This window comes from Pseudomonas sp. WS 5412, assembly GCF_012985615.1.
GTDB classification, from domain to species: Bacteria; Pseudomonadota; Gammaproteobacteria; order Pseudomonadales; family Pseudomonadaceae; genus Aquipseudomonas; species Aquipseudomonas shahriarae.
In genome coordinates, this window is sequence record NZ_JAARMB010000015.1 from 57,672 (window position 1) to 165,142 (window position 107,471).

The 107,471-nt window shown below is 61.5% G+C and carries 92 protein-coding genes and 2 pseudogenes (1 of these 94 only partly in view); 47 read left to right on the forward strand and 47 right to left on the reverse strand.

Going from position 1 to position 107,471, the window contains the following annotated elements; all coding sequences use genetic code 11:
* Both HBR94_RS19190 and HBR94_RS19195 read right to left on the reverse strand, forming a co-directional pair.
* A protein-coding gene (locus HBR94_RS19190; protein WP_169960734.1) for a methyl-accepting chemotaxis protein crosses the window boundary here: on the reverse strand, positions 1-1,347 show its 5' portion. The gene continues 135 nt to the left of window position 1, outside the view; the window shows 1,347 of its 1,482 coding nt (coding positions 1-1,347); the start codon lies at positions 1,345-1,347; its stop codon lies off the left edge, out of view.
* A 96-nt stretch (positions 1,348-1,443) separates the two neighbouring features.
* Positions 1,444-2,250, reverse strand: coding sequence for a TatD family hydrolase (locus tag HBR94_RS19195; RefSeq protein WP_120732373.1), 807 nt, complete (start codon positions 2,248-2,250; stop codon positions 1,444-1,446).
* A gap of 235 nt (positions 2,251-2,485) precedes the next feature.
* On the opposite strand from HBR94_RS19195, the gene HBR94_RS19200 reads away from it, so the two are divergent.
* From HBR94_RS19200 to HBR94_RS19210, 3 genes are all read left to right on the forward strand, one after another.
* Positions 2,486-3,907, forward strand: a complete 1,422-nt coding sequence (locus HBR94_RS19200; protein ID WP_170045387.1) for a transglycosylase SLT domain-containing protein — start codon at positions 2,486-2,488, stop codon at positions 3,905-3,907.
* A 104-nt stretch (positions 3,908-4,011) separates the two neighbouring features.
* On the forward strand, positions 4,012-4,446 hold the full coding sequence (locus HBR94_RS19205) for a DoxX family protein (protein ID WP_057439195.1): 435 nt from the start codon (positions 4,012-4,014) through the stop codon (positions 4,444-4,446).
* 247 nt (positions 4,447-4,693) lie between these two features.
* Positions 4,694-5,002: a hypothetical protein gene (locus tag HBR94_RS19210; RefSeq protein WP_057439194.1), complete on the forward strand. Its 309-nt coding sequence runs from the start codon at positions 4,694-4,696 to the stop codon at positions 5,000-5,002.
* 21 nt (positions 5,003-5,023) lie between these two features.
* On the opposite strand, the gene HBR94_RS19215 is transcribed toward HBR94_RS19210, so the two are convergent.
* Genes HBR94_RS19215 through HBR94_RS19225 form a run of 3 tightly spaced genes read right to left on the reverse strand, consistent with a single transcriptional unit; the run spans position 5,024 to position 8,474 of the window.
* The gene (locus HBR94_RS19215; protein ID WP_170045388.1) at positions 5,024-6,811 is read right to left on the reverse strand and encodes a Gldg family protein; all 1,788 of its coding nucleotides are present in this window, start codon (positions 6,809-6,811) and stop codon (positions 5,024-5,026) included.
* Between the two features lie 14 nt (positions 6,812-6,825).
* The gene (locus tag HBR94_RS19220; protein ID WP_057439193.1) at positions 6,826-7,551 is read right to left on the reverse strand and encodes an ABC transporter permease; all 726 of its coding nucleotides are present in this window, start codon (positions 7,549-7,551) and stop codon (positions 6,826-6,828) included.
* Positions 7,548-8,474 carry an ABC transporter ATP-binding protein gene (locus HBR94_RS19225; RefSeq protein ID WP_170045389.1) on the reverse strand — a complete coding sequence of 309 codons (927 nt, stop codon included), beginning with the start codon at positions 8,472-8,474 and terminating at the stop codon, positions 7,548-7,550. Before HBR94_RS19225 ends, HBR94_RS19220 begins: the two co-directional genes overlap by 4 nt.
* A 312-nt stretch (positions 8,475-8,786) precedes the next feature.
* On the opposite strand from HBR94_RS19225, the gene HBR94_RS19230 reads away from it, so the two are divergent.
* Positions 8,787-9,950 carry a hypothetical protein gene (locus HBR94_RS19230; RefSeq protein WP_170045390.1) on the forward strand — a complete coding sequence of 388 codons (1,164 nt, stop codon included), beginning with the start codon at positions 8,787-8,789 and terminating at the stop codon, positions 9,948-9,950.
* Positions 9,951-10,087: 137 nt separating this feature from the next.
* Positions 10,088-10,561 carry a transcription elongation factor GreB gene (greB, locus tag HBR94_RS19235; RefSeq protein WP_057439191.1) on the forward strand — a complete coding sequence of 158 codons (474 nt, stop codon included), beginning with the start codon at positions 10,088-10,090 and terminating at the stop codon, positions 10,559-10,561.
* Positions 10,562-10,606: 45 nt separating this feature from the next.
* Here greB and HBR94_RS19240 read toward each other — a convergent pair whose 3' ends face one another.
* Together HBR94_RS19240 and HBR94_RS19245 are read right to left on the reverse strand one after the other, a co-directional pair.
* Complete coding sequence (locus HBR94_RS19240; protein ID WP_170045391.1) at positions 10,607-13,117, reverse strand: ABC transporter permease; 2,511 nt, start codon at positions 13,115-13,117, stop codon at positions 10,607-10,609.
* Positions 13,117-13,800, reverse strand: coding sequence for an ABC transporter ATP-binding protein (locus HBR94_RS19245; RefSeq protein WP_057439231.1), 684 nt, complete (start codon positions 13,798-13,800; stop codon positions 13,117-13,119). Before HBR94_RS19245 ends, HBR94_RS19240 begins: the two co-directional genes overlap by 1 nt.
* 10 nt (positions 13,801-13,810) lie before the next feature.
* On the opposite strand from HBR94_RS19245, the gene HBR94_RS19250 reads away from it, so the two are divergent.
* Genes HBR94_RS19250 through HBR94_RS19260 form a run of 3 tightly spaced genes read left to right on the forward strand, consistent with a single transcriptional unit; the run spans position 13,811 to position 15,796 of the window.
* Positions 13,811-14,416 carry an arylesterase gene (locus HBR94_RS19250; protein ID WP_115127846.1) on the forward strand — a complete coding sequence of 202 codons (606 nt, stop codon included), beginning with the start codon at positions 13,811-13,813 and terminating at the stop codon, positions 14,414-14,416.
* A gap of 56 nt (positions 14,417-14,472) precedes the next feature.
* Positions 14,473-14,769: a hypothetical protein gene (locus HBR94_RS19255; RefSeq protein WP_029297976.1), complete on the forward strand. Its 297-nt coding sequence runs from the start codon at positions 14,473-14,475 to the stop codon at positions 14,767-14,769.
* 58 nt (positions 14,770-14,827) lie between these two features.
* Positions 14,828-15,796, forward strand: coding sequence for a L,D-transpeptidase family protein (locus HBR94_RS19260; protein WP_057439189.1), 969 nt, complete (start codon positions 14,828-14,830; stop codon positions 15,794-15,796).
* A 133-nt stretch (positions 15,797-15,929) separates the two neighbouring features.
* Here HBR94_RS19260 and oprI read toward each other — a convergent pair whose 3' ends face one another.
* Positions 15,930-16,181, reverse strand: coding sequence for an outer membrane lipoprotei OprI (oprI, locus tag HBR94_RS19265; protein WP_003172710.1), 252 nt, complete (start codon positions 16,179-16,181; stop codon positions 15,930-15,932).
* Positions 16,182-16,795: 614 nt separating this feature from the next.
* On the opposite strand from oprI, the gene HBR94_RS19270 reads away from it, so the two are divergent.
* The gene (locus HBR94_RS19270; protein WP_029297992.1) at positions 16,796-17,077 is read left to right on the forward strand and encodes a GNAT family N-acetyltransferase; all 282 of its coding nucleotides are present in this window, start codon (positions 16,796-16,798) and stop codon (positions 17,075-17,077) included.
* 56 nt (positions 17,078-17,133) lie between these two features.
* On the opposite strand, the gene HBR94_RS19275 is transcribed toward HBR94_RS19270, so the two are convergent.
* Positions 17,134-18,210, reverse strand: a complete 1,077-nt coding sequence (locus HBR94_RS19275; protein ID WP_029297994.1) for a 3-deoxy-7-phosphoheptulonate synthase — start codon at positions 18,208-18,210, stop codon at positions 17,134-17,136.
* A gap of 187 nt (positions 18,211-18,397) precedes the next feature.
* On the opposite strand from HBR94_RS19275, the gene HBR94_RS19280 reads away from it, so the two are divergent.
* From HBR94_RS19280 to cysB, 5 genes are all read left to right on the forward strand, one after another.
* The gene (locus HBR94_RS19280; RefSeq protein WP_115127847.1) at positions 18,398-18,733 is read left to right on the forward strand and encodes a thioredoxin; all 336 of its coding nucleotides are present in this window, start codon (positions 18,398-18,400) and stop codon (positions 18,731-18,733) included.
* Positions 18,730-19,692, forward strand: coding sequence for a putative 2-dehydropantoate 2-reductase (locus tag HBR94_RS19285; RefSeq protein WP_170045392.1), 963 nt, complete (start codon positions 18,730-18,732; stop codon positions 19,690-19,692). The genes HBR94_RS19280 and HBR94_RS19285 overlap by 4 nt, the downstream gene beginning before the upstream one ends.
* A 9-nt stretch (positions 19,693-19,701) precedes the next feature.
* Entirely contained in the window at positions 19,702-20,619 is a 918-nt protein-coding gene (locus HBR94_RS19290; RefSeq protein ID WP_038447487.1) for a 5'-nucleotidase, read from the forward strand.
* Between the two features lie 70 nt (positions 20,620-20,689).
* Positions 20,690-21,190: a universal stress protein gene (locus HBR94_RS19295; protein ID WP_057439186.1), complete on the forward strand. Its 501-nt coding sequence runs from the start codon at positions 20,690-20,692 to the stop codon at positions 21,188-21,190.
* Positions 21,191-21,295: 105 nt separating this feature from the next.
* Positions 21,296-22,270 carry an HTH-type transcriptional regulator CysB gene (cysB, locus tag HBR94_RS19300; RefSeq protein ID WP_057439185.1) on the forward strand — a complete coding sequence of 325 codons (975 nt, stop codon included), beginning with the start codon at positions 21,296-21,298 and terminating at the stop codon, positions 22,268-22,270.
* Positions 22,271-22,275: 5 nt separating this feature from the next.
* On the opposite strand, the gene HBR94_RS19305 is transcribed toward cysB, so the two are convergent.
* Together HBR94_RS19305 and HBR94_RS19310 are read right to left on the reverse strand one after the other, a co-directional pair.
* A complete protein-coding gene (locus HBR94_RS19305) occupies positions 22,276-22,758 on the reverse strand; it encodes a GreA/GreB family elongation factor (protein WP_170045393.1) in 483 nt (160 codons plus the stop codon).
* Between the two features lie 14 nt (positions 22,759-22,772).
* Positions 22,773-23,141 (reverse strand): hypothetical protein, encoded by a 369-nt coding sequence (locus tag HBR94_RS19310; protein ID WP_057444674.1) that lies wholly within the window; start codon positions 23,139-23,141, stop codon positions 22,773-22,775.
* Positions 23,142-23,273: 132 nt separating this feature from the next.
* Here HBR94_RS19310 and earP point away from each other — a divergent pair, with 132 nt between their 5' ends.
* Together earP and HBR94_RS19320 are read left to right on the forward strand one after the other, a co-directional pair.
* Positions 23,274-24,407: an elongation factor P maturation arginine rhamnosyltransferase EarP gene (gene earP / locus HBR94_RS19315; protein ID WP_057439184.1), complete on the forward strand. Its 1,134-nt coding sequence runs from the start codon at positions 23,274-23,276 to the stop codon at positions 24,405-24,407.
* 49 nt (positions 24,408-24,456) lie between these two features.
* A complete protein-coding gene (locus HBR94_RS19320) occupies positions 24,457-25,029 on the forward strand; it encodes an elongation factor P (protein WP_003172723.1) in 573 nt (190 codons plus the stop codon).
* Between the two features lie 61 nt (positions 25,030-25,090).
* Here the strand turns inward: HBR94_RS19320 and HBR94_RS19325 are convergent, their stop codons facing one another.
* The 3 genes from HBR94_RS19325 to HBR94_RS19335 form a co-directional block, all read right to left on the reverse strand.
* Positions 25,091-25,510 (reverse strand): organic hydroperoxide resistance protein, encoded by a 420-nt coding sequence (locus HBR94_RS19325; protein WP_170045394.1) that lies wholly within the window; start codon positions 25,508-25,510, stop codon positions 25,091-25,093.
* Positions 25,511-25,639: 129 nt separating this feature from the next.
* Positions 25,640-26,083, reverse strand: a complete 444-nt coding sequence (locus HBR94_RS19330) for a MarR family transcriptional regulator (protein WP_057439182.1) — start codon at positions 26,081-26,083, stop codon at positions 25,640-25,642.
* 77 nt (positions 26,084-26,160) lie between these two features.
* On the reverse strand, positions 26,161-27,111 hold the full coding sequence (locus tag HBR94_RS19335; RefSeq protein WP_057958934.1) for a LysR family transcriptional regulator: 951 nt from the start codon (positions 27,109-27,111) through the stop codon (positions 26,161-26,163).
* A 111-nt stretch (positions 27,112-27,222) separates the two neighbouring features.
* Here HBR94_RS19335 and HBR94_RS19340 point away from each other — a divergent pair, with 111 nt between their 5' ends.
* Positions 27,223-27,972 (forward strand): sulfite exporter TauE/SafE family protein, encoded by a 750-nt coding sequence (locus HBR94_RS19340; RefSeq protein WP_057439181.1) that lies wholly within the window; start codon positions 27,223-27,225, stop codon positions 27,970-27,972.
* On the opposite strand, the gene HBR94_RS19345 is transcribed toward HBR94_RS19340, so the two are convergent.
* Positions 27,962-28,843, reverse strand: a complete 882-nt coding sequence (locus tag HBR94_RS19345; RefSeq protein ID WP_120734414.1) for a LysR family transcriptional regulator — start codon at positions 28,841-28,843, stop codon at positions 27,962-27,964. The genes HBR94_RS19340 and HBR94_RS19345 overlap by 11 nt on opposite strands.
* A 70-nt stretch (positions 28,844-28,913) precedes the next feature.
* Between HBR94_RS19345 and HBR94_RS19350 the strand changes: the two genes are divergently transcribed.
* Both HBR94_RS19350 and HBR94_RS19355 read left to right on the forward strand, forming a co-directional pair.
* On the forward strand, positions 28,914-29,120 hold the full coding sequence (locus HBR94_RS19350; protein WP_057444696.1) for a DUF1127 domain-containing protein: 207 nt from the start codon (positions 28,914-28,916) through the stop codon (positions 29,118-29,120).
* Positions 29,121-29,163: 43 nt separating this feature from the next.
* Positions 29,164-30,396: pseudogene (locus HBR94_RS19355) on the forward strand (winged helix-turn-helix domain-containing protein).
* Between the two features lie 87 nt (positions 30,397-30,483).
* Here the strand turns inward: HBR94_RS19355 and HBR94_RS19360 are convergent.
* The gene (locus tag HBR94_RS19360) at positions 30,484-31,830 is read right to left on the reverse strand and encodes a 3-deoxy-7-phosphoheptulonate synthase class II (RefSeq protein ID WP_057958936.1); all 1,347 of its coding nucleotides are present in this window, start codon (positions 31,828-31,830) and stop codon (positions 30,484-30,486) included.
* 142 nt (positions 31,831-31,972) lie between these two features.
* Here HBR94_RS19360 and HBR94_RS19365 point away from each other — a divergent pair, with 142 nt between their 5' ends.
* Positions 31,973-32,728 (forward strand): spermidine synthase, encoded by a 756-nt coding sequence (locus HBR94_RS19365; protein ID WP_057439179.1) that lies wholly within the window; start codon positions 31,973-31,975, stop codon positions 32,726-32,728.
* Between the two features lie 307 nt (positions 32,729-33,035).
* On the opposite strand, the gene HBR94_RS19370 is transcribed toward HBR94_RS19365, so the two are convergent.
* Entirely contained in the window at positions 33,036-33,827 is a 792-nt protein-coding gene (locus tag HBR94_RS19370; protein ID WP_057439178.1) for a crotonase/enoyl-CoA hydratase family protein, read from the reverse strand.
* A gap of 422 nt (positions 33,828-34,249) precedes the next feature.
* Here HBR94_RS19370 and HBR94_RS19375 point away from each other — a divergent pair, with 422 nt between their 5' ends.
* Entirely contained in the window at positions 34,250-35,923 is a 1,674-nt protein-coding gene (locus HBR94_RS19375; RefSeq protein WP_017136163.1) for a DEAD/DEAH box helicase, read from the forward strand.
* A gap of 97 nt (positions 35,924-36,020) precedes the next feature.
* On the opposite strand, the gene HBR94_RS19380 is transcribed toward HBR94_RS19375, so the two are convergent.
* Positions 36,021-36,788 carry a class III extradiol ring-cleavage dioxygenase gene (locus HBR94_RS19380; protein ID WP_170045395.1) on the reverse strand — a complete coding sequence of 256 codons (768 nt, stop codon included), beginning with the start codon at positions 36,786-36,788 and terminating at the stop codon, positions 36,021-36,023.
* 103 nt (positions 36,789-36,891) lie between these two features.
* Between HBR94_RS19380 and HBR94_RS19385 the strand changes: the two genes are divergently transcribed.
* On the forward strand, positions 36,892-37,548 hold the full coding sequence (locus HBR94_RS19385; RefSeq protein WP_170045396.1) for a thiopurine S-methyltransferase: 657 nt from the start codon (positions 36,892-36,894) through the stop codon (positions 37,546-37,548).
* A 57-nt stretch (positions 37,549-37,605) separates the two neighbouring features.
* Here the strand turns inward: HBR94_RS19385 and htpX are convergent, their stop codons facing one another.
* Complete coding sequence (gene htpX / locus HBR94_RS19390; protein ID WP_029298042.1) at positions 37,606-38,493, reverse strand: protease HtpX; 888 nt, start codon at positions 38,491-38,493, stop codon at positions 37,606-37,608.
* 304 nt (positions 38,494-38,797) lie between these two features.
* A complete protein-coding gene (locus HBR94_RS19395) occupies positions 38,798-40,009 on the reverse strand; it encodes a pyridoxal phosphate-dependent aminotransferase (RefSeq protein ID WP_029298044.1) in 1,212 nt (403 codons plus the stop codon).
* Positions 40,010-40,212: 203 nt separating this feature from the next.
* On the opposite strand from HBR94_RS19395, the gene msrB reads away from it, so the two are divergent.
* The 3 genes from msrB to HBR94_RS19410 all read left to right on the forward strand — a co-directional run bounded on the left by msrB (position 40,213) and on the right by HBR94_RS19410 (position 41,699).
* Positions 40,213-40,605, forward strand: coding sequence for a peptide-methionine (R)-S-oxide reductase MsrB (msrB, locus tag HBR94_RS19400; RefSeq protein WP_115127855.1), 393 nt, complete (start codon positions 40,213-40,215; stop codon positions 40,603-40,605).
* A gap of 150 nt (positions 40,606-40,755) precedes the next feature.
* A complete protein-coding gene (locus tag HBR94_RS19405; protein ID WP_057439173.1) occupies positions 40,756-41,241 on the forward strand; it encodes a glutathione peroxidase in 486 nt (161 codons plus the stop codon).
* Complete coding sequence (locus HBR94_RS19410) at positions 41,238-41,699, forward strand: MarR family transcriptional regulator (RefSeq protein ID WP_057439172.1); 462 nt, start codon at positions 41,238-41,240, stop codon at positions 41,697-41,699. Before HBR94_RS19405 ends, HBR94_RS19410 begins: the two co-directional genes overlap by 4 nt.
* Here HBR94_RS19410 and HBR94_RS19415 read toward each other — a convergent pair.
* The gene (locus tag HBR94_RS19415; protein ID WP_170045412.1) at positions 41,683-44,007 is read right to left on the reverse strand and encodes a response regulator; all 2,325 of its coding nucleotides are present in this window, start codon (positions 44,005-44,007) and stop codon (positions 41,683-41,685) included. The two genes, HBR94_RS19410 and HBR94_RS19415, sit on opposite strands and share 17 nt — an antisense overlap.
* Positions 44,008-44,173: 166 nt before the next feature.
* Here HBR94_RS19415 and HBR94_RS19420 point away from each other — a divergent pair, with 166 nt between their 5' ends.
* Together HBR94_RS19420 and HBR94_RS19425 are read left to right on the forward strand one after the other, a co-directional pair.
* A complete protein-coding gene (locus tag HBR94_RS19420; RefSeq protein WP_029298058.1) occupies positions 44,174-45,064 on the forward strand; it encodes an ATP-binding protein in 891 nt (296 codons plus the stop codon).
* On the forward strand, positions 45,061-45,543 hold the full coding sequence (locus tag HBR94_RS19425) for a GAF domain-containing protein (RefSeq protein ID WP_057958944.1): 483 nt from the start codon (positions 45,061-45,063) through the stop codon (positions 45,541-45,543). The genes HBR94_RS19420 and HBR94_RS19425 overlap by 4 nt, the downstream gene beginning before the upstream one ends.
* 133 nt (positions 45,544-45,676) lie before the next feature.
* On the opposite strand, the gene HBR94_RS19430 is transcribed toward HBR94_RS19425, so the two are convergent.
* The 8 genes from HBR94_RS19430 to HBR94_RS19465 all read right to left on the reverse strand — a co-directional run bounded on the left by HBR94_RS19430 (position 45,677) and on the right by HBR94_RS19465 (position 54,642).
* Entirely contained in the window at positions 45,677-49,303 is a 3,627-nt protein-coding gene (locus HBR94_RS19430; protein ID WP_170045397.1) for a transporter substrate-binding domain-containing protein, read from the reverse strand.
* Positions 49,304-49,311: 8 nt separating this feature from the next.
* Positions 49,312-49,938, reverse strand: coding sequence for a response regulator transcription factor (locus HBR94_RS19435; protein ID WP_057439169.1), 627 nt, complete (start codon positions 49,936-49,938; stop codon positions 49,312-49,314).
* A 352-nt stretch (positions 49,939-50,290) separates the two neighbouring features.
* Complete coding sequence (locus HBR94_RS19440; protein WP_115127859.1) at positions 50,291-50,692, reverse strand: response regulator; 402 nt, start codon at positions 50,690-50,692, stop codon at positions 50,291-50,293.
* Positions 50,693-50,939: 247 nt separating this feature from the next.
* A complete protein-coding gene (locus HBR94_RS19445) occupies positions 50,940-52,271 on the reverse strand; it encodes a deoxyguanosinetriphosphate triphosphohydrolase (protein WP_057439167.1) in 1,332 nt (443 codons plus the stop codon).
* A gap of 72 nt (positions 52,272-52,343) precedes the next feature.
* A complete protein-coding gene (locus tag HBR94_RS19450; RefSeq protein ID WP_170045398.1) occupies positions 52,344-53,507 on the reverse strand; it encodes an EAL domain-containing protein in 1,164 nt (387 codons plus the stop codon).
* A 93-nt stretch (positions 53,508-53,600) separates the two neighbouring features.
* On the reverse strand, positions 53,601-53,942 hold the full coding sequence (locus tag HBR94_RS19455; protein WP_057439165.1) for a hypothetical protein: 342 nt from the start codon (positions 53,940-53,942) through the stop codon (positions 53,601-53,603).
* The gene (locus HBR94_RS19460; protein WP_057439164.1) at positions 53,939-54,325 is read right to left on the reverse strand and encodes a phage holin family protein; all 387 of its coding nucleotides are present in this window, start codon (positions 54,323-54,325) and stop codon (positions 53,939-53,941) included. The genes HBR94_RS19455 and HBR94_RS19460 overlap by 4 nt, the downstream gene beginning before the upstream one ends.
* Before the next feature lie 2 nt (positions 54,326-54,327).
* Positions 54,328-54,642 carry a YqjD family protein gene (locus HBR94_RS19465; RefSeq protein WP_057439163.1) on the reverse strand — a complete coding sequence of 105 codons (315 nt, stop codon included), beginning with the start codon at positions 54,640-54,642 and terminating at the stop codon, positions 54,328-54,330.
* A 355-nt stretch (positions 54,643-54,997) separates the two neighbouring features.
* Here HBR94_RS19465 and HBR94_RS19470 point away from each other — a divergent pair, with 355 nt between their 5' ends.
* Complete coding sequence (locus tag HBR94_RS19470) at positions 54,998-56,206, forward strand: ammonium transporter (protein WP_057439162.1); 1,209 nt, start codon at positions 54,998-55,000, stop codon at positions 56,204-56,206.
* Here HBR94_RS19470 and HBR94_RS19475 read toward each other — a convergent pair.
* Entirely contained in the window at positions 56,193-57,923 is a 1,731-nt protein-coding gene (locus HBR94_RS19475; protein WP_170045399.1) for a monovalent cation:proton antiporter-2 (CPA2) family protein, read from the reverse strand. The genes HBR94_RS19470 and HBR94_RS19475 overlap by 14 nt on opposite strands.
* Positions 57,924-58,077: 154 nt before the next feature.
* Here HBR94_RS19475 and HBR94_RS19480 point away from each other — a divergent pair, with 154 nt between their 5' ends.
* From HBR94_RS19480 to HBR94_RS19490, 3 genes are all read left to right on the forward strand, one after another.
* The gene (locus tag HBR94_RS19480) at positions 58,078-58,314 is read left to right on the forward strand and encodes a glutaredoxin family protein (RefSeq protein ID WP_057439227.1); all 237 of its coding nucleotides are present in this window, start codon (positions 58,078-58,080) and stop codon (positions 58,312-58,314) included.
* Positions 58,315-58,390: 76 nt separating this feature from the next.
* Positions 58,391-58,726, forward strand: coding sequence for a hypothetical protein (locus HBR94_RS19485; protein ID WP_029298086.1), 336 nt, complete (start codon positions 58,391-58,393; stop codon positions 58,724-58,726).
* A 51-nt stretch (positions 58,727-58,777) separates the two neighbouring features.
* The gene (locus HBR94_RS19490; RefSeq protein ID WP_057439160.1) at positions 58,778-59,668 is read left to right on the forward strand and encodes a pseudouridine synthase; all 891 of its coding nucleotides are present in this window, start codon (positions 58,778-58,780) and stop codon (positions 59,666-59,668) included.
* Between the two features lie 68 nt (positions 59,669-59,736).
* Here HBR94_RS19490 and HBR94_RS19495 read toward each other — a convergent pair whose 3' ends face one another.
* Positions 59,737-59,958, reverse strand: a complete 222-nt coding sequence (locus HBR94_RS19495) for a YgdI/YgdR family lipoprotein (protein ID WP_029298091.1) — start codon at positions 59,956-59,958, stop codon at positions 59,737-59,739.
* An 80-nt stretch (positions 59,959-60,038) separates the two neighbouring features.
* Entirely contained in the window at positions 60,039-60,641 is a 603-nt protein-coding gene (mobA, locus tag HBR94_RS19500) for a molybdenum cofactor guanylyltransferase MobA (protein ID WP_057439159.1), read from the reverse strand.
* Positions 60,642-60,717: 76 nt separating this feature from the next.
* Between mobA and moaB the strand changes: the two genes are divergently transcribed.
* From moaB to yegS, 3 genes and pseudogenes are all read left to right on the forward strand, one after another.
* Positions 60,718-61,257, forward strand: a complete 540-nt coding sequence (gene moaB, locus HBR94_RS19505) for a molybdenum cofactor biosynthesis protein B (RefSeq protein ID WP_029298095.1) — start codon at positions 60,718-60,720, stop codon at positions 61,255-61,257.
* A 22-nt stretch (positions 61,258-61,279) separates the two neighbouring features.
* On the forward strand, positions 61,280-62,467 hold the full coding sequence (gene glp, locus HBR94_RS19510) for a gephyrin-like molybdotransferase Glp (protein ID WP_170045413.1): 1,188 nt from the start codon (positions 61,280-61,282) through the stop codon (positions 62,465-62,467).
* An 87-nt stretch (positions 62,468-62,554) separates the two neighbouring features.
* Positions 62,555-63,479 (forward strand): annotated as a pseudogene (gene yegS / locus HBR94_RS19515) (lipid kinase YegS); the annotation flags it as partial.
* Here yegS and HBR94_RS19520 read toward each other — a convergent pair.
* The 3 genes from HBR94_RS19520 to HBR94_RS19530 all read right to left on the reverse strand — a co-directional run bounded on the left by HBR94_RS19520 (position 63,441) and on the right by HBR94_RS19530 (position 65,773).
* Positions 63,441-64,100, reverse strand: coding sequence for a response regulator transcription factor (locus tag HBR94_RS19520; RefSeq protein WP_057439157.1), 660 nt, complete (start codon positions 64,098-64,100; stop codon positions 63,441-63,443). The pseudogene yegS and the gene HBR94_RS19520 sit on opposite strands and share 39 nt — an antisense overlap.
* Complete coding sequence (locus HBR94_RS19525) at positions 64,097-64,990, reverse strand: sensor histidine kinase (protein WP_057439156.1); 894 nt, start codon at positions 64,988-64,990, stop codon at positions 64,097-64,099. Before HBR94_RS19525 ends, HBR94_RS19520 begins: the two co-directional genes overlap by 4 nt.
* Before the next feature lie 333 nt (positions 64,991-65,323).
* Positions 65,324-65,773, reverse strand: a complete 450-nt coding sequence (locus tag HBR94_RS19530) for a hypothetical protein (protein ID WP_057439155.1) — start codon at positions 65,771-65,773, stop codon at positions 65,324-65,326.
* 554 nt (positions 65,774-66,327) lie between these two features.
* Between HBR94_RS19530 and HBR94_RS19535 the strand changes: the two genes are divergently transcribed.
* On the forward strand, positions 66,328-67,263 hold the full coding sequence (locus HBR94_RS19535; protein WP_057960227.1) for a chemotaxis protein CheV: 936 nt from the start codon (positions 66,328-66,330) through the stop codon (positions 67,261-67,263).
* A 105-nt stretch (positions 67,264-67,368) separates the two neighbouring features.
* Positions 67,369-68,175 carry an MOSC domain-containing protein gene (locus HBR94_RS19540; protein WP_115127863.1) on the forward strand — a complete coding sequence of 269 codons (807 nt, stop codon included), beginning with the start codon at positions 67,369-67,371 and terminating at the stop codon, positions 68,173-68,175.
* Between the two features lie 63 nt (positions 68,176-68,238).
* On the opposite strand, the gene HBR94_RS19545 is transcribed toward HBR94_RS19540, so the two are convergent.
* The 8 genes from HBR94_RS19545 to HBR94_RS19580 form a co-directional block, all read right to left on the reverse strand.
* The gene (locus tag HBR94_RS19545) at positions 68,239-68,523 is read right to left on the reverse strand and encodes a pyrimidine/purine nucleoside phosphorylase (RefSeq protein ID WP_032862771.1); all 285 of its coding nucleotides are present in this window, start codon (positions 68,521-68,523) and stop codon (positions 68,239-68,241) included.
* Positions 68,524-68,571: 48 nt separating this feature from the next.
* Positions 68,572-69,114, reverse strand: coding sequence for an exonuclease domain-containing protein (locus HBR94_RS19550; RefSeq protein ID WP_057439153.1), 543 nt, complete (start codon positions 69,112-69,114; stop codon positions 68,572-68,574).
* Between the two features lie 70 nt (positions 69,115-69,184).
* Positions 69,185-71,119 (reverse strand): acetyl/propionyl/methylcrotonyl-CoA carboxylase subunit alpha, encoded by a 1,935-nt coding sequence (locus tag HBR94_RS19555; RefSeq protein ID WP_170045401.1) that lies wholly within the window; start codon positions 71,117-71,119, stop codon positions 69,185-69,187.
* 132 nt (positions 71,120-71,251) lie between these two features.
* Complete coding sequence (locus HBR94_RS19560; protein WP_170045402.1) at positions 71,252-72,034, reverse strand: enoyl-CoA hydratase-related protein; 783 nt, start codon at positions 72,032-72,034, stop codon at positions 71,252-71,254.
* Positions 72,031-73,188 (reverse strand): citronellyl-CoA dehydrogenase, encoded by a 1,158-nt coding sequence (atuD, locus tag HBR94_RS19565; protein WP_120732415.1) that lies wholly within the window; start codon positions 73,186-73,188, stop codon positions 72,031-72,033. Before atuD ends, HBR94_RS19560 begins: the two co-directional genes overlap by 4 nt.
* A gap of 20 nt (positions 73,189-73,208) precedes the next feature.
* Positions 73,209-74,825 carry a geranyl-CoA carboxylase subunit beta gene (gene atuC / locus HBR94_RS19570; RefSeq protein ID WP_170045403.1) on the reverse strand — a complete coding sequence of 539 codons (1,617 nt, stop codon included), beginning with the start codon at positions 74,823-74,825 and terminating at the stop codon, positions 73,209-73,211.
* A 3-nt stretch (positions 74,826-74,828) separates the two neighbouring features.
* A complete protein-coding gene (locus tag HBR94_RS19575) occupies positions 74,829-75,701 on the reverse strand; it encodes an SDR family oxidoreductase (RefSeq protein WP_170045404.1) in 873 nt (290 codons plus the stop codon).
* A gap of 12 nt (positions 75,702-75,713) precedes the next feature.
* Entirely contained in the window at positions 75,714-77,492 is a 1,779-nt protein-coding gene (locus HBR94_RS19580) for an acyclic terpene utilization AtuA family protein (protein WP_170045405.1), read from the reverse strand.
* A 157-nt stretch (positions 77,493-77,649) separates the two neighbouring features.
* Here HBR94_RS19580 and HBR94_RS19585 point away from each other — a divergent pair, with 157 nt between their 5' ends.
* From HBR94_RS19585 to HBR94_RS19595, 3 genes are all read left to right on the forward strand, one after another.
* Positions 77,650-78,273 (forward strand): TetR/AcrR family transcriptional regulator, encoded by a 624-nt coding sequence (locus tag HBR94_RS19585; protein ID WP_057439148.1) that lies wholly within the window; start codon positions 77,650-77,652, stop codon positions 78,271-78,273.
* A 99-nt stretch (positions 78,274-78,372) separates the two neighbouring features.
* Positions 78,373-79,170 carry a transporter substrate-binding domain-containing protein gene (locus tag HBR94_RS19590; RefSeq protein WP_170045406.1) on the forward strand — a complete coding sequence of 266 codons (798 nt, stop codon included), beginning with the start codon at positions 78,373-78,375 and terminating at the stop codon, positions 79,168-79,170.
* An 81-nt stretch (positions 79,171-79,251) separates the two neighbouring features.
* Positions 79,252-80,265 (forward strand): GNAT family N-acetyltransferase, encoded by a 1,014-nt coding sequence (locus tag HBR94_RS19595; RefSeq protein WP_169960755.1) that lies wholly within the window; start codon positions 79,252-79,254, stop codon positions 80,263-80,265.
* 159 nt (positions 80,266-80,424) lie between these two features.
* On the opposite strand, the gene HBR94_RS19600 is transcribed toward HBR94_RS19595, so the two are convergent.
* A complete protein-coding gene (locus tag HBR94_RS19600) occupies positions 80,425-80,976 on the reverse strand; it encodes an RNA polymerase factor sigma-70 (protein WP_029298131.1) in 552 nt (183 codons plus the stop codon).
* Positions 80,977-81,288: 312 nt separating this feature from the next.
* On the opposite strand from HBR94_RS19600, the gene HBR94_RS19605 reads away from it, so the two are divergent.
* From HBR94_RS19605 to HBR94_RS19615, 3 genes are all read left to right on the forward strand, one after another.
* Entirely contained in the window at positions 81,289-82,047 is a 759-nt protein-coding gene (locus tag HBR94_RS19605; RefSeq protein WP_057439146.1) for an alpha/beta fold hydrolase, read from the forward strand.
* Positions 82,048-82,117: 70 nt separating this feature from the next.
* Positions 82,118-95,062, forward strand: a complete 12,945-nt coding sequence (locus HBR94_RS19610) for a non-ribosomal peptide synthetase (RefSeq protein WP_170045407.1) — start codon at positions 82,118-82,120, stop codon at positions 95,060-95,062.
* 177 nt (positions 95,063-95,239) lie between these two features.
* Positions 95,240-98,662, forward strand: a complete 3,423-nt coding sequence (locus HBR94_RS19615; RefSeq protein ID WP_170045408.1) for a hypothetical protein — start codon at positions 95,240-95,242, stop codon at positions 98,660-98,662.
* Between the two features lie 129 nt (positions 98,663-98,791).
* Here the strand turns inward: HBR94_RS19615 and dsbG are convergent, their stop codons facing one another.
* Genes dsbG through dsbD form a run of 3 tightly spaced genes read right to left on the reverse strand, consistent with a single transcriptional unit; the run spans position 98,792 to position 102,128 of the window.
* Positions 98,792-99,553, reverse strand: a complete 762-nt coding sequence (dsbG, locus tag HBR94_RS19620) for a thiol:disulfide interchange protein DsbG (protein ID WP_057439145.1) — start codon at positions 99,551-99,553, stop codon at positions 98,792-98,794.
* The gene (locus HBR94_RS19625) at positions 99,529-100,398 is read right to left on the reverse strand and encodes a TlpA disulfide reductase family protein (protein WP_057439144.1); all 870 of its coding nucleotides are present in this window, start codon (positions 100,396-100,398) and stop codon (positions 99,529-99,531) included. The genes dsbG and HBR94_RS19625 overlap by 25 nt, the downstream gene beginning before the upstream one ends.
* Positions 100,398-102,128, reverse strand: a complete 1,731-nt coding sequence (gene dsbD / locus HBR94_RS19630) for a protein-disulfide reductase DsbD (RefSeq protein WP_170045409.1) — start codon at positions 102,126-102,128, stop codon at positions 100,398-100,400. Before dsbD ends, HBR94_RS19625 begins: the two co-directional genes overlap by 1 nt.
* A 171-nt stretch (positions 102,129-102,299) precedes the next feature.
* Between dsbD and HBR94_RS19635 the strand changes: the two genes are divergently transcribed.
* From HBR94_RS19635 to HBR94_RS19655, 5 genes are all read left to right on the forward strand, one after another.
* Positions 102,300-102,980, forward strand: a complete 681-nt coding sequence (locus HBR94_RS19635) for a response regulator transcription factor (protein WP_057439143.1) — start codon at positions 102,300-102,302, stop codon at positions 102,978-102,980.
* Positions 102,980-104,299 (forward strand): ATP-binding protein, encoded by a 1,320-nt coding sequence (locus HBR94_RS19640; protein WP_057960212.1) that lies wholly within the window; start codon positions 102,980-102,982, stop codon positions 104,297-104,299. Before HBR94_RS19635 ends, HBR94_RS19640 begins: the two co-directional genes overlap by 1 nt.
* Before the next feature lie 123 nt (positions 104,300-104,422).
* Positions 104,423-105,196: an N-acetylmuramoyl-L-alanine amidase gene (locus HBR94_RS19645; protein ID WP_170045410.1), complete on the forward strand. Its 774-nt coding sequence runs from the start codon at positions 104,423-104,425 to the stop codon at positions 105,194-105,196.
* A gap of 152 nt (positions 105,197-105,348) precedes the next feature.
* Positions 105,349-106,761 carry an aspartate aminotransferase family protein gene (locus tag HBR94_RS19650; RefSeq protein WP_169960761.1) on the forward strand — a complete coding sequence of 471 codons (1,413 nt, stop codon included), beginning with the start codon at positions 105,349-105,351 and terminating at the stop codon, positions 106,759-106,761.
* A gap of 79 nt (positions 106,762-106,840) precedes the next feature.
* Positions 106,841-107,065, forward strand: a complete 225-nt coding sequence (locus HBR94_RS19655; protein ID WP_032862749.1) for an MbtH family protein — start codon at positions 106,841-106,843, stop codon at positions 107,063-107,065.
* Positions 107,066-107,471 lie beyond the last annotated feature (406 nt).

The following is a 107,471-nucleotide window of genomic DNA, read 5'->3' on the forward strand; positions in this document are numbered from 1 at the left end:
CATCTCCTCGGCCACATGGCTCTGCTGCTCGGCAGCCACCGCAATCTGCGTGTTGCTCTCGCGCATCTGCGCCACGGCGCTGGTGATTTCGGCCAGTGAAGCGCCGGCTTCCTGGGCCTGCTGCACACAGTTGTCGGCCTTGAACGAGCTTTCCTGCATAAAGTCCACCGCATCCCGGGTGCCGGCCTGCAAGGCCGAGACCATGCGGGTGATTTCATCGGTGGAGCTTTGCACGCGCTTGGCCAGGTTGCGCACTTCGTCGGCCACCACCGCAAAGCCGCGCCCCATTTCCCCGGCGCGTGCCGCTTCGATGGCGGCGTTGAGAGCCAGCAGGTTGGTCTGTTCGGCAATGCTGTGGATCACGCCGACCACGCCATTGATTTTCTGGCTGTCCTCGGCCAGCTTCTGGATCATTTCTGCGGTTTGCTGCACACCGGTGGACAATCCGGCAATCGAGCGCTGAACCCGGGTTACTACTTCCTGACCGCTGCCGGCCAAGGTGTCGGCGGTCTGGGACAAGTCGCGAGTGGCGCCGGCGTGTTGGGCGATGTGATACACGGTGGCGGTCATTTCATTGATCGCGGTGGCCGCCTGGTCGGTCTCGCTTTGCTGGCCGAGCATGCCGTGCTGCACCTCATTCATGCTGCTGGCCAGGCGTGCGGCGCCGTCATCCAACAGTTTGGCGGTGCGCGCTACCGTACTGACCACCCGCTGGTAGCCGGCCTGCATGGCGTTGAACGCACTGGCCATCTGCCCGACCTCGTCCTTGCATGCCAGGGGCACGCGGGCCGAGAGGTCGCCGGTTTTCTCTACGTGCAGCATCACGTCTTTCAAGGTGTTGAGTTGGGCGAGCAAAAAGCGGATCAACAGTTGCGAGGCACAGAGCATGGCGAGCATCAGGATCAGCACCGCCACCGCGTAGTTGGTAAAGCGCTCGGTAAACACCTGGCTCAGGCTCGGCGCATAGGCCAGCACGGCGACTTGTTGGCCACCGGCGCGGGAGATGACTTCGGCGCCCAGCAACGGGTTTTCGCCGAACAGCGGCATATGATTGAACTCGACCCAACCGTTGGCTTCGCTCAGGGCTGAGAGGTCCTGGTCCGCCAACTGGGGCGCCTGGCCCCGGGCAAACGCCAGCCAGTGCTCGCCCTGGGGCAGCGGCTGCCCGGCCGGCCAGGCGCTGAGCAAGCGGCCCTGGGCTTGTGCCGAGGCTTGGGCGGCATGGCTGCGGGCCTGTTGTTCAAGCTGCACGGCATACAGCACCAGCAGCAGCGTGGTGATGAAGGCGACCGCATTCACGGCCCAGAATTTGTACTTCAGCGAGATATTGCTAAGCCAGGCACCCATGGAAGGTTTTCTCTGATAGCGGAAACAGTATTGGCAAGGTGCCAGTATTGTGCCGCTATCCGGAAAAGGGGTGTTGATATGGGTCAATGCACCGCGTCAATCCGGCACAGGCAGGCCGAAAAACGCACGGGCGCAGGCGGTGCTGTGCTGGGCCAGGTCTTCCAGGCTTTCTTCTCGGTGCAGGGCCACTTCGCGCAAGACTTCCGGCAGATAGGCCGGCTCATTGCGCCCGTTCTTCGGTTTGGGGCGCAGGGTGCGTGGCAGCAGGTAGGGCGCATCGCTTTCCAGCATCAAGCGGCCCCGGGGGATTTCCCTGACCAGTGGGTGCAGGTGCGTGCCACGCCGTTCGTCACAGATCCAGCCGGTGATGCCGATATGCAGGTCCAGATCGAGATAACTGAACAGCGCGCGTTGTTCGCCGGTGAAGCAGTGCACCACGGCGGCGGGCAGTTGATCGCGGTAATCGCGCAGGATCTCCAGCAGGCGCTGGTTGGCGTCCCGTTCATGGAGAAACACTGGCAGTTGCAATTCGACGGCCAGTGCCAGGTGGGCTTCGAGGACCTTTTCCTGCTGGGGGCGGGGCGAGAAGTCACGGTTGAAGTCCAGCCCGCATTCACCCACGGCACGTACCCGCTCCTGGCTGAGCAGGTCGCGCAGTTGCCGGGCGCTGTCGGCGTTCCAATCGCTGGCGCTATGGGGGTGGATACCGGCGGTGGAGAACAGCCGTCGGGCGCTTTCGTCCCAACGCTGGCACAGCTCCAGGGCCTGTTCGCTGCCTTGCACGCTGGTGCCGGTGACGACCAATTGGCCCACGCCGGCAGCATAGGCGCGGTCGAGCACGGCCTGGTGTTTGTCGTCGAAACTGGAGTTGGTCAGGTTGACGCCAATATCAATGAGTTGCATGGTGCTATCTCCGCCTGCGGCCGGAAAGTCTATCAGAGCTGTAGATTTATAAGAAAAGCCAAGAACTACAACGAGTTATCGCTGTCTTTGAACGTCGCAAGTCACACCGTGGTTGGCCGAAGGCCTGCTGCTGTGCCACCCTTGCGCCCAAAGTCTGCGCCTCTGGCGCTCTGTTTCTGTCCCCCAATGCGGCGTTTTTCGCGGTGCATGGGGCCTTGTTCTTTCCGGAGAGCGGATGATCCGACCCTCGGCATTGCTTATGGTGTGCCTGACGCTGCTGCTGCCCACGGCGGCGGTTGCGCGCCTGGACGGGCCGCTGGAAGTGACCAAGTCGGGCAAAGTCCGTGACCTGGCAGAAATCCGCAGCAGCCGCACCTTGCGGGTGCTGGTCAACCAGAGCCGCAACAGCTCCGGTGAAGTCCAGGGCCAGTCGATTGGTGTTGAGTACCACCGCCTGCGCGCCTTCGAACACTACCTCAACGGCCGCGCCCGCGACGGCCAGGAAATCAACCTCAAGATCATTCCCAAAGCCAAGGATCAGTTGCTGGGGGCGTTGGCCCGTGGCGAAGGTGACCTGGTGGCGCCCGGCGAACTGCTGGATACGACGGGGGCGCACAAGATCAGCAGCAGTGATCCGATTGCCTGCGACGTGCCGCTGTGGCTGGTGGGCCTCAAGGGCGAGCGGCGGTTTACCCGGCTGGAGCAGTTGTCTGGGCGCACCCTGGCCCTGACCACGGGCAGCGCAGCGGGGGAGGCGGTCAACCAGATCAATCAGAAGCTGGCACTGCGCAAGCTGCCGCCGGTCAAGGTGGAATGGGTAGACCCCAGCCTGGCGGTGGAAGATGTGCTGGAGATGGTCCAGGCGGGGATCTTCCACCTGACCATTGTCGAGCGGCCGATTGCCGAGCGCTGGTCAAAGATCCTGCCCAAGCTGCGTTTCGACAAGCAAGTGGCGATCAGCGAGCCGGGCGAGGAGTACTGGTTCGTGCGCCAGGATGCCTCGATGCTGCGGGCGAGCATCGACCGCTTCCTGAAAACCTACAAGACTCCGTCGGATCAGGACGTGGCCTTCCAGCGCATCTATCGTCGTCTCTATCAGGTGCGCTACCCCTTGGCGCGGGCTGATCGCCAGCGCCTGGAGAAACTGCGCCCGGTCCTGCAGAAACACGCCCGGGAACAAGGCATGGACTGGCTGAACCTGGCGGCCCTGGCCTTCAAGGAATCGTCCCTCAACCCCGCCGCGAAAAGCGGCAGCGGGCCGACGGGCTTGATGCAGATCACCCCTTCGGCGGCCCAGCGGGTGGGGGTCAACAATATCCAGACCCTGGACAGCAATGTGCAGGCAGGGGCGCGTTACCTGGCATTGATTCGCCGCAAGTTCTTCGCCAGCCCCAAGCTGAACGAGCGCGAGCGTATGGCGTTCGTCCTGGCGGCCTACAACATGGGGCCGGAGCGGGTGCAGGGCATGCGTGCCGAGGCGCGCCGCCGGGGTTTGAACCCTAATCAGTGGTTCTTCCAGGTCGAGCGCATCGCCATGGAGCAGGTCGGAATGGGCGGCGTCAGCTATGTTAATAGCGTGAACAAGTACTACTTGGCCTTTGATCGGGAACGGGACTCCCTGGAGCCGGTGACGTCCAAGATCGTCTCACGCAAATAATCTAATTATTAGATATTGATTAGCGCTTTTTTCGGCTTTTATCATTATCTAAACTGATTAATATAGCGGCCAACCAACCCCCTTCATCGAAAAGGATTAGCAATATGAGCCCAATGATCAAAAACCTCCTGTCCACCCGTGCCGGCTATGGCCTGACTGTCCTGCGGATTTTTGTCGGTATCATTTTTGCCGCCCACGGTTCGCAAAAACTCTTTGGCTGGTTTGGCGGCGGCGGCCTGGCGGGCACGGCGCAGTGGATGGAGAGCATCGGCCTGGCCCCGGGTACCCTGATGGCATTGTTGTCGGGCGGTACTGAGTTCTTCGCCGGCCTGGCGCTGATCATTGGCCTGCTGGCACGCCCGGCGGCGCTGGGGTTGACCATCGTCTCGCTGGTGGCGATTTTCTCGGTGCATATCAGCAACGGTTTGTTCATGGCCAACAACGGCTATGAGTTCGCCCTGGCACTGCTGGGCGGCACAGTGGCGGTGCTGTTTGAAGGTGCTGGCAAGCTGTCTGCCGACCGTGCCATCGCCAACTGATCGCGCAGCTCACCTGTTAAAGGCCCGCCCCGCGCGGGCCTTTTTCGTTGTACGGGATTCTTGACACTGCCCCACCGGCTTCTCTAGGATGCTGCATGCGCCGATTTAAACAGCTAATTGCGGGGCGCCACAGGGACTCGCTGCAGTCCCGACAGAAGCCTGCTCCAGGTTTCGAAATACCGCTAAAGCGCTGGTTCGGTGTTGCCTCTCACCTGCCCGCAGACTTTTGAGGCAGAGACACGACACGATGAATGCACTACGACCTCTTGTACGCCTGGCCCCGATCACTGCGGGCCTGACTCAACGCAATCCGAAAATTCTCCTTGGCGGCAAGCACCAGCCGACGTTGCTGCGTTACCTGGATGGCTGGCCCCGGCGGACTGGCCGACCTTCGGCGTTCCTGATCCAGTTTGTCGAAGATGGCGAGTCCCTGGCGCGCTTTGCCACAAACAGCTTTGACCTGGCGGTAATCCAGGCGCCGAACGCTGAGGATGCCAACGAGTTTATTCACCACCTGACCCGCGTGGCGCGCCAGGGTTTGATTACCCGGCGTTAATCGAGGCTGAGAGAACCACGTTCAGTAGAACGCTGCAGCAGGTGGATGTTGGCGACGGCGACGCGAGATAAAGATCCCCAGGCCCAGCAGGCTCACTATCAGTGGCACGGTGATCGTCGTGAGCACCACCACAGCGAGTTCCAACCGGCGGACGCTCTTGTAGGCTTCTTTTTCCAGGGTGTGAAGCTCCATGCGTAATCGCAGGCGCTCTTTGTTTAGCGCTTGCAACAGCGTATTTGAAGAGATGGCCTGAGTCTCCAGCATGGAGGACGGCGTGTTCAGCAACCGCCATTCCTTTTCCGTCTGGGCCAGCCGTTGCTCCATCAGGGCAGCCTTTTTTCGGTAGGATTGCGCAGCCTCGTGGCGCAGCCTGTCCAGCAACCCGGGCTGTTGCCGGTCGCTTGCACGAGGGCTGATAGCACTCAGGGTGTCGGGCGCCGCCAGGTTATCCAATGTATTCAAGACAAACCGGGCATTGCCCGGGCGCCGCGCTTTCTGTCCGTTGGCATTGCGTGCGGCCAGCCAGACGCGGTCGCTGAGCATGTCAATATCGGCGACCACCACCACATGGATATTGGTCGCCTTTTGCAGTGTGGCCTTCTGGCCGTTGCTGCCGTCAGGGAATGCGGAGTAGGCGGGCCCTTCGATACGGGCTGCGATCACATTCGGCCGGCCACGACTGACGGCCTCGCCAATCATGGAGGCGAATTCGTCCGGTTGAGTGAAGCGTACCCCATCGAATGTACTGGCCTGCCCGGAACTCTGGAGCAGCGGGGTGAATGTGGTGCGGCTTTTTTTCAGCGGCACGAGTGTGCCTGGATTCAACAGTGTCACGCTGTCAACGCCCCAGGTGCTGACGTCCTGTTGCGCCATCGCTTCTCGGGGCAGGGTGAGCGCCCCGGGATGACGTACGGGCGGCTGGCCGCTGGTCACGACCACCGGGGTTGCATAGAGGTTGTCCGCCAATACCTTATTCGCCCGCATCTGCACGCCCCAGGCGGCGAGCAGGGTTTGCAGGCCGGTGGTGTCGGCGGTTGAGTCGTTCAAGGGGTCGACAAACATCATCAGCTTTCCCCCTGCCAGGACAAATTGGTCAATGGCAAAAAGTGCCTGTTCCGGCAGCCGAGAGGGCTGGACCACCATCAGGGTCTTGATGTGAGCGGGGATGCGCGAGGTGTCGCTGCCCAGGGTCATCAGATTGAACTGGCTGCGTATTTCCTTGAATAACTGCCACGGCGGCGTGGCTTCCTGGGTGCGTCCATTCAGGTTGCCGTCCATGGCTAATCCGTAGATCAGGCCGATGGTGGGTTGCTCCTCGCGGGCGACGTTGTGGATCAGGCGACTGATCTCATATTCCAGGAAACTCGCCTGGGCGGGGTCGAATCGTTCGATTTTCTGCGGCTCATGGTTGGCACGGGTGCCGATGAGTCCAAACAGTCCTTGCTGGCTATCCAGGCCCAGTAACTCAGCCTTGTACTCGTCCTCTGAAAAGGGGGCTGGATCAATCAGGTGCAGCGTAACGTTGCCTTTCGACGCACTTTCATAGGCCTTGAGCAGTAGGGCAATGTACTCGCCATGGTTGTTCAGGGCGTCACTTTTGCGGGGATGGCTCCCATTGAAAAAATACAAATCCATGGGGGTTTCAAGTGCCGCGAGCAGGGCGTCGGTCGAAGGTGACAGGGTGTGGATTTTTTTCTCTGAAAGGTCCAGTCGATAGTTGGGCAGTTTCAGTACCCATACCAGATTGAAGGCGAGAAAAAGCAGGGCGATGACGCTCAACGTCACGCCGAAGTTTATAAGGTTCCTCATGGGGATTTCCTTTCTCAGCCTTTTCTGAAGTTTAAAGTTAGGGTGGTTGCGGTGAGGAAAGCGATGATCATGCTTATGAAGTACGACGTGTCATGCAGGGTCAGGAGGCCACTGTCTATCGCGCTGAACCGTACCCGCGGGTTGAGTGAAATCAAGCTGTCGATCACCCAGATAGGGGCCTGATGGGTCAGCATGTCCAGCACTGACGATAAAGTGCTGGTGAGCAATAATAATGCGAGTGTGATGCCGAAAATAATCAGGCGATTATAGGCCACTACACAGACAAGGCAGGAGAATGAGAGATAAGCGCCCGCCAGTAACCAACTCCCTATGAATTGGCCGAGGATGGTTGAGTTGTCCGCCATGGCCAGATAGTTAATGATGATGACCAGTGGGAAGTCCAAGGCTAGTGTGAGTGCGCAAACGGTCCAAGCGGCCAGGAACTTGCCCAATGTCAGTTCGAGGGCTGAGACCGGCAAGGTATTTGTAAAGGAACGTGCATTTTCGTTGTGCTCATCCGACCAGAGCAGTGTGGAAATAAATGGAATGAAAAAAAGATAAAGCCAGGGGTGAAACTGGAAGAAGGCGTGAAGGTCTGTCGGATTTCCGTTTAAGAAGTTTCCTACATAAAAACCTAGTGTGGTGTTAGTAATCAGAAACATAGCGACGCCAAAATAGGTGGCCGGGCTCGACAAGTAGTTGTTGAGTTGCCGTTTGAATATCACGGGTAGACGTTTCAATTGGGTGCCTCCTGGCTCAAGTGGTGGATGACGTCGCTCAGGCGTCCCGGCTCAAGGCTCAAGGTATTGATCTTCCAGCGACGGTTGGCGACCAGGGCATTGATGTGGGGATAGATGACCTGCCCTGGCATCGCGAGTACCGTCACGCTGCCGTAGGCGTGCCGGTCTTCTTCGATGCCAGCCACCCCCGGAAGCACGGCCAGCGCCAATAGGTCCAGGGGGGTATCGGCGGCCAGGGTGATTGCCTGGTAATGGCGCGAGCTACGCTGCAACTCGGTGACAGGGGCGTCGGCGAGCAATCGGCCCTCGGCCAGGACCAGCGCCCGTTGGCAGATGCAGGAGAATTCCTCGGGGTTGCGCGAGGCGACAATGACCGTCATGTCTTCGGTCAACGACTGGATGAGGGTGCCGACCTTCTGTTTTTGCAGGGTGTCCAGGCCCTCTGTGGGTTCATCGAGCAGCAGCAGTTTGGGGTCATGCAGGATGGCCTGGGCCAGCGCGACTTTGCGCCGGTGCCCTGGGGGAAGGGCTGCGACAGGTGAGTCAAGTACTCGCCAAAGTTCCAGGCGGGTGATGGCGCGGTCAACCATCTTGCGCTTTTCCAGGCCACGAAGTCCGCGAACTTCGGCCATGAAACCCAGAAAGCTTTTTACCTTCATATTGCCGTGGCTGAGGGCGAATTCAGGCTGGTAGCCTATTATTTTTTTTGCCCTTATCGGATGGGTCGCGATATCTATGTCATGTATTTTTATATTGCCGGAAGTTGCGGGAATTGCGCCTGAGAGTAATTTGAGTAGTGTGCTTTTGCCAGCGCCATCGTGTCCGAACAACCCCAGGCATTCCCCAGGGCGGACACTGAATGTCATATTGTCGATGGCAATCGCTCGTCCCGTTTTTTTTGTTAGATTGGTTATTTCGATCATTAGGCTTTTCTGCTTGGTTGTTTGCCGGGGCATGCTGAATATGCAGGGAGCTCAATAAGCCTGTGTGTTCAGGTTGAGAATTGCCGAGGGTGGAAAATGAAAAGTATTGATCAAGTGTTTCAGGTGCAGCTTTGTTAAAAAATGGTACGTTCAATAGGGCCGCTTGGAAACGCTAAAGCGCTTGAATAAGGTAAGTCCTACATGTGCCTAAATCACTCGCTGAAACAATTGCGTTGTTTTTTGCAGGATTGTTGATTTTGATTTGAAAAATGGCGTGTATATGAAGTACTACGGTAATGGAGTCCGACACTCATGATGCTTCTACGTACTCTTGTTCTTGAACACTCTGGTCATGATTCCCCCGTTAACGGTGCGTTGCTCTGTTGTTTTGCGATACCGCAAATTGCTTCGAACTTTCTTGTCTATAGTCTGGACGAGGAGGTCGAGCCCGGAAGCTCTCGGGTCTACATCGCCGCGTTGCGCAAAAAGTCCGAGCGGTATTTTCTTGGAAGCATCGAGTCCAAGGAGAGCCTGCAACTGGCAATGAGCGTCCTCAAGCAGATCATCACCCTTGCCACGGCATCTGGGGGCAATGCCGCCGGGCCCCAGGTGCCTTATCATTTCATTGACCTGAAGGGCAGCAAGCTACCGACGGCCCGACCGGAGGATCACCACTCGCTGATGATCAAGAAGGCATTGGTGATGAAGGTGATCACCCTGGGCACTTCAGTCATTGGTCTGCCCGCGATAGAGAGCACCGAGTTGATTGTGCCGTCTATTCGCTTCTCGTCAAAAATGGTATCGCCACCGGGTACGGCAAATCGTGAGGATATGACGCAGGAGCCCCATGAGGAGCCAGTGGTCGTCTTGCCTGAGCCATTGCCTCCACCGCCGAAGGAACCGGAGGCACAGGAGGTACCTGCACCGCAGGCCCCGGAGCCGCAGCCTGTTGCACCGCCCGCAGGCGTCCCGCCAGTCGTGGCGGCGGATCAGTCGTCCCTGCATGAAGTAGACACCACGCTGACCAATCTTGCCCGTGTGGCGCATGAGTTGACGCAACAGAAACGCGCAGTGCTCCAGCAGCAGGAGGCGCTTGAACTGCAAAGGGACCAGCTACTACGGGAAAAGGCCACATTGGAGCAGGCCAATCAACAGTTGGCCGCGCAGGAGCTTGCTTTGCAGCAGCGAGCCGAAGCGTTGAATAGCCGGGAGGAGCACCTGGCCCGGGATGCGCAGTTGCAGCAGGCAGAACAACGCCGCCTGGAGGGCTGGGCTCAACAGATGGAAGATGAGTCGTTCAGGCTACAGGCGCAGGACCGGGCATCCCAGCAACAGGCTGAGCAACTGGCGACCGGGCTGGGGCAGTTGTCGGGCTTCAGGGGCGACTTGAAGGCACTGCTTTATCGCCTGGATGGCACCCTGTTTCCTGTGGAAAATGTTGAGCAGCAATCCAGTAAATTGCTTGGTGCCGATTGACCGGGGAATCAGGCCTGGCTACTTTCTGGCGTTCATTTATCATCAGACCCGGCCGATTGCCGTCAGGCAGCCAATGCATCCTTGGCTGATGCAGAGGGGGTTTGAACCAATGGATATTTCCTGGGGATGTGACGCTTTTGAGTACCAAGCTGATTACCAAAGAAGGTCATGAGGCACTGAAAAAAGAGCTCGATTACCTGTGGCGAGAAAAACGTCCTGATACAACGCGCAAGGTGACGTGGGCTGCTTCGCTGGGAGACCGCAGCGAGAACGCCGACTACCAGTACAACAAGAAGCTGCTGCGTGAAATTGATCGCCGGGTGCGTTACCTGCGCAAGCGCCTGGAAGATATGCGGGTGGTGGAGTACATGCCCGAGCAGGAGGGCAAGGTATTTTTCGGCGCCTGGGTGGATATCGAGAACGAGCAGGGCGAGACCAAGCGTTTTCGCATCGTGGGTTATGACGAGATTTATGAGCGCATGGACTACATCTCCATCGACTCCCCCATGGCCAGGGCCTTGCTGCGCAAAGAAGTGGACGATGAGGCCATTGTGCAGACGCCAAATGGCGAAATGTGCTGGTGGATCACAGGTATCGAATACATCAAGTAACTGTGAGTGGCCCGCTCCTCAAGGAGGAAGCGGGCCATTTTTGTTTCAGCCTTCGCGTAGTACCGCCAGTGGGCTGGCGTTCAGCGCGCGGCGTGTACCGAACACCCCGGCACCACCGATCAGCACTGCACCGATCACTGGCAGCACCAGCAGCCATGGGTGAGGGTGCCAGACCAGGTCGAATGCGTAGCGATACAGCACCAGGGTCACCAGCTCGGTACCCAGTGCCGCCAGCAACCCGCTGACCGCGCCCAGCAGCCCGAACTCGATACGCCGGGCCTTGACCAGCAACTTGCGCTCCGCGCCCAGGGCGCGCAACAAGGCGCCCTGGCGGATGCGTTCGTCCAGGGTGGCCTGCAGGCCGGAGAACAGCACCGCCATGCCTGCCGCGAGGACAAACAGCAGCACGTATTCCACGGCCAGCGTGACCTGGGCCAGGATGCTGCGCAGTTGGGCCAGCAGCGCCTCGACCTGCAGGATGGTCACGGCCGGGAAGGCCCGGGACAGGTCGACGATCTGCTGGTCATGGCCGGCGGCCAGATAGAAGCTGGTCAGGTACGTGGCCGGCAGGTCCTTCAGGGTGCCAGGCTGGAAGATCATGAAGAAGTTGGGTTGGAAATTGTCCCAGTTGATCTCCCGCAGGCTGGTGACCCGGGCTTCACGGTTTTCCCCGCCAACGGTAAAGATCAGGTGGTCGTTGAGCTTGAGCTTGAGGCTTTCGGCGACCTTGGCTTCGACCGAGACCCCCGGTATTTCATCGCTCGGCTGATCCGCCCACCAGGTGCCCGATGTCAGGGTATTGCCAGGGGGCAGGTTGGCCGCCCAGGTCAGGCTCAGGTCTCGCTGTATCGCCCGATCGCCACTGGAGTCCTTGCTGACAATTTCCTGCACCGGTTCGCCGTTGATGCTGATCAGGCGTCCCGGCACCACCGGATACAAGGGCGCGGCCTGTGCCTGCAGTTCAAGCAGGCGGGCACCGAAGGCGTCCTTGTCGGCCGGCAGGATGTTAAGCGCGAAATAGTTGGGGGCATCCTTGGGCAGTTGGTTCTGCCAGGTGTCCAGCAACTCGCCACGCAGCAGGGCGATCAAACCCATCGACAGCAGGATCAGGCCGAACGCCAGGGACTGGCCCGCCGCCGCCAGCGGGTGGCGCAACAGTTGGCCCAATCCCAGGCGCCAGGGCAGGGCAGCGCGCGCCAGCAGGCGACGCAGGCTTTGCAAGAGCAACAGCAGCAGGCCACCGAGCAGCAGCGCGGCGATCACCCCGCCGCCCAGCAGGGCGAAGGTCAGCACCAGATCCAGGCTCAGGCGCCACATGATCAGGCCCAGGGCAAACAGCGCCGCGCCATACACCATCCAGGTGCTGGAGGGGATCGGCAGCAAGTCGCGTCGCAGCACCCGCAACGGCGGCACTCGGCCCAGGGCTGCCAGAGGGGGCAGGGCAAAGCCGGCCAGGGCCACCAGGCCGGTACCGATGCCGGCGACGGCCGGCAGCAATCCGCCGGGTGGCACGTCTGCCGGCAACAGGTCGTTCAACAGGTAAAACAGGCCCAGTTGGGCGAACCAGCCCAGAGCTGCACCGGCGAGGCTGGCCAGCAAGCCCAGGACGGTCAGTTGCAGGCTGAACAGCAGCATGGTTTCCCGTCGCGACAGACCCAGGCAGCGCAGCAGCGCACTTGCGTCGAAGCGGCGGCTGGCAAAGCGGTTGGCCGACAGGGCCACGGCCACGCCGGAGAGCAACACGGCGACCAGACTGGCCATGTTCAGGTAGCGCTCGGCCTTGCCCACGGCACCACCGATCTGCTGGTTGCCGTCCCGCGCATCCTGCAGGCGCTGGTTGGCGGCCAGTCCCGGGGTGATCTGGTCGCGGTAGGTTTGCAGCGCGACACTGGCTGGCGGCGCACGCCACAACTCGCGGTAGCTGACCCGGCTTCCCGGCTGCACCACGCCGGTGGCCTCAAGGTCGGCCAGGTTGATCATCACTCGCGGGGTGAGGCTGTAGAGGTTGCCGGCCCGATCCGGCTCATAGGTGAGTACGCGGGCCAGGCGCAGGGTCTTCATGCCGACGTCGATACTGTCGCCGACTTTCAGGTCCAGTGCGGTCAGCAGGCGGGCCTCGACCCAGGCTTCGCCGGATTTCGGCCCGCCGCCCGGGGTGTCTTCGGCGAACGGTTCGGCCGCGCTTTTCAACTGGCCGCGCAGCGGGTACTGCTCGTTGACCGCCTTGATGCTCGATAACTGAATACCGTTGTCGGTGGCGATGACGCTGGAAAACTCCACCACCCTGGCATGTGCCAAGCCCAGTTGCGTGCCACTGGTTATCTGCTCGGGCCGGGCCGGGGAACTGCCCTCCAGCACCAGGTCGGCGCCAAGGAACTCGGTGGCGCGCAACAGCATCGCGCCGTTGAGTCGTGCGCCGAAGTAGCCGATGGCCGTGCTGGCGGCTACGGCCACCAGCAGGGCGAAGAATAGGACGCGCAATTCACCGGCGCGGGCATCGCGCAGCAATTGGCGCAGGGCAAGGCTGAACAGGCGCAACAGCGGCAAACGTGCCATCAAGGCTCCAGGGGCTCGACCATCTGGCCGGCTTCAAGGCGGATCAGGCGTCGGCAGCGATGGGCTAGCCGCTCGTCGTGGGTCACCAGCACCAGGGTGGTGCCGTTCTCTTTGTTGAGCTCGAACAGCAGGTCGCTGATGCGCTCGCCGGTGTGGCTGTCGAGGTTGCCGGTGGGTTCATCGGCAAACAGTACGTCCGGCTCGGCGGCGAATGCACGGGCAATGGCCACTCGTTGTTGCTCGCCACCGGAGAGCTGGCGGGGCGAGTGAGTCAGGCGCTGGCCCAGGCCGACCCGTTCGAGCAAGTGCCGGGCGCGTTCGCGGGCGTCTTTGCGACCGTCCAGCTCCAGGGGCAGCATGACGTTTTCCAGGGCATTGAGGCTGTCGAGCAATTGGAATGACTGGAACACAAAGCCGACGTGTTCGGCGCGGATGCGCGCCCGTTGATCTTCGTCCAGGACACTCAGGGCCTGGCCGGCGAGGGTGACTTCACCGCTGCTGGGCAGGTCGAGCCCGGCCAGCAGGCCAAGGAGCGTTGATTTTCCCGAGCCGGAGCTGCCGACGATAGCCAGGCTATCGCCCTTGTTCAGTTCCAGGCTCAGTTCGTGCAGGATGGTCAGTTCACCTTCCGCGCTGGGAACCACTTTGCTAAGGTTCTGCGCGGTGAGAATGCATGCGCCCATGGAGAATCCGATGCGAATATGGTTTTTGAGTGCTGGCCTGGCCCTGATGTGCATGGCCCAGAACGCAGCGGCGGGTACTGTCCTGATCGTTGGCGATAGTATCAGTGCCGGTTTCGGCCTGGATACCAGCAAAGGGTGGGTGGCACTGCTGGAGCAACGGCTCAAGCAGGAGGGTTTCGACGATAAAGTGGTCAACGCCTCCATCAGCGGCGACACCAGTGCCGGAGGCTTGGCGCGGCTGCCGGCGGCGCTTGCAGAGCATAAGCCGGACGTGGTGGTGATCGAGTTGGGCGGCAACGACGGCTTGCGTGGACAGCCCCCGGCACAATTGCAACAAAATCTTGCGTCGATGATCGACCAGTCCAAGGCCGGTGGCGCCAAGGTGTTGCTGCTGGGGATGCAGTTGCCACCCAATTATGGCCCGCGCTACACCACGGCATTTGCCGAAGTCTATGGCGTGCTGGCCAAGGAAAAAAACGTTCCCCTGGTACCGTTTTTTCTTGAAGGGGTGGGGGGGCATCCGGAGATGATGCAGGCGGATCAACTGCACCCGGCAGTCGGCGCCCAGGCCAAGTTGCTGGAAAATGTCTGGCCGACGCTAAAACCGCTGTTATGACGCTTTTCTAGCAGCGGTCTTTCGGCTAAGGTGGCGCCCCCGATTTGGAGCCCCCGATGTCGTCGCGTCCTGCCTGGTCCCTATTTGCCTACCAACTGATCGAGCCTGACGAGCAGCTGGATCTGTTCGCCTGCCAGGAAGTGAAGGTGCACCTGGTCACGCGTCAGCTGGAGCTGGGCGGCACGATCGACCGTACGCTCTGCGGCACATTGCTGCCGGCCCAGCCCCGCTGGTCTTCGGTGGATCGCTCGATCTTCCAGGACCAGCGCCTGTGCCCCTTGTGCCGGGCGATTCTCGAATCGCAAAAGCGTGGCACACCGCCTATCTGGCCTGAACTGCGCTTCGAGCTTTAAGGGCTGCTACACGCTACAATCGCCATTTACCCCCGTCGATCTGCGAAGGATTTTCCGGATGTTGTCGCGTCTGCCTGTCGTCACCCGTTGCCTGTCTCTCGCTGCCTTATGTGCAGCCGGTCCTGTTGCGGCTCTGCAACTGCCCCTGCCACCGCCGGGTGAAGACATTGTCGGCGAGGTCCAGGTGATCAAGGCCAAGTACGAAGACACCTTTGCCGACCTGGGCGTGACTTACGACCTGGGCTATTCGGAGATGGTCGCGGCCAACCCTGGCGTGGATGCCTGGCTACCGGGCACCGGCGCGGAGATTGTGCTGCCGACCCGTTTCATCCTGCCGCCGGGACCCCGCGAAGGCATCGTGATCAACCTCGCCGAGTACCGTCTGTACTACTACCCCAAGGGCCAGGACGTGGTGTACACCTTCCCGCTGGGGATCGGTCGCGAGGGTTGGGGTTCGCCGATTGCCCACACCAGCATCATTGCCAAGACACCCAACCCGACCTGGACTCCTCCTGCGTCGATCAAGGCCGAACACGCAGCAGACGGTGACCCGCTGCCCAACGTGGTGCCGGCAGGTCCGGACAACCCCCTGGGGCCATTCAAGTTTACCCTGGGCACGCCGGGCTACCTGATTCATGGCTCCAACAAGAAGTTCGGTATCGGTACCCGTACCAGTCATGGTTGCTTCCGCATGTTCAACAACAACGTGCTGGAGATGGCCAAGATGGTTCCGGTGGGCACGTCGGTGCGGATCATCAATGACGCCTACAAATTCGGCATCAGCGGCGGCAAGGTCTATCTGGAGGCGCATGCGCCGTTGAACGACGATGGCACGCCGTCGGTGGTCGACAAGCACACGGCAGTCATCAATGCGATGCTCAAGCGCGAAGACCTGGCCAATAACCTGCGGGTCGATTGGGATCAAGTGCGTGATGTGGTGGCGGCCGAAGATGGTTTGCCGGCGCAAATTGGCGAACCGGGCGCGGCGCCGATGGTCAGCAGCATGCCGGTCGATCTGCAGCAGTAACGCCTGTCTCCCATCGAAGCCCGCCACGGATTGCCCCTGGCGGGTTTTTTATTGCCTGGGATCCGTAGCCGAATCCCAGGCAATAAAAAGCCGATCCAAAATGGATCGGCTAGATAACAACCCCGAAGGATTATTACTTGCGGCTAGCTTTTTCAAGCATGCGCAGAGCGCGCTCGTTAGCTTCGTCAGCAGTCTGTTGTGCTTTTTGAGCAGCAGCCAGAGCTTCATCAGCTTTACGGTAGGCTTCGTCTGCACGAGCCTGGGAGCGAGCTGCTGCGTCTTCAGTTGCAGTCAGACGAGCTTCGGTTTCTTTGGAGACGCTGCTGCAACCGGTAGCCAGAACTGCGGCCAGAGCCAGAGCAGAGAATTTCAGAACGTTGTTCATCGTGTTCCCCTTCAAGGACTTTCTAATTAATGGCTAATTTCTCAGAGTGAGCTAATAGCCGGCGTACATACTACCCATTACTTGTAGTAAGTAAACTGACGTAGCGCAAGAAGCAAAAAAAATTCTTGTGCTGAATCTGTTTTGGCTAATCTTTAGAGGGTCTGTATAAAAAATATCCAGTTTTTGACGCTTGGTCAAAGATTGGATCCAGGCTGAAAGCGCCGCCTGGCAAGTGTTAAACGTTGTAAGCCGATGTCAATTTATATATCTGCCCTCATACTATTGTTCAGATTGTCCCGGGGTTGCCGGGCATCTTTCGCGCATGTAGAGGTGACTTTAAAAGCGCTGGTTCGTCTCACGCTTCAACTGCCGGCAATGTTCAGGCTATCGACCACAGGATGTTCGATCAGCCCTTTCTATGTTCGCGAGCCAAATGGATGACGAGTGTCCCTTGAGCAATGACAGGATTGGTGCCTACTATTCCTGCGTGCGGGGCGTGAGTGCTGTAGGGCTTTTCTCGTTGTCGAAACCGGCACGGGGTGGCGTAGATGTTCCTTCGCCGGAAAAACATCGGTAAGGTAGGGGTCAGAAACCAAGACCCGCGAGGAGTAGTGATGAGCGAGGCGTTGTCCATCCACCATGACCAGGCTGGTCATCAGTTCGAGACCAATGTGGACGGTCATCGTGCCTATCTGACCTACATGGACCTGGGGAAGCAGACCCTGGATATTTACCGCACGTTTGTGCCCAATGCCCTGCGTGGGCGCGGCATTGCCGCTGCGCTGACCGAAGAAGCGCTGCAATACGCCGAGAGCATGGGCTACACGGTGATTCCGTCCTGCTCCTACGTCGAGCGCTACATGGAGCGCCACCAGCGCCATGCCGCGAAGCTGTGAAAGCAAACAGGCAGGCATAAAAAAACGCCGGGCTTAGCCCGGCGTTTTTGTGTGCGTCAGGTACGTTTGCGCTTGGGCAATACGTCCTTGAGCTTGGCGTGCATGCTGCGCAGGGTGGTCTCGGTGGCGGACCAGTCGATGCAGGCGTCGGTGATCGAGACGCCGTATTGCAGGTCGGCCAGATCCTTTGGAATCGCCTGGCAGCCCCAGTTCAGGTGGCTTTCGACCATCAGGCCGATAATCGACTGGTTGCCTTCCAGGATCTGGTTGGCCACGTTCTCCATCACCAGCGGTTGCAGGGCCGGATCCTTGTTGGAGTTGGCGTGACTGCAATCGACCATGATGTTCGGCTTGATCTTCGCCTTGGTCAGTGCCTGTTCGCACAGGGCCACGCTGACCGAATCATAGTTGGGCTTGCCATTGCCGCCACGCAGGACCACGTGGCCATAGGCGTTGCCCTTGGTGGTGACGATGGACACGCCACCTTCCTGGTTGATCCCCAGGAAACGGTGTGGGCTGGAAACCGACTGCAGGGCGTTGATCGCCACGGTCAGGCCACCATCGGTACCGTTCTTGAAACCCACGGCCGAGGACAGGCCAGAGGCCATTTCGCGGTGGGTTTGCGATTCGGTAGTGCGCGCGCCGATCGCCGACCAACTGATCAGGTCCTGCAGGTATTGCGGGGAAATCGGGTCCAGGGCTTCGGTGGCCGTTGGCAGGCCCATTTCAGCCAGGTCCAGCAGCAGCTTGCGGCCGATATGCAAACCATCCTGGATCTTGAACGAGTCGTCCAGGTACGGATCGTTGATCAGACCTTTCCAGCCCACGGTAGTGCGCGGCTTCTCGAAGTACACGCGCATCACCAGGTACAGGGTGTCGGATACTTCCGCAGCCAGCACTTTGAGGCGTTCGGCGTACTCGTGGGCGGCCTTGAGGTCGTGGATCGAGCAGGGCCCGATCACCACGAACAGGCGGTGGTCAGTGCCGTCGAGGATGTCACGAATGACTTCGCGGCCCTTGGTGACGGTCTGCAATGCAGCGTCGCTCAGAGGGATTTCGCGCTTGAGCTGATCGGGCGTGATCAGGGTCTCGTTGGATTCGACGTTTAGGTCGTTGATCGGTAAATCAGCCATCGTGTTACTCGTCAGGGTCACGGGTGCCGGCCGCCAGCGAACCCCGTGCGGCGGAGCACAGCATGATTTAAATGCAGCGGGGAGCCGAACCTTAGCGCGTACAAGCCGGCTCGACAATGGGCAATTGCGCGCGGTGTCGTGCGGCCTGATAGTGTGTTGCCTGGTTAAAGGGTGTGGTGCAGATCGAGTGAAAGCGTTTGAATTGACGGATTTGGATATCGACCAGCAGTTGCTGGCGTTGCCGGGTGCTTCGCTGCTGGTGTTTACCAGTGTCGGCTGTTCCAGTTGCCGCTGGGCGCGCCAGCAGTTGCCCGGCTGGGAGCTGCCGGTTGCGCGCATCTGCTGGATCGACGCCGGGCACAATGGCGGCGCGGTGCAGCGCTACGGGATCTTTCATTTGCCGGCGCTGTTTGTGGTGTGCGAGGGTCAGTTCCACGGCGCATTGCAGACGGGTCTGAATGCCGGCGACCTACGTGAGGCTATAGAAGAAGCGCTCAAACGAGAACCAGAGGAGTTGCCATGACGAGTGCAGTTGAGCCAGGGCCACGCATTGGGATTATCGGTACCGGTGCCATTGGTGGTTTTTACGGGTTGATGCTGGCGCGCGCCGGTTTCGATGTGCATTTCCTGCTGCGCAGTGAATTTGCGGCGGTCAGTGAGCGTGGCTTGCAGCTCAATAGTGCGGTGCATGGCGCCTTGCGCCTGCACCCGGTCCAGGCCTATGCCAGCGCGGCCGACATGCCGCCTTGCGATTGGCTGCTGGTGGGCACCAAGACCACCGGTAACGTTGAACTGGCGCCCACCATTGCCCAGGTCGCGGCGCCCGATGCCAAGGTTGTATTGCTGCAAAACGGCCTCGCCGTCGAGGACGGCCTGCGCGAGTATCTGCCCGAGTCCCTGCACCTGCTTGGCGGGCTTTGTTATATCTGCGTGCACCGTTCCGGGCCGGGGATCGTCGAGCACCAGGCCATGGGCCGGGTCAGTCTTGGCTATCACAGCGGCACTGCCATGGCTGATGCTGCACGCCGCCAGGCGATTGTCGAAGAGGGCGCCGGGCTGTTCCGCCACGCCGGGATCGACGCCCAGGCCATGCCCGACCTGGATCAGGCACGCTGGCATAAGTTGGTGTGGAATGTGCCGTACAACGGCCTGTCGGTGCTGCTCGGTGCCAATACCTCGCAGTTGATGGCCGACGCATCCAGCCGGGAATTGATCCAGGGCCTGATGGCCGAAGTGGTGCAGGGCGCCCAGGCGTGCGGCCATGAGATCGCGCCCGGCTACCCCGAGCAGATGTTCAGCATGACCGAGCGTTTGACGGATTACTGGCCCAGCATGTATCACGATCATCTGCACCGGCGACCCCTGGAACTGGCCGCGATCTACGCTCGCCCGCTGGCTGCTGCCAGGGCCGCGGGCTGCGAGTCGCCGCGGATGCAGGCGTTGTACCAGGCCTTGAGTTTTATTGATCGACGCAACGACTGAGGAACACACATGGCCAAAGGGATGAGCGACAAACTGGTGCTGGCGATTTCCTCGCGCGCCCTGTTCGACCTGGGTGAAAGCCATAAGGTTTATCTGGCCCAGGGCGTCGAGGCCTACCGCAAATATCAGATCGACCACGAGGAAGAAATCCTCGAGCCGGGGGATGCCTTCCCCTTGGTCAAGAAACTCCTGACCCTGAATGCCAGCCTCGGCCGCGCACGGGTCGAGGTGGTGCTGGTGTCGCGCAACAGCGCCGACACCGGGTTGCGTGTGTTCAATTCGATCCAGCACTACGGCCTGGATATTTCCCGCGCCGCCTTTGTCGGTGGGCGTAACCCCCACCCTTATCTGGCGGCGTTTGGCAGCCACCTGTTCCTCTCGACCCACGCCGAAGATGTGCGCAGCGCGCTGGATGCCGGTTTTGCGGCGGCGACCATTTTGTCCGGCGGCGCCCGTCGGGCTTCCAGCGCTGAGTTGCGGATTGCCTTCGACGGTGACGCAGTGCTGTTTTCCGACGAGTCAGAGCGCGTCTACCAAAGCGGCGGCCTGGAAGCGTTCCAGGCCAGCGAGCGGCAAGCGGCCCGCGAGCCGTTGCGCGGTGGGCCATTCAAGGGCTTCCTGGCGGCCCTCAATCTGCTGCAGCGCGAGTTCCCCGATGAGTCTTGCCCGATCCGCACAGCGCTGGTGACGGCGCGTTCGGCACCGTCCCATGAGCGAGTGATCCGCACCTTGCGTGAGTGGGATATCCGCCTGGACGAGTCGCTGTTTCTCGGCGGCCTGGAAAAATCGGCGTTCCTTGAAGCGTTCGCCGCCGACGTGTTTTTTGACGATCAGGCCGGCCATTGCGAGAAAGCCAGGGAGGTGGTGGCCACCGGGCATGTGCCCCATGGCGTGAGCAATGAGCCGAAAGTCCAGGTCGAGAGCTAAGTTCATCGCAGTCGCGGAGGCGCTGCTAAGCTGAAACAATCCCCGCCATCCTGGCAGTCCAGGAGGTTCTATGATTCGGTCGATGTTGTATGCCTCAGACCTGGGTGTATATGCGCCTTACGTGATGCAACATGCGCTGGCGATGGCGCGCACATTCAAGGCGGAGCTGTATGTGATTCATGTGGTGGAGCCGATCGGGCTGTTCGCAGAATCGGTGCTGCAAACCTATCTTGATGAACAGGCCCTGAGCGAATGGCAGAGCCAGGGCCTCAATACAGTGATGGCAAACATCGAACAGCGGGTGCTGGACAGTTTTCGTGAAGAGTTGCAGGACGGTGAGCAGGACTTGCAGGCGATTCGTTCGGTGCGGGTGATCCAGGGGGATCCCGCCCAAGTGATTCTCGACCAGGCGCAGAAACTCTCGGTGGATTTGTTGATCGTAGGGAGTCATAGCCAGGGCGAAGGAGCCTCGACCCCGTTGGGGCGTACGGCGGCGCGGGTGTTGCAGTTGTCCCAGGTGCCGGTCTATCTGGTGCCTTTGCTGCAACGTCGACGCAGTGATGATGTGTGATGGGGCTTATACGATAAAAAAGTTCTAGATTTATCAATCCAACCTTTAATATAGTTATATACCGTCGCTGATATCCGTGGCGTCTATCTGCTTTGAGGGACACATATGAAGCTTCAACAACTGCGCTACATCTGGGAAGTGGCGCACCACGACCTCAACGTTTCCGCCACGGCTCAAAGCCTCTACACCTCACAACCGGGTATCAGTAAGCAAATCCGCCTGCTTGAAGACGAATTGGGCGTCGAAGTGTTCGCCCGCAGCGGCAAGCACCTGACTCGCGTCACGCCTGCCGGTGAGCGCATCATTACCACTGCCGGCGAAATCCTGCGCAAGGTAGAAAGCATCAAGCAGATCGCCCAGGAATTCTCCAACGAGAAAAAAGGCACCCTGTCGATCGCCACCACCCACACCCAGGCCCGTTATGCGCTGCCGCCGGTGATCAGCTCGTTCATCAAGCAGTACCCGGACGTGGCCTTGCACATGCACCAGGGTTCGCCGATGCAGATCGCTGAAATGGCGGCTGACGGCACCGTCGACTTCGCCATCGCCACCGAAGCCCTGGAGCTGTTCGGCGACCTGGTGATGATGCCGTGCTATCGCTGGAACCGCTGCGTCGTGGTACCCCAGGGCCACCCGCTGGCCAAACTGCCGAAGCTGACCCTGGAAGCGCTGGCGGAATACCCGATTGTCACTTACGTGTTCGGGTTCACCGGCCGCTCCAAGCTCGACGAAGCCTTCAGCCATCGCGGCCTCACGCCCAAAGTGGTGTTTACCGCAGCTGACGCCGACGTGATCAAGACTTACGTGCGCCTGGGCCTGGGCGTCGGTATCGTGGCCAAGATGGCCGTCGATGCCAAGCTCGACAGCGATCTGGTGGTACTGGATGCCAGCGAGTTGTTCGAGTCCAGCGTGACCAAGATCGGCTTCCGTCGTGGCACGTTCCTGCGTGGCTTCATGTGCGATTTCATCGAGAAGTTCGCCCCGCACCTGACCCGTGAAATCATGGCCAAGGCGATCCAGTGCCACAACAAGCAGGAACTGGAAGAGCTGTTCGACGGCGTTGAACTGCCGGTTCACTGATCGGCCTAGCGGGCCTCGGTCACCACGAATTGTTGCCGGGCGCCCGCCACCGTAATCTCCACCTCATCTCCCTCGAACTTGCCCAGCAGGCTTTTGCCCAGCGGCGAGCGGGGGGTGATGACGGTCACCAACTGCCCCACCACATAGACTTTCAGGCCTGCCGCGTCCGGCGCCAGGAACAGCCATTGCTGGCGGCCGTCGTCATCTTCCAGGCCGAGCAGGGCGCCCACCTCGATACCCCGTTGTTCATCGTAGGGGCGCAGGTTGAAGTTCTGGCACAGCGCCAGTGATTGCTTGATCTCCTCGACGCGTTTGGCTTGCCCAGCAGCCAGGTAAGACGCTTCCAGGCCCAGGGTGTCGTACTTGTTTTCGGCGATGTTTTCTTCGTGGGTTGCGGTCTCGTAGGCAGTTTGCGCGGCGCGTTGTGCCACATCCAGATCGGCGACGAGTTTTTCCAGGATCAACTGGAGGACGGCGTGTTTATTCATGGGCGGTTTTCGGCTCAATCACAAAATTGCAGGACGTTGGCCCGGCTCTTGTCGCTGGGGGCGTTCTGGTCCTGCTGGAGCCAGAACTGGCATTTGGGGTTGGACAGGTTGCGCGGGTTGTCCCGGGCCTGATCCAGCGCCTGCTGCTGTTCCTGCTTGTGCAGGTTTTGTTGGTATTGCTCAAACATCCGGTTCGGTGGCTCGGGCGTCACGGCAGGCGGTTTGCCCAGTTGCTGCACGGCCTGGGTGACGGCGGCCACGGGTTGTTCAAGCAGGTAGCGCGAGGCCAGCCAGCCGGTCAGGGCGATGGCGACAAAGCCCAGCCACAGGCCCAGGGCCACGGCAATACTGAGTTTGAACATCGACAACGGGCGATCGGACATGGTGGCCTCCTGGCGGGCGTTTGCGGCGAGCTGGGGATTGTCGCATAGCCGGCGTGCAGAATAATCGCGATCAACCCTTCTGCATGGCGGCAATTATGCGGACAATCGAGCCTTTGACTGATGGAGCCCGGAATGAAAGCCCGCTGGGATATTTTTTGCAGCGTCGTCGATAACTACGGCGACATCGGCGTGACCTGGCGCCTGGCCCGGCAATTGGTGGCTGAACAGGGCTGTGCGGTGCGGTTGTGGGTCGATGACCTGCGGGCGTTCGAGCGCATGTGCCCTGAGGTTGATGTGCAGGCGGCGCAGCAGTGGCAGGAGGGCGTGGACGTGCGCCACTGGCCGGCGCACTGGCCCACCACACCGGCGGCGGACGTGGTGATCGCCGCCTTTGCCTGCCAGTTGCCCCCGGACTATATGGAAGCCATGGCCGCTCGCGAGCGCACACCGCTGTGGATGAACCTGGATTACCTGAGCGCCGAGGAGTGGGTGGTCGGTTGCCATGGCTTGCCGTCGGTCAAGTTCAAGGGCGTGCAAAAGTACTTCTTCTTTCCGGGATTCCGTCCCGGCACCGGGGGCTTGCTGCGTGAGGCCGGGTTGATCGAGCAGCGTCAGGCGTTTCAGCGTGATTCCCAGGCTCAGCAACAATTCCTACAGGACTTGGGCGTTGTTCCTGTGGCGGGCGCACGATTGATCTCGCTGTTTGCCTACGAAAATGCCGGCCTGGCCAGTTGGCTGGAGGTGTTGGCGGCCGACGGGCAGCCCACCCATCTGCTGGTGCCGGAAGGGCGCATCCTTGGTGATGTGCAGCGCTGGCTGGGCGTCGAGGCGCTGGGCGTGGGGCAGGTACACCTGCGTGGCGCGCTGACGGTGCAGGTGCTGCCGTTCGTGCGCCAGGAGCAGTACGACCGCCTGTTGTGGTGCTGCGACTTCAATGCGGTACGCGGCGAGGATTCCTTCGTCCGTGCGCAATGGGCCGGGCGCCCGCTGTTGTGGCATATCTACCGTCAGGATGAAGACATTCACCTGGACAAGCTCGATGCATTCCTTGAACGCTACACCGAGGGCCTGTCACCCGCAGCCAAAGGTGCACTGATTGCCCTTTGGCAAGCCTGGAACACGGACGCTGACATGGCCGCCAACTGGAAAATGCTCCTTGAGCATTGGCCTGAGGTGACCGCACATGCCGAAAAATGGTGTCTGGAACAGGCCTTGCAGGCCGATCTTGCGACGGCGCTGGTACACTTTTATGAAAATTGGATATGATACGCGACCTTGATTTTTGTAAATCCCATCCAAATTTCGGATATTCGTAATGAAAACTGGTAAAGAACTGAAACCCGGTACAGTGATCCGTCTCGAAAACGACCCTTGGCTGGTTCAGAAAGCTGAGTTCACCAAGTCTGGTCGTAACAGCGCAATCATGAAGACCAAGCTGAAGAACCTGCTGACCGGTTACAAGACCGAGATCGTCTACAGCGCCGATGACAAACTGGATGACGTGATCCTCGACCGCAAAGAAGCGACCCTGTCGTTCATCAGCGGCGACACCTACACGTTCATGGACACTACCGACTACACCATGTACGAGCTGAACGCTGAAGATATCGAAGCTGTTCTGCCGTTCATCGAAGAAGGCATGGAAGACGTCTGCGAAGCCATTTTCTTCGAAGAGCGCCTGGTTTCCGTAGAGCTGCCGACCACCATCGTGCGTAAGGTTGCCTACACCGAAGGTTCCGCTCGCGGCGACACTTCGGGCAAAGTGATGAAGCCTGCCAAGCTGTCTAACGGTACCGAACTGCAAGTTGCTGATTTCATCGAAATCGACGACCTGATCGAAATCGACACCCGTGAAGGTGGTTCGTACAAAGGTCGCGCCAAGAAGTAATTCTGGTGTTACCAATAAAAAACCCGACCAAGAGTCGGGTTTTTTTATGCCTGTTTACCTGTCACACCGTGACATGCAAGCGCACATCCACATTGCCACGGGTAGCGTTGGAGTACGGGCAGACTTGATGTGCAGCGTCTACCAGGCTCTGTGCTTCATCTTGCGCCAGGCCGGGCAGGGATATGTGAAGGTCGATGTCCAGGCCAAAACCACCGGGAATCTGGCCGATGCCGACGTGGGCGGTGATCGAAGCATCATCGGGGATTTTGCGTTTGCTCTGGCTGGCGACGAATTTCAGGGCGCCGATAAAGCAGGCCGAATAGCCAGCAGCGAACAGTTGTTCCGGGTTGGTGGCCTGGCCGCCCGTGCCGCCCAGCTCTTTAGGGGTAGAGAGCTTGAGATCGAGGATGCTGTCGCTGGAAACGGCACGACCATCTCGGCCGCCGGTGGCGGTGGCTACTGCGGTATAGAGGGTTTGCATCAGGGATTCCTCGCTGGTGTTTGCGCTAAAAGTTTGTGCGCAAAGTAAGTGGCGAGATGAATGTATCGCGCAAATGTTTAGCGCGCAATATAAATTTTTGAAGTGATCGTGATCACCTTTTGGGGGCGGCTAGACGCTGGCCTGCAGATTCCTGCGCAGCTCCAGCAAGTCGGCTTGCAGCTTCTGCAGTTGCTCCATCTGCAAGCCGCTGGCGCCAAGGATGCAGGGAGGAACATCCATGGCCTTGTCCCGCAGTGCTCGGCCAGCCTCGGTCAACTCCACCACGACCACACGCTCATCGGCGCGGCTGCGGGTGCGGCTTAACAGGCCTTCGGCTTCCAGGCGCTTGAGCAGTGGGGTCAGTGAGCCCGGATCGGTGAGCAGGCGATTGCTGATTTCACCCACGGTCAAACCATCTTGTTCCCACAACACCATCATGGCCAAGTACTGCGGGTAGGTCAGGCCAAGGGCCTGCAGCAGGGGTTTGTAGACCTTGGTCATCAACAACGAGGTGGAGTGCAGGGCGAAGCACAGTTGGTTGTCGAGGAGCAGGGCGTCGCAAGAGTGGGTCATGGCAGTGCCTTAAAGCGTATTTGATCTGGAATCTAGCGGCCAAACCTTTAACGCGCCAGACAATTCTGCAGGCGCAGTCAGCCCCAGCCACTTTGCAACGCCAGATCCCACGGCGGGACGGGGCTGAAACGGCTCTTGAGGTACTCCAGCAGCAGACGGCTGCGAGCATTGGCTTGCTGTTCCAGGCGCAGGGCGTAGATGCCGGCAGTTTCTGCGGTCGGCAGGCCGTTTTCGCAGAATAACGGCACCAGTTCGCCGCGCACCAGGTACTCACTGGTCAGCCAGGTGGGCAGGTGAGCGATGCCCAGTCCGGCCAGAGCGCCCGATAGCAGGGCTTCGGCATTGTTGGCGCTCATGCGGATGCGCTGTGGGCGGTAGGTGTTCTTGCGACCATCCAGTTCAAAACGCCAGGCGAACATCGGCGCCAGACCTTCCCAGTCCAGGCCGTCGTGTTCGCTGAGTTGGCTGGGATGGGCCGGCGTGCCACGGTTTTTCAGGTAGGCCGGGCTGGCGCAGGCGATTCGCACGATGCTGGCCAAAGGCGTGGCGATCAGCCGTGTGTCGACGATATGTCCGGCCCGCAGCACCAGGTCGACCTTGCCCAGGTGCTCGCCCTGCATGTCGACAAAACTGTCGATCAGATGCAGGTGCACGTCTAGGCCCGGATAGACCGTCAGAAAGTCCGCGATTGCCGGTGCCAGGTGTCGCCGGCCAAAGGCGGCGGGCGCGTCCACGCGAATCAGGCCCTCGGGCGCATGGCTGAGTGATACCGCCTCGGCTCGCGCCAGTTGCAACTCCCGGACAATCCGCCGCGCCCGCTCGGCAAATGCCAGGCCGGCAGGGGTAGGCAGCACCGCATGGGTACTGCGCAGGAACAGCTGGCTGCCCAGGGCGCTTTCCAGGCTGTCGATCCGCCGGGCCACGGCCGAGGGCGTCAGCGGATGGCGCCGCGCCGCTGCGGAAAAGCTTCCGGTCTCCAGCACGTCGAGGAACAGGCCCAGTTGATCGGTCAAGGTCGTAGGGTTCATGGGGGGATTCGCTTGTGCGGATTTGGCATAGCCATTGTGCGTTGCTGTGCGTTTCCATGCCAGAGTGGACTGCGTAGCATGCAGGGCTTGAGACGGTGCAGGGGTACGGTTGTGGTGGATATGGCGATGTATGTGGTGCTGGGCATAGCCCTGGGTACCGTCGGCGGGCTGTTTGGCATTGGTGGCGGGCTGATCGCGATTCCGGTCCTGGGCGTCTTGTTTGGCCTGGATCAGCAAATCGCCCAAGGCACTGCGCTGGTGATGGTCGTGCCCAATGTGATGTTGGCGCTGTGGCGTTATCACCAGCGCAACCGCATTGAGCTGCGCCATGCCTTGCCGCTTGGCATCACGGGGTTTTGCTTTGCCTGGCTGGGTTCGATCTGGGCGGTAGGCATTGATGCGGGCGTGATGCGCATTGGTTTTATCGCATTTTTGGTGGCCCTGTCGGCGTACAACCTGGTGCGCATGGTCACCAGCAATGCGCCACCTTCGGCGCAGATGCGCTATTCCTGGCCGTGGCTGGGGGTATTGGGCGCGGCGTCGGGATCCATGGGGGGCCTGTTTGGTGTTGGCGGCGCGGTGGTTGCCACACCGGTGTTGACCAGCGTGTTCGGCACCACCCAGGTGGTTGCACAGGGCCTGTCCCTGGCACTGGCCTTGCCCAGCACCGGCGTCACCCTGGTGACTTATGCCTGGCACCAGGAAGTGGATTGGCTGATCGGCGTGCCCCTGGCGGTCGGCGGGCTGCTGAGTATCAGTTGGGGGGTGAAAATCGCCCACGCGTTGCCGGAGCGCCTGCTGCGCGGTTTGTTCTGCGGCTTCCTGGTGGTATGCGCGGTGATGTTGACCTTTAAAGTCTGAAGCCTTCGAGGATGTATTCGGCCAGGCACTCGGTGATGGGCGAGGTCATGTTCGGGTTGCGCAGCAGGCGCAAGTTGACCGTGTGCAGTGGGCCGAAACCTTCGTCACTGCCGAGTATCCGCAGATCGTCGGTGACCAGGCTTTCCATCATCACCGTCACCGCCAGCCCCGCACCCACCACGGCCTGGATCGCCGCACCGTTGGAGCTGTGGTAGGCCAGGCGATACTCGCGCCCCACGGCCTCCAGCGAGGCGCGCGCCCATTGCGTGCAAAAGCTGTCCAGGCCGGCGATCGCCAGGGGCAGGGTCTCGTGTTCATCCACGCAGAAGCACGGTGACGCCACCCAGACCATGCGCTCGTTGCGCAGCTGTTCGCCGATTTCATTCCCCGGTTCACGGCTGACCACGGTCAACGCCAGGTCACGTCGCTGCATCAACACGGGCGTGCCTTCGCAGTGCATTTCGATCTGGATCAGCGGGTAGGCCTTGGAAAAGCGCTTGAGGATACCGGGCAGGTAGCGCATCACGTAGTCGTCCGGGGTGCCGATGCGCACCAGCCCGACCATATGCGGCTCGCGCAAGGTATTGAACACCTCGCTGTGCAGCTTCAGGATGCGCCGCGCATACCCCAGCAACACCTGCCCCTCCGGCGTAAGCCTGACCTGCCGGCCATCACGCTCGAACAACTTGCGCTGCAACACGTCCTCCTCCAGCCGCTTCATTTGCATACTGACCGCCGATTGGGTGCGGTTGACCTTCTCGCCCGCGCGGGTGAAACCACCCTGGTCGGCGATGGCGACGAAGGTGCGTAGCACGTCGGTATCAATGCTCGGGTAGTTGTTCAATTGATCAATCTCTGAGATGTGTTGCATAAAAAACATTCGTTGGATTGATCATAGCCCCAGGCCCAGACTTTAGTCATCCCCACTGGAGGGCGAGATGATGAAGGGTCAAAGAGGTTATGTGTTGTTGGTGAAACGCCCGTTGGCCGGGGTGTTTCAAAGGGTTTGCCGTTGGTACGCCGTGCAGCGCGAGCGTCAGGTCCTGGCAGAAATGAGTGATGACTCACTCAAGGATATTGGCTTGACCCGGGCGGATGTCGAGCATGAACGCCACCGGTCTGTGTGGAATGACCCGTTGGGTAAATGACGGCCACCGCGCTACAGTCTGCGGGCGTAATCAGGAGATGCACATGCCCGCAGAACTGCGCTTTTCCCTCAAGCAAGCACGCCGCCTGGCACTGGCGGCCCAAGGCTTTTCCGGGCGCCAGCCGCCCGCACAGATCAAGGCAGCCCAGGTCAATCGTCTGATCGAGCGCCTGGGTGTGTTGCAGATCGACTCGGTCAATGCCGTGGTGCGCTCCCACTACCTGCCGCTGTTTTCCCGCCTGGGTCATTACTCGCCGTTGCTGCTGGAACAGGCGGCCTGGAGCCAGGGGCGCAAGCGTACGCTGTTCGAGTATTGGGGGCATGAGGCCTCGCTGCTGCCGATGGCGCTGTATCCGCTGATGCGCTGGCGTATGCAGCGGGCGTCCGAGGGGTAGGGGATCTATCAGCAGATGGCGCGTTTTGGGCGCGAGCAACAGGCAACCATCCGCCGCGTGCTGGCCATCGTCGAACAGCAGGGTGCGTTGGGGGCGGGCAGCCTGTCGACCCGTGAAGAGCGCGCCGGGCCGTGGTGGGACTGGAGTGATGAAAAGCAGGCCCTGGAATGGCTGTTTGCCGCAGGGCTGGTGACGGTGGCCGGGCGCCGTGGTTTCGAGCGGCTGTACGACCTGCCGGAGCGGGTTATCCCGGCAGCTATCCTGCAACAGGCACCCTTGAGCGAGCACAGTGCCCAGCGTGGCCTGTTGCTGCATGCCGCGACGGCGCTGGGTATCGCCACGGAAAAGGACCTGCGCGATTATTTTCGCCTGACCCCGGCAGAGAGTCGTGGGCGCCTCGCCGAGTTGGTCGAGGATGGGCAATTGCAGGTCTGCCAGGTCCAGAGTTGGAAACAGCCGGCGTATTGCCTGCCCGAGCCAACGGTCCCGCGCAAGGTGACAGCCAGTGCCTTGCTGTCGCCCTTCGATTCATTGATCTGGGAGCGTAGCCGTACCGAGCGCCTGTTCGACTTTCGCTATCGGCTGGAGATCTACACCCCGCAGGACAAGCGGGTGTACGGCTATTACGTGCTGCCGTTCCTGCACAACGAACGCATCGCCGCACGGGTGGACCTGCGCGCCGAACGTGCCAATGCGCGGTTGGCAGTGCATGCCGTGCATGAGGAAGAGTCGGGGTTGGATGAGACGGGGATGTTGGCGCTGGCGTTGAGCCTGCGGCAGATGGCGGATTGGCTGGGGTTGGAGCAGGTGCAGATCAATTGTCAGCGGCACAGCGCAGCCCGGTTGCGGGTGGCGATGCTGGCCGTGGAGGCTGGCAGATAGGACGCTATCGCGGGCAAGCCCGGCTCCCCATTGACCGTGGTGGGAGCCCGGCGTGCTCGCGATAGCGTTGGTTCAGGCCACACCTGCCTAGCGTTTGACCTGCTTCAACGTCTCGGCAATCAGGAACGCCAGCTCCAGCGACTGATCGGCATTCATCCGCGGGTCGCAATGGGTGTGGTACCGGTCCGACAAGCCATCCTCGGTAATCGGCCGCGCACCGCCGATGCACTCGGTGACATTCTGCCCGGTCATTTCAATATGAATCCCGCCGGCATAAGTGCCTTCGGCTTCATGGACCTGGAAGAATTCCTTCACTTCACTGAGGATCTGCGCGAAGTCCCGGGTCTTGTAGCCGCTGCTGGCCTTGATGGTGTTGCCATGCATCGGGTCGCTGCTCCACAACACCTGCTTGCCTTCGCGCTGCACGGCGCGGATCAGGTTGGGCAGGTGGTCGCCGACCTTGTTGGCGCCCATGCGTGCGATTAGGTTCAGGCGGCCGGGGTCGTTGTCCGGGTTGAGAATGTCGATCAGGCGAAGCAGATCCTCGGGGTTCATGCTCGGGCCGACCTTGACCCCGATCGGGTTGTTCACCCCGCGCAGGAACTCGACGTGGGCACCATCGAGCTGGCGTGTACGGTCGCCGATCCACAGCATATGTGCCGAACAGTCGTAGTAGTCGTTGGTCAGGCTGTCACGACGCACAAAGGCTTGCTCGTAGTTGAGCAGCAGCGCTTCGTGGGCGGTGAAGAAACTGGTCTCGCGCAGTTGTGGCGAGCTGTCCATGCCGCAGGCGCGCATGAAGGCCAGGGTTTCGTCGATGCGGTTTGCCAGTTGGCTGTACTTGTCGGCCAGCGCAGAGTTGGCGATAAAGTCCAGGTTCCACTTGTGCACCTGGTGCAGGTCGGCAAAACCGCCCTGGGCGAAGGCTCGCAGCAGGTTCAGGGTCGCGGTGGACTGGTGGTAGGACTGCAACAGGCGGTCCGGATCCGGGACGCGGCTTTTCTCGTCGAAGCCAATACCGTTGACGATATCGCCACGGTAGGCGGGCAGGGTGATGCCGTCGATGGTTTCATCGTTGGCCGAGCGCGGCTTGGCGAACTGGCCGGCCATGCGCCCGACCTTGACCACCGGGCAGCCTGCGGCGAAGGTCATGACAATGGCCATCTGCAGCAGCACTTTGAAGGTGTCGCGGATTTTAGCAGCGGAGAACTCGGCAAAGCTCTCGGCGCAGTCGCCACCTTGCAGCAGGAACGCGCGACCCTGGGTCACTTCGGCAAACTGACGGCGCAACTCCCGGGCTTCACCGGCGAACACCAGCGGCGGGTAACTGGCCAGGCTCTGCTCGACCTGCAGCAAGTGCGCGGCGTCAGGGTAGTGGGGTTGTTGCTGGATCGGCAGGGCGCGCCAGCTGTCGGGGCTCCAGGGTTGGCTCATCGTGAACTCGAATGAATGTCGGGAACGTGCATGTTATCAGCAATTAGTGCGTGACCTGCTGGCGCCGCTTGGCCGACAATCGCGCCTTTCCCGCTTGCTACCAGGCGGCTTGAACCCGTGCCCGGGCCCATTAGGAGATGAAATGACTGAGGAGCGCGTCGAGCGCCTGTTGGCTGAGGTCCATGATGACTTCGGCATGATCCGTGTGCTGGAAGTGGCCGATTACCGCTTTCTCGAGTTTGGCGATGCCATCGAGCAGAGCTGTGTGTTCACTGCCGATCCAAGCTGGCTGGAGTATGACTACACCCGTGCCATGTTGATTGGCGCCTTGTGCCACGAGCATCCCGAAAGTGCGCTGTTCCTTGGCCTGGGGGCGGGGACGCTGACCCAGGCCTGCCTCAAGTTCCTGCCCCTGGAAGATGTCGAAGCCATCGAACTGCGCCCGGATGTCCCGCGCCTGGCCATCGAATACCTGGGGCTGGATGATGATCCGCGGCTGTACATCCGCGTGGGCGATGCGCTGGAGTTGCTGGAGACGGCGGAGCCGGCGGACCTGATTTTCGTCGACTTGTATACCGATGTGGGGCCGGGGGTTGGCCACCTGGCCTGGACCTTCCTGGAGAACTGCCAGAAGAAGCTCAACCCTGGTGGTTGGCTGGTGATCAATCAATGGGCCACCGATGATGGCAAGCCCCTGGGCGCTGCGTTGTTGCGTGGGCTTTATCATCGGCATTACTGGGAGCTGCCGGTGAAGGAGGGCAATGTGATCCTGATCGTGCCGGCGGACCTGGACCAGACGCTGGACCTGGCGGCGGTGTCTGCGCGGGCCGAGGCGCTGGCGCCGCGCCTGGGGTATTCGTTGCAGGCCTTGATCAAGGCGGTTCGTCCGGCGACTTAGTTGCCTGGACTGGCCGCATTGCGGCCCAGGTATCTGCACATCTTAGTGATTCTCAGGTTTGTGTACATATCTGTTGCTGCGGGCATGCCGAGCCTAGGCGAGGCACCGAGTGGTGGCAAAAGCGCTTTGGTTATTTTCGCGCTTTTCGAAAGTGAGCCGCCGTTACCGCAGCAATGGCTATGTACACATACCGAGAAAAGAGTTGTGTAGAGACCTATGCTCATCGCGGGCAAGCCCACAGGTGTACGCGGTCAAATGGGACGGTGCGCCGATTCGACTTACTCACGATGAGGCCATCACTGCCTGCTCACAACCCCTTGAATACCCCCGGCCGCTTCTCCAGCATCGCCCGCACCCCTTCCTTGGCATCCTCGCTGTTAAGCAGTTTTTCGACCAGCACCGGCAACCCGGCCGCCGCAGCGGTCTCGCCTTCATCCCGCGCCTGGCGCGCCGATGTCAACGTCGCCTGCACGCCCAGCGGTGCCTGGCTGGCAATCCGGTTGGCCAGGGTCAGTGCTCGAGGCAGCAGGTCCTCGCTGGCCATGACCTCTTGCACCAGTCCCAGTCTTAAAGCTTCATGGGCATCGAACTCATCGCCTGTCAGCAGCCAGCGCATGGCGTTGCCCCAGCCGGCGATCTGGTGCAGGCGCAGGGTGGCACCACCAAAAGGAAAGATCCCGCGCTGCACTTCCATCTGCGCAAAGCGCGTATTGCTGGCACACAGGTTGATATCTGCCGCGAGCATCAATTCGATACCGATGGTCAGGCAATAGCCCTGTGCGGCAACGATCACCGGCTTGCTGACCCTGGGCCCGGCGAACACGCCCCACGGGTCGCAACCGCCCAGCGGCGGCTGCCAGCCTTGGGCCATGGTGTGGGCGACGTTGATCAGGTCCAGTCCGGCGGTGAAATGCTCGCCATGCCCGAACACCACGGCCACCCGCGCTTCTTCATTACGATCGAATTCGCCATAGGCCAGGCTCAGTTCGTTGAGCAGATCGAGGTCAAAGGCGTTGCGCTTGGCGACCCGATCGAGCCCCAGCAGCAGGACATGCCCTTGTAGTTCACGGCTGACGCGGCTGCTACTGGCTTGACTCATGGGGGCATCCTCGGGCGCGAAAGGCAGTTTCGGACCGAAGGGCCCACTGCAAAAGGTGAAGCGTTTAAGCGCAATGACCAACGGGGCCGGGCCTTTGAAAAATAGACGTTCCTGCGAAGATGCGCAAAGCCAGTGACACAGAGCAGTGGAATGGCCTTTTCCGATAAAAAAAGCTCCCTTTTTCAGGGATTTCCGGTATAGTGCGCGCCGGCCTTTAACTGGGCCGCGTTTAGGTAGCGCAATTCCCCGAAGTCAGCTTCGGCTGCACGTCCGCACAGCGGACTCTCCCTTGACGAATCTTTTTCATTCATTCGTTTTCGCAAATCCCCGCCGACAAAGCAGCCAGGGCGACTCTTGAGTCTCAACACGGCATGCGCAGCTTTGGAGCATGGGTCTTTGCGGATGCACTTAGAGGCAGACCCATGACCCAGGAAACCGGCGGCTTCGCCGCTTTTAATCTTAACCCGAACATTCTTGCTGCCGTCATTGCGACCGGCTACGAAGAACCTTCGGCTATTCAGCAGCAATCGATCCCGATCATCATGGCCGGCCAAGACATGATTGGCCAGGCGCAAACCGGTACCGGTAAAACCGCCGCGTTCGCCCTGCCAATCCTGCACTGCATCGATCCTGCCAAGCGCGAGCCGCAAGCCCTGATCCTGGCGCCAACCCGTGAGTTGGCGCTGCAAGTAGCAACCGCTTTCGAAACCTACGCCAAGCAAATGCCGGGCGTTACCGTTGTGGCCGTTTACGGCGGCGCGCCTATGGGCCCACAACTGAAAGCAATCCGTAATGGCGCACAGATTGTTGTCGCCACGCCGGGCCGTCTGTGCGACCACCTGCGTCGTGACGAAAAAGTCCTGTCGACCGTGAACCACCTGGTTCTCGACGAAGCTGACGAAATGTTGAAGCTGGGCTTTATGGATGACCTGGAAGTCATCTTCAAGGCGCTGCCACCGACCCGTCAGACCGTACTGTTCTCGGCTACCCTGCCACAGTCGATCCGTGCCATTGCCGAACGCCATCTGCGCGATCCGCAACACGTGAAGATCCAGACCAAGACCCAGACCGTTACCGCGATCGAACAGGCTCACCTGTTGGTTCACGCTGACCAGAAGACCTCGGCTGTATTGAGCCTGCTGGAAGTCGAAGATTTCGACGCCCTGATCATGTTCGTGCGCACCAAGCAAGCGACCCTGGACCTGGCCAGTGCCCTGGAAGCCAAAGGCTACAAAGCCGCTGCGCTGAACGGTGACATTGCCCAGAACCAACGTGAGCGCGTTATCGACTCCCTCAAGGATGGCCGTCTGGACATCGTTGTGGCGACCGACGTAGCTGCCCGTGGTCTCGACGTTCCACGTATCACCCACGTGTTCAACGTTGACATGCCGTACGACCCAGAGTCCTACGTTCACCGTATCGGCCGTACCGGCCGTGCCGGTCGCGAAGGTCGTGCACTGCTGCTGGTGACTCCGCGTGAGCGCCGCATGCTGCAAGTGATCGAGCGTGTAACCGGTCAGAAAGTTGCCGAAGTCCGCCTGCCGGATGCCCAGGCCGTTCTCGATGCCCGCATCAAGAAACTGACCAACAGCCTGTCGCCGCTGGTGGCTGACGCTGAATCGACCCACGGCGACCTGCTGGACCGCCTGACCGCCGATATCGGTTGCACCCCACGCGCCCTGGCTGCAGCCCTGCTGCGCAAGGCTACCAACGGTCAGGCCCTGACCCTGGCGGCGATCGAGAAAGAGCGTCCACTGGTGCCGAACAACGCCCCGCGCGGTGATCGTCCAGAGCGTACTGGCGACCGTCCGGACCGTGGTGATCGTGAGCGTCGTGCGCCGGTTCCATTGGCCGAAGGCCGTGCTCGCTGCCGTACCGCGCTGGGTGCGCGTGATGGCATCGCTGCCAAGAACCTGCTGGGCGCTATCCTCAACGAGGGTGGCCTGGCACGTGAAGCGATTGGTCGCATCCAGGTGCGTGACAGCTTCTCTCTGGTTGAGCTGCCGGAAGATGGCCTGGAGAAGTTGCTGGCCAAGCTGAAAGACACCCGCGTTGCCGGCAAGCAGCTCAAGCTGCGTCGCTATCGCGAAGATTGATCAGCCCTTGGGTTGATTGATCGAACATAAAAAATCCCCGACTGGTTCGGGGATTTTTTTTGCCTGGGTTTCCCCGGGGCCCTACAAAAAACCGTGGCTAAGCAAAACGATAGATATCCATCCCCAGCGCCCCCAGGGTGAACCCCTGGTGGACCACACTGAACTGCCCGCCCGCACCGCGCGCGAAATACAGTGGCAACAAGTGCTCATCGCTGGGGTGGCTGCGCACTGCATGGGGTGCCTGGCGGCGGTAGTCGTGCAAGGCAGCTTCATCCTCGGCGCCGAGTTGGTCGACGACCCAGTCGCGGAACTCCCGTGCCCAGGGCTCGATGCTTTGCGGCCCGGCCTGCCAGTCCAGTTCGCCGAGGTTATGGGTGATGCTGCCCGAGCCGATCAACAGCACGCCCTGTTCGCGCAAGCCGCGCAGTGCCTGGCCGATGCGGGTTTGCAGGGCTGGGCCCATATGGCTGGGCAGGGAGACCTGCACTACAGGGATGTCGGCCGCCGGGTACATCAGCGACAGCGGCACCCAGGTGCCATGGTCGAACGGGCGCTGGTGATCGAGGCGGGCTTGCAAGCCATCGGCGATGAGCAACTCGACGATTTGCTGGGCCAGTGCCGGATCGCCCGGGGCCGGATACTGCACGGAAAACAGTTCGCGGGGGAAGCCGCCGAAGTCGTGCCAGGTCTCTGGGGCGGGGCTGGCGCTGACCAGCAGTTCACGGCTTTCCCAGTGTGCGGACATCACCACGATTGCCTTGGGGCGTGGCAAGTCCGCCGCCAGGCGTGCAAGGGCCGGCCCGCTGGCGCCGGGTTGCAGGGCAAGCATGGGCGAGCCGTGGGAAATAAACAGGCTGGGCAGCATGAGTGGGGTCCTCAAGGTTAAGATGGGACCATCTTCAATCAGATCATTGATCTAAATCTAATATAAGTTTTAGCGCTATTTGATCGAATTTTCAGGATTATTCATGGACTCCACCTTTTGGCATGACCGCTGGGCACGTAATCAGATCGGCTTTCACCTGCCCGAGGTCAATCCCTATTTGCAGCGACACTGGCCGGGCCTGGGGTTGGCCGGCGGGGTGGGGGTGCTGGTGCCGCTATGTGGCAAGAGCCTGGATCTGGTCTGGCTGGCGAACCAGGGACATCGAGTCCTGGGGGTGGAGCTGGCGGAAAAGGCCATTGAAGAGTTTTTCCAGGAGCAGCGCCTGGTTGCGCAAGTCAGCCAACGGGGTAGCTTCAAGGTGTATCAGGCAGGCGCTATCGAGCTGTGGTGCGGTGACTTCTTCGAGTTGAGCCGCGAAGATGTGGCGGGCTGCACGGCCCTCTACGACCGGGCGGCACTGATCGCCTTGCCGACGTTGATGCGCGAGCGTTATGCCGCGCATTTGCAGGCGATTGCGCCGCAGGTGGACAGTGGCCTGCTGATCAGCCTGGACTATGAGCAGGCCCTGAAGGGAGGCCCGCCGTTTGCCGTGAGCGACGATGAAGTCCGTGGGCTGCTGGGAGTGCACTGGCGCCTGAGCGTCCTGGAGCAGCGGGATATCCTGGCCGAGAGCCCGAAGTTCGCCCAGGGCGGTGTCACGCGGCTGGAGGAGCGGGTTTACCGGTTGGCGCCGCTGTAAATCACGCGCCCACAAAAAAGGGGCGATTCAATCGCCCCTTTTTTTACCCGCTGGCTGTCAGCCGCGACGACGCAGTGCGTCGATCCGCTCTTCCAGTGGCGGGTGGCTCATGAACATCCGCGCCAGGCCTTGCTTGACGCCACCGTTGATGCCGAAGGCATTCAGGGTGTCCGGCATATGCACCGGCAGGCCCTGTTCGGAGCGCAGGCGTTGCAGGGCGCCGATCATGGCGGCAGTACCGGCCAGTTGCGCGCCGGCTTCGTCGGCGCGGAATTCGCGTTTGCGCGAGAACCACATCACGATGGAGCTGGCAAGGAAGCCCAGTACCAGTTCGGCAAAGATGGTCGCCACGTAGTAGGCGATACCCTGGCCGCCTTCGTTCTTGAAGATCACCTTGTCGACAAAGTTGCCGATGATCCGTGCAAAGAACATCACGAAGGTGTTCACCACGCCCTGGACCAATGCCAGGGTGACCATGTCACCGTTGGCGACGTGGCCGATCTCGTGGGCCAGCACGGCCTTCACTTCGTCGGGCGAGAAACGCTCCAGCAAACCCTGGCTGACGGCAACAAGAGCATCGTTCTTGTTCCAGCCAGTGGCGAAGGCGTTGGCCTCGTAGGCCGGGAAGATGCCGACTTCGGGCATCTTGATCCCGGCTTCGCGGGACAGTTGCTCGACGGTCTGCAGCAGCCATTGCTCATGCCGGGTGCGTGGCTGGGTGATGATCTGGGTGCTGGTGCTCATCTTCGCCATCCACTTGGAGATGAACAGCGAGAAGATCGAGCCGGCAAAACCAAAGACGGCACAGAAAACCAGCAGCTGATTGAGGTTCAGATCAACCCCGTTGGCCGCCATGAACCCGTTGAAGCCGAAAAGGCTCAGGGTGATGCTGGCAATCAGCACGACCGCCAGGTTAGTGGCCAAGAACAGCAGGATGCGCATCATGGTTGTAGAATTCTCCTCATGCTTAATATGTCGCGTACTGCGGGGTATATAAGGTGCGGCAGTGGGCTATTCAACCGGGCGACTATTTCAAACTGTGTCCTACAGCATGAATGTAGAGGCTTGCAGGGATTTTCCGAGGCTTGGGACCCGTGAAAATTGCCCTTGGCTGGCGTCTGCGCCCCACGATTGCGGGTAAGTACAGGGTAGAGGGGAAGCGGGCGGAGCAGAAGGTGTATCTGGGTACAGAATGTGTTGCCAGATACTCGCTGTACGACCTTTTGCGGGCCGTACAGCGAAAGCCGGGTTACTGGCGATAGGACTTCAGGAAGTTGCCAATGCGCCCGATGGCCATGTCCAGGTCATCCACGCGCGGCAGGGTCACCACACGGAAGTGGTCGGGCCACGGCCAGTTGAACGCCGTGCCCTGGACCACCAGCAGCTTTTCCGACAGCAGCAGGTCGAGGACGAACTTCTCGTCGTTGTGGATCGGGCAGACCTTCGGGTCAATCCGTGGGAACGCATACAGGGCGCCCATGGGTTTGACGCAACTGACGCCGGGAATGTCGTTGAGCAGTTCCCAGGTACGGTTGCGCTGCTCCAGCAGGCGGCCGGCCGGCAGTACCAGGTCGTTGATGCTCTGGTAGCCACCCAGCGCGGTCTGGATCGCGTGCTGGCTCGGCACGTTGGCGCACAGGCGCATATTGGCCAGCATGTCGATGCCTTCGATGTAGCTCTGGGCATTGTGCTTGGGCCCGGAGATGGCCACCCAGCCGGAACGGAAACCCGCCACCCGGTAGGACTTGGACAGGCCGTTGAAGGTCAGGCACAGCAGGTCCGGGGCCAGGGAGGCGGTGCAGATGTGCACGGCGTCGTCGTAGAGGATCTTGTCGTAGATCTCGTCGGAGAACACCACCAGGTTGTGCTGGCGCGCCAGTTCCAGCATGCCCAGCAGCACTTCCTTGGAATACACCGCGCCCGTCGGGTTGTTCGGGTTGATGATCACCAGCGCCTTGGTATTGGGCGTGATCTTGGCCTTGATATCAGCCAGGTCCGGCCACCAGTTGGCTTGCTCGTCGCACAGGTAATGCACCGGATGGCCGCCCGCCAGGGTCACGGCCGCCGTCCACAGCGGGTAGTCAGGCGCCGGCACCAGCACTTCGTCGCCGTTGTTGAGCAGGGCCTGCATGGCCATCACGATCAGCTCGGAGACGCCGTTGCCCAGGTAGATATCTTCGATACCGACCCCTTCCACCTGCTTTTGCTGGTAGTACTGCATCACGGCCTTGCGCGCGCTGAACAAGCCTTTGGAGTCGCTATAGCCTTGGGCGGTGGGCAGGTTGCGGATCACGTCCTGGAGGATTTCGTCCGGTGCTTCGAAACCAAAGGGCGCCGGGTTGCCAATGTTCAGCTTGAGGATGCGATGGCCTTCCTCTTCCAGGCGTTTGGCGTGCTTGAGCACTGGGCCGCGAATGTCGTAGCAGACGTTGGCGAGCTTGTTCGATTTGCTGACCTGCATGGCGATGTGATCCCGAAAATGAACGATCCAGACGATGTGAAGACTACCGTGCTGGGAATCCTGCGTGTGGCCTGACCCATAAATACGTTTGAATGCCGATAACGCGGGTGCCAGACTGGCGCTTTGAAGAGGCGCAATCATACGTGCCGCCTGATCCATGGAAAAGACACAGATCAGGCTTTTTCAGTTGTCGAGGTGGATTGATGGAAAAGTTGGATAAGACCCTGGATGAATGGCGGGAAATGCTCGACCCGGCGCAGTATCAAGTGTGCCGTCTCAAGGGCACCGAGCGGCCGTTTTCCGGCAAGTACAACGCGACTACGACCGATGGTGTGTATCACTGCATTTGCTGCAATGAGCCACTGTTCGATTCAAAGACCAAGTTCGATGCCGGTTGTGGCTGGCCCAGTTTTTATGAGCCGATTGCTGATAGCGCGATGATTGAGATTCGTGATGTCAGCCACGGGATGATCCGTACTGAAGTGACCTGTGCCAGGTGCGATGCGCACTTGGGGCATGTGTTCCCGGATGGTCCGCCGCCTACTGGCTTGCGTTACTGCATCAACTCGGTGTGCCTGGACCTGGTTCCCCGCTGAAATCCCCTGTAGCGAGGGGCTGTGGTGATGAGGGGGCAAGCCCCCCCTCGTCACAAGCTGATGTCGGGTTATCAGTCTGGTCAATTAAATTGCATGCAATTTAATTGCTCGCTATGTTTTCACAACCTTCTCTGCATCTGAGGCGTTCTCATGAGCAACAACCTGCTGACCATCCCCTGCACCACCATCAAGGGTGAGCAAAAGACCCTGGCGGACTTCGCCGGCAAGGCGATCCTGGTGGTCAATACTGCCAGCAAGTGCGGTTTCACCCCGCAGTACAAAGGCCTTGAACAGCTTTGGCAGCAGTACAAGGACCAGGGCCTGGTGGTATTGGGCTTTCCGTGCAATCAGTTCGGCAAGCAGGAACCGGGTGACGAGGGGGCCATTACAGAGTTTTGCGAGCTGAATTTCGGCGTCAGTTTCCCGTTGTTCAAGAAGGTCGATGTCAACGGCGGCGAGGCCCACCCGCTGTTTGTGCAATTGAAACAGCGCGCACCGGGTCTGCTGGGCTCCAAGGGCATCAAGTGGAACTTCACCAAGTTCCTGATCGGTCGCGACGGTCAGGTGGTCAAGCGTTTTGCCCCCACCACCAAACCTCAGGAACTGACCCAAGAGATCGAAGCGTTGCTCAAATGACCGACTTGCCTGCCGTATCCCTGGCCCTGGATGACCAGTTGTGCTTCAAGCTGTACGCCGCCTCCCGGGCGGTGACGCGGGCCTACAAACCGATGCTCGACGAGTTGGGCCTGACATATCCGCAATACCTGGTCATGTTGGTGTTGTGGGAGTGGCACGCCGTTGCGCCGCCCCAGCCGACGGTCAAGGCGCTGGGGGAGCGCTTGTTGCTCGACTCCGGCACGTTGACGCCGTTGCTCAAGCGCCTCGAACAGCTGGCGTTGATCACGCGCCGGCGCAGTACCCGGGATGAGCGCGAAGTGCACTTGTGCCTTGCCGACGCGGGCCAGGCGTTGCGTGAGCGCGTCCAGCCGCTGAAGGCCCGCCTGTTGTGTGACAGTGGTGTGGACCTGAGCCAGGCGGACGCCTTGCGCCATGGCCTCGACCAGTTACTCCGGCAGATCACAGACTTGTCGTAGTCGGCACCCAGAGGTCGAGCAGGGCGTTGAGTTCTTCGCGGCGGAAGGGTTTGGCCAGGTAGTCGTTCATACCGGCGGCCCGGCACCGTTCGCGCTCCTCGGCCAGGGCATTGGCGGTCAGCGCGACAATCGGCAGCTCCGGCCAGCGCCCGCTACGGCGAATCTGCCGGCTCGCCTCATAGCCATCCATCACCGGCATGTTGCAGTCCATCAGCACCATATCGAAGCGCTGTTCTTCCAGTTGCTTCAGTGCCTCACCGCCATGGGCCGCCACCACCACCTCGCAGCCCAGCTTGCCGAGCATGCCCTTGGCCACCAGTTGATTGACCGGGTTGTCCTCCACCAAAAGAATGCGCGCCCGATGCGCGACCGGGCCGGTTTCCAGTTGGGCCAGGTCGAGGACGATTTCGTTGTCGGCGCGCAGGGTGCGGTGCAGGACCTGATACAGCGCAGCGCGGCTCAGCGGGCGAGCCTGCTGTTGCAGGGGCGCCAGGGCGGCCACTTCTTCGCTGGGCATGAAGTTGCCGTAGGCGGTAATCAGCAGGATCGGTGCGCTGACGGTCGGGCGCAGGCGGAACAGGCACTCGGGGCAGTCGGTGATCAGGATGTCCGGCGCCAGGCCGGTCAAGTCGTCGTCGATGGTGTAGCACTGCGGCGTCAATCCCCAGTGCGGCAGCAAGGTCAGCAGCAGTTCTGCCAGGCCACTGCTGGCCCCGGTAATCACCGCGACCTCGCCGGTCAATGGTCCCAGCCGCGCCGCCGGTGTGTGGGCGGGCAGTGGCAGTTCGGCGCAGAACTGACTGCCGAAGCCGGTTTCCGAGCTGATGGTCAGCCGCCCGCGCATGGCCTCGCAAAGGTTGTGGGTCAGCGCCAACCCCAGGCCAGTCCCGCCAAACTGACGGGTAATACCGGCGCCCGCCTGGGTGAAAGGTTTGAAAATCCGCGTCTGGGCCTCCTGGGCAATGCCGATGCCGGTGTCGCACACTTCGATGCGCACGCCATCGGGTTGTGCACTGAGGCGTACGTCGACGCGGCCGAAACGGGTGAACTTCAAGGCATTCGACAGCAGGTTACTGACGATCTGCCGCACCCGGGTCGGATCACCCACGACCTGGGCGGGAAACTGCGGGTCGATCAGGCAGGTCAATTCGACGCTGGGGGCGGCGTTCTGCGACAGCAGGTTGGCGGTGTCTTCCACCAGGGAGCCGAGATCAAAAGGGATGCTCTCCAGTTCCAGTTGCCCGGCATCGAACTTGGACAGGTCGAGAATATCGTTGAGCAGTTCTACCAGGACCTTGCCGGAGTCATGGGCAATCGACAATTGTTGGCGCTGCTCGGCATTCAGTGTGCTGTCCAGGGACAGCGCGATCATGCCGAGCAGGCCGTTGAGCGGGGTACGGATTTCATGGCTCATGTTGGCGAGGAAGGCCGCACGCGCCTGGGCCATGCCCAGGGCAGTCATTTTCGACGCTTCCAGTTCCTCGTTGGACTGGCTTAGCCGCTGGTTGATCGCCTTGAGCTCGGTGGTACGCGCCGAAACAATATCTTCCAGTTGGCCGAGGTACTCGGTCAGGCGGTCCTCGGCGTGGCGCCGTTGCTGGATTTCGGTCTCCATATTCTCGAACTGTTGGTTGGCGACATTGACCAGTACACCGATCTCATCGTGTTCGTGCCCCGGCGGGCAGTCCAGGCGAGCCAGGGGCGCATTGCCGGGGCTGCGGGTGCTCAGCTCGCGGATGATCCGCACCAGGGGTTGGGTCAGCATCACGTAGAACAGGCCTAGAAGGATGCCGGTCAGGATCAGGCTGCGAGCAAAGCCATTGAGCAGGGTGATCTCCGCTCGGTGTAGGAATCGGCTGCCAAACGCGTACGTATCGACGTCAAGGCGCAATACGCCGAGGGATTCGCCGGGCATATGGGTAAGATACAACCGGTTTTCGAACTGGCGGTTGGCGCCGAACAAAAAGTCGCTGATGGGGCGGTAGCTGCTCTCTGTGCGCGGCCGATTAACGTCAGCCAGCACCAGGCCATTGTTGTCGACCAACTGTGCCCGCGTGATGGCGGGGGAGTGCAGCAGGCCCAGGGTCAGTTCCTGGGCCAGTTCGGCGTCGATGTTGTAGGCGATGCGTGAGGCGGGGTTATGGCTGATTTCAATCAGCGCGTGTATTTCACGGTTGATGGACGCGTCTTCGCTGGCATAATCAATGCCGATTTGGATCAGGCTGAGCAAGGTTCCCAATACGAAACCGACCAGCACAGTCAGTCTGGCTTGTTTATAAGACAAGCGGTGGGCGAACTTGATATCCATTGGGTGCTGAGCCACTTTACGTTTCCCTTCGCCTGGCAAGCATAGCTGAACATCTTCAGCGTCCGCCTTGCCCGGTATGAATCGTTTTTTCAGGTGCAGCCGTCTGGCAACTGCGTCAGGGTTGCCAATACGCCATCTTTTACAAGAACTTGCCACAGGAATAGTCATGGATTCTCGATTGAATGCCTTTCTTGAGCGGGCCGATGCGGTGCTTGCTCGTCTGGAACCCCTGTTGCCAGCACCTCGCGCGGTGATTGACTGGAACCACTGCCTGGCGGCCCGCTGGCAGCGTGAGGGGCGCAGCGGTTTTCTGCTGCCCCTGGAAGTCAGCCTGGATATGCGCCTGTCCGACCTGATTGGAGTCGACAAGCAGCGCGAGCAATTGGCCCGCAATACCCAGCAATTTCTCGACGGCCTGCCCGCCAACCATGCGTTGCTCTGGGGCTCGCGTGGCACTGGCAAATCGTCCATGGTCCGCGCCTTGCTGGCCCAGCATGCCAAAGCCGGCTTGCGCCTGATCGAAATCGAGCGTGACCACCTGGCCGACCTGCCGCGGGTGGTCGAGCAACTGCTCAAGCTGCCCCAGCGTTTTATCCTGTTCTGCGACGACCTGTCGTTCGAGGCCGGCGAAGGCGATTACCGTGTGCTCAAGAGCGTGCTCGACGGTTCGCTGGAGCAGGCCCCGGAAAACGTGCTGCTGTACGCCACCTCCAACCGTCGTCACCTGGTACCGGAAAACCAGAGCGACAACGACAATTGGAAACGCGTGGACGGTGAACTGCACCCCAGTGAAGCGGTGGAAGACAAGATCGCCTTGTCCGACCGTTTTGGCTTGTGGCTGTCGTTCTATCCTTTCACCCAGGAGCACTTCCTGGACGTGGTGGAGCACTGGATCGGCGAGTTGGCCAACAAAGCGGGTTTGCAGTGGCAGCGCGATGAAGCACTCGACATCCTTGCGGTGCGCTGGGCCACCGGCCGTGGCAATCGCAACGGCCGTTGCGCCTACCAGTTCGCCCGCTACTGGGTGGGGCTTAAATTGCTGGAGCGTCAGCCATGATTGATTTGCAACAGTCGGGCAGCGGCCTAGATGGGTACGCCATGCTCTGTGCGCAGCTGGAATCGCTGCTGGCCGATGAGCGCGACTTTATCGCCAACGCGGCGCAGTTTTCGGCGTTCCTGTTCAACCAACTCGATGACTTGAACTGGGCGGGCTTCTATCTCAATCGTGATGAGGAACTGGTGCTGGGGCCTTTCCAGGGGCAGATCGCCTGTGTGCGGATCCCGTTTGGTCGAGGGGTGTGTGGTGCGGCGGCGGCTTCACGGCAAACCCAGCGGGTGGAAGATGTGCATGCCTTTGCCGGGCATATTGCTTGCGACAGTGCTTCCAACAGTGAGCTGGTGGTGCCATTGATCAAGGATGGGCGGTTGATTGGGGTGCTGGATCTGGATAGCCCGAAACTGGCGCGTTTCAGGCTTGAGGATCAGATGGGGATTGAGCAACTGGCGGCAATCTTCCTGCGGTTGACTGACTGCTGAGTGAGCGCAGCTGCGTTCCTTGTGGGAGCCGGCTTGCCTGCGATGGCGCCGGGAAGAACACTGGGGGGTGTCGGGCCCCCCACGTCTACGTTAACGACTATCGCCGCGATGCGGCGACCCGACAAGCCCGCCCCTACAATGGCGCCATATTCTCCAACTGCTCTTGCAGCACGTGCTCAAGGTCGAGCATGGCTTGTTCTATGGCCTTGATCCAAATCTCGACCTGCACCGGGTCGGCTGCCTCGCCAGCCTGTTCCAGCACCTCACATTGCTTGGCCAGTGTGCGGGCCTGGACGATCCTGGCAGCGCCCTTGATCTTATGGGCCTGGTCGACCAGGTCCTGAAGCGTGCCTTGTCCGAGCATTGCCATGAGTTCCTCGCGATCACGCCGGCTGCTGCTCAACAATTCTTCCAACAGACGCTGGCTTAACAGTGGATCACCACCGGTGAGGGTGTTCAGGCTATCGAGATCAAAGATCCGCCCTGGTGACAGTGGGGTGATCTCGGCCAGATGGCGCTCCAGTGTGGTAAGGCTGATGGGTTTGAACAGGCAGTCGTTCATGCCTGCATCCCGGCAGCGCTGTTTTTCCTCCGGCTGGGCATTGGCGGTAAAGCCCAGGATGATGCAGGGCGTGATGTCCTCCCGTTGTTCATGTTCGCGGATCGACCGTGCCAGTTCATAGCCGTTCATGATCGGCATATTACAGTCGGCAATGATCAGGTCGAAGTGCTCCTGGCGCCAGGCCTGGAACCCCGCCGCACCATGCTGGACTGCAGTGAACCGGTGCCCGAGGAAACCCAGTTGCTGACACATGAGCAGGCGGTTGGCCGGATGGTCGTCCACCACCAGCACATTGAGCACCGCCGCAGCATCCTGGGTCGCAGGCTTGAGCTCGATCAGCGGGTAGGCAGGTGGCAGGCTGGTCATCTGCAGCGAGACAAACACCTGGGTGCCGACCCTGGGCACGCTGCTCAGGGTCAGTTGCCCTCCCATCATTTCGCATAGGCTACGACAGATGACCAGCCCAAGACCGGCGCCGCTCCTGGCCAGGTGCCCGGAATTGTCGGCCTGGGAAAACGGTTCGAACAGGCGCTGCTGATCGTCCCGGCTGATCCCGATGCCGGTGTCCTCGACCACCAGTTTCATCTCGATTTGCTGTGGCTCGCCGGTGGTCTGGATATCCACCCTGATCTTCACTTCGCCCTGCTCGGTGAACTTGATGGCATTGCTCACCAGGTTCGACAGGACTTGTTTGAAGCGCAGGGGGTCGATCTGCACATCACGTTCTTCAACGCCGGGATTGAACTCCAGTAGCAAATTGAGACTCTTCTGGCGTGCCAGCCCATCGAACACACGCACCACCGACTCGATCAGTTCCCGCAGGTTGACGCGTTCCGGCGCCAGGCTCAGGCGACCCGACTCGATGCGTGCGATGTCGAGGATGTCGCCAATCAACTCCAGCAAATCCTTGGCCGAGTTGTAGGCCACCTCGATGGCCGGACGATCCAGATGCCCATGATCGGCACGCTTGAGAGTCAACTCCAGCATGCCGATCACCGCGTTCATGGGGGTGCGGATCTCATGACTCATGGTCGCCAGGAATGTGCTTTTCGCGCGATTGGCCTCATCGGCACGGTCCTTGGCGCTGCGCAGGTCATCGAACAATTGGCGGCGTTCGCTGATATCAATCCAGCCGCCGATGATGCCCTGGACCTTACCGACCGAATCGCGGTACGGCAGGATCCAGTGATAGATCGTCAGGTGCTGCCCATGAATATGCAGGGCGCGATCCAGGATCAGCGGCTTGCCTTCGGCGACTACCCGCAGATAGTCGGCATGGTACTGACGGGCTTGTGCTTCGTTTTCCAGGTTGATCTGCATGACACTCTTGCCGATGACGTCCTCGCGCTTGACGCCGAAGACCTGCAAGTAACTGTCATTGCAGGTCTGTAGCAAACCGTTGCGATCACGCACGTAGATCGGATGAGGGGTCTCATTGACCAGGGCGCGCATGAATTCGTATTGATCGCTCAGGGCCCGTTCCGCCATCTGCCGCTGCTTGATCTGCCGGCGCATGTAGCCGTTCCAGGCCAGGGATGTAAGTAGCAGCAGCCCGGCGGCACTGACGATCTGGATAATCAGACGGTGGTAGTTGCGCCAATAGCTGTCGGAGGCGGCCGTGTAGCCACGCCAGCGGTTGTTGATGACCCCAAGTTCGTCCGGCGCGATGCTGAGCAGGGCCTTGTCAAGAATGGAGGCCAGTTCGGTGGCGCTGCGTGATGTCGCCAGGGAAAAAGAGGCCAGTTGCGTGCCGATACTCGAACTGACCTGCAACCGGCCCTGAAAGAAGTGGGATGAGAGGAAGTAGTTGGCAACCACCAACGAGTTGACGGCCCCATCTACATGCCCCTGGGCCAGCATTTCCGAGGCTTTGAAGGTGTCGCTGGCCTCTACTAGGGTGATCTGCGCAAATTCGCGGCGCAGGTACTCCACCAGTGGGTTGCCTTCGGTGATTGCCAGTTTTTTTCCCGCCAGTTGCTCAAGACTCGAGGGTGCCCCAGGTTCCTTGCGTGTCAGCAGGACATAGGAGTTCTGCAGGTACGGGCGGCTGAAATTGAGCTTGGCTTCGCGTTCGCGGCTGGGGCTGATGGCGGCAATGATGTCGGCATTGCCGTTCTCCACCTGTTCGATCATCTGGTTGACGTTGCGGGTGTTCTGGAACTCCAGACGCAAGCCCGTACGGAGCCGGATCAACTCCAGCAGGTCGGCGGTCATGCCCCGCAGTTGGCCATCTGAATCGGCGAACGTCAGTGGCGCGAAGGTTTCGTTGATGACCACTTTCACCACTGGGTGATCCTTGATCCAGCGCTCTTCACGCTGGCTCAACTGCAACTTATGGTCGGTCAGCAGGATATCGCTGCCTGCACTCCAGCGTTTGGCGATATTCTCCCGCTCGTAGGTCCCGACACCGGCGAGGACCGTATCGACGATGTCCAGCAGGGTCTGCTGGTCGCGGTGTACGGCAAAGCTGAAACCGTATGCTTCGTGCTTGCCGAAATTGGCCATGCGGATGTTCTTCAGGTAGCCCTTGTTGATCATGTAATGGGTGGAAATGGTATCGCCGAGAAACACATCGGCCTGGTCGAAGGCCACGGCATTCAGCGCATTCAAATAGGACGGATAGACCTGGATGATCGCATTGGGGTACAGCGCTTCGACTTCCTTCAAGGGCAGGTAGTGGTAGACGAGGCTCAAGCGCAGGCCCGCCAGCCCGTCATCGAGCGGGCGGGTTTCTGTATCACGGGTGACCAGTACCGGCTGGTCGACCGCATAGGGTGTTGACAGGACGATGTCGGCGTTGCTCGCTTCAAATCCGTTGGCGCTGCCCAGCAGGTCGATTTTCCCCTCTTCCAGTGCCTGGATTGCCGCCTCCCGCGAGGGGTAGCGCACCACCGTGACGGGCAATGCCAGGGCTTTGGCGAGGATGCCCGCGTAATCGGCAGTAATACCTTCATAGTCATGACCGCTGGCGGTGATGTCGAAAGGTGGGTAGTCGGGTGTCGAGGCTCCCAGCAGCAGTTCCCGTTTGTTTTGTAGCCAATGGCGCTGCGTGGGGGTCAGTTGAGTGTCCAACTGAACGATGCCGGCACGACTCAGCAGTGCGTAGCGTTCTGGAGCGGTTTGAGCGGCTGGCACGGCTGTACTCAAGCACAGCCCGGTACTCAAAATGATTAGATAGTCCTTTAAACGCCTTGGCATCCTGTTTCTCACACTAACGCGTTGCGTTTTGCCATCTCGATAAGTTCTACCAAGGACTTGGCCTTAAGTTTTTGCATGAGTCGTTTTTTATAAGTGCTAACAGTTTTATTGCTAAGGAACATGCCTTTGGCGATTTCCTTGTTTGTACGGCCTTGCGCAAAAAGTTGTAGGACCATAAGTTCTCGGTCATTAACGGCTTTGAAAAGATTCAATTCTTCGTTTTCGCCCACATCGGTGCCAGTGCTGTTTAATGCCTGGCTTGGGAAATAGTTGTAACCTGAAAGTACAGCTCTGACGGCACTTAGCAGTTCACTTAGGTCACCTTCTTTGCAAACATAGCCATCAGCACCGGAACGCATGCAGCGTGTCGCAAAAAGTGTCGGGGATTGGGCCGTCAAGATCAGGGTTTTCATTGGCGTGCTCATTGCGTTGAACCTGCAGAGAACCTCCAGCCCGTCAAGTTTTGGAATGCTGATGTCAAGAATTATGAGGTCTGGGAGGCATTCGCGGACCATTTGTATTGCATCACAACCGTTATCTGTTTCGCCGACTACTTTGTAACCTTCATGTTCCAGCAACATTCGGATTGCAAGACGAATGACCGGATGGTCGTCAATAATAAAAACTGTATTCATGAGCCAATTCCATACTAGTGCAAATAAGCGCGCACATTAGCTCAGAAGGTAGGGCAGGAGCATGAAGGGAAGGCTGAGTAGATATAAAACAGGAAAATTCCTACGTCCAAAAAGGTATTGGACTACGACCTGCTAAGGCTTTATTGGCCGTATTGTAAGAGTTTCTTAGGTGAAAGGTTTGAAAGTTGTGCGGTGTTATTTGTCACTTGGATGGAGGTAATATTTCAGTTGCAAGAGTGTTTAATGTCCTACATTAATATTTGAAAAAATACTTTGGCTGGGCTCGGTGTGTTGATGTAGTGGGGGAGCAGTTTGGTCAGATGGTTTCTGGGCAAGTGCAAGGGCGCACTCTTTAATCATCGGCAAGCCCCGATTGGCTGATCAATTCGATCCAGGCTTCTTTATTCAAGGGCTTAGCCAAATATCCAAGCAGGCGCAAGTCACGTTGTATTGCCAGGGTTTTCAAATACTCCAGTTCGAGGGCGGGCAGTCCACTTAGCAATACCGCACTTTTGACGAAGCCCGTATGGCAGGCTATCTCCACCAGCTCCAACCCGGTGAGGTCCGGCAGGCATTGATCGCATAACATGATATCGAAGGGGGCCTCGGTTGTTCTCATCAACTTGATCGCCTGCTCCGCACTCTCGGCAGGGGTCAGTTGGTTGAAGCCGAAACTCTTGAGCAGGCACTGAATGGCCAGGAGTTGAAAAGGGTGATCTTCCACCAACAGGATGCGCAATTTTCGTTCGGGCATAGGAGTTTCCGTGGAAGTAGCAGCGGTCGGAAACACGTCGGCCGATGCCTGTGTCTGTTTGCTCGGTGAGCCAGGCGCTGGGCTATCGTGGGGTTGCGTGAATGTAGGAGCTGATCGCTGGAGCGGATAAGAGAGGGGTGATTATTCATCGGGTGTTGGGGCGAATTCGATCAGGCTGCTCTGGTGCCTGCGTAGGTCGATTCTTTGAGGTAAGCGCCCAGGCAGGAAAACCTGCCCGGGGTGTGGGTCATTGAGGGTTTGAGTGGCCGGTCATCTCCCGGGCCATTTCGCTGGCGTAGCTATCGGTCATGCCGGCGATGAAGTCGATCATGCGCAGGAATGAACGATGCAGTGGCCAGTCAGGATGGGGGGCGCTGTTGCCCAGCAGATCCAGGACGCGTCGATTCTTGAAGGATGGTGTACGGCCGCCATGTTGCTCCAGGGCCGCGCCGCAGAACGTGTTCAGGAGGATTTCCAGGGTGGTGTAGGCGCCGATCTCATGCAGGGTCTTGCGCTTGTCCTGGAAGATTTTCTTGCGGGCCATGTCCTTGGCATTCAGTACGCAGCGCTTGGCCGGGCCGTGCATGTGTTCCACCAGGTCGCCTTGCAGGGTCCCGGCCAGTAGCGCAGGCTGTTGTTCGACGAACGCCCGCGCGGCGGCGTTGGTCAGGTGCTCGATCGCCTTGCCCCGCAGGATCGCGAGTTTGCGTCGCCTGGAATCCTCGGGCCCCAGTTGCCGATAGGTTTCCGGCAGGTCATCACCGACCAGGTTCAACAGCAACGACTCGACCTCGGCGTATTCCAGCAACTCCATTTCCAGGCCATCTTCCAGGTCGATCAGGGCGTAGCAGATGTCGTCGGCCGCCTCCATCAGATAGACCAGTGGGTGACGCGCCCAGCGCTGTTCCTCGAGTTGTGGCAGGCCGAGCTTCTGGGCGATCTGCTCAAGGATCGGCAACTCGCTCTGATAGCAGCCGAACTTATGTTTCTTGTAGCCCAGGGAGTCGGCGTGGCGGGCGGTCCACGGGTACTTCAGGTAGGTGCCCAGGGTGGCGTAGGTCAGGCGCGTGCCGCCGTCGAACTGGTGGTATTCCAGCTGTGTCAGCACGCGGAAGCCTTGCGCGTTGCCTTCGAAATTGAGGAAGTCATTGCGTTCGGCGCTGCTCATGTCATCCAGCCAACCACGGCCGGCTGCCTGCTGGAACCAATGGCGAATGGCATCTTCGCCGGAATGACCGAACGGTGGGTTGCCTATGTCGTGGGCCAGGCAGGCCGATTGCACGATCATCCCCAGGTCACTGGGGTCGCACCAGTCGGGCAGGGCGCTGCGAATGGTCTCGCCGACGCGCATACCCAGGGAACGCCCCACACAACTGACTTCCAGCGAGTGGGTCAGCCGGGTATGGATATGATCGTTGCTGGTCACCGGGTGAACTTGCGTCTTGCGGCCCAGGCGGCGAAAGGCCCCGGAGAAGATAATCCGGTCATGGTCTTTGTGAAACGGGCTGCGGCCCAGTTCTTCCGGGCTGTGCAGGGGTTTTCCAAGGCGTTCGCGGGTAAGCAGGGTAGGCCAATCCAAGGCGAGTGCTCTCCGTAGGATGAATGTCGACCCCCAGCTTCCCGGTTCGGCGTGCCGGGAGCAAGCGAAAAACTACAGTCCGGCGGCGTCAATATCGATTAACAGCAAGCGCTGACCGTTATCGAAGAATTGTCCTGCTGTCAGGCAGTATTGATTGGTCGTGGCATCACGGTAGGTGTTGGAAAGAATCAGGCGGCGCTCTTCCCAGCCTTCGGCCAGCAGATGATAGAAGTAGGGGCGCCATGACCAGTTGTGGCCCAGGTAGCGGCTGTCGGCTTGCCAGGCATCCTGGCGCCATTCGAAGTTGGGGGTCAGTTGGGTGCCGTGGCTATCGCACTGATAAAACCGCAGTAACCGGGGAAAACCCGGCAGCCATGGCAGTTGGCTCAGGGGGGCCTGGGCCAGGGCCCAGCCTTGCAGGATCTGCATCAGTTCGATCAATTGCTGGCGCAATTGCATGATCCGTCCGCGCTCCGTCAGTTTCTGCTGCACATAAGCCTGGCGCAGCACGGCAAAGCGCGGGACGAAGGCATCGGCGGCGAACCAGTCCCGTTGCGCCTGGGCAAACAGATAGCCTTGGACATAACGTGCGCCACACTCAAGGGCAAAGCTCAGTTGCGCTTCGGTTTCCACGCCTTCGGCGATGATCCAGCATCCGGTTTTTTCCGCCATTTGCGCCAGGGCGCGCACCACCTCGCCGCTCGGGCCACCCAGTGCCGCGGCCTGGAACAGGCGCATATCCAGCTTGAGGATATCCGGGCCCAGGGCCAGGACCCGATCCAGTTGCGAATACCCGGCGCCGAAATCATCAATGGCAATTCGTGCGCCCGCCTCACGATAGCGGGCGACGACTTCGGCCAGGCGCTGGCTGTCGCCACCCAGCTCGGTGATCTCAAACACGATGCGTTTTGGATCGACGTCATGGGCCTGCAACTGTTTCAGGCTGGGCAGGGCTTGTCCGGGTCGCAGCAACGTGATCCAGCGTGGCGAGATATTAAGGCTCAGAAACCAGTCTTCAGGTGCTTCATGCAGGCGGCTCAGGGCATTGTCGCGGATCTTGCGGTCCAGGCGGCGTAACGCCGAGGTGGGCGTGCGTGCATCGGCGAACAGTGGGCCTACCGAGTGCAGTTGCCCATCTGTCTGGAGCAGGCGGCCCAGCGCTTCCACCCCGGCGATGCGTCCGGTGGCGGTGTCGATAAACGGTTGAAAACAGGCGAGCGGTTGCCCGTCAATCACAGAGCCTCCTTAGGTGCTTCGGCATGAAAAAGGCCCGGCCCCTACAGAGAGGGCGCCGGGCCAGATCCGTTTGCAAGAATGCAGCCAGTTACGTCAGGGTTTGCGGGACGCACCCTGCATGGCGAGCTTGATCAACGGGATCAGGCCCGCACCGAGCCGTACCAGGCGGGTCATGGTGCCGATGCCGCCACCCTTGGCGCCTTTGCCGGTGAAGAATCCCAGCAGGGTCACAGCGGCGACGCCCCACAGCGGCGCATGCTTGATACCAAACCCGTCCTGCCAGCTTTGGCCCATGTTGCGCACCTTTTGCAAGGGCAGCAGCAATTGCTGGGACTCGTGGCGAATTTCCTGGCGGTGCATTTCCATGCGCAGGCGGATCAAGGCCTTGCGCATTTCTCGCCGGGAGTTGGTGTGCGGCAATTCAGTCAGGCTCATGGCAGCAGGCGCTCCCGATCATTGGCCAACTCTTCGAGGGTGGCGTGGAAAGGCGTGGATTCATCGAATACCGCCGCCTTCAAGCGCAACCCGCAGAACCCTGCGGCCAGAACGTAAAATACGCAAAGGCTGATGATCCCGGTCAGGCGGTAGGTATCCCAGACCAGGATCATGACCAGCGCCGATAACCCCACCAGCAGCAACAGGGCGAACACCAGTGCCAGCCCGGCAAACAGCAACAGGCTGACGGTGCGTGCTTTCTGTTCCTGCAACTCGATGCCGAACAGCTCGACATGGCTGTGCAGCAAGCCCAGGACAGCCGCGCCGAGGCGCCGCGATGTGGAACTTGGGCCCGCGGACGAGCCGGTTTCGCCGATAGACATGATTAGCGCCTTGTAGCCAGCAGACCGATCAGGAAGCCCACGCCGGCAGCGATGCCAACGGATTGCCAAGGGTTGGCCTGCACGTAGTCCTCGGTGGCAGTGACTGCTGCCTTGCCGCGTTCGCGCAGGGAGTCCTCAGTCAACTTCAGTGTTTCCCGGGCCTGCAGCAGGCTGTCATGGATCTTCGAGCGCAGCTCGTCAGCCTGGTCACCGGCCAGAATCGCGGTGTCGTCCAGCAGCTTTTCGGTATCGCTGACCAGGGTCTGGAAATCTTCCATCAATATTTCTTGAGCAGTCTTTGCCGATTTTCTGGCCATGGTTATCTCCGTGAGTGGCTGTCTGGTGCTTTTACAGGGTTTTGCTTGAGAGTCACCGGTATTGGTGAAGGTTCACTGCAATTGTCTGGTACAGCTTTTGCTTTGCCTTGGTGCGTCAGCCGCAAGGCTTGCGCGCAATGTGGGCGGTTTCGGCCAACGCCTTGAAAAACCTTACCCTAAATCCCTAAAACCCGTGGAAAAACCCGCAAGTCACTGCCTTATTCAATGGTCGTCGCGCCAAAGCGGTTCATTCCCTCTGAAGAAGGGTAGAACGCGCAGTGCCAATTTAGTGCGCGATTGTCGGGCAATGAACTGCTTTGGTGCTTTTTCCTGAACTGCAGGCCTGCCAATCCCCATGGAAAATGTGCAAAGCGCGGTGGACACTCTCGTCCATAGCTCCAATACGCTGTTTATTCTGATTGGCGCGGTGATGGTCCTGGCGATGCATGCCGGCTTCGCGTTTCTGGAAGTCGGTACGGTACGGCAGAAGAACCAAGTCAACGCGTTGTCGAAAATCCTCAGTGATTTTGCGGTCTCGACCCTGGCCTATTTCTTTATAGGCTATTGGATCTCCTACGGGGTCAGCTTTATGCAGCCGGCCGCCGTGCTCAGTGCCGACCATGGTTATGGCCTGGTGAAGTTCTTTTTCCTGCTGACCTTCGCAGCTGCCATCCCGGCGATCATCTCCGGGGGCATTGCCGAGCGTGCACGCTTTGTTCCACAACTGTGTGCCACGGCGCTGATCGTGGCATTCATCTACCCGTTTTTCGAGGGCATGGTGTGGAATGGCAACTTTGGCCTGCAAGCCTGGTTGTTGGCGACCTTCGGCGCATCCTTCCATGACTTTGCCGGTTCGGTGGTGGTACATGCCATGGGCGGTTGGCTGGCGCTGGCGGCGGTGTTGCTGCTGGGGCCGCGTCAGGGGCGTTACCGCGACGGGCGTCTGGTGGCGTTTGCGCCGTCGAGCATTCCGTTCCTGGCACTGGGCTCGTGGATATTGATCGTCGGCTGGTTCGGCTTCAACGTGATGAGTGCGCAGACCTTGTCCGGGGTGAGCGGGCTGGTGGCGGTCAACTCGTTGATGGCCATGGTAGGTGGGACCGTGGCGGCGCTGGTGATCGGGCGTAACGACCCGGGCTTCTTGCACAATGGCCCGTTGGCCGGGCTGGTGGCGATCTGCGCGGGCTCCGACCTGATGCATCCGGTGGGCGCGCTGGTCACCGGCGTGGTGGCCGGTGGCCTGTTTGTGTGGTGCTTTATCGCCGCCCAGAATCTGTGGAAGATCGACGATGTGCTGGGTGTCTGGCCGTTGCATGGCTTGTGTGGTGTGTGGGGCGGGATTGCCTGCGGGATTTTCGGTCAGAGCGCCTTGGGTGGACTGGGCGGCGTGAGCCTGATCAGCCAGTTGATCGGTACCGCCCTGGGGGTGGTAGTGGCCCTGGCGGGCGGGTTGCTGGTGTACGGCGTGCTCAAGCGCCTCTGCGGCCTGCGCTTGAGCCAGGAAGAGGAGTACTACGGCGCGGACTTGTCGATCCATAAGATTGGTGCAGTCAGTCAGGATTGATCGGGGCTTCACGGTTGTCGTCGGTATGCTGGTAGAAACCGTGGAGCAAGCGGTAGCGATTGCGCCGTACTTCGTCGACGCGGTCGCGCACCTGCTGGTCGGGCAGGCCGAGCATGATCATTGCGTGCGACGCGAGCATCAGGCTCGACTCCAGTAGTTCGGGCACCACCTCGCTGGCCCCGGCGGCCTTCAGTTCAGTCAACTGGCTGTCGTCGCGGGTGCGCACCAGGATCGGCACTTTGTGGTTGATCCGTCGCGCTTCCTTGAGCACCACCAGGGCCACGTCGCTATTGTCCACGGCAATCACCACCAGGCGTGCGCGCTCCAGGCCGACTGCGCTGAGCAGGGCGCCGCGCCGGCAATCGCCATAATGCACGCTGCTGTCCTCGGTGGCGGCTTCCTGCACCCGTTCGGGGTCATCGTCCAGGGCAATGAACGCCTGTTGTTCACGGCGCAGGAAACGCCCGATGGATTGGCCGACCCGGCCATAACCGCAGATCAGCACATGCCCGCGCAGCTCGGCGTTGAGCGCGGTGATTGCCTCCAGTTGCACTTGCTGGTTGGGCTTGCGATGCAGGCGCAGGGCGATAGAGGGCGCGGCCCGCAGCAGCAGGGGCGTCAGCAGCATGGAGCAGAACGTCGCGGCCAGCAGCAGGCTGCTGATTTCGCCGGGCAGCATATTGCTCAACTGCATTTGCGCCATCAGTGCAAAACAGAACTCACCGCCCTGGGCCAGGGCCAGGCCGCTGCGCCAGGCGGTCTCGCTGTCGCTGCCGCGCAGCTTGACCAGCGCGGCGACAATGCAGCCCTTGATCAACATCAGTGCCAGGGTCAGCCCGAGGATCTGCAGGCTGTGACTGACGAACAGTTGCAAGTCGATCAGCATGCCGATACTGACAAAAAACAACCCCAGCAGGATGTCGCGAAACGGTCGGATATCCGCTTCGATCTGGTGCCGGTAATGGCTTTCCCCCAGCAGCATGCCCGCCAGGAACGCGCCGAGGGCCGGCGACAGGCCCAGCAGGTGTGTGAGCCAGGCCGTAAGCAACACAATCACCAGGGCCAGCAGCACGAACAGTTCCGCCGAATGCGAGGCGGCTACTTCATGGAACAGGCGCGGCAGCACCCAGCGGCTGGCGAGCAGCAGACCGAAGAACAACACCACGGTCTTGCCCAGGGTCAGGGGCAGTGCCCAGTACCAGGCCTGCTCGCTACTGCCGGCGAACACCGGGACCAGGGTCAGCAACAGCACCGCGACCACGTCCTGGAACAACAGCACGCCAATCGCATTCTGCCCATGAGTGCTGAATATCTCCCCGAGGCTGGTCAGCTCCTTGCTCACAATGGCGGTGGATGACAGTGCCAGCCCGGCCCCCAGCAGCAAGGCGGCCACCGGCGACATGCCCATCAACAGCAGCAGGGCACCCAGCACTACCGCGCAGCACAGCACCTGCAGGCTGCCGAGGCCGAACACCACCCGGCGCAGGCTGAGCATCTTGGACAGGGAGAACTCCAGGCCCAGGGAAAACAGCAGGAATACCACGCCCAGTTCGGCGAGGTCTGGCAGGTCTTCGCTGTCATTGACCCAGTCCAGGGCTGTTGGCCCGACGGCCAGGCCCACGCACAGGTAGCCGAGCACCGGTGGCAGTTGCAGCCGACGGAACAGCGCAATGACGACCAGGGATGAGGCAAGAATGATCAGCAGGTTGGCAAACACAGACATCTCCGTCGGGGTGTTGCAGGAAAAAAGCCGCGAGAATCGCTGAATCAGTTATAGGCCATGGTGATCTGGATCAGGTCTTTGGCATGACTCGACGAGGTTTTTCTCGCGGCCTAGAATGGGTACCTGTTTCTTATCGGATCTGTACGCCATGCCTCCTGAATGCCAGTTGTTCGGCACCCTGGGCTGCCATCTGTGTGAGCTTGCGGAAGCTGAAATCATGCCGTTGGTCGAATGCGGGCTGTTGGTCGAGTTGGTGGATATCGCCGATTCGCAAGAGCTGTTTGAAGCCTATGGCCTAAGTATTCCGGTGCTGCGCCGGGTGGATACCGGGGCGGAACTGGGCTGGCCGTTCGAAACTGAACAGGTGGTCGCCTTTTTAAGTTAGCGCTAATCCCGTGGCAGGTTGCTGATTATTCGGTTACTGTATGTTTGTACAGCGATTTGAGTGAGAGGGAACGCCCGTGGTGAATGTCGAACAACTGAAAAGCAGCGTCAACCGCATGTCCGTCGATATCGTACGCGATGCGGTGAATGAGCTGCGGCTCGATGGCCTGGTCACGGAAGGCAAGACGCCGTTCAACAAAGTGCATTTCAATACCTGCTTTGCCGAAATCGAAGCCTTGTTCCAGCGCGCCGGTTATCACAAGCAGTTGGATGTGGTCGGGTATCAGGGCTTGCTGTATGCGCTGTACGATCCCGGCCGCTGGGAAGCGGTGGACGTCCTGCGTTGGCTCAAGGAGTTTACCGAGGCTGCCAGCGCCTCGCCGGTGCTGCGGGCCGAATTGGTCAGGGCTTGAGATTCTGGGGGATAATGCCCCCTTAGTATTTCCAGGCCCTTGAGTGTACGCATGTCCGATACCGGTTTTTCCGCTGCCCAGAACCAAGCCAGTACGCTGTACCTGCCGCCTGGGCCCTGGGCGACGGTGCTCGACTGCCTGTGCGAGCACTTTCGCGCCATCGGCCGCGAGCAGTGGCTGGACCGCATCGCCCGTGGCCGGGTGCTGGATGGCAATGGCCAGCCCATCGCCGTGGATCTGGCCTACAAGGAAGGTTTGCGCATCCACTACTTTCGCGAAGTGCCGGATGAGAAGCCGATCCCGGTGCAGGAGTCCATCCTGTATGCCGATGAGCATCTGGTGGTGGCCGACAAACCACACTTCCTGCCAGTGACGCCCGCCGGCGAATATGTCGAGCAGACTTTACTGCGCCGCCTGATCCGCCGCCTGGATAACCCGTCGCTGGTGCCGCTGCATCGCATTGATCGCCATACTGCCGGGCTGGTGCTGTTCTCTGCCAACCCGCAAAGCCGCTCGGCGTATCAACAACTGTTCCCCACCCGCCAGATTGATAAGTTCTACGAAGCCATTGCCCCGGCCTTGCCCGCGCTGACATTCCCGCTGGTGCACAAGAGTCGCCTGGTGGAGGGCGAACCGTTCTTCCGCATGCAGGAAGGGCCTGGTGCAAGCAACACGGAAACGGCGGTGCAGGTGCGCGAGAAGAATGGCGACCTGTGGCGCTATGGTCTGTTTCCAGTGACGGGCAAGAAGCATCAACTGCGCGTGCATATGACGGCACTGGGGGCGAGCATCTGCAATGACCCGTTTTATCCCGAGGTCATCAAGGACGCCGTGGATGACTACGCCAACCCGCTCAAGTTGCTGGCCCAAGGCGTACGGTTTATCGACCCGGTGACCGGTGAGCAGCGCGACTTCAGCAGCCGGATCGTGCTTGAGTGGTGATGTTTCCCATGCGCCAGATACAACAAAGCCCGCTTAAGAGCGGGCTTTGTTGTATCTGGCGTTAAGACTTACAGGTCTTTAACGGTGCGAACCTGATCCTTGTTGATGCGGGTACGCTTGCCATCCAGTTGTTCGAATTCGTAGAAGCCCGAATCCTGATCGAATTTAGGGGTATCGACAGCCTGGATTTCGCGACCGTCATTCAGGGTGATCACTGTAGGCGAGGCGCAACCGGCGAGGGTAGCAAGGCCCAGTGCAAGCATGAGAGCGGCGATGGTCCGTTGGGTCATGAGTCTTCTCCGAGAGTAATACTGTGTTGAGTTCTGACCTTGTGACGTATGCAACGTCGGCAAAGTTCCTTGTCTAGCGCTCATTCTGACACGCCGGGGCGTGGGTGCAACAACTCTGGTGTATTGAGGTTGGCCAGGCGCGGGTCGTTCTCGGCGCAATCGAGCGCCTGGGCCCCCAGTTTCAGCAGGATCTGGCGCGGGCTGCGCTCTGCAGCCAGCCAGGCGTCCTCCACCGCGTCGCGCAGGCGCGTCGGTATGACGCAGAGCAAAGGCTCCCAGAACGCCCCATGGCGGATCATCACCGGCACCTGGGGGTGCTGCCGCGCGGTTTCGAGCAGGTCTGCCAACAGTTGCCCGTCGATATGCGGCACATCGCAGGGCAAGATCAATAGATGTTCATGGCGCGCCGCAGCCAGGCCGGCGCGTATACCGGCCAAGGGGCCCGGGAAGTCAGGACTGTCGTCGCTCACCAACTGGTCGCCGTACGGGGCGTACTGCGCCTGGTTGCGGTTGCAGGAGATGATCAGGTCGTCGGTCAACGGCCGCACCAGTTGGTGCAGGTGAGCAATCAGCGGCTGCCCGTGCCAGTCGAGCAGCCCCTTGTCCAGGCCGCCCATGCGCTGGCCGCGACCGCCGGCCAGCAACAGGATCGAGCAGGGCAGGGGCGAAGAATTGAGTGGCATGACGGCTCCGCAGCGGCAGTGAAATAGGGGGCTGTGATATAACATCGGGCTGTTCCTTCGACAACCGGACCGAGCCATGAAAGCCAAGGCTGATGCGCCTTTCGTACCTCTTAATATTGCTGTACTGACCGTCAGCGACACCCGCACCCTGGAAACCGACACCTCCGGGCAGGTCTTTGTTGACCGCCTGCTCGCTGCTGGGCATCGCCTGGCCGAACGGGTATTGCTCAAAGATGACCTCTACAAAATCCGTGCGCAAGTCGCCCACTGGATTGCCGAGGATGTGGTGCAAGTGGTGCTGATTACCGGTGGCACCGGCTTCACTGGCCGTGACAGCACCCCCGAAGCGGTCAGTTGCTTGCTGGACAAGCAAGTGGACGGCTTTGGCGAGCTGTTCCGGCAGATTTCGGTCGCCGATATCGGCACCTCTACCGTGCAGTCCCGTGCCCTGGCCGGCCTGGCCAATGGCACCCTGGTGTGCTGCCTGCCGGGTTCCACCAATGCGGTGCGTACCGGTTGGGACGGGATTCTCGCCGAACAGTTGGATGCCCGCCATCGCCCATGCAATTTTGTGCCGCACCTCAAGCTGGCCGAGCCGTGTGAATCCCGTGGATAAGCCGGGCAAGACCGGCGCCCTGATGCCGGTGGAAGAAGCCCTGGAACGGCTGCTGAACATGGCCGAGGCCGCGCCGATCCGTGAGCAGGAACACCTGCCATTGGCCGCGTGCGATGGGCGTGTATTGGCCGAGGCATTGGTTTCCACCCTCGACCTGCCGCCGTGGCCCAACAGCGCCATGGACGGCTACGCCCTGCGCACTGCCGATTGGACCGGCGAGCCGCTGCAGGTGAGCCAGCGTATTTTCGCCGGCCAGGCCCCTGAGCCCTTGGCGGCGGGTACCTGTGCGCGGATCTTCACCGGCGCTCCGGTACCCGACGGGGCCGACTGTGTGGAAATGCAGGAAAACGCCGAGCTGCAACCCGATCAGCGCGTGAGCTTTACCCAGGCGCTGCGCGTAGGGCAAAACATCCGACCCAAAGGGCAGGAGACTACAGTCGGTGAGGAAGTCCTGGCTGCCGGTACACGGCTCGGCCCGATTGAACTGGGCCTGGCGGCGTCCCTGGGGCGCGACCGGTTGGCGGTGGTGCGCCGCGTGCGTGTGGCGGTGCTGTCTACGGGCGACGAGTTGATCGAACCGGGCCTGCCACTGGGGCCGGGACAGATCTACAACAGCAACCGGCGGGTGTTGTGCAGTTGGTTGCAACGCCTGGGCTGCGAGGTGATCGACGCCGGTATCTTGCCCGATGACCTGGAGTTGACCCGCACCCGCCTGGGCGCACTGGGTTCGGTGGACTTGATCCTGTCCACCGGCGGAGTCTCGGTGGGGGAAGCAGACTTCCTCGGTATCGCATTGCGCGAGGAGGGCGAACTGGCCTTGTGGAAGCTGGCGATCAAGCCTGGCAAACCTTTGACATTCGGTCATTTCCGCGGCGTACCGGTGATCGGCCTGCCGGGGAATCCGGCGTCCACCCTGGTTACGTTCGCCTTGCTGGCGCGCCCGTATCTGTTGCGCCGTCAGGGTGTCGCGGTGGTGCAGCCGTTGCGTTTCGAGGTGCCGGCAGGGTTCGTGTGGGCCAAGCCGGGCAACCGTCGCGAATACCTGCGCGGGCGCCTGGAGCAGGGGCGGGCGGTGATCTACCCGAACCAGAGTTCCGGTGTATTGCGCAGTGCCGCCTGGGCCGAGGGTTTGGTGGAAGTCGTGGAGGGCAGTACCTTGGCCATCGGTGATCGGGTGAATTTCATTCCCCTGAGTGAAGTGTTGGGCTGAAGAATTTATTTACAGCCCAATGGCTTTTTTCTGACTGCCGAAGGTCAACATCCCTCAGGTCCCCTCCAACAATAGGAGCTTCACCCCATGAGTAAACCCAAGGCACTGTTGATTCTGCACGGCAAGCAAGCCCTCAACGAAGACGTGCGGGCGGCAGTGCAAGGCAAGCGCGAGCAGGGGTGGGAGCTGGCGGTGCGCGTCACCTGGGAGGGTGGCGATGCCCAACGCCTGGTGGGTGAAGCCCTGGATGCCGGCTACACACGCCTGATCGCGGGCGGCGGCGACGGCACGCTGCGTGATGTGGCCGAGGCCATGGCCCGCGCCAAGACCGACGCCAGCCTGGTGCTGATGCCCCTGGGCACTGCCAATGACTTCGCCCGTGCGGCCGGCGTGCCGTTGGAGCCGCGTGAGGCCCTGGCGCTGCTGGACGTTGCGCCGCGCGCTATCGACCTGGGGGAGGTTGGCGGGCAGGTGTTTCTCAATATGGCCACCGGCGGTTTTGGCAGCCAGGTTACGGCCAACACTTCCGAGGATCTGAAAAAGGTGCTGGGCGGTGCGGCCTATCTGTTTACCGGATTGTCGCGTTTCAGCGAGTTGCGGGCGGCTTATGGGGAGCTGGTGGGGCCGGACTTTCACTGGCGCGGCGAGTTACTGGCCCTGGGCATCGGCAACGGTCGCCAGGCCGGTGGCGGGCACGAGCTGTGCCCGGGGGCAATGGCCGATGATGGCTTGCTGGATATCAGCATCCTGCCGGCGCCTCAGGAAGTGGTCGGCACCTTGCGCAGCCTGATGACCGACGGCTGGGGCCTGGACAACCTGTTTGTGCGGGCACGCCTGCCGTGGGTGGAAATCAAGGTGGCCGAAGGACTGGATATCAACCTGGATGGCGAACCGCTCAAGGGCAGTGACCTACGCTTCAGCGCCTTGCCCAAGGCCTTGCAGATGCACTTGCCGGTGGATTCACCGTTGCTGGCTAATCGTCCAGGCTGATGATCTGTTCGCGCACGGCGAACAGCACCAGGCCGGCCACATCAAAAATCTGCAGGCGCTTCATGATCTGCGAGCGGTGAGCTTCCACAGTCTTGATGCTCAGGCCCAGGCCGTGGGCGATTTCCCGGGTGGATTTGCCGCGTACGATCAGGCGCAGGATTTCCAGCTGGCGCGCCGTCAGGTTGTGGCGCTGCACGGGCGCCTCCGGGTGGGACTGGCTGTGGATCAAGGCCTGGTTGATCACGGTGTGGGCGATGGCCGGGCTCAGGTAGCGCTCGTTGTTGCGCAGTGCCAGCAGCGCATGTTCCAGCTCGTTGGCGGTGGTGTCCTTGAGCAGGTAGCCGTGGGCGCCTGCCTCCAGGGCACGCATGATCAATTGCGGGTCGGTGTGCATCGACAGGATCAGCACTTTGCTCTTGGGGTAGGCGTGCTTGAGTTGCTGCAACGCATCCAGGCCGCTGGTGTGCTTCATCGACAGGTCCAGCAGGACGATATCGGGCTGCAGGGCATTGAATTGTGCGAGTACCTGCGCGCCGTCGGTGGCCTCGCCAATCACCGCATAGCCGGGGATATCCAGGATCAGTGCGCGCACACCCGCGCGGATCAGGGCGTGGTCATCTACCAGCAGTAAATTGCAGGTCACTCTAGAACCTCAGGGGAATTGGCCCGTTCGAGGGTACGGGGCGCCCAGGGGAACAGCGCTTCGATTCGCGTGCCAAAGCCGGGTTGGCTATTGACCGTCAGCATGCCGCCCAGTTGATCAATGCGCTCGCACATGCCTGACATGCCCCGTTGCCCCGCAAGGGCCGGGTCGGTGGCGGGGGAGAACCCCCGGCCGTCATCGCTGATAAACAGCGACAACCCCTGTGGCAAACGTTGCAGGCGCACCAGCAGGTTGCGCGCCTGGGCATGGCGCAGCATGTTCGTCACGGCTTCCTGGGTGATACGAAAGGCCGCCACCGCCATCTCTTCGGGAATCCCGGTCAGGCGTTGCTGGCATTCCAGGCTCCAATGCACCGGGGTGTTTGCCAGGGTCTTGAGCAGGTGCGCGCGCAGGCTCGCCTCCAGGCCCAGGCTGGTCAGTTGCCGGGGATTGAGAATGGCCGATACGTCCCGCACCTTGGCCAGGGTTTCGTTGAGGGTGTTGCACAGTACGCCGCACTGGTCCTGCAACTCTGCCGGCGAGCGGCGTTGCAGCCAGTCGCTTTGCAGTTTGGCAGCGGTCAGCAGTTGGCCGATATCGTCATGCAGCTCGCGGCTGAGACGATGGCGCTCGTTTTCCTGGACTTGCAGCAGGCGGTCGGCCAATTCCTGGGGCTGGAACTTGATCGACTTGCGCGAGCGCCAGCGCTGCAGGCCGGCGGCGGTCAGGGCGGCGAGGTTGAGCAACAGCAAAAACAGCGGCAGCGGTGCTTTGTGGGCATAGACCCAGAGGCTGACCAGAGTCGCGCACAGGCAAAGACCCAGGGTGATCCAACGGGTATTGCCCGAGAGGACGAACCTGGTGATGAGTGACTTGGGGCTGGCGTACATAGCAGATGGAGCCGATGGGTGTTCGCTGCGGGTAGACCGGTCATGACCGCTGGCCGGGCTCTGTTTGGAAAGCGATTGGGTTTAGTGTTGGTTCGAGGCGCTTCTCAGATTTATTACGTCTTCACGGGCAGCCACTTCGAGCGCGCTAATAGTACCACCAACAATTACCGTTGGTCGCCTGCTACAAGGCTTAGTTCAGCGGTGTCTAGTTGTACTATTAATTTGGCTTTGTATCGCTATTACCCATATTGGGTTATTGATAGTTGGCTGGCTAAATATTTGACGGGTATTAGTTGGGCGCCCGCCGGCGGCCTGGTTAACCGCACGGCAGGTTCAGGAAGCGTAGGGCATGGAGTGGCGATGGTGAGCGCCAACATCCTTCTGGGGGATCTGCTGGACAACCGTTTCAATCAACGTGGTTTGCTCGGCGTCATCCAGGCTCAGTTTGCCGGTCTTGATGTCGATCAGTTCCAGTTGCCAGGCCAGCAGCGTCAGGCAGTCATGCAGGGCTGCAAGTGCCGCATCGTGAAGCTGCATCGGGCTTTGGGCGTTGCTGATCAGGTCCTGGATATGCCGGGAAAAGCTGCCAATGGCTTCCAGCGCCATGGCATCGGCCTTTTCCGCCAATTTGACCAGGCTGTTCTTCATGCAGTCGATGGCATCGTTATCGTTGCGGATCAAATGCAGATGGCTCAGGCATTCCTCAGACTTGGCCAGCAGCATTTCTGCCTCCAGGAGGAACTCGGGAAGTGCGTCTTGCCACTCTTTACCGTCGTTCATCATGAAAGTCTCCACAACGTACGGTCAGACAATGAGATGTAATACCGGAGCAACGGCTTAAAACTAGCGCCGAAATATGACCGAGATCTGTAGTTCATTTCTGAATTTTGAGTAGTACTTTTATTTGAATGACCAGCGTCGCGACTGCTGGCGCTGCTTGCAGTGGAAACAACCAGAGGCATTCGCATTACTTCGATTGCCCAGGCGTTAATGCCTGGAAGGCCCTTGGGCCGTGGGCTTGCGATAGCAAACAAAAGCCTGACTCCGTTCATGCAATGAGAATGGCGTCACATTAATGGCTATTGGATATCGGGAATATCAGGTTGGACCTGATTGCGACTAGGGGAATCCCTTACGTGGCGGAACCTTATGCCCGTTTGAGGGTCCTGCGGCGTGGCTTGACGACCGGACGGTAAGGTGAGGCCAGTAAAGCATGATGTCAGTGTGACATCAATGCATTTACGTGGCATTTTACCGGGGGGTCAAGGTTTGGCACTGTCTGCCGATATCTTTCTCCAGTAAGCAGCAAATCTTTCAGCACACCCCAGGAGTCTTCAATGGCTGGCATTCTCGACACGGTAGATCAACGCACGCAATTGGTGGGTGAGAATCGCCTGGAGATCCTTATGTTTCGCCTGGCAGGGCGCCAGTTGTTCGCAATCAACGTGTTCAAGGTGCAGGAAGTCCTGCAGTTGCCCAAGCTGACCCTGATGCCCCAGCGTCACCCGTTTGTCTGCGGCGTGGTCAACCTGCGCGGCCAGACCCTGCCGGTGATCGACCTGTCCCAGGCCATCGGCATGCGTCCGCTGGTACCGGGGCCCAACAGCACCATTATCGTTACCGAGTACAACCGCTCGGTACAGGCGTTCCTTGTGGGCGGCGTCGACCGCATCGTCAACATGACCTGGGAGTCGATCCTGCCACCGCCGGCGAGCGCCGGCCGCCAGCACTACCTCACGGCCATCAGCAAGGTGGATGAGCAGTTGGTGGAAATCATCGACGTGGAAAAAGTTCTCGCCGAGATCGTGCCCTACAACGCCAAGGTCTCCCGGGAAAAACTCGAGGATCCGGTGCTCGAACGTGCCCGTGGTCGCGAAGTGCTGTTGGTGGATGACTCCAACGTAGCCTTGTCGCAACTGCGCGACACCCTGGGGCAACTGGGGGTGAAGATGCATATCGCCAGTGACGGCCTCAAGGCCTTGAACATGCTCAAGGCATGGGCGGACAGCGGCCAGGTGATGACCGACAAACTGTTGATGATCTTCACCGACGCCGAAATGCCCGAGATGGACGGCTACCGCCTGACTACCGAGATCCGCAACGACCCGCGCCTGCGCGGCCTCTATGTGGTGCTGCACACATCCTTGTCGGGCAGCTTCAACGACTCGATGGTGAAGAAGGTTGGTTGCGACAACTTCCTCTCCAAATTCCAGCCCGACAAGTTGGTGGATGTGGTGCGCCAGCGCCTAATGCTGGACGAAGTGCCGGCCTGATTCCGGCCTGTGGCGAGGGGGCCTCTAATTGCCGGCCGGGGGAAATTTTGATTCTGTCGGCGTGCTCGTATAGGGTGACGCTTTTGCTCACAGGAACCCACGCTCATGCTTCGTCTCAGCGCGTTGTATCGGTACCCCTTGAAGTCGGGCAAGGCAGAGACCTTGTCGCATATCGGCCTGGATAAACTCGGGCTGGACGGGGACCGACGCTGGATGCTGGTGGACGAGGCCAGCGGGCGATTCCTGACCCAGCGTGCCGTGGCGCAGATGAGCCAGCTGTCGGCGTTATGGAATGCCGCAGGTGGCCTGACCTTGAGCGCTGCTGGCCTGCCCACCCTGGATGTGGCGTTACCCGGCGCCGATGCCGAGCTGCGCGGTGTCACCATCTGGCGCGACACCCTGCGGGTCCCGGACGCCGGTGCTGAGGCCGCCGATTGGGTCAGCCAGTTCATCGGCAAACCGACACGCTTGGTGCAAGTCCCGCTGGAGCGCGCGCGCACCACGGCGGCCGGCTACGGCAAGGACGATGACCAGGTGGCGTTCGCCGACGGTTTCCCCTTGTTGCTGATAGGCCAGGCGTCTCTCGACGACTTGTCGCAACGCGTCGGCCGGCCCATGGAAATGCTGCGCTTTCGCCCCAACCTGGTGATCGAAGGCAGCGAGGCTTTTGCCGAGGATGGCTGGAAGCGCCTGCGCATTGGTGAGGTGGAGTTCCGGGTGGTCAAGTCCTGTTCGCGGTGCATCCTCACCACCATCGACCCGGCGACCGGGGAGCGCAGTGCCGATCGCCAGCCGCTGGCGACCCTGGAAACCTACCGCAAACAGCCCGATGGCGTGATGTTCGGCCAGAACCTGGTCAATGACGGCGCGGGCCGCCTGGAAGTCGGCATGCCGGTGACGATCCTCGAATAACCGTCGCCCATGAAAAATGCCCGCCTCTTGGGAGGCGGGCATTTTTTTGTGCGCGGGAAAAGCTTAGCCGCGGTATTCGCAGAGGTAGGCAGTGTCCACGGCCACCTTGAGCTGGAACTTGCTGTCGGCAGGCACATTGAACTGGCTGCCGGCGGCGAAGGTTTCCCAGGCGTCGCTGCCAGGCAACTTGACGGTGAGCGCGCCCGAGACCACGTGCATGATTTCACGCTGGGCCGTACCGAATTCGTATTCACCCGGAGCCATCACGCCGATGGTCGCCGGACCTTCAGGGGTGCCGAAGGCGATCGACTTGACGGTGCCGTCGAAGTACTCATTGACTTTGAACATGGGCGAATCCTCGAAAAAAGGGGCAAGAAAGGTCGGCCAGTATGCCTTCTACACGGGCAAAATCAACGGCAGCAAACGCGCGGTATTGCGCGCATCTTCCAGTGCCCGGTGTTGCTGGCCGTTGAACTGCATGCCCGCCAGTTGCAAGGCGCCATTGAGCCCCAACGGCTTGTCCAGGCGTCGGGCCTTGGCGAAGCGCTGCTTGAGGTTCACATGGGGTGTCTGGCTTAGCGCGCTGGCCAGGCCATGGCGCTGCCACTCCAACTCCAGTTGCTGGCGATCATAGTCGCCCCAGCTGGCCCAGCCTTCCAGGCGCGGATGATGCTGGCCCAGCCAGCGTTCGAACAGCGGCCAGACCTCGGTCAAGGGCGCTGCGCTGTCGATACTGGCCTGGCTGATGTGCGTCAGCTGGCGGCAGAACGGCGTCAACAACGGGCGGCGCAAGGGCCGCACGAAGCGCTGGAAATGGTCCAGCTCGCGGCCCTGGCGGTTGACCAGGCTCACGCCGATTTCGATGATTTCCATCTCCGACACGGGCCAGCCGCCGTCATCCGTTGTGGCTTCAAGATCAATAATCAGCCAATGAGGCATCGCAGGTTCCCGTACTCATCCCTTTCTGATGGGGATAGAGCGTAGCCAAGCCTGGTAGTTCCGCCCAGGGCTACTCGATCTGCAGCAATACCTGGCGATTGCGCACTTGATCACCGGCGCTGACGTGAATGGCCTTGACCACCCCGTCGATGCCCGCTTTGAGCGGATGCTCCATTTTCATCGCTTCGAGCACCAGCAGCAGTTGGCCCTTGCTCACCACATCCCCTTCGCGCACCTGCAGCAGGGTAATGGCACCGTCCATCGGCGCCTTGACCGTGCCGCTGCTGGCGGGCGCGTCACGACTGGCCACGGTTTGCGTCTGGTTGCTCACGCACAGGCTGGTGCCGGCATTCAACAGCCAGAGCTGGGAGCCTTGCAGGTGATAGGCAATCCGCCGCCGAATGCCGTTGATCACCAGGCTGGCCCAGCGTCCGTCGCTGTCGAGGAGGTGGATGTCGATGTTGCCGACTTGCAGATGATCCTCCGCCAGTAAGCGGGCGCTGACCTCATGGCGGTGCTCATCGACGCCCAGGCGGTAGGTCCAGGGCACGCTGGCATTGTTGCGCCAGCCTGCCAGGGCCGGGCCATGCACTGCCGCGCTGTGCCGATAAAACAGGGCGGCGGCCAGAGCAAGGTCTTCTTCGCTGACGGCAGGGCGGGCAATGTCACTGAAGTGTTCGGCAATAAATCCGGTGCTGAAATCCGCCGCGACAAATTGCGCATGCCCCAGCAGGTCCACCAGTAACCGCTGATTGCTGGGGATCCCCAGCAGCACGCAGTCCTGCACCGCCCGCAGCAGCTTGCGCCGGGCCTCTTCGCGGGTAGCGCCATGGGCGATGATCTTGCCCAGCATCGGATCATAGAACGGGCTGATGCGCTGCGGGGTTTGCAATCCATGATCGACCCGCACCCCGGCCGCCGGCTCCCAGCGCAACACCTCGCCAGTTTGTGGCAAGAAACCCTGGGCCGGGTCTTCGGCGTACAGGCGCACTTCCATGGCATGCCCGCTCAGCGTCACCTGGTCCTGGCGCAAGGGCAGGGGCTGGCCGGCGGCGATTTGCAATTGCCAGTCCACCAGGTCCAGGCCGGTGATCAGTTCGGTGACCGGGTGCTCCACCTGCAGGCGGGTGTTCATTTCCAGGAAATAGAACCGCCCGCTCCGGTCCAGCAGGAACTCCACAGTGCCCGCGCCGACATACGCCACTGCGCGTCCGGCCTTGAGCGCCGCTTCGCCCATGGCCTGGCGCAGTTCGGTAGTCATGACCGGGCAGGGTGCTTCTTCGATGACCTTCTGATGGCGGCGCTGGACCGAGCAATCACGTTCGCCCAGGTAGATCAGGTTGCCGTGGGCATCGCCGAACAGCTGGATTTCCACATGGCGCGGTTCGATCAGCGCCTGCTCCAGAATCAGTTCGTCGCTGCCAAAGGCATTCAGGGCCTCGGAGCGTGCGGTGTGCAGTTGTTCGAGCAACTGCGCCGGCGCGTGTACCAGGCGCATGCCGCGTCCGCCGCCGCCGGCACTGGCCTTGATCATCAGCGGGTAGCCGATGCGCTCGGCTTCGCTCTGCAGGGTGGCGTCGTCTTGCGCGCTGCCCTGGTAGCCGGCGATGCACGGCACCCCGGCGTCGAGCATGGCGATTTTTGACAGGCGCTTGCTGCCCATCAACTCGATGGCGTCGGCGCTGGGGCCGATAAATACCAGGCCGGCGGCAATGCAGGCCTTGGCGAACTCGGGGTTCTCCGAGAGAAAGCCGTAGCCGGGGTGGATCGCATCGGCGCCGGTCAGGCGTGCGGCATCGAGGATCGCCGGGATGTTCAGGTAGGACTGTTGCACCGGGGCGGGGCCGATGTTCACCGCTTCGTCGGCCATTTGTACGTGCAGGGCGTTGGCGTCGGCTGCGCTATAGACCGCCACGGTGCGGTAGCCCAGGGCTTGGGCGGTGCGCTGGATTCGGCAGGCGATTTCGCCGCGGTTGGCGATCAGTATTTTATTGAAACTGGGCATTTTGGGTCCCTGTTTGATTGGTTGCGCAGGCGCTGGCTTGCCTGCGATTGCATCACCTCGGTATCCCTGACAGACCCAGGTGCCCGCATCGCAGGCAAGCCAGCTCCTACAGGGGATGTGGCGTTTTCAAGATCAACTCACCCACCTGGCCTTGCGCTTCTCGACAAACGCCCGCGTCCCCTCAATGCCTTCTTCCCCGGTCACCGCCTCGGCAAACCAATCGGCAGCCTGATCCAGCAGCAGCTCCAACGGCTGATCCAGGCTCTGGAGCAACAACGCCTTGGTTCGCGCATTGGCGCGCGGTGCACAGCGCAATACCTGCCCCAACACCTCATCCAGGCGCTGCGCCAATCCTTGGGGGTCATGCTCGACAAAATGCACCACCCCCAGGCGCTGCGCCTCGACCCCGTCAAACCGCGCCGCAGTCAGCGCCAGGCGCCGGGCCTGGGTCAGGCCGATGCGCCGCACCACAAACGGTGCGATCTGCGCCGGCAGCACGCCGAGACTGGTTTCTGGCAAGCCGAACTGTGCCTGGTGGTCGGCAATGGCGATGTCGCTGACACACGCTAGGCCAAAACCGCCGCCCAGCACCGCGCCCTGCAACACCACAATCACCACTTGGGGCAGGGCTTCGACTTCTTGCAACAGCGCGCCAAACACCCGGTTCAAATCACGCAAGCCTTCGCGGCTGCCCGCGCGGCTCATGTCCTTAACATCGGCGCCCGCACAGAAGTGCCCGCCAGCGCCACTGATCACCAATGCCCGCACCTGCTCGTCACGGGCGACATCCGTCAGCACGGCGCGCAGTTCGCTGACCATCTGCACGCTCATGGCATTGCGGTTCTGCGGGCGGTTGAGGGTGATGTGCAGCACGCCGTTGTGCGGCTCCAGCAGCAAGGTTTCACAGGCGTTCACGACTTTTTCCCCGGCAGCGTACCCATCAGTTTGCAGATGATCCCCAGCATGATCTCGTCGGCGCCGCCGCCAATCGACACCAGGCGCACATCACGATAGGCACGGGCCACCGGGTTGTCCCACATAAAGCCCATGCCACCCCAGTACTGCAGGCAGCTGTCGCTGACTTCGCGGCCCAGGCGCCCGGCCTTGAGCTTGGCCATCGAGGCCAGCCGCGTCACGTCCTGGCCCTTGAGGTATTGCTCGGTGGCCTGGTAGACCAGGGCGCGTAGGCATTCGATCTCGGTGGACAGTTCGGCCAGGCGAAAGTGGATCACCTGGTTGTCGATCAGGGCCTTGCCGAAGGTCTGGCGCTCCTTGCAGTAGGCGATGGTGCTGTCGACGCAGGCCTCCAGGCCCTTGATCATATTGGCCGCGCCAAATAGCCGTTCTTCCTGGAACTGCAGCATCTGCATCATGAAGCCCGCGCCTTCATGGCCGATGCGGTTGCGCTGGGGCACGCGCACATCATCGAAAAACACCTGGGCGGTTTCCGAGCTGTGCATGCCGAGCTTTTCCAGGGGCGGGCTGACGCTGATCCCGGGGGTGTTCATCGGCACCATGATCAGTGACTTGTTGATATGCGGCTTGCCGTCCGAGGTGTTGGCCAGCAGGCAGATAAAGTCGGCGCTGGGGGAGTTGGTGATCCACATCTTGCTGCCGTTGATCACGTAGTCGTCGCCGTCCTTGCGGGCGTGGGTTTTCAAGCCGGCCACGTCGGAGCCAGCGCCGGTTTCCGAGACGCCGATGCAACCCACCTGTTCGCCGCTGATGGCCGGGCGCAGGAATTCGTCGCGCAGTTCATCGGAGCCAAAACGTGCGAGGGCCGGGGTGCACATATCAGTCTGCACGCCGATGGACATCGGGATGCCGCCACAGCGGATGGTGCCGAACTCTTCGGCGGCGACAATCGAGTAGCTGTAGTCCAGGCCCATGCCGCCGAACTTTTCAGGCTTGGAAATGCCCAGCAGGCCGAGGTCGCCGGCCTTGCGGAAAATCTCGTGGATGGGAAAGCGCCCGGCTTTTTCCCATTCGTCGACGTGGGGGTTGATCTCGCGCTCGACAAAACCCCGTACAGTACGGCGCAGCTCTTCGTGTTCCTGGGTGAAGATCATTTTTATTGTTCTCCTGATCGTTAAAAGCGCGCGGCGCCAAAGCTGTTGGGTTGCAATTGGCGCACCTGGGCTTGCTGGCAGATATCCAGCAGGTAGCCCAGCAGCGTGCGGGTGTCCCGCGGGTCAATCAGCCCGTCGTCCCACAGGTTGGCGCTGCCATACAGGGCCGTGGACTGGCTATCGAGTTTCTGCGCGGTGACCTGCTCGAGCATGTCGAGCACCTTGGGGTCGGGCACCAGGCCGTCTTTCAACTGCTTGGCCTCGGTGACAATGCGCAGCACCTTGCCGGCCTGGGCGCCGCCCATCACGGCGGTGCGGCTGTTGGGCCAGGCGAAGATAAAGCGTGGGTCCAGGCCACGGCCGCACATCGCATAGTTGCCGGCGCCGTAGGAACCGCCGACCACCACCGTGAGCTTGGGCACCCGGGCATTGGCCACCGCCTGGATCATCTTCGCGCCGTGCTTGATCACGCCTTGTTGCTCGGATTCGGTGCCCACCATAAAGCCGGTGGTGTTGTGGAAAAACAGCAGCGGCGTCTGGCTCTGGTCGCACAGCTGGATAAATTGCGCGGCCTTGCTCGCGCCCTTGGGCGTGATCGGGCCGTTGTTGCCGATAAACCCGCAGGCCCGGCCCTGGATGTGCAGGTGGCCGCAGACGGTGTGGGGATCGAACTCGCCCTTGAACTCCAGGAAGTTGGAGCCATCGGCGATACGCGCGATGATTTCCCGTACGTCATAGGGCTTTTTCGGGTCCGAGGGGATCAGGCCCAGCAGCTCTTCAATCGGATACAGCGGCTCGACATAGGCCCGCGCCGGCTGGGGTGGCAGCCGGTCGTCCCAGGGCAGCAGGCTGACAATCTCGCGCACGATGCGCACGCCGTCGGCGTCATTTTCCGCCAGGTATTCGGCGGTGCCGGCGGTTTGCGCATGCATCTGGGCGCCGCCCAGTTCCTCGTCCGTCGCCACTTCGCCGGTGGCGGCCTTGAGCAGCGGCGGGCCGGCCAGGAACAGCTTGGCCTTGCCGCGCACCACCACCACGTAATCCGAAAGCCCCGGCTGATAGGCACCGCCGGCGGTGGCCGAGCCGTGCACCACGGTGATCTGCGGCAGGCCCATGGCTGACATCCGCGCCTGGTTGGCGAAGCTGCGCGCGCCTTCGACGAAAATCTCCGCCGCGTAATTAAGATTGGCGCCGCCGCTTTCGGCCAGGGTCACCACCGGCAGTTTGTTCTCCATGGCGATCTGTTGCAGGCGCAGGGATTTTTTCAAGCCGCTGGGGGAAATCGTCCCGCCCTTGATTGCGCTGTTGTTGGCCACCACCAGCAGGCGCACGCCGCTGACATAGCCGATACCGGCAATCAGCCCGCCGCCGGCCGCGCTGCCATCCTTGTCGTCGTGCAGCTTGTAACCGGCCAGGCTTGCCAGTTCGAGGAAGGGCGCACCGGGGTCGAGCAACAGGTTGAGGCGCTCACGGGGCAGCAGTTGGCCGCGTTTGTCGAACTTGCCCTTGGCCTCGGCGGCCTTGTCCAACAGGTTCTGTTCCAGTTGGCGCAGATGATGGATGGCGGTGAGCATGGCCTCGCGGTTCTGTGCGAACTGCGGGCTGTGGGTGTCGAGTAGGGAGTCGATGACCGGCATGGTTTATTGGCCCTCCTTGAGCACATCCGGCAGGTAGGCGCGGTGAAAACCATTGAACGACGGGCTCGGCGGCTGCGCCTTGTGCAGCGGCCAGGCTCGGCTGCCCAGGCTGGCGGCGCCGTCGATGCGCAAGGTGCTGCCGCTGACGAATGCGGCGGCGGGGCTGAGCAGGAACACAATCGCCGCACTGACTTCCGATTCGGTGCCAATGCGCTTGAGGGGCACATGCTCGCGCAGGGTCGGGATCACCGCCTTGAACGCGCCTTCGTAGGTGTCCATGCCACTGGAGGCGATCCAGCCCGGCGCCACTGCGTTGACCCGCACCCCGGCGTAACCCCATTCGAACGCGGCGGTCTTGGTGAAGTTGTCCATCCCCGCGCGCGCTGCGCCCGAGTGGCCCATGCCGGGCATGCCGCCCCACATGTCGGCCAGCATGTTGACGATGGCACCGCCGTGCTTGCTCATTGACTGATTGAACACTTCCCGCGCCATCAAGAAACCGCCCACCAGGTTAGTACGCATTACGGTTTCAAAGCCTTTTTGATTGATCGACGCCAGGGGCGAGGGGTATTGGCCGCCGGCATTGTTCACCAGACCCTGGATCGGCCCGTGTGCCTCGATGATCTGGCTGACCAGCGCCTTCACCGCTTCTTCATCGCGGATATCACAGGCGTGCCAGCTGGCGTGGCCGCCGTCTTCGGTAATTTCCTGGGTGACCCGTTGCAGCTTTTCCGGCTTGCGCCCCACCAGCACCACATGGGCGCCGAGTGCCGCCAGTTCATGGGCGGTGCAACGGCCAATGCCGCTGCCGCCACCGGTGACGATAAGGGTCTGCCCCTGGAACAGGTCGGCTTTGAAGATCGAGTCGAAGGCCACGGCGAGAGTCCCTTAGGTGAGTTGATCGGCGATGTGGCGGGGCACGGCAATCGGGATTTCCAGCAGTTGCTGGGCGAAAGCCTTGCCTTGTGGGTCGATGCGCAGGCTGGCGATACCGCCGCCGCCCAGGGCGTTTTCGAGGAGGAAGTTGAGGCTGTGGCTGCCCGGCAGGTACCAGCGCTCGACGCGCCCGTGCAGCGGGTCGAGTACATGGCTCATCCAGTCGACGATCACCTCTGGGGTCAGTGCTTCGGCAATCCATGGCAGGTATTCGGGCCGGCGCGCGATTACGCCAATATTGCTGTGATTACCCTTGTCCCCGGAGCGCGCCACGGCCAGCTTGACCAGGGGCACACTGGCCTCGGCGTGGCCTTCGGGTTTGGGCGGGTCGAGGGGCGCGTGGGGCGTACTCAGGGCGGCCGTGGCAGGCAGTTCGCAAGGGTGGGATTGCCCCTGGAAGTCGACGCTCAGGCGGCACGCGCTTTTGTCGATCAGGAACGAAAACAGGCGGATCAGTGGATACACCGTGGGCCTGCCGCCGACAATGCCGGTCAGGCCCGGCGTCATGCCGGTGGCCGCCTGGGCGATTTCCCGGGCGAACAGCACCAGGGCCTGTTTGCTTGGGTGACGCACCGCCAGCTTGAGCACCACTTCGCGACAGTCCTGGCGCCGGGCATGGGCGCCGTAGGTGGCCTCACTGCCGAGCAACTCGATGCTGACCTCGGTATAGGGTGCCCACCCGCGCTGGCTGAACAACTGCGAGGTCTTGTTGATGATCGCCTGGCCGACCCGTTCGGCCTTGGCCACCGCGTCGATGCCGGCCAGCAGGCAACTGGCGGTACAGCGGAAACCGTCGGGGTAGGTGGCACTGACTTTGTACTGGTCGGTGGGTGCCAGCCCTTTGGCACCGCGCAGACGCACGCGGTTTTCGCCTTGTTGCTCCAGCGTGACCTGGCTGAAGTCGCAGATCACATCCGGCAGCAGGTAGGCGCGTGGGTCGCCGATCTCATACAGCAGTTGTTCGGCGACGCTCAGTTCGCTGATCAGGCCGCCTGTGCCCGGCACTTTGCTGACGGTGAACTGGCCGTCGGCACTGACCTCGACAATCGGGAAACCGATGTGCTCGTAGTCCGGCACCTCGCGCCAATCGGTGAAATTGCCGCCGGTGCACTGCGCGCCACATTCGATGATATGCCCGGCCAGTGCGGCCTGGGCCAGGTGGTCGTAGTCCTGCCACCCCCAGTTGAATTCATGCACCAGGGCCGCGCTGACCACTGCGCTGTCCACCACGCGCCCGGTGATGACGATATCGGCGCCCAGTTGCAGGGCCTGGACGATGCCCGGCGCGCCGAGGTAGGCATTGGTCGACACGCACATCGCCGGCAAAGGCGCGCCGCTGAACATATCGCTGATGCCCTGCAGTTGCTTGAACTGCGGTTGCAGGTCATCGCCCAGCACTACGGCGATTTTCAGCGGCACCCCGGCCTGGTCGCAGGCGGCCTGCAAGGCGGCGGCGCAGGCCTGGGGGTGGATGCCGCCGGCGTTGCTGATCACCCGGATGCCCTGGCGCTGGATATCACCGAGCAACGGCGCCAGTACTTCGACGAAATCCAGGGCGTAGCCGGCCTGGGGGTCTTTCATGCGCGCCCCGGCGAGGATCGACAGGGTGACTTCGGCCAGGTAGTCGAACACCAGGTAGTCCAGCGCGCCGCCTTGCACCAACTGCGCGGCGGCGGTGCAGGTGTCGCCCCAGAATGCACTGGCGCAGCCGATACGAACGGTCTTGTTCATGGGACGTCCTTCTCTGCAAAATCGCTGGGTCGAGACTACCAAGCAAGCGCTTGGTTTGTAAACTGTGTACACAACTTATGCCCAAGCGCTTGCTTGGGTGGCTGCCACGGCCTAAATTGCCGGCCATGACGCAATCAAAGTAGTTGAGGAGAGCAGCATGGATGAGCAAAAAGCCCTGGAGGTGATGCGCACCATGGTGGACGGCGGGCAACTGACCGACCCCGACAGCGCCCGGGGCAAGCTGCTGCAGACCGCGGCTCACCTGTTTCGCAACAAGGGCTATGAACGCACCACCGTGCGCGACCTGGCCAGTGCGGTGGGAATCCAGTCCGGCAGCATCTTCCACCACTTCAAGAGCAAGGACGAAATCCTGCGGGCGGTGATGGAAGAAACCATCCATTACAACACCGCGATGATGCGCGCCTCCCTGGCCGAGGCGAGCAGCGTGCGCGAACGGGTGCTGGCGCTGATTCGCTGTGAGTTGCAGTCGATCATGGGCGGCAGCGGCGAGGCCATGGCGGTGCTGGTGTATGAATGGCGTTCGCTGTCGGCAGAAGGGCAGGCCCAGGTGCTGGCATTGCGCGATGTCTACGAAGAGATCTGGTTGCAGGTATTGGGGGAGGCCAAGCAGGCTGGGTATATCAAGGGTGATGTATTTATCACTCGGCGTTTCCTGACCGGGGCGCTGTCGTGGACCACGACCTGGTTCCGCGCCCAGGGCAGCATGACCCTCGAGCAATTGGCCGATGAAGCATTGCTGCTGGTGCTGAAGGCGGATTAGGCGGGTAAAGCAAGCGATTTAATTGTCGGGCCGGAAGTTGTCTCCCCGGACAAAAACGCCTAGCTTAGCGAGATCCAGATTTTGAACGGTGCGTGCCTGATGTTTTCGCCATTGCGGCTGGCTGCAGGATTAACAGTATTGGCAATGGGCACCTTGTGGCAGGCGCAGGTTTCGGCGGCCCAATTGGTACGGGTCGGTGCTGCGCATTTTCCACCGTATACGGTGCGCCCGGAGCAGGGCGCCGACAGCGGGCTGCTCCCGCAATTGCTGGAAGCGCTGAACCGTGCGCAGCGCGAGTACCAGTTTGTGCTGGTACCCACCTCCATTCCCCGGCGTTTTCGTGATTTCCAGCAGGGCCGGGTCGATATGGCCATCTTCGAGAACCCGCAGTGGGGTTGGCAGGATATCCCCCATACCAGTGTCGACATGGGCCTGGAGGACGCCGAGATATTCGTCACCCAGCGCCAGACCGGCCGCGACCAGGGCTATTTCACCGATCTGGCGGGCAAGCGCCTGGCGGTGTTCAGCGGTTATCACTACGCCTTCGCCAACTTCAACCCCGACCCCAAGGCCATGGCCACGCAGTTCAACGCCACCTTGACCTATTCCCATGACAGCAACTTGCTGATGGTGACCCGTGGCCGCGCGGATATCGCCCTGGTCACGCGTTCCTACCTGAGTGACTTTATGGTGCGCAATCCCGACACCGCCGGGCAGTTCCTGGTGTCGGAGCGCATTGATCAGGTGTACCACCACTACGCTTTGCTGCGGCCCAAGGCGGCGATCAGCGGCCCGGCGTTTGCCGCATTGCTCAAGGATCTGCGCGACAGCGGCGAGCTGTTGAAGATCTTCGAACCGTACCGCATTGATGTGCTGCCGGTAGCTGACGCACCCTGATCCGGGTAACGCCCGCTTAAATTTTTGCTGCTGGTTCACGTCACTTCGTCTAACTGTCGACGATTATCGTGAGCCCCCTCCATGCCCAATCCCCAAGACTTGTCAGTCCTGCCACTCCCGGCAGGGCCTGCCCTTAACGCAGACGAAAGCGATGGCCGCCTGACCCTGACTCTCGCTGGCCAGCCGCTGGTGCGCCTGCGCCTGGCGCGCGGCGAAGAGCTGCACCTGCAGTTGCAAAGCCCCGGTGAGGTGCCGTCGGTGCAGGCCTTGTGGGCCGCTTGTTACTGGCTGTTTGCCCGTGAGCCTGAGCGCCAGCAACTGGTCTGGCACCTCGAACACGCCCCTGACGAGGCCCTGCGCAGCGGCCTGCTGCTGGCCACGGATGTGGCAGGGCAGTTCCGTTGCGAGCGCACTCTGTTCTGGCAATTGCCACAGCCGTGGTTGGGCCAGCCTGTGAGTGGCGCTTATCCGCAGCAAATGATCCTCAGCAATGGCAAGCGCCATCCGGTGCGTGCGCCCAAACCGTGCGGCGAAGTCTACCGACGTTTCGACGCGCGCCTGGGCGCGTGGATTTCACTGCGTACGCTGGAGATCGACGTGGACCTGGCCCGCTTCAATCGCTGGCAGAACAGCGCGCGGGTCGCCAGTTTCTGGCAGGAAAGCGGCAGCCTGGAGCAGCATCGGGACTATCTGGAGAAGCTTGCAGCTGACCCACATGCCTTGACGCTGATCGGTTGTTTCGACGATGAGCCGTTTGCCTATTTCGAGGCGTATTGGGCCAGGGAGGATCGCATTGCGCCGTTCTATGAGGTGGACGATTACGATCGGGGCATCCATATGCTGGTGGGGGAGGAGCACCACCGCGGGCCGCACAAGGTGGCCAGTTGGCTGGCGGCGCTGGTGCACTACCTGTTTCTCGACGACCCGCGCACCCAGCGGGTGGTGGCGGAGCCCAGGGCCGACAACGCGAAGATGATTGGGTATATGCAGAACCAGTGTTTCCACTGCGAGAAGGAGTTCGATTTCCCCCACAAGCGCGCGGCGCTGATGATGCTGGGGCGGGAGCGGTTTTTTGAGCGGTGTGGGTTGGCCTGAGACCTTGGGGGCAATGAATATCAACTGTGGGGGCTTGTGTGGGAGCGGGCTTGCCCGCGATAGCGGTGTGTCAGCCACTGGATTGACTGGCTGATCCAATGCCATTGCGGGCAAGCCCGCTGCCACACAAGCTCATGCCTCATTGCAATGGCGTGGTGCTCAGACCCGTCGGGCAAACGTATCGCTATGGGTCCCCGAAACCTTACGGCAGTGCACCAACGCATCACGGATCATAAAGTTGACCAGCGTTGGCGACACCCCCAGTTCCTTGGCGATGTCCTTTTGCGGCACGCCATGCAGGCGGTACATCTCGAACGCGTAGCGCGTGCGCTGGGGCAGCTCTGTCAGGGCGTCGGCGATGTTTTCCAGGGTGGAAAAATTGATGTGCGAGGTTTCCGGTGAAGCGCCATGAATAACCACATTCAAGCCTTCCTCTTCCGTCCCGGAGTACTTCAGTTCCAGGGCCTGTTTACGGTAGTGGTCGATAGCCAGGTTACGCACGATCTGGAACAGGTAGCTCAGTTGAGCCTTGAACGATGAGGTGATCTGCGGGGCCGATTGCAGTCTGAAGTAGGCGTCCTGCACCACGTCTTCGGCACGGGAACGGCAGCCGGTAATGCGCGCCGCGATCTTGACCAGGATCAGTCGATTATCGACAAACGCCTGGAGTAACGGTGAATCGCACCTGCTTGTGGATACTTGTTCCGTCATGGAAATCACCTTGCTGCAAATATGGTTAGTGGAGGGCATCCCTGCTGAGGCCTCCTACACATCGGGCAACAAATTATGCTTAATGATAATGATTGTCAAATGAGAAGTGGAACTAATCTTATACCGAAATACAAACTGTGAGGCGCTTCTCTTTGTATGCCGGCCCTGGCAGGCAGACTAATTATTTTGCCGGGCCATCCGTTCTCATTGGTGACAGGCCAGCCAACACGCCGGCCATGGATTTGCACCCGGAGGAGGACGACATGCGTTTCTATCGCGAGAACCCAGCGATCCAGGCAGGGGTGGTCTGAGATGAGCACGTCGACCCGCTTGCGCCTGTTTTGCCTGCCCTATTCGGGCGCCAGCGCCATGTTCTACAGCCGCTGGCGTCGGGCACTGCCGGAGTGGTTGCAAGTGCGCCCGCTGGAGTTGCCGGGGCGTGGCATGCGCATGGACGAGCCCTTGCAGCGCGATATCAAGGTGCTTGCCGCGCAGTTGGCGGATGAGATCAGCGCCGAACTCGACGGCCCTTACGCCTTGTTTGGCCATAGCCTGGGCGGTTTGCTGGCTTTCGAGCTGGCCCATGCCCTGCGCGAACGCGGGCTGCCTGCACCCCTGGCGCTGTTTGCTTCGGCCACCGCCGGCCCGGCGCGACGGGATGTCAGCGAATACGCCATTGAAAAAGACGACACCCAACTGATCGAGCGCCTGCGCAAGCTCAAAGGCACGCCCGAAGACGCGTTGACCAACCGCGAATTGATGCAATTGACGCTGCCGATCCTGCGCGCCGACTTCCTGTTGTGCGGCAGTTTCCAGTATGGCGAGCGCGAGCCGTTGTCGATGCCGATCCATGTGTTTGGCGGCAAGCAGGACGACGTGCGCGCCGACGAATTACTCGACTGGCAGGAAGACACCGCCAGTGGTTTCTCCCTGGACATGTTCGAGGGGCACCATTTCTTTCTGGTGCAACAGGAAAGCTCACTGTTGCGCTGCCTGCGCCGCTACGCCGACGAACACTTGACCCGCTGGCGCCATAGCGCTGCACGGCGGGCGGCCCTGGCGACCGGCTGAACACGCCGCCGCGCGCCCATGCCCTCTATCCCCGATTTCCCCGTAAGCCGATTTCAGGCAGGAACCCCTCATGATGGACGCCTTCGAACTTCCCCGCACCCTGGTCCAGTCTCTCCAGCGCCGCGCCGCGCAGACCCCGGACCAGGTGGCCCTGCGCTTTCTGGCTGAGTCTGCCGCCGAGACCGTGGTGCTCAGCTACCGTGACCTGGACCTGCGCGCCCGCACCATCGCTGCCGCCTTGCAGGCCTCGGCCGGGCTGGGTGAGCGTGCGGTGCTGCTGTTCCCCAGCGGCCCGGATTATGTCGCGGCGTTCTTTGGCTGCCTGTACGCGGGGGTGATCGCGGTGCCGGCCTATCCGCCGGAGTCCACTCGCCGGCATCACCAGGAGCGGTTGCTGTCGATCATCGCCGATGCCGAGCCCAGGCTGTTGCTGACCAGCAGTGGTTTGCGCGACGCCCTGGGGCAGATCGAGCAAGCGCCGCCCTTGCTCTGCGTGGATGAACTGCACAGCGAAATCGCCGCCGGCTGGGTCGCGCCAAACCTGCAGGACGACGATATCGCCTTCCTGCAATACACCTCCGGCTCCACCGCCTTGCCCAAAGGTGTGCAAGTCAGCCACGGCAACCTGGTGGCTAACGAATTGCTGATCCGTCGCGGCTTTGGCATCGACCTCAACCCCGATGACGTGATTGTCAGCTGGCTGCCGCTGTACCACGACATGGGTTTGATCGGCGGCCTGTTGCAACCGATCTTCAGCGGCGTGCCCTGCGTGTTGATGTCGCCGGCGTACTTCCTTGGCCGCCCGTTGCGCTGGCTGGAAGCGATCAGCCAATACCGCGGAACCATCAGCGGTGGCCCGGACTTCGCCTACCGCCTGTGCAGCGAGCGGGTCAGCGACTCGGCCCTTGAGCGCCTGGACCTGAGCCATTGGCGCGTGGCCTATTCCGGTTCCGAGCCGATCCGCCTCGACACCCTGGAGCGCTTCGCCGAGAAGTTCGCCCCGTGTGGTTTTACCCCGAACAACTTCTTCGCCTCCTATGGCTTGGCCGAAGCGACCCTGTTTGTCGCCGGCGGCACCCGTGGCCAGGGCATCCCGGCGTTGCGCCTGGACGAACAGGCGCTGGCCGCCAACCGTGCCGAACCAGGGCAGGGCACTGCGATCATGAGCTGTGGCACGAGCCAGCCCGAGCACGCGGTGCTGATCGTCGAGCCGCAGACTCTCGCCGAGCTGGACGACAACTGCGTCGGCGAGATCTGGGCCACCGGCCCGAGCATTGCCCACGGCTACTGGCGCAACCCCGAAGCCACCGCCGAGACGTTTGTACAGCACGCCGGTCGCACCTGGTTGCGCACCGGTGACCTGGGCTTTATCCGCGACGGCGAGGTGTTTATCACTGGGCGCCTGAAAGACCTGCTGATCGTGCGCGGACACAACCTGTACCCGCAGGACATCGAGCAAACCGTCGAGCGCGAAGTGGAAGTGGTGCGCAAGGGGCGTGTCGCGGCATTTGCGGTGAATGACCAGGGCCTGGAAGGTATCGGCATCGCCGCAGAAATCAGCCGCAGCGTGCAGAAGATCCTGCCGCCGGAAGCCCTGATCAAAGCCATTCGCCAGGCAGTGGCCGAGGCCTATCAAGAAGCGCCCTGCGTGGTGGTGCTGCTCAACCCCGGCGCGTTGCCGAAAACCTCCAGTGGCAAGGTCCAGCGTTCGGCCTGCCGCACCCGCCTGGCCGATGGCAGCCTCGACAGCTACGCGCAGTTCCCCGATCAGCGCGCGCAGGCGGGCGATGGGGCACTGGCGTCAGACCTGCAACAGCAGATCGCCGCGATCTGGTGCGAACAGTTGCAGGTGGCGCAAGTGGCTGGCGATGATCACTTCTTCTTGCTCGGCGGCAACTCCATCAGCGCCACCCAAGTGGTTGCCCGCCTGCGCGAAACCCTGGGCCTGGAACTCAATCTGCGCCTGCTGTTCGAGGCGCCGGTGCTGGCCGATTTCGCCGTCAGTGTCGGCCAATTGCAGGCGGAGGGGGGCGTGGCCCAGGGCGCAATCAGCGCCTTGTCACGCCAGCAGGATATGCCGCAATCCCTGGCGCAAAACCGCCTGTGGATCACCTGGCAACTGGACCCGCAGAGCAGCGCCTACACCATCCCCGGCGCCCTGCGCCTACGCGGCGAGCTGGATGAAGACGCGCTGCACGCAAGCTTCGCGCAACTGATCCAGCGCCACGAAGCGCTGCGTACGCGGTTCTATGAGCGCGACGGCCAGGGCTACCAGCGCGTGGATGCGCAGCGTGAGTTTGCCGTGCAAGTCATCGACCTGCGTGACCTGCCGCTGGCCGAGCGTGAAGCCCGTGCCGCGCAGATTCGCGAGGACGAGGCACGCACCCAGTTCGATCTGGAGCAAGGCCCGTTGCTGTGGGTCACGCTGTTGCGCCTGGACGATGAAGATCACCAGTTGCTGGTGACCCTGCACCACATCATCGCCGATGGCTGGTCGCTGACTGTATTGCTCGACGAGTTCTCGCGCCTCTACGCTGCTGCGTCCCAGGGCCAGCGCCTCGAGTTGCCGGTCCTGGCTGTGCAGTACGCCGACTACGGCAGTTGGCAGCGCCAATGGCTGGCCGCAGGCGAGGGCCAGCGCCAGTTGGCCTACTGGCAGCAGCAACTGGGTGACGAACATCCCATCTTGAGCCTGGCCACCGACCACCCGCGCTCGGCCCAGCAACGGCGCAGCGCTTCACGCTACAGCGTGCGCCTGGACGCCAGCCTGGGCGAAGCGATCCGCCAGACCGCCCAAGCGCACCAGGCCACGCCGTTCATGCTGTTGCTGGCGGCGTTCCAGAGCCTGCTGTACCGCTACAGCGGCCAGCGCGATATCCGCATCGGTGTGCCCAACGCCAACCGTGGGCGCCACGAAACCCAGGGCCTGATCGGCTTCTTTATCAATACCCTGGTGATGCGCGCCGAAGTGGATGCGCGCCTGCCCTTCAGCGAGCTGCTGGCGGCGACGCGCCTGGCCGCCACCGAGGCCCAGGCCCATCAGGACTTACCCTTCGAACAGCTGCTGGAAGCCTTCCCCCAAGCCCGGGAACAAGGCCTGTTCCAGGTCATGTTCAACCACCAGCAGCGTGACCTGAGTGCCTTGCGCCGCCTGCCGGGCCTGCTGGCCGAAGAGCTGCCGTGGCACAGCCGCGAAGCCAAGTTCGACCTGCAACTGCACAGCGAAGAAGACCGCAACGGGCGCCTGAGCCTGTCATTCGACTACGCTGACGAGCTGTTCGACGCCAGCACCATCGCGCGCCTGGCCACGCATTTGATCAACCTGTTGCAAGCGGCCTGTGCGCAACCGCACCAAGCGGTGGGCGACCTTGTGCTGCTGCAGGCCGCCGAGCACACCGAGCAACGCAACTGGAGCGAGGCCCCGTGCGCCCCGGCGCAGCGCCTGGTGCCGGAACAACTCAACCAACACAGCGACGAGCGCACCGCCGTGGTCTGGCAGGACGCCAGCCTGACCTTCGGCCAACTGCACACCCAGGCCAACCGCCTGGCCCATTACCTGCGCGACAAAGGCGTCGGCCCGGACGTGTGCGTGGCGATTGCCGCCGAGCGTTCGCCGCAACTGCTGATCGGCTTACTGGCGATCCTCAAGGCCGGCGGCGCCTATGTGCCACTGGACCCGGACTATCCCGCCGACCGCCTGGCCTACATGCTGGCCGACAGTGGCGTGCAATTGTTGCTGACCCAGACCCATCTGCTGCAACAGCTGCCGGTGGCCGAGGGGGTTTCGTTGATCGCCATGGACAGCCTCAAGCTTGACAGCTGGCCGACCCAGGCGCCGGGCCTGCACTTGAATGCCGACAACCTCGCCTATGTGATTTACACCTCCGGCTCCACCGGCCAGCCCAAGGGCGTGGGTAATACCCATGGCGCCCTGGCCGAGCGCTTGCAGTGGATGCAGGCCACTTACCAGTTGGATGAAAGCGATGTGCTGATGCAAAAGGCACCGATCAGTTTTGACGTGTCGGTGTGGGAGTGTTTCTGGCCACTGATCAGCGGTTGCCGCCTGGTACTGGCCGGCCCCGGCGAGCATCGCGACCCCCATCGCATTGCACAGTTGGTGCAGGAGCATGGCGTGACCACCCTGCATTTTGTGCCGCCGCTACTGCAGCTGTTTGTCGATGAACCGCTGGCGGCCGAATGCACCAGCCTGCGCCGGGTATTTTCCGGTGGCGAAGCCTTGTCCGCCGAGTTGCGCAATCGGTTGCTCGCGCAATTGCCGGCGGTGCAGTTGCACAACCGTTATGGCCCGACCGAAACGGCAATCAACGTCACCCATTGGCACTGCCAGCGCACCGACGGTGAGCGCTCGCCAATCGGCCGCCCATTGGGCAACGTGCTTTGCCGGGTGCTGGACGAGCAGTTCAACCTGCTGCCCGCAGGGGTGCCGGGTGAGCTGTGCATCGGCGGGATTGGCCTGGCCCGTGGTTATCTGGGGCGTGCCGGGCTGACCGCCGAACGTTTTGTCGCCGACCCACTGGGCGCGGCGGGCGCCCGTTTGTACCGCACCGGCGACCGCGTGCGCTGGACGGCTGATGGCGTGCTGGAGTACCTCGGGCGCCTGGATCAGCAGGTCAAGCTGCGCGGGTTTCGGGTCGAACCGGAAGAAATCCAGGCGCGGCTGCTGGCCCAGGAGGGCATCGCCCAGGCGCTGGTGTTGGTTCGCGAGACCGCCGGCGGTGCGCAGTTGATCGGTTACTACACGGCCAGCGGCGAGCTGGATGAGCTGGACGTGAAAGCCGCACTGGCCGCCGAGTTGCCGGAGTATATGGTGCCGGCGCAACTGATCCGCCTCGACGTCATGCCCCTGAGCCCCAGCGGCAAAGTCGACCGCCGCGCCTTGCCGGAGCCGGTGTGGCAGGTGCGTGAGCATGTCGAGCCGCACACCGCCCTGGAACAGCAGATCGCCGCGATCTGGCGCACAGTGCTGGGCCTGCCGCGTGTCGGCCTGCGCGACGACTTCTTCGCCCTTGGCGGCCATTCACTGCTGGCCACGCAAATCATCTCCCGCACACGCCAGGCCTGTGATGTGGAGCTGCCCCTGCGTACCTTGTTCGAAGCCAGTGAGCTGGGGGCGTTTGCCGAACAGGTGCGCCTGATCCAGGCCAGCGGCCAACGCAACCAACAGAGCGCGATCGGCAAGGTGGATCGTCGCCAGCCGGTGCCGCTGTCCTATTCCCAGCAGCGCATGTGGTTCCTCTGGCAAATGGAGCCGGACAGCCCGGCCTATAACGTCGGTGGCATGGCGCGCTTGCGCGGGGTGCTGGATGTGGGGCGTTTCGAGGCGGCGTTGCAAGCCTTGATCATGCGCCACGAAACCCTGCGCACCACCTTCCCGAGTGTCGATGGTGTGGCCCGGCAGAACGTCGCCGCGCAAAGCAGCGTGCGCATGAACTGGCAGGATTTCTCGGCGTTTACCGAAGCCGAGCGCCAACTGCGCGTGCAGCAATTGGCCGACCAGGAAGCCCACCGCCCGTTCAACCTGGAAACCGGACCGTTGCTGCGCGCCTGTCTGGTCAAGGCCGGCGAGCAGGAACACTACCTGGTGCTGACCCTGCACCACATCGTCACCGAAGGCTGGGCCATGGACATCTTTGCCCGTGAACTCAGCGCGCTGTACGAAGCCTTTATCGACGAGCGCGAATCGCCCCTGGAACCGTTGCCGGTGCAGTACCTGGACTACAGCGTGTGGCAGCGCCAATGGCTGGAGGCCGGTGAACGCCAGCGCCAGCTCGACTACTGGACCACGCAACTGGGCAACGAGCATCCGCTGCTGGAACTGCCCAGCGACCGGCCACGCCCGGCGGTGCAAAGTCATCAGGGCGAGCTGTACCGTTTTGACCTTGGCGATGAACTCGCCGCCAAGGTGCGCGCCTTCAATGCCGAACATGGCCTGACCCTGTTCATGACCATGACCGCGACCCTGGCGACGCTGCTCTACCGCTACAGCGGCCAGACCGACCTGCGCATCGGTGCGCCGGTGGCCAACCGCATCCGTCCGGAAAGCGAAGGGCTGATCGGCGCGTTCCTCAACACCCAGGTGCTGCGTTGCCAGCTCGACGGGCAGATGCGCGTTGCTGAGCTGTTTGAGCACGTGCGCCACACCGTAATCGAAGGCCAGTCCCATCAGGACCTGCCGTTCGACCACTTGGTGGAAGCCCTGCAGCCGCCGCGCAGTGCTGCGTATAACCCGCTGTTCCAGGTGATGTGCAACGTGCAGCGCTGGGAGTTCCAGCAAAGCCGGCAGCTGGCCGGGATGACCGTCGAGTACCTGGCCAACGATGCGCGTGCCACCAAGTTCGACCTCAACCTGGAAGTCACCGACCTCGATCATCGCCTGGGTTGCTGCCTGACCTACAGCACCGACTTGTTCGACGAGCCGCGCATTGCGCGCATGGCCGCCCATTGGCGCAACCTGCTGGAGGCGCTGATTGCCGATCCGCAACAGCGCTTGAGCGAGTTGGCGATGCTCCAGGCACATGAGCAACGCGCCCTGCAAGACGGCCTCGGTATCGAGGCCGGCGAGCACCGTCTCGACCAGTGCATTCATTCGCTGTTCAGCGCACAGGTGCAGGCCCGTGCGGATGCGCCCGCGCTGACCTTCGCCGGGCAAACCCTGAGTTACCGCGAGCTGGACAGCCGCGCCAACCGCCTGGCCTGGATGCTGCGCGAGCGTGGGGTGGGCCCGCAGGTGCGGGTCGGCCTGGCGCTGCCACGCTCACTGGAAATGGTCATCGGCCTGCTGGCGATCCTCAAGGCCGGTGGCGCCTATGTGCCGTTGGACCCGGAATACCCGCTGGACCGTCTGCACTACATGATCGAAGACAGCGGCATCGGCCTGTTGCTCAGCGATGCGGCGATGTTCGACGCCCTTGGTGAGTTACCCGCCAGCGTCAGTTGCTGGTGCCTGGAAGATGACTTGCCGGTGCTCGCCAACTACCCGGCCAGTGACCTGCCGGCGATCAGCCTGGCGCAGCATCAGGCGTACCTGATCTACACCTCCGGCTCCACCGGCAAGCCCAAGGGCGTGGTGGTGTCCCACGGTGAAATCGCCATGCATTGCCAGGCGGTGATCGAGCGCTTTGGCATGCGCCCCGACGATTGCGAGCTGCACTTCTATTCGATCAATTTCGACGCCGCCACCGAGCGCCTGCTGGTGCCGCTGCTCAGTGGTGCGCAGGTGGTGTTGCGCGCCCAGGGGCAATGGGATGCCGAAGAAATTTGCGGGCTGATCCGTGAGCATCGGATCAATATCCTCGGCTTCACCCCTAGCTATGGCAGCCAGTTGGCCCAATGGCTGGCCACGCAAAACCAGACCCTACCGGTGCGCATGTGCATCACCGGTGGCGAGGCGCTGACTGGCGAGCACCTGCAGCGCATCCGCGCAGCGTTCCAGCCGGCGCTGTTCTTCAATGCTTATGGGCCGACCGAAACGGTGGTCATGCCCCTGGCCAGCCTGGCCCCTGAGGTGTTGGAGGAGGGCGCCGGCAGCGTGCCGATCGGCAGCATCATCGGCGCGCGGGTCGCCTATATTCTGGATGCCGACCTGGCGCTGGTGCCCCAAGGTGCGACTGGCGAGCTGTACGTGGGCGGCGCCGGCCTGGCCCAGGGTTATCACCAGCGTGCGGGCATGACCGCCGAACGTTTTGTGGCCGACCCGTATGCCGATGGCGGGCGGCTCTATCGTACCGGCGACCTGGTGCGCCAGCGTGCCGATGGCCTGGTGGAGTACCTGGGGCGGATCGACCATCAGGTGAAAATCCGTGGTTTCCGCATCGAACTGGGCGAGATCGAAACCCGCCTGCTTGAGCACGAGGCGGTCCGTGAGGCGGTGGTCCTGGCCCTGGATGCGCCGAGTGGCAAGCAACTGGCGGCGTACCTGGTCAGCGATGCCCGCGATCACGCCGCCTTGCGCGAGGCGCTCAAGACCCACCTCAAGGCGCAGCTGCCGGACTACATGGTGCCGGCGCACCTGATGGTGCTCGACAGCATGCCGCTGACCGCCAACGGCAAGCTCGACCGCCGCGCCTTGCCGCAACCGGACCCCGAGGCCAATCGGCAGCAGTACGTGGCGCCGAGCAATGCGCTGGAACTGAGCCTGGCCGCGATCTGGTGTGCGGTGCTCAATGTGCAGCAGGTCGGGCTGCACGATAACTTCTTCGAGCTGGGTGGCGACTCGATCCTGTCGATCCAGGTGGTCAGCCGGGCGCGGCAGGCGGGGATTCACTTCAGCCCCCGCGACCTGTTCCAGCACCAGACCGTGCAGGCCCTGGCCGCAGTGGCCACGTGCAGTGAGCAGGTCACTGCCGAGCAAGGGCTGTTGACCGGCCCCTCGGGCCTGACGCCGATCCAGCATTGGTTCTTCGACAGCGAAATCCCGGCGCGTCAGCACTGGAACCAGGCATTGGTGCTGGCGCCGGTGCAGGCCCTGGACCCGCACCGCCTGGAACAGGCGCTGCTGGCCGTGCTGGAACACCATGACGCCTTGCGCCTGAGCTTCACCCAGCACGACGCGCAATGGCACGCCGAGCATCTGGCCGTGCCGGAAGGCGGCGTGTTGTGGCTGGCCCAGGTGGCGGATATGGCGCAGTGCGAGGCGCTGTTCGCCGATGCCCAGCGCAGCCTCGACCTGGAGCACGGCCCGCTGCTGCGCGCCTTGCTGGTGGACGGGCCGCTTGGCCAGCAACGCTTGCTGATCGCGATCCATCACCTGGTGGTGGATGGCGTGTCCTGGCGCGTATTGCTCGAAGACCTGCAAAACGTCTATCGCCAATTGAGCGACGGCCAGGCCGTCAGCCTGCCGGCCAAGACCAGCGCCCTGCGCGACTGGGCCGCGCGTTTGCAGGCCTATGCCACTAGCGAATCCCTGCGTGAAGAACTGAGCCTGTGGCAGCAACAGTTGGCGGGCCCGCCGGTTGAACTGCCGGTGGATCGGGCGGACGGCAGCCTGCGCAACCGCGACGCCGAGACTGTCAGTGTGCGCCTGGATGCCGAGCGCACCCGGCAGTTGCTGCAACAGGCACCGAGCGCCTACCGCACCCAGGTCAACGACCTATTGCTGACTGCACTGGCCCGCGTGCTGTGCCGTTGGAGTGGCCACGCATCGACCCTGATCCAGTTGGAAGGCCACGGCCGCGAAAGCCTGTTTGATGAAATCGACCTGACCCGCAGTGTCGGTTGGTTCACCAGCGCTTACCCGCTGCGCCTGACCCCGTTGGATATCGAGGAGGCCAGCGGCCAGGGCGCGTCGATCAAGGCGATCAAGGAGCAACTGCGCGCGGTGCCGCACAAAGGCCTGGGCTATGGCGTGCTGCGCTACCTGGCCGACAGTACCTGTCGCCAAGCCATGGCGGCGTTGCCGAACGCCTCGATTACCTTCAACTACCTCGGGCAGTTCGACCAGAACTTCGACAGCCAGGCGCTGTTCCACCCGCTGGACGTGTCTGCCGGCCCGGCCCATGACCCGGATGCGCCACTGCCCAACGCCTTGAGTGTGGACAGCCAGGTGTACGGCGGCGAACTGCTGCTGCGCTGGACCTTCAGCCGCGAGCGCCACGACCACCAGACCATCAGCGAGCTGGCCGAGGCCTACCTGGGCGAGTTGCAGAGCCTGATCGCCCATTGCCTGCGCGATGATGCCGGCGGCCTGACGCCGTCCGACTTCCCCCTGGCGCACCTGACCCAGGTGCAACTGGACGCGTTGCCGGTGCCGGCCAGCGCCATCGAGGATGTGTATCCGCTGACGCCCATGCAGGAAGGCCTGCTGTTGCATACCCTGCTGGAGCCGGGCACCGGCCTCTATTACATGCAGGACCGCTACCGCATCAACAGCGAGCTCAACCCCGAGCGCTTTGCCCTGGCCTGGAAAGCCGTGATCGCCCGGCATGAAGCCTTGCGTGCGTCGTTCTGCTGGAACGTCGGCGAAGCGATGTTGCAGGTGATCCACAAGCCCGGCAGCACGCCGATCGAATACCTGGACTGGACCGGCACCCCGGCCGAGCAACAGGAACCGCGCCTGCAAGCGCTGCTCAAAAGCGAGCGCGAGGCGGGTTTCGATCTGCTCAATCAGGCGCCGTTCCACCTGCGCCTGATCCGCGTCGGCGAGGCCCGCTACTGGTTCATGATGAGCAACCACCACATCCTGATTGATGCCTGGTGCCGTTCGTTGTTGATGAATGATTTTTTCGATATCTACACCGCCTTGGGTGAAGGTCGAGAAGCACAACTGGCCGCGCCGCCACGCTATCGCGATTACATCGCCTGGCTGCAACGTCAGAACCTGGCGGAGGCGCGGCAGTGGTGGCAGCAGAACCTGCAAGGGTTTGAGCGCACCACGCCGATCCCCAGCGACCGGCCATTCCTGCGTGAACACGCCGGCCACAGTGGCGGCATGGTGGTGGGGGATTGCTATACCCGTCTGGATGCCCGTGACGGTGCGCAATTGCGCGAGCTGGCCCAGGCTCATCAACTGACCGTCAATACCTTCGCCCAGGCGGCGTGGGCCTTGGTGCTGCGGCGCTTGAGCGGCGAGCGTGACGTGTTGTTCGGCGTCACGGTGGCCGGGCGCCCGGTGGACATGCCGCACATGCAGCGCACGGTCGGCCTGTTTATCAACAGCATCGCCCTGCGGGTCAAGTTGCCCGAGGACGATCAGCCGTGCAGCGTGCGCCACTGGTTGAGCGCCTTGCTCGACAGCAATATGCAGCTGCGCGAGTACGAATACCTGCCGCTGGTGACAATCCAGGAACACAGCGAACTGCCCAAGGGCCAGCCGCTGTTCGACAGCCTGTTTGTATTTGAAAACGCTCCGGTGGAAGTCTCGGTGCTGGACCGTGCGCAAAGCCTGAACGCCACCTCGGACTCGGGCCGTACCCACACCAACTTCCCGCTGACGGCGGTGTGTTACCCGGGGGATGACCTGGGCCTGCACCTGTCCTACGACCAGCGTTATTTCGATGAAAGCACCGTGCAGGGCATGCTTGCTGAGTTCAAGCGCCTGCTGCTGGCGCTGGTGCAGGGCTTCCATGGCGATATGGCCGACCTGCCGCTGATTGGCGAGCAGGAGCGTGAGTTCCTGGTGCACGCTTGCAACCAGAGCGCCCACGACTACCCGCTGCAAAGCAGCTACGTTGAACTGTTTGAAGCGCAGGTGGCGCAGCATGGGCAGCGCATTGCCGCCAGTTGCCTTGACCGGCAATGGAGCTATGCCGAGCTGAACCAGCACAGCAACCGCCTGGGCCATGCCCTGGTCGCGGCGGGTGTCGGCCTGGATCAGCCGGTGGCGCTGCTGGCCGAGCGCGGCCTGGAACTGCTGGGCATGATCATCGGCAGCTTCAAGGCCGGTGCCGGTTATTTGCCGCTGGATCCCGGCCTGCCGGCCCAGCGCCTGAGCCGGATCATCGACCTGAGCCGCACGCCGCTGCTGGTGTGCACGGCAGCCTGCCTTGAACAGGCGCAGGTGTTGCTCGAAGACTTTGCCTGCGGCGCGCGGCCGAAGCTGCTGGTGTGGGAGGAGTTGGCGGGCGCGGATAGCAATCCGGGGATCTACAGTGCCCCGGACAACCTCGCCTATGTGATCTACACCTCCGGGTCCACCGGGCTGCCCAAGGGCGTGATGGTCGAGCAGCGCGGCATGCTCAATAACCAGTTGAGCAAGGTGCCGTACCTGCAGTTGAGCGAGCAGGATGTGATCGCCCAGACCGCGTCGCAAAGCTTCGATATTTCGGTGTGGCAATTCCTCGCCGCGCCGTTGTTTGGCGCACGGGTGGACATTGTGCCCAACACCATTGCCCATGATCCGCAGGGCCTGCTGGCCCATGTCCAGGCCCAGGGCATCACGGTGCTGGAAAGCGTGCCATCGCTGATCCAGGGCATGCTTGCCCAGGAGCGCATCAGCCTGCAGGGCCTGCGCTGGATGCTGCCGACGGGGGAGGCCATGCCGCCAGAGTTGGCGCACCAATGGCTGCTGCGTTACCCGGATATCGGCCTGGTCAACGCCTATGGCCCGGCGGAATGCTCGGATGACGTGGCGTTCTTTTGCGTCGACCTGGCCTCGACCCGTGGCACCTACCTGCCGATCGGCACGCCGACCGACAACAACCGTTTGTACCTGCTCGACGGCGCGCTGGAGCTGGTGCCGCAAGGGGCGGTGGGTGAGTTGTGTGTGGCGGGCACCGGGGTAGGGCGTGGGTACGTCAGCGATCCGCTGCGTACCGCGCAAGTGTTTGTGGCGGATCCATTTGGTGCGCCGGGAGAACGCCTGTATCGCACCGGCGACCTGGCGCGGCGGCGCAGCGATGGGGTGCTGGAGTACGTCGGGCGCATCGACCATCAGGTGAAAATTCGCGGCTACCGCATCGAACTCGGTGAAATCGAGGCGCGCCTGCACGAGCAGCCCGAGGTGCGCGACGCGGCGGTGGGTGTGCAGGAGGGCGTGAATGGCAAGCACTTGGTGGGTTACCTGGTGGCGAGCGATGCCAGCCTTAACCCTGGCGAACGCCTGGACCGCATCAAGCAGCGCCTGCGCAGCGAACTGCCGGAGTACATGGTGCCGTTGCACTGGCTGTGGCTGGAGCGCCTGCCGTTGAATGCCAACGGCAAGCTCGACCGCAAGGCCTTGCCGGCTCTGGAGATCGGTCAGTTGCACAGCCAGGATTACCTGGCGCCGCGCAGCGAGCTGGAGCAGACCCTGGCCACAATCTGGGCCGAGGTGCTGAAGGTCGAGCAGGTGGGCGTGCTGGATAACTTCTTCGAGCTGGGCGGGCATTCGTTGCTGGCCACGCAAATCGCCTCGCGGGTGCAAAAGAGCCTGCAACGGGATGTGCCGCTGCGGGCGATGTTCGAATGCAGCACGGTGGCGGAGTTGGCGACGTACATCGAGGGCTTGGCCGCCAGTGACATCAGTGCCGGCACGGTGGACCGCCTGAGCGATTTGATGGCGGAGCTGGAGGGGCTTTGAGTCGGCGAACGGGCCGCCATACAGGCGGCACGCCATTGGTCGGTTTTGCACATTTTTGGGGTGCCTACTGTCAATTCTGACAGTAGGCAAACCTCCTGTTTCCGGGGCTAGATAACTGCAGATTTGGGCCTGCCCAGCAGGCTTGCTGGTTATCTTTCCCAGACAGGAGGTCGCATCATGGTCAAAAAAACCACCCCCCAAAGCCCGCCGTTGGCGGCTACCCAGGCACCTGCCGAGGTTGCTGTCGAATTGCCCTATCCGCAGATTCGCTACGCCCTCAATAACAACACCCTGGACCCCATCAAGGCGAAAAACGGCACTGTCGCGACCGTCGCTTTTACGGGGATGGGCACGGGGCCCATTACCTTGTACTGGGCGATCAAGGGCCAGGACGAGCCGGTGTTTGAACCTGTTGTGCAACCGGGCAGTACCAGCGGCAGTATTGATATTCCGGTTCCCTGGCAATCGGTCAGCACCAGCATTGGGCATACGGTTTTGGTCTGGTACACCGCGCGGGTGGCAGGCCAGTTGAAGGAATCGCTGGTGCTGGAGTTGGAGGTCCAGCAGATCAGGGAGGCGGACCTCAAGGAGTCGCTGCCGAAGTTTGAGCATGCCCAGTATGTCCATAGCACCTGGCAACTGGATATGAAGACATTCAGGGGCGATGAGACCATCCGCCTTAACGCCTGGCCGATGATTCAGGCCGGGCAGCGCCTGTTTATCAATGTGGCCGGTGATCAGCACAAGCCGCCGTTCGCGTTTAGCTGGGTGGCGCGGGACCATGTGGTCATGGAGACCGAAGCCCATGACGATCATGTCTTTGAGTTCAAGCTGTCACGGGGCTGGATGGCGCGACGGGAAGACTATTCGGCACTGACCCTTCATATCGCCGTGATCTTTGATGGCACCGATCCCAAGCCGCCGGTACCGGTCGATCCGATCTACGAAACCCGACTGCCCGAAAACGCCCACGAGTTTCATCCTCGCAACACGGCGCTGTTGTTTGTCGATACCTCCCTGCATTTGCAAGCCCCGATATTGGTCGAGGCGCAAGGCCAGGGCCAGGTTGATCCCCTCAAGTTGTTGGAGGGGGCCACGGTACGTGTTTGTTACGAGGATATGCAGAGCACCGACCATATTGCCCTGTGCTGGGAATCCACCTTCGGTGATTGCGCGCCGATTGCACCGCAGTATGGCGTAGAGGAGGGGTGCATCGACTTCCATGTGCCGCCGGAATACGTGGGCATGCGCCTGGATAACTTCGCGCATTTCTCCTATACCGTGACCCGGGATGGGGAGCCGTACACGTCGCCTGAAGGTGTGGTCAGGATCCCACTGCCGGCCAACCTGCCCCAGCCGCAGATTTTCGAAATGCCGTTCAACACCCTGGACCTTGGAGGGATGTGCTGTGATGATCCGGTGACTGTTCATGTCGCGCCTTGGCCGTTTATCGGCACCAGCCAGGTTATTCAGTTGTTTATCGGTGGTGTTTACCCGGATGGCTCGAAAGCCCGGCTGCTCCCTTTTGATGAGGCGCCGATTACTGAAGAAGACGTGCGTAGCGGTTGGACCAGAACCTTGTCTCGGGCCCAACTGGCGGCGCTCAAACATGACAGCCAGTTGTATGTTCTCTTTAGTGTCGAGTTTCTTCCGCGTAAGGATTCAAGGCCGGTCTACAGGTCTTTTCCTTCACTGCTGGTGAATCTGCTCACCGAGCCCCACTTGGAGTTGACGGCCCCCCATCTCGTCGAGTCCGTAGACTGCGGCGCCGACGGCTGGCTACTCAACCCGGTGAACACGGTGGAGGGCGCGCATCTTCAGGTAGCGTACGGGCATATGTGTCCGGGGGATTGGGTGTGCCCGACGTTTACCGGCACACCAGGGCTCGGTTCGCCGGCGCTGGAGTGTCGTACTGTCGGTGTAGATGAGCGAAACATGGTGTTCCCGATTCCGGCCTCTGCGATCAGCGCCAACCTGTGTCAGAAAATATCGGTTTCTTACAATGTGTCGCGTGCCTGCGGTGGCTCCTGGGAGTCGCCGGTGAAAGAGGTGCAGGTCCTGGATCTCAGCGGCCTGCCCGCGCCTGCGGTGGAACAGGCCACGGGCAGCACGTTGGACCTTAATACCTTTGGGGGCGATGCCACGGCGATGGTGGCTACCTGGTTCTATCTGGCCCTGGGCCAACCTTGCTGGCTGTGGGTGACGGGTGAGTTGGAGGATGGCAGCCCCTACCGTTTTGAGGTGCTGGAAGGTCAGGCGGTAACCGAGGAATGGCTGGCCGGTGGCGTCACCGCGGCACTGGCGCGCAACGAACTGCAAAAACTGGCGGATTGCAGTGCCTTTGAAGTGCATTTCGCGGTGAACTTCAATGGCGAGTCCGACAAGGCCAGCGCCAAGGAATTTGCATCGCTGACCCTCGAAATTGCCCAGGAGGACCTGGTACTCGAAGCGCCCACGGTGCGCGAAGCGGTAGGCTCGCAGCTCACGGTATACAACGGCCGCGATGGCGTGACGGTGCGAGTGGCCTATGACCTGATCAGCCCCGGCCATGCAATCAGCGTGTGCTGGAAACGCGCAGACGGTACCTGCCTGCCGCTGGCCTCGAAGCCTGGCAGCAATGACCCGGATTACGTGGATTTCCATATCCCCCGGGAGGCGGTGATTCGTGGGATTGGCAAGACGGTGAAGATCAACTACACCGTTACCAGCCTGTGCAAAGTGGCGACTTCCCCGGACCTCGATCTGCAAATCAGCGATCCGATACGTTTGCCGGTGCCGGTGGTGCCGCAGGCAACCAACAATATTCTGGACTTGCGCACCTTTAATGGGAACGCGGATATCACCGTTGAACCCTGGTGGTTTATCTTGCCGGACCAGAAAGTATGGTTGCGGGGCGTCGGTACCCAAAAGAATGGCAACCCTTATACGATCAACGTTTACTTGGGTCAGGGGGTGACAGCAGGTGAAGCGAGTACAGGTTTGAAAAAGGCGCTACAGCGTTTCGAACTTGAGCTCTTGAAGGACCTCAGCCGCCTGATGTTTACCTGTAAGGTGACCGCCGATGGCAGTACCCATGAAAGTGAAGCGCTGGTGTTTCCGATTCTGGAGCTGATTATCCGGGCCAATTTCTTAACCGATTTTGATGATTTTGAGAGTTATCCGAGCCAGGAGTATCTGGGGGCAGGGACTATCATCAATACGCGCTTATTGGATTTTGAATTACCAGCCTCATCTCCCCCTGGAATTGGGCTTCATCCAGTCAGAACTGCCGGAGAACTGGTGCCGGGAATGATTGAGGGCAAGGCATTGGCAGTGCGCTGCGGTAGCGCTAATACAATGCAGCTATCACGTCTGAAGTTTAAGTTCAGATGCGCACGGGTGAGATTCGGTTATGCAAATACCGGCACCGATATCGCGACGTTCAGGTTCTTTGGTGAAAATAATCAGCTACTTGGGACACGTGAGGCAGCGACTAGGACCTGGGTCGATTTCGAGGCTGAAAACGGAGCAAAAATAGTCCGTATTGACGTTTTGTGTCTTGTGCATGGAGCGATTGATTCGCTAACCATCTGGCATGGTGGCGAGACTTATCGTCATTGAGCTAATGCCCGCCCTGCAGAAAAGGGGTGAGCAAACGCTCGGGGTCGGCCGTTAGGTATTGGACCAACGAGATACAAGAATGCCCGCTTTGTGCGGGCATTCTTGTTAGTGGCGTGTGGTTAATCCGAGTCACTTGGGCCCGAGGATTTTCCCCAACTTATCCGGCGACGGCGCCCCCTGCTGTTGCTGCAACTGGCCCTTGTCATCCAGATAGAAAATCGCCGGCGTGGCCGACAACTCCAGCTCTTCCATCAACTTCATATTGGCATCGAGCTTGGCCTGGATCTGGGCCGGAATCTTGGTCAGGGCCTTGAGCTTGCTGGCTTTGCCGGCAGACTCATGTTCTTCCAGGGCCTGGGCTGTGTCCTTGCTTGCCAGCAGCGCCGCCGATTTGCCCGGGCTGTCTTCGCGAATAATCCCGACCATGATGTGGCGCAACTGTACCTTACCCGCCTTGACCCAGGGCCGTGCCTGTTCCCAGAACATGTTGCAGTACGGGCAGTTGGGGTCGCTGAACAGGTAGACGGTGCGCGGCGCGTTTTTATCGCCGTCCTGGATCCAGCTGCTCTGTTCCATCTTGGCCCAGATTTCCTTGGCCATTGGGGCGTAGACCAGTTTTTCCAGGGGCGCGGTGCTCAGATCATTGCCCTTGGCGTCATACAGATTGCCGGCGATCACGTGTTGGCCGTCGGCGGTCAGGTACAGCGCCATGCCGCGGTTCTGGTATTGCGCGGCATAACCCTTGAGCCCGCCCGGCGCGTCGAAGCTGCCGATGATCTTGGCGCCCTTGGCTTCGATCTGTTTGATCGGCGCCGGCCATTCTTCGGCGTGGACGAGGCTGGCAGCCAGGGTCAGGGGCAGCAGGGTTAGCAGGTGGCGGAGGCGGGGCATAAGGGTTTCCTTGCAGGGGCCGTCTTGGCGGCAGTCTTGTCGGTGGGGTCGAAATATTCCATGGCGCGGGCCAGGCTGGCTTGGGACAGTTCGCCCAGGTGGCTGTTGATCAGCCGGCCATCGGCTTGATAGAAGAGGGTGGTCGGCAGGGCCATGGACCCCACGGCCTGGCCCAGGCGGCCACTGGCGTCGAACAGCACGTTGTCCAGGTTCAGGCCCTGGGTAGCCAGGTAGGTGCTGACGCTTTGCATGCTTTCGGCCTGGTTGACGAACAGGAAGGTCACGTCCGGCCGCTGCTTCTGGGCGTTTTCCAGCACCGGCATTTCCCGCCGGCAGGGCGGGCACCAGGTGGCCCAGAGGTTGATCACCAGCGGGCCGCCCTGGTAGTCAGCCAGTTGCACGGTTTCGCCATCGGCATTGCGCAGGGCGATGTCCGGCAGGCGCGTACCTTTTTCGTAGATGTTCAACGAGAAACTGGCCAGTGCCCAGAAGGCCAGGCCGCTGACCACACCGGCGCTAAGCGGTTTGCGCAGGGCCGGGCGGCGCCAGCTCCACAGTAGGGCGGCGATGATCAGCACGATCACCCCAGGCCAGGCCAGGAAACCGCCGTCGCGCAGGTCGACGATCTGCAACGGGTCGTCGCGGTAGTACGACCAGTACATCAAGACAAAGCCGATACGCGCACTGAGCATGCCCAGCAGGAACAGGCTGAACAGCACCGATTCGGGGTTCTCGCCGCCCCGCTTGGCCACGCGCCAGCCCACGACTGTGGCGAGGATCAGCGCACTGATCAGCAGCAGATGGTTCAAGGCAATGGCAAAGGTGCCGATGGTCAAGGTCAGCATCAGAGTGCTTCCCGGGTCTGGGTCCAGCGTTGCAGGAAGGCTGCGGCATCCACTTCGCCGGTGATGCGTTGGGCGCGGCGCTCTGCACCGTCGGGGCCGATCCAGACGAAGCTCGGTGGGCCAGGGACTTTGTAGCGACCGAGCAGCTCACGGCTGGCGGCGTTGTCGGCGGTAACGTCCAGGCGCAGCAGGCGCACGTCCTTCAGGGCGTCCATCACTTCGGGTTTGCCGAACACCTGTTTTTCCATGATTTTGCACGACACACACCAGTCGGCGTAGTAGTCCAGCAGTACCCATTGGCCCTGGGCCTTGGCGCTGTCGAGCTGGGCTTGCAGGGCTACCGGGTCGTTGAGGGTGATAAAGCTGTCATGGGCAGTCGGCGCGCCGGCCACCGTCGAGCCACCGAAGACCTTGAGCGGCTGCCACAAGTCGTCGCTGCCACCGGCGGCGCCGATCACCAGGATCGCGCCCCACAGCCCCAGGACCAGGGAGCCGGCACCCAGTGCCTTGGCGATCAGCCCGTACTCACGGGCCAGGCTCCAGCCGCAGTAGGCCATGACCAGCGCCAGTACACCCCACAGGCCGAGCCACAGGCTTTCGTCGACGACCGGGCGAATCATCAACACGGCGGTCGCGAGGAACAGGAAGCCAAACACGCCCTTCAGCACGTTCATCCAGGTGCCCGGCTTGGGCAGGAAGCGATTACCCACGGTCACCAGCAACAGCAAGGGCACGCCGATACCGATGCCCATGGCAAACAGGATCAGGCCGCCGTGCAGGGCATTGCCGCTTTGCGCGATATACAGCAGGGCGCCGGCCAGGGGCGCGGTCATGCACGGGCCCACCAGCAGACCGGACAAGGCGCCGAGCACCCCGGCGCCGATCAGGCTGCCGCCGTTTTGCTGGCGGCTGGCGTTGTCCAGGCGATCGCGCAGGAAGGCCGGCAGTTGCAGTTCAAAGAAACCGAACATCGGCAGTGCGAGGATCACAAACAACCCGGCGAAACTGCCGAGGATCCACGGGGTTTGCAGCAGCGCGGCGAGGTTGCTGCCGGCCAGCGCGGCCAGCACGCCGAGGGCGGCATACACCAGGGCCATGCACACCACATAACTGCTGGCCAGGGCAAAACCACGGCGTGGGCTGGCACCGCTGCCTACCACCAGGCCAGCAAGGATTGGCAGCATCGGCAGCGAGCACGGGGCGAACGCCAGCAGCAGGCCCAGGCCGAAGAACACCAGCAGGCTCCAGCCCAGGCTGCGTTGCTGCAGGCCACTGGCCAGGCTTTCATCCTGGGCCTCGGCGGTGGCGGCCACGGCGGGGTTACCACCCAGGTCCACGGTGAGCGATTGCGGTGGGTAGCACAGGCCGGCATCGGCACAGCCCTGCCAGCCCAGCTTGACCTTGCCGGTGGCACCGGCCGGAAGCTTCACTTCCAGACCCTGGCGGTACACCTGTTGCTCGCCGAAGAACTCGTCGCTATGGGCTTCGCCCTGGGGCAGCACGGGCTGTTCGGCCAGGCCTTCGAATTTCATGCGTTGCTGGTACAGGTAATAACCGTCGGCAATCTGCCAATACAGCTGGGTTTCACCGGAAGCCAGGCGCTCGGAGGTAAAGGTGAAGGCCTTGCCTACCGGGAGGAACTCGGCCTTGGTCTCGAACGGATTGTTGCCAGGCGCGGCCTGGGCCAATCCGGTGAACAACACCAACAGGAAGATAAACAGATGCCGCATGGTCAAGCCTTAGTTCGATGCAAGTGGGGCACACAATGTGGGGTGCTGATTAACCGATGATTAACCGGGCTATTCTAGAGTGTCGGGATTTTCGAAGCGCGCCTCTTTTGCTGGCATAATGCGCGCTTAATCCGCCCTCCTTTAAATCAGCATTTTTGCAAAGGGTTCAGCATGCACGTACTGGTCTGTGAAGACGATGACCTGATTGCCAGTGGCATCGTTGCCGGTCTCGGCGCCCAGGGCTTTACGGTCGAGCGCGTAGCCACGGCCGCAGCCGCGCGGGCGATGCTCAAGGCGGCGGAGTTCGACATCATGGTGCTCGACCTCGGCCTGCCGGATGAAGACGGCCTGAAACTGCTGCAACAACAGCGCAGTGCAGGCCTGGAGATTCCGGTGCTGATCCTCACCGCGCGGGATTCGGTGACCAACCGGGTCGACGGCCTGCAGGCCGGCGCCGACGATTACCTGCTCAAGCCCTTCGACTTGCGTGAACTGGCGGCCCGCCTGCAAACCCTGCTGCGCCGGGTGGCCGGGCGTAGCGTCAACCTGATCGAGCATGGCCGGCTGACCTACAACCCCAGCAGCCGGGAAACCCTGTTGGGCGGCCAATCGGTGGACTTGTCCCGCCGTGAACAGGCGTTGTTGCAGGCACTGCTGCACAACCGTGGCCGGGTGCTGTCCAGCGAGCAGCTCAAAGACAGCGTCTACGGCTTTAACGACGAGTTGGAAAGCAACGCCCTCAACGTGCATATCCACCACCTGCGCCGCAAATTGGGCAATGGCATTGTCGAGACCGTGCGTGGCCTGGGCTACCGCCTGGGCCCGGCGGACGGTGGAGAGGACGCTTCGTGATGAGTTTGCGTCTGCGCCTGACGTTCAAGCTGGGCGCCGCTTTTGTGCTGATCTGGGTGCTGGCAGCGACCTGGATGCTCAACGACCTGCGTAACCAGATGATGTTTTCCCTGGATCAGCGGCTGGTGGCGTCGGCGCGCATGGTGGCCGGGCTGATGGAGCAGATGCCCGGCCTGGCCAGTGTGGGCGAGGGCAAACGCTTTGGCGCCGAGCAATTGAATGTGCCGGGGGGCATGGCGTGCCAGGTCAGTTCGCTGCGTGGCGAAGTCCTGGCGCGCAGCCATACCACCCCGGATCAGGGCCTGGAATCCCGGCAGAGTGGCTTTCGCGACCAGATCATCGACGGCGCCGCCTGGCGCAGCTTTACCCTGGCCCGGGGCGATTTGTTTATCACCACCGCCGACCGCCAGGTGGAGCGCGAGGCGCTGAATATGTCGATCCTGCTGGCGGCCTCGGTGCCGGTGGGCGTGGCCCTGCTGGGCTGCCTGTGCCTGTTGTGGTTGGGGATCGGCCAGAGCCTGGTGCCGCTCAACCGCATGCGCGATGCCTTGATGCGCCGCAGCGCCGACTCCCTCGAGCCCTTGCAGATTCACCCGTTGCCCAGCGAGCTCAAGCCGTTGCTCGACACTCAGAACCAGCTGTTGCAACGCATCGCCAAGGCCATTGAGCGCGAGCGCCGGCTGACGGGCGATGCCGCCCACGAACTGCGCAGCCCCCTTACGGCGATCAAGACCCACCTGCAAGTGGCACGCATGACCGACGGCGCGGCCCGCGACCAATCCCTGGCCCATGCCGAGGAGGGCGCCGACCGCCTGCATCGCACCCTTGAGCAATTGCTGCTGCTGGCGCGGGTCGAGGGCAGCCTGTCGTTTGATGACGGCTTGCAGTCCAGCGCCGAGCAGGTGGCGCGCCTGGCGATCCAGGACGCCAACGCCGGCGACAACCGGCGCATCGACCTGATCTTGCCGGACAACCTGCCCGATAACCCGGTGGAAATGCCCGTGGGCCTGGCGGTTGCCGCCTTGCGCAACCTGCTGGATAACGCCCTGAGCCATACCCCGGCCGATACGCGGGTGGAATTGAGTGTGTTTACCCAGGGCAATCAGGTGGTGTTCCGCGTGCGCGACCATGGCGCGCCGATCTCCAGCGAAGACCTGCAACATCTGACTCAACGTTTCTGGCGCAATGGCAACAGCGGTGGTTGTGGCCTGGGCCTGGCCATCGTGCAGGCGATTGTCCAGCGCTGTTCCTGTTCCCTGGCCTTCGACAGCCAGCCCGACGGCCTGCGGGTCGACCTGGGGATGCCGCTGCGACGCTGATCTTTCCTTGCACCCACATAACTACCGCCATCCTCAGGCCCGACGCTTCAGGATGGCGTTAATTTTTGTGTTTGCAGGTTTGCCGGCTGAATGACTCAGCCTGTATTGAAAAGGACAGCGCCTATGTTGGTCATCGACTCCACTTATCCCGCCCAGGATTTTAATCAACGCAATGGCGAAGCCGTGCGCCAGTTGGTGGTGCATTACACCGCCGCGCCCTTCGCCTCTTCCCTGCGCACCCTGACGCAGCAGGGTGTCAGTGCCCATTACCTGCTGCCCGACCCCCTCGAGGCGGGTTATCGAGACGCCGGCTACGACGAGTTGCGGGTATTCCAGCTGGTGGATGAACATCAGCGCGCCTGGCATGCGGGGGCCAGTCATTGGGCGGGCCGCGATAACGTCAACACGCGCTCCATCGGCATCGAGATCGTCAATCTGGCTCGCGACGATGGTGGGGTTTTTACCTTTCCTGCCTACGGGGCGGAGCAAATCGAGGTACTGATCGCGCTGATCCACGACATTTGCGCCCGTCATCCGCAGATCGGCGCCACCGATATCGTCGGCCATTCGGATGTGGCGTTCTGGCGCAAAAGTGACCCGGGTCCACGGCTGCCCTGGCACGGCTTGTTCGAGGCGGGCATTGGCGCCTGGTTCGATGAAGGGGTCAAAAACGCCTATGTGCGCCGCTTTCGCATGGGCTTGCCCCAGGAGGTGGAGATCGAACGAGCCTTTCAGCGCTACGGCTACGCCCCGGCACGAAACCGCCAGGCATTCCAGCAACGGGTGCGTGCGTTCCAGATGCACTTCCGGCCCTCCGACTATCGTGGGCAACTGGATATCGACACCTGCGCGATTCTCTATGCGTTGAACGAAAGGTACAGCAGTGCCGGCGAGTGAGCCATTTGCCGTTTTTTCACTGACCCAGGTGTAAATCCTCACGCCGCTGAAGCGTTTCCAGAACAGGAAATCCGTGCGCATGCCCTTTGGGGGCCAGACGTCAACGGGTTGGCAGTTTGGTCACCATCATCCGCGTATTGAGGGATCTAGAGATGTCAGTCGCTACCAGTCGCATTGACGATTTGCAGGTGTCGGCCAGCCCGACGCCGGCGGAAACGCTTTACCAGTTCGATGAATCACCGCTGCTGGCCCGCCAGCGCCTGCAGGAGTCCAATGCCCGCAGTTACCCACGGCGTATCCCCCTGGCACTCAAGCGGGCCAAGGGCATTTATGTCGAGGACGTCGAGGGGCGCAGTTTTATCGACTGCCTGGCCGGGGCCGGTACGTTGGCCCTGGGGCATAACCACCCGGTGGTGATCGAGGCGATCCAGCAGGTGCTGCAGGACGAGTTGCCTCTGCATACCCTGGACTTGACCACGCCGGTCAAGGATCAGTTTGTGCAGGATCTGTTCGGCCTGCTGCCTGCGGAACTGGCGCGGGAGGCGAAGATCCAGTTTTGCGGGCCCACCGGCACCGATGCAGTGGAAGCCGCGCTGAAGCTGGTACGCACCGCCACGGGGCGCAGCACGGTGTTGTCGTTCCAGGGCGGTTATCACGGCATGAGCCAGGGCGCGTTGAGCCTGATGGGCAGCCTGGGACCGAAAAAGCCATTGGGTGCCTTGCTGGCCAACGGCGTGCAGTTCCTGCCTTTCCCCTATGACTACCGGTGCCCGTTCGGTCTGGGTGGGGCAGAGGGGGTCAAGGTCAACCTGCATTACCTGGAAAACCTGCTCAACGACCCGGAGGCCGGCGTATTGCTACCGGCGGCGGTGATTGTCGAAGTGGTGCAGGGTGAGGGCGGTGTGATTCCGGCCGACCTCGACTGGCTGCGCGGCCTGCGGCGGATTACCGAGCAGGCCGGGGTGGCGCTGATCGTGGATGAGATCCAGAGCGGTTTCGGGCGCACCGGCAAGATGTTTGCCTTTGAACATGCCGGCATTGTTCCGGATGTGGTGGTGTTGTCCAAAGCCATTGGCGGCAGCCTGCCGCTGGCGGTGGTGGTCTATCGCGAGTGGCTCGACACCTGGCTGCCGGGCGCCCATGCCGGCACCTTCCGGGGTAATCAGATGGCCATGGCGGCGGGGTCGGCGGTGATGCGCTACCTCAAGCAGCACAACGTGGCCGACCACGCCGCCGCCATGGGTGAGCGCTTGAGTGAACATCTGCGCATCCTGCAGCGGGACTTTCCACAACTGGGGGATATCCGCGGGCGCGGCCTGATGCTGGGCGTGGAACTGGTGAACCCGAGCGGCACGCCGGATGTCCAGGGGCACCCGCCGGTCCATCGACAATTGGCGCCGCTGGTACAGCGCGAGTGCCTCAAGCGCGGGTTGATTCTGGAGCTGGGCGGGCGCCATGGCAGCGTGGTGCGTTTCCTGCCGCCGCTGGTCATCACCGCCGCAGAAATCGACCGAGTGGCAGAGATCTTCGGCCGGGCTTTGGCGGCGGCCGTGGCCAGCCTCTAATTTTCCTGCGCCGCTATACGTTCCTACATACATCAGCCACGCGCAGTGCGTGGCAGCCTTTGAGTGACGGAGAACCGCAATGACCTCAGTATTTGACCGCGAAGACATCCTGTTCCAGGTGGTGGTCAACCATGAAGAACAGTATTCCATCTGGCCTGACTACAAGGCCGTGCCAGAGGGCTGGCGCACCGTGGGTAAAAGCGGGATGAAGAAAGAGTGCCTGGCTTACATCGAAGAAGTCTGGACTGATATGCGCCCGCTGAGCTTGCGCCAGAAGATGGATGCGCAGGTTGTTGCTGGCTGAACACAAGCAAATGTGGGGGCGGGCTTGCCTGCGATGGGTATAGGTAGCTACACAATCTTCTGGGTTTGTGTACATATCCGTTGTTGCGGTTATGGCGGCTATTGGTTCCGCCCTTACGGCGGGTCACTTTTGGAAAAGAGCCCCAAAAGTAACCAAAAGGGCTCTTGCCCCACCACTCGGCACCTCGCCCAGGCTCGGTGTGCCCGCCATCCGACATTGATTTGGGGGGCCGCCGCGATGGGCCATCCATGGCCCAGCGCGGCTAACCCGGCGTCCTGCCGGGTTACCCCCCAAATCAAAATCGGATGACGGCCAGCGTGGTTTAACGGGGCGCTTAAGATCAAAATCAAGATCACAAGCAAAGCGAGGCGGCCTCACAGCCGACCTGATCGTCGAAGCGTGCGCG

Excerpts from the sequence above, each read along its gene's own strand:
- HBR94_RS19195 (WP_120732373.1), bottom strand. The coding sequence starts at position 2,250 with ATGCAACTCATTGATATTGGCGTCAACCTGACCAACTCCAGTTTCGAC.
- HBR94_RS19200 (WP_170045387.1), top strand. The coding sequence starts at position 2,486 with ATGATCCGACCCTCGGCATTGCTTATGGTGTGCCTGACGCTGCTGCTG.
- HBR94_RS19205 (WP_057439195.1), top strand. The coding sequence starts at position 4,012 with ATGAGCCCAATGATCAAAAACCTCCTGTCCACCCGTGCCGGCTATGGC.
- HBR94_RS19210 (WP_057439194.1), top strand. The coding sequence starts at position 4,694 with ATGAATGCACTACGACCTCTTGTACGCCTGGCCCCGATCACTGCGGGC.
- HBR94_RS19215 (WP_170045388.1), bottom strand. The coding sequence starts at position 6,811 with ATGAGGAACCTTATAAACTTCGGCGTGACGTTGAGCGTCATCGCCCTG.
- HBR94_RS19225 (WP_170045389.1), bottom strand. The coding sequence starts at position 8,474 with ATGATCGAAATAACCAATCTAACAAAAAAAACGGGACGAGCGATTGCC.
- HBR94_RS19230 (WP_170045390.1), top strand. The coding sequence starts at position 8,787 with ATGATGCTTCTACGTACTCTTGTTCTTGAACACTCTGGTCATGATTCC.
- HBR94_RS19240 (WP_170045391.1), bottom strand. The coding sequence starts at position 13,117 with ATGGCACGTTTGCCGCTGTTGCGCCTGTTCAGCCTTGCCCTGCGCCAA.
- HBR94_RS19245 (WP_057439231.1), bottom strand. The coding sequence starts at position 13,800 with ATGGGCGCATGCATTCTCACCGCGCAGAACCTTAGCAAAGTGGTTCCC.
- HBR94_RS19250 (WP_115127846.1), top strand. The coding sequence starts at position 13,811 with ATGCGAATATGGTTTTTGAGTGCTGGCCTGGCCCTGATGTGCATGGCC.
- HBR94_RS19255 (WP_029297976.1), top strand. The coding sequence starts at position 14,473 with ATGTCGTCGCGTCCTGCCTGGTCCCTATTTGCCTACCAACTGATCGAG.
- HBR94_RS19260 (WP_057439189.1), top strand. The coding sequence starts at position 14,828 with ATGTTGTCGCGTCTGCCTGTCGTCACCCGTTGCCTGTCTCTCGCTGCC.
- oprI (WP_003172710.1), bottom strand. The coding sequence starts at position 16,181 with ATGAACAACGTTCTGAAATTCTCTGCTCTGGCTCTGGCCGCAGTTCTG.
- HBR94_RS19270 (WP_029297992.1), top strand. The coding sequence starts at position 16,796 with ATGAGCGAGGCGTTGTCCATCCACCATGACCAGGCTGGTCATCAGTTC.
- HBR94_RS19275 (WP_029297994.1), bottom strand. The coding sequence starts at position 18,210 with ATGGCTGATTTACCGATCAACGACCTAAACGTCGAATCCAACGAGACC.
- HBR94_RS19285 (WP_170045392.1), top strand. The coding sequence starts at position 18,730 with ATGACGAGTGCAGTTGAGCCAGGGCCACGCATTGGGATTATCGGTACC.
- HBR94_RS19290 (WP_038447487.1), top strand. The coding sequence starts at position 19,702 with ATGGCCAAAGGGATGAGCGACAAACTGGTGCTGGCGATTTCCTCGCGC.
- HBR94_RS19295 (WP_057439186.1), top strand. The coding sequence starts at position 20,690 with ATGATTCGGTCGATGTTGTATGCCTCAGACCTGGGTGTATATGCGCCT.
- cysB (WP_057439185.1), top strand. The coding sequence starts at position 21,296 with ATGAAGCTTCAACAACTGCGCTACATCTGGGAAGTGGCGCACCACGAC.
- HBR94_RS19305 (WP_170045393.1), bottom strand. The coding sequence starts at position 22,758 with ATGAATAAACACGCCGTCCTCCAGTTGATCCTGGAAAAACTCGTCGCC.
- HBR94_RS19310 (WP_057444674.1), bottom strand. The coding sequence starts at position 23,141 with ATGTCCGATCGCCCGTTGTCGATGTTCAAACTCAGTATTGCCGTGGCC.
- earP (WP_057439184.1), top strand. The coding sequence starts at position 23,274 with ATGAAAGCCCGCTGGGATATTTTTTGCAGCGTCGTCGATAACTACGGC.
- HBR94_RS19320 (WP_003172723.1), top strand. The coding sequence starts at position 24,457 with ATGAAAACTGGTAAAGAACTGAAACCCGGTACAGTGATCCGTCTCGAA.
- HBR94_RS19325 (WP_170045394.1), bottom strand. The coding sequence starts at position 25,510 with ATGCAAACCCTCTATACCGCAGTAGCCACCGCCACCGGCGGCCGAGAT.
- HBR94_RS19330 (WP_057439182.1), bottom strand. The coding sequence starts at position 26,083 with ATGACCCACTCTTGCGACGCCCTGCTCCTCGACAACCAACTGTGCTTC.
- HBR94_RS19335 (WP_057958934.1), bottom strand. The coding sequence starts at position 27,111 with ATGAACCCTACGACCTTGACCGATCAACTGGGCCTGTTCCTCGACGTG.
- HBR94_RS19345 (WP_120734414.1), bottom strand. The coding sequence starts at position 28,843 with ATGCAACACATCTCAGAGATTGATCAATTGAACAACTACCCGAGCATT.
- HBR94_RS19350 (WP_057444696.1), top strand. The coding sequence starts at position 28,914 with ATGAAGGGTCAAAGAGGTTATGTGTTGTTGGTGAAACGCCCGTTGGCC.
- HBR94_RS19360 (WP_057958936.1), bottom strand. The coding sequence starts at position 31,830 with ATGAGCCAACCCTGGAGCCCCGACAGCTGGCGCGCCCTGCCGATCCAG.
- HBR94_RS19365 (WP_057439179.1), top strand. The coding sequence starts at position 31,973 with ATGACTGAGGAGCGCGTCGAGCGCCTGTTGGCTGAGGTCCATGATGAC.
- HBR94_RS19370 (WP_057439178.1), bottom strand. The coding sequence starts at position 33,827 with ATGAGTCAAGCCAGTAGCAGCCGCGTCAGCCGTGAACTACAAGGGCAT.
- HBR94_RS19375 (WP_017136163.1), top strand. The coding sequence starts at position 34,250 with ATGACCCAGGAAACCGGCGGCTTCGCCGCTTTTAATCTTAACCCGAAC.
- HBR94_RS19380 (WP_170045395.1), bottom strand. The coding sequence starts at position 36,788 with ATGCTGCCCAGCCTGTTTATTTCCCACGGCTCGCCCATGCTTGCCCTG.
- HBR94_RS19385 (WP_170045396.1), top strand. The coding sequence starts at position 36,892 with ATGGACTCCACCTTTTGGCATGACCGCTGGGCACGTAATCAGATCGGC.
- htpX (WP_029298042.1), bottom strand. The coding sequence starts at position 38,493 with ATGATGCGCATCCTGCTGTTCTTGGCCACTAACCTGGCGGTCGTGCTG.
- HBR94_RS19395 (WP_029298044.1), bottom strand. The coding sequence starts at position 40,009 with ATGCAGGTCAGCAAATCGAACAAGCTCGCCAACGTCTGCTACGACATT.
- msrB (WP_115127855.1), top strand. The coding sequence starts at position 40,213 with ATGGAAAAGTTGGATAAGACCCTGGATGAATGGCGGGAAATGCTCGAC.
- HBR94_RS19405 (WP_057439173.1), top strand. The coding sequence starts at position 40,756 with ATGAGCAACAACCTGCTGACCATCCCCTGCACCACCATCAAGGGTGAG.
- HBR94_RS19410 (WP_057439172.1), top strand. The coding sequence starts at position 41,238 with ATGACCGACTTGCCTGCCGTATCCCTGGCCCTGGATGACCAGTTGTGC.
- HBR94_RS19415 (WP_170045412.1), bottom strand. The coding sequence starts at position 44,007 with ATGGATATCAAGTTCGCCCACCGCTTGTCTTATAAACAAGCCAGACTG.
- HBR94_RS19420 (WP_029298058.1), top strand. The coding sequence starts at position 44,174 with ATGGATTCTCGATTGAATGCCTTTCTTGAGCGGGCCGATGCGGTGCTT.
- HBR94_RS19425 (WP_057958944.1), top strand. The coding sequence starts at position 45,061 with ATGATTGATTTGCAACAGTCGGGCAGCGGCCTAGATGGGTACGCCATG.
- HBR94_RS19430 (WP_170045397.1), bottom strand. The coding sequence starts at position 49,303 with ATGCCAAGGCGTTTAAAGGACTATCTAATCATTTTGAGTACCGGGCTG.
- HBR94_RS19435 (WP_057439169.1), bottom strand. The coding sequence starts at position 49,938 with ATGAATACAGTTTTTATTATTGACGACCATCCGGTCATTCGTCTTGCA.
- HBR94_RS19440 (WP_115127859.1), bottom strand. The coding sequence starts at position 50,692 with ATGCCCGAACGAAAATTGCGCATCCTGTTGGTGGAAGATCACCCTTTT.
- HBR94_RS19455 (WP_057439165.1), bottom strand. The coding sequence starts at position 53,942 with ATGAGCCTGACTGAATTGCCGCACACCAACTCCCGGCGAGAAATGCGC.
- HBR94_RS19460 (WP_057439164.1), bottom strand. The coding sequence starts at position 54,325 with ATGTCTATCGGCGAAACCGGCTCGTCCGCGGGCCCAAGTTCCACATCG.
- HBR94_RS19465 (WP_057439163.1), bottom strand. The coding sequence starts at position 54,642 with ATGGCCAGAAAATCGGCAAAGACTGCTCAAGAAATATTGATGGAAGAT.
- HBR94_RS19470 (WP_057439162.1), top strand. The coding sequence starts at position 54,998 with ATGGAAAATGTGCAAAGCGCGGTGGACACTCTCGTCCATAGCTCCAAT.
- HBR94_RS19480 (WP_057439227.1), top strand. The coding sequence starts at position 58,078 with ATGCCTCCTGAATGCCAGTTGTTCGGCACCCTGGGCTGCCATCTGTGT.
- HBR94_RS19490 (WP_057439160.1), top strand. The coding sequence starts at position 58,778 with ATGTCCGATACCGGTTTTTCCGCTGCCCAGAACCAAGCCAGTACGCTG.
- HBR94_RS19495 (WP_029298091.1), bottom strand. The coding sequence starts at position 59,958 with ATGACCCAACGGACCATCGCCGCTCTCATGCTTGCACTGGGCCTTGCT.
- mobA (WP_057439159.1), bottom strand. The coding sequence starts at position 60,641 with ATGCCACTCAATTCTTCGCCCCTGCCCTGCTCGATCCTGTTGCTGGCC.
- moaB (WP_029298095.1), top strand. The coding sequence starts at position 60,718 with ATGAAAGCCAAGGCTGATGCGCCTTTCGTACCTCTTAATATTGCTGTA.
- glp (WP_170045413.1), top strand. The coding sequence starts at position 61,280 with ATGCCGGTGGAAGAAGCCCTGGAACGGCTGCTGAACATGGCCGAGGCC.
- HBR94_RS19525 (WP_057439156.1), bottom strand. The coding sequence starts at position 64,990 with ATGTACGCCAGCCCCAAGTCACTCATCACCAGGTTCGTCCTCTCGGGC.
- HBR94_RS19530 (WP_057439155.1), bottom strand. The coding sequence starts at position 65,773 with ATGATGAACGACGGTAAAGAGTGGCAAGACGCACTTCCCGAGTTCCTC.
- HBR94_RS19535 (WP_057960227.1), top strand. The coding sequence starts at position 66,328 with ATGGCTGGCATTCTCGACACGGTAGATCAACGCACGCAATTGGTGGGT.
- HBR94_RS19540 (WP_115127863.1), top strand. The coding sequence starts at position 67,369 with ATGCTTCGTCTCAGCGCGTTGTATCGGTACCCCTTGAAGTCGGGCAAG.
- HBR94_RS19545 (WP_032862771.1), bottom strand. The coding sequence starts at position 68,523 with ATGTTCAAAGTCAATGAGTACTTCGACGGCACCGTCAAGTCGATCGCC.
- HBR94_RS19550 (WP_057439153.1), bottom strand. The coding sequence starts at position 69,114 with ATGCCTCATTGGCTGATTATTGATCTTGAAGCCACAACGGATGACGGC.
- HBR94_RS19555 (WP_170045401.1), bottom strand. The coding sequence starts at position 71,119 with ATGCCCAGTTTCAATAAAATACTGATCGCCAACCGCGGCGAAATCGCC.
- atuD (WP_120732415.1), bottom strand. The coding sequence starts at position 73,188 with ATGATCTTCACCCAGGAACACGAAGAGCTGCGCCGTACTGTACGGGGT.
- atuC (WP_170045403.1), bottom strand. The coding sequence starts at position 74,825 with ATGCCGGTCATCGACTCCCTACTCGACACCCACAGCCCGCAGTTCGCA.
- HBR94_RS19580 (WP_170045405.1), bottom strand. The coding sequence starts at position 77,492 with ATGAACAAGACCGTTCGTATCGGCTGCGCCAGTGCATTCTGGGGCGAC.
- HBR94_RS19585 (WP_057439148.1), top strand. The coding sequence starts at position 77,650 with ATGGATGAGCAAAAAGCCCTGGAGGTGATGCGCACCATGGTGGACGGC.
- HBR94_RS19590 (WP_170045406.1), top strand. The coding sequence starts at position 78,373 with ATGTTTTCGCCATTGCGGCTGGCTGCAGGATTAACAGTATTGGCAATG.
- HBR94_RS19595 (WP_169960755.1), top strand. The coding sequence starts at position 79,252 with ATGCCCAATCCCCAAGACTTGTCAGTCCTGCCACTCCCGGCAGGGCCT.
- HBR94_RS19600 (WP_029298131.1), bottom strand. The coding sequence starts at position 80,976 with ATGACGGAACAAGTATCCACAAGCAGGTGCGATTCACCGTTACTCCAG.
- HBR94_RS19605 (WP_057439146.1), top strand. The coding sequence starts at position 81,289 with ATGAGCACGTCGACCCGCTTGCGCCTGTTTTGCCTGCCCTATTCGGGC.
- HBR94_RS19610 (WP_170045407.1), top strand. The coding sequence starts at position 82,118 with ATGATGGACGCCTTCGAACTTCCCCGCACCCTGGTCCAGTCTCTCCAG.
- HBR94_RS19615 (WP_170045408.1), top strand. The coding sequence starts at position 95,240 with ATGGTCAAAAAAACCACCCCCCAAAGCCCGCCGTTGGCGGCTACCCAG.
- dsbG (WP_057439145.1), bottom strand. The coding sequence starts at position 99,553 with ATGCCCCGCCTCCGCCACCTGCTAACCCTGCTGCCCCTGACCCTGGCT.
- HBR94_RS19625 (WP_057439144.1), bottom strand. The coding sequence starts at position 100,398 with ATGCTGACCTTGACCATCGGCACCTTTGCCATTGCCTTGAACCATCTG.
- dsbD (WP_170045409.1), bottom strand. The coding sequence starts at position 102,128 with ATGCGGCATCTGTTTATCTTCCTGTTGGTGTTGTTCACCGGATTGGCC.
- HBR94_RS19635 (WP_057439143.1), top strand. The coding sequence starts at position 102,300 with ATGCACGTACTGGTCTGTGAAGACGATGACCTGATTGCCAGTGGCATC.
- HBR94_RS19640 (WP_057960212.1), top strand. The coding sequence starts at position 102,980 with ATGAGTTTGCGTCTGCGCCTGACGTTCAAGCTGGGCGCCGCTTTTGTG.
- HBR94_RS19645 (WP_170045410.1), top strand. The coding sequence starts at position 104,423 with ATGTTGGTCATCGACTCCACTTATCCCGCCCAGGATTTTAATCAACGC.
- HBR94_RS19650 (WP_169960761.1), top strand. The coding sequence starts at position 105,349 with ATGTCAGTCGCTACCAGTCGCATTGACGATTTGCAGGTGTCGGCCAGC.
- HBR94_RS19655 (WP_032862749.1), top strand. The coding sequence starts at position 106,841 with ATGACCTCAGTATTTGACCGCGAAGACATCCTGTTCCAGGTGGTGGTC.